The sequence below is a fragment of the Succinispira mobilis DSM 6222 genome (genome assembly GCF_000384135.1).
Lineage (GTDB): Bacteria > Bacillota > Negativicutes > Acidaminococcales > Succinispiraceae > Succinispira > Succinispira mobilis.
The window spans coordinates 1821298-1936640 of record NZ_KB913028.1; the positions used below are offsets into that span (position 1 = coordinate 1821298).

119 protein-coding genes, 3 tRNA genes and 2 pseudogenes (1 of these 124 running past the window's edge) are annotated in these 115343 nt (G+C 36.9%); 37 read left to right on the forward strand and 87 right to left on the reverse strand.

Annotated elements, in window-relative coordinates; all coding sequences use genetic code 11:
* From SUCMO_RS10655 to SUCMO_RS0108660, 7 genes and pseudogenes are all read right to left on the reverse strand, one after another.
* On the reverse strand, positions 1–293 hold a 293-nt coding region (locus SUCMO_RS10655; protein ID WP_033297144.1), incomplete at its 3' end, for an NAD(P)-binding domain-containing protein.
* 129 nt (positions 294–422) lie between these two features.
* Positions 423–1437, reverse strand: a pseudogene (gene aroF, locus SUCMO_RS10835) (3-deoxy-7-phosphoheptulonate synthase).
* A gap of 370 nt (positions 1438–1807) precedes the next feature.
* A pseudogene (gene aroF / locus SUCMO_RS11710) lies at positions 1808–2496 on the reverse strand (3-deoxy-7-phosphoheptulonate synthase); the annotation flags it as partial.
* A gap of 913 nt (positions 2497–3409) precedes the next feature.
* Positions 3410–4372, reverse strand: a complete 963-nt coding sequence (glpX, locus tag SUCMO_RS0108645) for a class II fructose-bisphosphatase (protein ID WP_019880291.1) — start codon at positions 4370–4372, stop codon at positions 3410–3412.
* 84 nt (positions 4373–4456) lie between these two features.
* On the reverse strand, positions 4457–6070 hold the full coding sequence (locus SUCMO_RS0108650) for a CTP synthase (protein WP_019880292.1): 1614 nt from the start codon (positions 6068–6070) through the stop codon (positions 4457–4459).
* Positions 6071–6093: 23 nt separating this feature from the next.
* Entirely contained in the window at positions 6094–7770 is a 1677-nt protein-coding gene (gene argS, locus SUCMO_RS0108655; protein ID WP_019880294.1) for an arginine--tRNA ligase, read from the reverse strand.
* On the reverse strand, positions 7770–8174 hold the full coding sequence (locus tag SUCMO_RS0108660; RefSeq protein ID WP_019880295.1) for a YwiB family protein: 405 nt from the start codon (positions 8172–8174) through the stop codon (positions 7770–7772). Before SUCMO_RS0108660 ends, argS begins: the two co-directional genes overlap by 1 nt.
* Positions 8175–8462: 288 nt before the next feature.
* Between SUCMO_RS0108660 and putP the strand changes: the two genes are divergently transcribed.
* A complete protein-coding gene (putP, locus tag SUCMO_RS0108665; protein ID WP_028953966.1) occupies positions 8463–9950 on the forward strand; it encodes a sodium/proline symporter PutP in 1488 nt (495 codons plus the stop codon).
* A 73-nt stretch (positions 9951–10023) separates the two neighbouring features.
* Here putP and SUCMO_RS0108670 read toward each other — a convergent pair whose 3' ends face one another.
* The 3 genes from SUCMO_RS0108670 to SUCMO_RS0108680 all read right to left on the reverse strand — a co-directional run bounded on the left by SUCMO_RS0108670 (position 10024) and on the right by SUCMO_RS0108680 (position 11352).
* A complete protein-coding gene (locus tag SUCMO_RS0108670; RefSeq protein ID WP_019880299.1) occupies positions 10024–10440 on the reverse strand; it encodes a CGGC domain-containing protein in 417 nt (138 codons plus the stop codon).
* Positions 10441–10451: 11 nt separating this feature from the next.
* Positions 10452–10919, reverse strand: coding sequence for a hypothetical protein (locus SUCMO_RS0108675; RefSeq protein WP_019880300.1), 468 nt, complete (start codon positions 10917–10919; stop codon positions 10452–10454).
* A gap of 148 nt (positions 10920–11067) precedes the next feature.
* Positions 11068–11352 carry a zinc-ribbon domain containing protein gene (locus SUCMO_RS0108680; RefSeq protein ID WP_019880301.1) on the reverse strand — a complete coding sequence of 95 codons (285 nt, stop codon included), beginning with the start codon at positions 11350–11352 and terminating at the stop codon, positions 11068–11070.
* 399 nt (positions 11353–11751) lie between these two features.
* Here SUCMO_RS0108680 and SUCMO_RS10670 point away from each other — a divergent pair, with 399 nt between their 5' ends.
* The 6 genes from SUCMO_RS10670 (at position 11752) to SUCMO_RS0108710 (ending at position 16271) form a co-directional block, all read left to right on the forward strand.
* Positions 11752–13758, forward strand: a complete 2007-nt coding sequence (locus SUCMO_RS10670; protein ID WP_019880302.1) for a transglycosylase domain-containing protein — start codon at positions 11752–11754, stop codon at positions 13756–13758.
* Positions 13759–13846: 88 nt separating this feature from the next.
* Positions 13847–14005, forward strand: a complete 159-nt coding sequence (gene rd, locus SUCMO_RS0108690) for a rubredoxin (protein WP_019880303.1) — start codon at positions 13847–13849, stop codon at positions 14003–14005.
* Positions 14006–14078: 73 nt separating this feature from the next.
* Complete coding sequence (locus tag SUCMO_RS0108695; RefSeq protein WP_019880304.1) at positions 14079–14417, forward strand: hypothetical protein; 339 nt, start codon at positions 14079–14081, stop codon at positions 14415–14417.
* Between the two features lie 5 nt (positions 14418–14422).
* Positions 14423–15232 carry a Cof-type HAD-IIB family hydrolase gene (locus tag SUCMO_RS0108700; RefSeq protein WP_028953967.1) on the forward strand — a complete coding sequence of 270 codons (810 nt, stop codon included), beginning with the start codon at positions 14423–14425 and terminating at the stop codon, positions 15230–15232.
* Between the two features lie 6 nt (positions 15233–15238).
* On the forward strand, positions 15239–15943 hold the full coding sequence (locus tag SUCMO_RS0108705) for an AzlC family ABC transporter permease (RefSeq protein WP_019880306.1): 705 nt from the start codon (positions 15239–15241) through the stop codon (positions 15941–15943).
* On the forward strand, positions 15933–16271 hold the full coding sequence (locus tag SUCMO_RS0108710; RefSeq protein WP_019880307.1) for a branched-chain amino acid transporter permease: 339 nt from the start codon (positions 15933–15935) through the stop codon (positions 16269–16271). Before SUCMO_RS0108705 ends, SUCMO_RS0108710 begins: the two co-directional genes overlap by 11 nt.
* A gap of 17 nt (positions 16272–16288) precedes the next feature.
* Here the strand turns inward: SUCMO_RS0108710 and scfB are convergent, their stop codons facing one another.
* The 14 genes from scfB to SUCMO_RS0108780 form a co-directional block, all read right to left on the reverse strand.
* On the reverse strand, positions 16289–17674 hold the full coding sequence (gene scfB, locus SUCMO_RS0108715) for a thioether cross-link-forming SCIFF peptide maturase (RefSeq protein ID WP_019880308.1): 1386 nt from the start codon (positions 17672–17674) through the stop codon (positions 16289–16291).
* 72 nt (positions 17675–17746) lie between these two features.
* A complete protein-coding gene (gene scfA / locus SUCMO_RS11240; protein WP_019880309.1) occupies positions 17747–17887 on the reverse strand; it encodes a six-cysteine ranthipeptide SCIFF in 141 nt (46 codons plus the stop codon).
* A 52-nt stretch (positions 17888–17939) separates the two neighbouring features.
* Positions 17940–18737, reverse strand: coding sequence for a polysaccharide deacetylase family protein (locus SUCMO_RS10675; protein ID WP_019880310.1), 798 nt, complete (start codon positions 18735–18737; stop codon positions 17940–17942).
* The gene (gene whiA / locus SUCMO_RS0108730; RefSeq protein WP_019880311.1) at positions 18737–19672 is read right to left on the reverse strand and encodes a DNA-binding protein WhiA; all 936 of its coding nucleotides are present in this window, start codon (positions 19670–19672) and stop codon (positions 18737–18739) included. The genes SUCMO_RS10675 and whiA overlap by 1 nt, the downstream gene beginning before the upstream one ends.
* Entirely contained in the window at positions 19669–21048 is a 1380-nt protein-coding gene (locus SUCMO_RS0108735) for a gluconeogenesis factor YvcK family protein (protein ID WP_019880312.1), read from the reverse strand. The genes whiA and SUCMO_RS0108735 overlap by 4 nt, the downstream gene beginning before the upstream one ends.
* A 31-nt stretch (positions 21049–21079) precedes the next feature.
* Positions 21080–21952 (reverse strand): RNase adapter RapZ, encoded by an 873-nt coding sequence (rapZ, locus tag SUCMO_RS0108740; protein WP_019880313.1) that lies wholly within the window; start codon positions 21950–21952, stop codon positions 21080–21082.
* A 109-nt stretch (positions 21953–22061) separates the two neighbouring features.
* The gene (locus tag SUCMO_RS11040) at positions 22062–22592 is read right to left on the reverse strand and encodes a GerMN domain-containing protein (protein ID WP_019880314.1); all 531 of its coding nucleotides are present in this window, start codon (positions 22590–22592) and stop codon (positions 22062–22064) included.
* Complete coding sequence (locus SUCMO_RS10685) at positions 22593–23663, reverse strand: N-acetylmuramoyl-L-alanine amidase family protein (protein WP_019880315.1); 1071 nt, start codon at positions 23661–23663, stop codon at positions 22593–22595.
* A gap of 56 nt (positions 23664–23719) precedes the next feature.
* A complete protein-coding gene (locus SUCMO_RS0108755) occupies positions 23720–23941 on the reverse strand; it encodes a DUF3006 domain-containing protein (RefSeq protein ID WP_019880316.1) in 222 nt (73 codons plus the stop codon).
* Positions 23942–23945: 4 nt separating this feature from the next.
* Complete coding sequence (locus SUCMO_RS0108760; RefSeq protein ID WP_019880317.1) at positions 23946–24815, reverse strand: ComEC/Rec2 family competence protein; 870 nt, start codon at positions 24813–24815, stop codon at positions 23946–23948.
* 111 nt (positions 24816–24926) lie between these two features.
* Positions 24927–26468, reverse strand: a complete 1542-nt coding sequence (locus SUCMO_RS0108765; protein ID WP_019880318.1) for a bifunctional ADP-dependent NAD(P)H-hydrate dehydratase/NAD(P)H-hydrate epimerase — start codon at positions 26466–26468, stop codon at positions 24927–24929.
* 4 nt (positions 26469–26472) lie between these two features.
* Positions 26473–26844, reverse strand: coding sequence for a holo-ACP synthase (gene acpS / locus SUCMO_RS0108770; protein ID WP_019880319.1), 372 nt, complete (start codon positions 26842–26844; stop codon positions 26473–26475).
* A 142-nt stretch (positions 26845–26986) separates the two neighbouring features.
* On the reverse strand, positions 26987–27472 hold the full coding sequence (locus SUCMO_RS0108775; RefSeq protein WP_019880321.1) for a ferritin: 486 nt from the start codon (positions 27470–27472) through the stop codon (positions 26987–26989).
* A 131-nt stretch (positions 27473–27603) separates the two neighbouring features.
* Positions 27604–30147, reverse strand: a complete 2544-nt coding sequence (locus tag SUCMO_RS0108780) for an ATP-dependent Clp protease ATP-binding subunit (RefSeq protein ID WP_019880322.1) — start codon at positions 30145–30147, stop codon at positions 27604–27606.
* 172 nt (positions 30148–30319) lie between these two features.
* Between SUCMO_RS0108780 and SUCMO_RS0108785 the strand changes: the two genes are divergently transcribed.
* From SUCMO_RS0108785 to hydE, 8 genes are all read left to right on the forward strand, one after another.
* A complete protein-coding gene (locus SUCMO_RS0108785) occupies positions 30320–30688 on the forward strand; it encodes a CidA/LrgA family protein (protein WP_019880323.1) in 369 nt (122 codons plus the stop codon).
* Positions 30688–31386 carry an LrgB family protein gene (locus tag SUCMO_RS0108790; RefSeq protein WP_019880324.1) on the forward strand — a complete coding sequence of 233 codons (699 nt, stop codon included), beginning with the start codon at positions 30688–30690 and terminating at the stop codon, positions 31384–31386. The genes SUCMO_RS0108785 and SUCMO_RS0108790 overlap by 1 nt, the downstream gene beginning before the upstream one ends.
* 115 nt (positions 31387–31501) lie before the next feature.
* Positions 31502–31699, forward strand: coding sequence for a cold-shock protein (locus SUCMO_RS0108795; RefSeq protein ID WP_019880326.1), 198 nt, complete (start codon positions 31502–31504; stop codon positions 31697–31699).
* Positions 31700–32002: 303 nt separating this feature from the next.
* Positions 32003–32962 (forward strand): glycosyltransferase family 2 protein, encoded by a 960-nt coding sequence (locus tag SUCMO_RS0108800; protein WP_019880328.1) that lies wholly within the window; start codon positions 32003–32005, stop codon positions 32960–32962.
* 95 nt (positions 32963–33057) lie between these two features.
* A complete protein-coding gene (locus tag SUCMO_RS11660; RefSeq protein ID WP_019880329.1) occupies positions 33058–33729 on the forward strand; it encodes a C40 family peptidase in 672 nt (223 codons plus the stop codon).
* 4 nt (positions 33730–33733) lie between these two features.
* Positions 33734–34303: a hypothetical protein gene (locus tag SUCMO_RS0108810; RefSeq protein ID WP_019880330.1), complete on the forward strand. Its 570-nt coding sequence runs from the start codon at positions 33734–33736 to the stop codon at positions 34301–34303.
* Positions 34304–34370: 67 nt separating this feature from the next.
* On the forward strand, positions 34371–35060 hold the full coding sequence (locus SUCMO_RS10690; protein WP_019880331.1) for a Crp/Fnr family transcriptional regulator: 690 nt from the start codon (positions 34371–34373) through the stop codon (positions 35058–35060).
* A gap of 26 nt (positions 35061–35086) precedes the next feature.
* Complete coding sequence (hydE, locus tag SUCMO_RS10695) at positions 35087–36124, forward strand: [FeFe] hydrogenase H-cluster radical SAM maturase HydE (protein ID WP_019880332.1); 1038 nt, start codon at positions 35087–35089, stop codon at positions 36122–36124.
* A gap of 482 nt (positions 36125–36606) precedes the next feature.
* Here the strand turns inward: hydE and SUCMO_RS0108825 are convergent, their stop codons facing one another.
* Positions 36607–37662, reverse strand: coding sequence for an FkbM family methyltransferase (locus SUCMO_RS0108825; RefSeq protein WP_169336629.1), 1056 nt, complete (start codon positions 37660–37662; stop codon positions 36607–36609).
* Between the two features lie 228 nt (positions 37663–37890).
* Here SUCMO_RS0108825 and rbr point away from each other — a divergent pair, with 228 nt between their 5' ends.
* Positions 37891–38427 (forward strand): rubrerythrin, encoded by a 537-nt coding sequence (gene rbr, locus SUCMO_RS0108830; RefSeq protein ID WP_019880334.1) that lies wholly within the window; start codon positions 37891–37893, stop codon positions 38425–38427.
* A gap of 36 nt (positions 38428–38463) precedes the next feature.
* Here the strand turns inward: rbr and SUCMO_RS0108835 are convergent, their stop codons facing one another.
* The 3 genes from SUCMO_RS0108835 to SUCMO_RS0108845 form a co-directional block, all read right to left on the reverse strand.
* Positions 38464–39621 (reverse strand): GGDEF domain-containing protein, encoded by a 1158-nt coding sequence (locus SUCMO_RS0108835; RefSeq protein WP_019880335.1) that lies wholly within the window; start codon positions 39619–39621, stop codon positions 38464–38466.
* 260 nt (positions 39622–39881) lie between these two features.
* On the reverse strand, positions 39882–41891 hold the full coding sequence (locus SUCMO_RS0108840) for an autotransporter outer membrane beta-barrel domain-containing protein (RefSeq protein WP_019880336.1): 2010 nt from the start codon (positions 41889–41891) through the stop codon (positions 39882–39884).
* 81 nt (positions 41892–41972) lie between these two features.
* A complete protein-coding gene (locus SUCMO_RS0108845) occupies positions 41973–42917 on the reverse strand; it encodes a glycosyltransferase family 8 protein (protein ID WP_019880337.1) in 945 nt (314 codons plus the stop codon).
* A gap of 368 nt (positions 42918–43285) precedes the next feature.
* Here SUCMO_RS0108845 and SUCMO_RS0108850 point away from each other — a divergent pair, with 368 nt between their 5' ends.
* Together SUCMO_RS0108850 and SUCMO_RS0108855 are read left to right on the forward strand one after the other, a co-directional pair.
* On the forward strand, positions 43286–44014 hold the full coding sequence (locus SUCMO_RS0108850) for a LytR/AlgR family response regulator transcription factor (protein ID WP_019880338.1): 729 nt from the start codon (positions 43286–43288) through the stop codon (positions 44012–44014).
* A 13-nt stretch (positions 44015–44027) separates the two neighbouring features.
* The gene (locus tag SUCMO_RS0108855; RefSeq protein ID WP_019880339.1) at positions 44028–45371 is read left to right on the forward strand and encodes a sensor histidine kinase; all 1344 of its coding nucleotides are present in this window, start codon (positions 44028–44030) and stop codon (positions 45369–45371) included.
* Positions 45372–45660: 289 nt separating this feature from the next.
* Here the strand turns inward: SUCMO_RS0108855 and SUCMO_RS0108860 are convergent.
* The 17 genes from SUCMO_RS0108860 to SUCMO_RS0108940 form a co-directional block, all read right to left on the reverse strand.
* Positions 45661–45747 (reverse strand) — tRNA-Leu (locus tag SUCMO_RS0108860).
* A 54-nt stretch (positions 45748–45801) separates the two neighbouring features.
* Positions 45802–46341: an NUDIX hydrolase gene (locus SUCMO_RS0108865; RefSeq protein ID WP_019880340.1), complete on the reverse strand. Its 540-nt coding sequence runs from the start codon at positions 46339–46341 to the stop codon at positions 45802–45804.
* Positions 46342–46355: 14 nt separating this feature from the next.
* Positions 46356–48053: a DNA repair protein RecN gene (recN, locus tag SUCMO_RS0108870; protein ID WP_019880341.1), complete on the reverse strand. Its 1698-nt coding sequence runs from the start codon at positions 48051–48053 to the stop codon at positions 46356–46358.
* Positions 48054–48086: 33 nt separating this feature from the next.
* Positions 48087–48536 carry an arginine repressor gene (gene argR, locus SUCMO_RS0108875; RefSeq protein WP_019880344.1) on the reverse strand — a complete coding sequence of 150 codons (450 nt, stop codon included), beginning with the start codon at positions 48534–48536 and terminating at the stop codon, positions 48087–48089.
* Between the two features lie 14 nt (positions 48537–48550).
* On the reverse strand, positions 48551–49120 hold the full coding sequence (gene mnmM, locus SUCMO_RS0108880) for a tRNA 5-(aminomethyl)-2-thiouridylate-methyltransferase MnmM (protein WP_028953973.1): 570 nt from the start codon (positions 49118–49120) through the stop codon (positions 48551–48553).
* Positions 49098–49970, reverse strand: a complete 873-nt coding sequence (locus SUCMO_RS0108885) for an NAD(+)/NADH kinase (protein WP_019880346.1) — start codon at positions 49968–49970, stop codon at positions 49098–49100. Before SUCMO_RS0108885 ends, mnmM begins: the two co-directional genes overlap by 23 nt.
* Positions 49971–49981: 11 nt before the next feature.
* Positions 49982–50788, reverse strand: coding sequence for a TlyA family RNA methyltransferase (locus SUCMO_RS0108890; RefSeq protein WP_019880347.1), 807 nt, complete (start codon positions 50786–50788; stop codon positions 49982–49984).
* Entirely contained in the window at positions 50788–52671 is a 1884-nt protein-coding gene (gene dxs / locus SUCMO_RS0108895; protein ID WP_019880348.1) for a 1-deoxy-D-xylulose-5-phosphate synthase, read from the reverse strand. Before dxs ends, SUCMO_RS0108890 begins: the two co-directional genes overlap by 1 nt.
* A 32-nt stretch (positions 52672–52703) precedes the next feature.
* Positions 52704–53582 (reverse strand): polyprenyl synthetase family protein, encoded by an 879-nt coding sequence (locus SUCMO_RS0108900; protein ID WP_019880349.1) that lies wholly within the window; start codon positions 53580–53582, stop codon positions 52704–52706.
* On the reverse strand, positions 53579–53839 hold the full coding sequence (xseB, locus tag SUCMO_RS0108905) for an exodeoxyribonuclease VII small subunit (protein ID WP_028953976.1): 261 nt from the start codon (positions 53837–53839) through the stop codon (positions 53579–53581). Before xseB ends, SUCMO_RS0108900 begins: the two co-directional genes overlap by 4 nt.
* A 3-nt stretch (positions 53840–53842) precedes the next feature.
* Entirely contained in the window at positions 53843–55069 is a 1227-nt protein-coding gene (xseA, locus tag SUCMO_RS0108910) for an exodeoxyribonuclease VII large subunit (RefSeq protein WP_028953977.1), read from the reverse strand.
* Positions 55053–56045, reverse strand: coding sequence for a Kae1-like domain-containing protein (locus SUCMO_RS0108915; protein ID WP_019880353.1), 993 nt, complete (start codon positions 56043–56045; stop codon positions 55053–55055). Before SUCMO_RS0108915 ends, xseA begins: the two co-directional genes overlap by 17 nt.
* Positions 56032–56442 (reverse strand): transcription antitermination factor NusB, encoded by a 411-nt coding sequence (gene nusB, locus SUCMO_RS0108920; protein ID WP_019880354.1) that lies wholly within the window; start codon positions 56440–56442, stop codon positions 56032–56034. Before nusB ends, SUCMO_RS0108915 begins: the two co-directional genes overlap by 14 nt.
* Before the next feature lie 24 nt (positions 56443–56466).
* Complete coding sequence (locus tag SUCMO_RS0108925; RefSeq protein WP_019880355.1) at positions 56467–56694, reverse strand: DUF2273 domain-containing protein; 228 nt, start codon at positions 56692–56694, stop codon at positions 56467–56469.
* Positions 56695–56717: 23 nt separating this feature from the next.
* Positions 56718–57248: an alkaline shock response membrane anchor protein AmaP gene (gene amaP, locus SUCMO_RS0108930; protein WP_156819277.1), complete on the reverse strand. Its 531-nt coding sequence runs from the start codon at positions 57246–57248 to the stop codon at positions 56718–56720.
* A 3-nt stretch (positions 57249–57251) separates the two neighbouring features.
* On the reverse strand, positions 57252–57635 hold the full coding sequence (locus SUCMO_RS0108935) for an Asp23/Gls24 family envelope stress response protein (protein ID WP_019880357.1): 384 nt from the start codon (positions 57633–57635) through the stop codon (positions 57252–57254).
* 118 nt (positions 57636–57753) lie between these two features.
* Positions 57754–57830: transfer RNA gene (locus tag SUCMO_RS0108940), tRNA-Pro, on the reverse strand.
* A 156-nt stretch (positions 57831–57986) separates the two neighbouring features.
* Here SUCMO_RS0108940 and SUCMO_RS0108945 point away from each other — a divergent pair.
* Genes SUCMO_RS0108945 through SUCMO_RS0108955 form a run of 3 tightly spaced genes read left to right on the forward strand, consistent with a single transcriptional unit; the run spans position 57987 to position 60605 of the window.
* A complete protein-coding gene (locus SUCMO_RS0108945) occupies positions 57987–58214 on the forward strand; it encodes a FeoA family protein (RefSeq protein ID WP_019880358.1) in 228 nt (75 codons plus the stop codon).
* Between the two features lie 42 nt (positions 58215–58256).
* Entirely contained in the window at positions 58257–60401 is a 2145-nt protein-coding gene (feoB, locus tag SUCMO_RS0108950; RefSeq protein ID WP_019880359.1) for a ferrous iron transport protein B, read from the forward strand.
* 18 nt (positions 60402–60419) lie between these two features.
* Complete coding sequence (locus SUCMO_RS0108955) at positions 60420–60605, forward strand: hypothetical protein (RefSeq protein ID WP_019880360.1); 186 nt, start codon at positions 60420–60422, stop codon at positions 60603–60605.
* Positions 60606–60695: 90 nt separating this feature from the next.
* Here the strand turns inward: SUCMO_RS0108955 and SUCMO_RS0108960 are convergent, their stop codons facing one another.
* The 15 genes from SUCMO_RS0108960 to SUCMO_RS0109030 form a co-directional block, all read right to left on the reverse strand.
* The gene (locus tag SUCMO_RS0108960; protein ID WP_019880361.1) at positions 60696–61970 is read right to left on the reverse strand and encodes an SLC13 family permease; all 1275 of its coding nucleotides are present in this window, start codon (positions 61968–61970) and stop codon (positions 60696–60698) included.
* A 295-nt stretch (positions 61971–62265) separates the two neighbouring features.
* Positions 62266–63540 (reverse strand): SLC13 family permease, encoded by a 1275-nt coding sequence (locus SUCMO_RS0108965; protein WP_019880362.1) that lies wholly within the window; start codon positions 63538–63540, stop codon positions 62266–62268.
* 235 nt (positions 63541–63775) lie between these two features.
* Positions 63776–65050: an SLC13 family permease gene (locus SUCMO_RS0108970; protein WP_019880364.1), complete on the reverse strand. Its 1275-nt coding sequence runs from the start codon at positions 65048–65050 to the stop codon at positions 63776–63778.
* 297 nt (positions 65051–65347) lie between these two features.
* Entirely contained in the window at positions 65348–66622 is a 1275-nt protein-coding gene (locus SUCMO_RS0108975; RefSeq protein ID WP_019880365.1) for an SLC13 family permease, read from the reverse strand.
* Between the two features lie 262 nt (positions 66623–66884).
* Positions 66885–68159 (reverse strand): SLC13 family permease, encoded by a 1275-nt coding sequence (locus tag SUCMO_RS0108980; protein WP_019880367.1) that lies wholly within the window; start codon positions 68157–68159, stop codon positions 66885–66887.
* A gap of 175 nt (positions 68160–68334) precedes the next feature.
* On the reverse strand, positions 68335–69459 hold the full coding sequence (locus tag SUCMO_RS0108985) for a sodium ion-translocating decarboxylase subunit beta (RefSeq protein WP_019880368.1): 1125 nt from the start codon (positions 69457–69459) through the stop codon (positions 68335–68337).
* 130 nt (positions 69460–69589) lie between these two features.
* Complete coding sequence (locus SUCMO_RS11665; RefSeq protein ID WP_019880369.1) at positions 69590–69979, reverse strand: biotin/lipoyl-containing protein; 390 nt, start codon at positions 69977–69979, stop codon at positions 69590–69592.
* Between the two features lie 44 nt (positions 69980–70023).
* Positions 70024–70365: an OadG family protein gene (locus SUCMO_RS0108995; RefSeq protein ID WP_019880370.1), complete on the reverse strand. Its 342-nt coding sequence runs from the start codon at positions 70363–70365 to the stop codon at positions 70024–70026.
* 60 nt (positions 70366–70425) lie between these two features.
* Entirely contained in the window at positions 70426–71925 is a 1500-nt protein-coding gene (gene mmdA / locus SUCMO_RS0109000; protein WP_033297422.1) for a methylmalonyl-CoA decarboxylase subunit alpha, read from the reverse strand.
* A gap of 162 nt (positions 71926–72087) precedes the next feature.
* Positions 72088–72495: a methylmalonyl-CoA epimerase gene (mce, locus tag SUCMO_RS0109005; protein WP_019880374.1), complete on the reverse strand. Its 408-nt coding sequence runs from the start codon at positions 72493–72495 to the stop codon at positions 72088–72090.
* 39 nt (positions 72496–72534) lie between these two features.
* Positions 72535–73479 carry a methylmalonyl Co-A mutase-associated GTPase MeaB gene (meaB, locus tag SUCMO_RS0109010; RefSeq protein WP_019880375.1) on the reverse strand — a complete coding sequence of 315 codons (945 nt, stop codon included), beginning with the start codon at positions 73477–73479 and terminating at the stop codon, positions 72535–72537.
* A 191-nt stretch (positions 73480–73670) separates the two neighbouring features.
* The gene (locus tag SUCMO_RS0109015) at positions 73671–74060 is read right to left on the reverse strand and encodes a cobalamin B12-binding domain-containing protein (RefSeq protein WP_019880376.1); all 390 of its coding nucleotides are present in this window, start codon (positions 74058–74060) and stop codon (positions 73671–73673) included.
* A 23-nt stretch (positions 74061–74083) separates the two neighbouring features.
* Positions 74084–75721, reverse strand: coding sequence for an acyl-CoA mutase large subunit family protein (locus SUCMO_RS0109020; protein ID WP_019880377.1), 1638 nt, complete (start codon positions 75719–75721; stop codon positions 74084–74086).
* 147 nt (positions 75722–75868) lie between these two features.
* Positions 75869–77377 carry a succinyl-CoA:acetate CoA-transferase ScpC gene (scpC, locus tag SUCMO_RS0109025; RefSeq protein ID WP_019880378.1) on the reverse strand — a complete coding sequence of 503 codons (1509 nt, stop codon included), beginning with the start codon at positions 77375–77377 and terminating at the stop codon, positions 75869–75871.
* A 634-nt stretch (positions 77378–78011) separates the two neighbouring features.
* Positions 78012–78905, reverse strand: coding sequence for an RluA family pseudouridine synthase (locus SUCMO_RS0109030; protein WP_019880379.1), 894 nt, complete (start codon positions 78903–78905; stop codon positions 78012–78014).
* 111 nt (positions 78906–79016) lie between these two features.
* On the opposite strand from SUCMO_RS0109030, the gene SUCMO_RS0109035 reads away from it, so the two are divergent.
* Genes SUCMO_RS0109035 through SUCMO_RS0109045 form a run of 3 tightly spaced genes read left to right on the forward strand, consistent with a single transcriptional unit; the run spans position 79017 to position 80710 of the window.
* The gene (locus SUCMO_RS0109035; protein ID WP_019880381.1) at positions 79017–79946 is read left to right on the forward strand and encodes a hypothetical protein; all 930 of its coding nucleotides are present in this window, start codon (positions 79017–79019) and stop codon (positions 79944–79946) included.
* Positions 79947–79994: 48 nt separating this feature from the next.
* Positions 79995–80462 carry a peptidylprolyl isomerase gene (locus SUCMO_RS0109040; RefSeq protein ID WP_019880383.1) on the forward strand — a complete coding sequence of 156 codons (468 nt, stop codon included), beginning with the start codon at positions 79995–79997 and terminating at the stop codon, positions 80460–80462.
* A gap of 8 nt (positions 80463–80470) precedes the next feature.
* On the forward strand, positions 80471–80710 hold the full coding sequence (locus SUCMO_RS0109045) for a GIY-YIG nuclease family protein (RefSeq protein WP_019880384.1): 240 nt from the start codon (positions 80471–80473) through the stop codon (positions 80708–80710).
* A 59-nt stretch (positions 80711–80769) separates the two neighbouring features.
* On the opposite strand, the gene SUCMO_RS0109050 is transcribed toward SUCMO_RS0109045, so the two are convergent.
* Both SUCMO_RS0109050 and SUCMO_RS0109055 read right to left on the reverse strand, forming a co-directional pair.
* Positions 80770–81408, reverse strand: coding sequence for a lactate utilization protein (locus tag SUCMO_RS0109050; RefSeq protein WP_019880385.1), 639 nt, complete (start codon positions 81406–81408; stop codon positions 80770–80772).
* Positions 81409–81431: 23 nt separating this feature from the next.
* Complete coding sequence (locus tag SUCMO_RS0109055) at positions 81432–82595, reverse strand: MFS transporter (RefSeq protein ID WP_019880386.1); 1164 nt, start codon at positions 82593–82595, stop codon at positions 81432–81434.
* Positions 82596–82682: 87 nt separating this feature from the next.
* Here SUCMO_RS0109055 and SUCMO_RS0109060 point away from each other — a divergent pair.
* Together SUCMO_RS0109060 and SUCMO_RS0109065 are read left to right on the forward strand one after the other, a co-directional pair.
* Positions 82683–82757 (forward strand) — tRNA-Arg (locus SUCMO_RS0109060).
* Positions 82758–82928: 171 nt separating this feature from the next.
* Positions 82929–83885 (forward strand): alpha/beta hydrolase, encoded by a 957-nt coding sequence (locus SUCMO_RS0109065; protein ID WP_019880387.1) that lies wholly within the window; start codon positions 82929–82931, stop codon positions 83883–83885.
* A gap of 46 nt (positions 83886–83931) precedes the next feature.
* On the opposite strand, the gene SUCMO_RS0109070 is transcribed toward SUCMO_RS0109065, so the two are convergent.
* The 19 genes from SUCMO_RS0109070 to SUCMO_RS0109160 form a co-directional block, all read right to left on the reverse strand.
* The gene (locus SUCMO_RS0109070) at positions 83932–84546 is read right to left on the reverse strand and encodes a histidine phosphatase family protein (RefSeq protein ID WP_019880388.1); all 615 of its coding nucleotides are present in this window, start codon (positions 84544–84546) and stop codon (positions 83932–83934) included.
* Complete coding sequence (cobD, locus tag SUCMO_RS0109075) at positions 84543–85631, reverse strand: threonine-phosphate decarboxylase CobD (protein ID WP_019880389.1); 1089 nt, start codon at positions 85629–85631, stop codon at positions 84543–84545. The genes SUCMO_RS0109070 and cobD overlap by 4 nt, the downstream gene beginning before the upstream one ends.
* A complete protein-coding gene (locus SUCMO_RS10700; protein ID WP_019880390.1) occupies positions 85628–86482 on the reverse strand; it encodes a GHMP family kinase ATP-binding protein in 855 nt (284 codons plus the stop codon). Before SUCMO_RS10700 ends, cobD begins: the two co-directional genes overlap by 4 nt.
* Positions 86483–86590: 108 nt before the next feature.
* A complete protein-coding gene (gene cobS, locus SUCMO_RS0109085) occupies positions 86591–87340 on the reverse strand; it encodes an adenosylcobinamide-GDP ribazoletransferase (RefSeq protein ID WP_019880391.1) in 750 nt (249 codons plus the stop codon).
* 47 nt (positions 87341–87387) lie between these two features.
* Positions 87388–88350 carry an adenosylcobinamide-phosphate synthase CbiB gene (gene cbiB, locus SUCMO_RS0109090; protein WP_019880392.1) on the reverse strand — a complete coding sequence of 321 codons (963 nt, stop codon included), beginning with the start codon at positions 88348–88350 and terminating at the stop codon, positions 87388–87390.
* Positions 88350–89864 carry a cobyric acid synthase gene (locus SUCMO_RS0109095; protein ID WP_019880393.1) on the reverse strand — a complete coding sequence of 505 codons (1515 nt, stop codon included), beginning with the start codon at positions 89862–89864 and terminating at the stop codon, positions 88350–88352. The genes cbiB and SUCMO_RS0109095 overlap by 1 nt, the downstream gene beginning before the upstream one ends.
* A gap of 2 nt (positions 89865–89866) precedes the next feature.
* Complete coding sequence (cobU, locus tag SUCMO_RS0109100) at positions 89867–90472, reverse strand: bifunctional adenosylcobinamide kinase/adenosylcobinamide-phosphate guanylyltransferase (protein WP_245539356.1); 606 nt, start codon at positions 90470–90472, stop codon at positions 89867–89869.
* Positions 90447–91829: a cobyrinic acid a,c-diamide synthase CobB gene (locus SUCMO_RS0109105; protein WP_019880395.1), complete on the reverse strand. Its 1383-nt coding sequence runs from the start codon at positions 91827–91829 to the stop codon at positions 90447–90449. The genes cobU and SUCMO_RS0109105 overlap by 26 nt, the downstream gene beginning before the upstream one ends.
* A 10-nt stretch (positions 91830–91839) precedes the next feature.
* Positions 91840–92430, reverse strand: a complete 591-nt coding sequence (locus SUCMO_RS0109110; protein ID WP_028953982.1) for a cob(I)yrinic acid a,c-diamide adenosyltransferase — start codon at positions 92428–92430, stop codon at positions 91840–91842.
* Entirely contained in the window at positions 92420–93046 is a 627-nt protein-coding gene (locus SUCMO_RS0109115) for a precorrin-8X methylmutase (RefSeq protein WP_019880398.1), read from the reverse strand. The genes SUCMO_RS0109110 and SUCMO_RS0109115 overlap by 11 nt, the downstream gene beginning before the upstream one ends.
* Positions 93046–93804 (reverse strand): precorrin-6A reductase, encoded by a 759-nt coding sequence (gene cobK / locus SUCMO_RS0109120; protein WP_019880399.1) that lies wholly within the window; start codon positions 93802–93804, stop codon positions 93046–93048. The genes SUCMO_RS0109115 and cobK overlap by 1 nt, the downstream gene beginning before the upstream one ends.
* Positions 93801–94577 (reverse strand): precorrin-3B C(17)-methyltransferase, encoded by a 777-nt coding sequence (cobJ, locus tag SUCMO_RS0109125; protein ID WP_019880400.1) that lies wholly within the window; start codon positions 94575–94577, stop codon positions 93801–93803. The genes cobK and cobJ overlap by 4 nt, the downstream gene beginning before the upstream one ends.
* Positions 94517–95596, reverse strand: a complete 1080-nt coding sequence (locus SUCMO_RS0109130; protein WP_019880401.1) for a cobalt-precorrin 5A hydrolase — start codon at positions 95594–95596, stop codon at positions 94517–94519. The genes cobJ and SUCMO_RS0109130 overlap by 61 nt, the downstream gene beginning before the upstream one ends.
* Positions 95593–96354 (reverse strand): precorrin-4 C(11)-methyltransferase, encoded by a 762-nt coding sequence (cobM, locus tag SUCMO_RS0109135; protein WP_019880402.1) that lies wholly within the window; start codon positions 96352–96354, stop codon positions 95593–95595. The genes SUCMO_RS0109130 and cobM overlap by 4 nt, the downstream gene beginning before the upstream one ends.
* Positions 96355–96368: 14 nt before the next feature.
* Complete coding sequence (gene cbiT / locus SUCMO_RS0109140; protein ID WP_051084582.1) at positions 96369–96896, reverse strand: precorrin-6Y C5,15-methyltransferase (decarboxylating) subunit CbiT; 528 nt, start codon at positions 96894–96896, stop codon at positions 96369–96371.
* Positions 96897–96942: 46 nt separating this feature from the next.
* Complete coding sequence (cbiE, locus tag SUCMO_RS0109145) at positions 96943–97575, reverse strand: precorrin-6y C5,15-methyltransferase (decarboxylating) subunit CbiE (RefSeq protein WP_019880404.1); 633 nt, start codon at positions 97573–97575, stop codon at positions 96943–96945.
* On the reverse strand, positions 97560–98678 hold the full coding sequence (gene cbiD, locus SUCMO_RS0109150) for a cobalt-precorrin-5B (C(1))-methyltransferase CbiD (RefSeq protein ID WP_019880405.1): 1119 nt from the start codon (positions 98676–98678) through the stop codon (positions 97560–97562). Before cbiD ends, cbiE begins: the two co-directional genes overlap by 16 nt.
* Before the next feature lie 287 nt (positions 98679–98965).
* Entirely contained in the window at positions 98966–99211 is a 246-nt protein-coding gene (locus SUCMO_RS0109155) for a hypothetical protein (protein WP_019880406.1), read from the reverse strand.
* Positions 99212–99268: 57 nt separating this feature from the next.
* Entirely contained in the window at positions 99269–99688 is a 420-nt protein-coding gene (locus SUCMO_RS0109160) for a YbjN domain-containing protein (protein WP_019880407.1), read from the reverse strand.
* A 176-nt stretch (positions 99689–99864) separates the two neighbouring features.
* On the opposite strand from SUCMO_RS0109160, the gene SUCMO_RS11410 reads away from it, so the two are divergent.
* From SUCMO_RS11410 to SUCMO_RS0109215, 11 genes are all read left to right on the forward strand, one after another.
* The gene (locus SUCMO_RS11410; RefSeq protein WP_019880408.1) at positions 99865–100020 is read left to right on the forward strand and encodes a hypothetical protein; all 156 of its coding nucleotides are present in this window, start codon (positions 99865–99867) and stop codon (positions 100018–100020) included.
* 233 nt (positions 100021–100253) lie between these two features.
* Entirely contained in the window at positions 100254–101432 is a 1179-nt protein-coding gene (hisZ, locus tag SUCMO_RS0109170) for an ATP phosphoribosyltransferase regulatory subunit (RefSeq protein WP_019880409.1), read from the forward strand.
* Between the two features lie 9 nt (positions 101433–101441).
* Positions 101442–102077: an ATP phosphoribosyltransferase gene (gene hisG / locus SUCMO_RS0109175; RefSeq protein ID WP_019880411.1), complete on the forward strand. Its 636-nt coding sequence runs from the start codon at positions 101442–101444 to the stop codon at positions 102075–102077.
* Between the two features lie 29 nt (positions 102078–102106).
* Positions 102107–103450 (forward strand): histidinol dehydrogenase, encoded by a 1344-nt coding sequence (hisD, locus tag SUCMO_RS0109180; RefSeq protein ID WP_028953985.1) that lies wholly within the window; start codon positions 102107–102109, stop codon positions 103448–103450.
* Between the two features lie 110 nt (positions 103451–103560).
* Positions 103561–104631, forward strand: a complete 1071-nt coding sequence (gene hisC, locus SUCMO_RS10705) for a histidinol-phosphate transaminase (RefSeq protein ID WP_019880413.1) — start codon at positions 103561–103563, stop codon at positions 104629–104631.
* A gap of 7 nt (positions 104632–104638) precedes the next feature.
* Positions 104639–105223: an imidazoleglycerol-phosphate dehydratase HisB gene (hisB, locus tag SUCMO_RS0109190; RefSeq protein ID WP_019880414.1), complete on the forward strand. Its 585-nt coding sequence runs from the start codon at positions 104639–104641 to the stop codon at positions 105221–105223.
* Between the two features lies 1 nt (position 105224).
* On the forward strand, positions 105225–105833 hold the full coding sequence (gene hisH, locus SUCMO_RS0109195) for an imidazole glycerol phosphate synthase subunit HisH (RefSeq protein ID WP_019880415.1): 609 nt from the start codon (positions 105225–105227) through the stop codon (positions 105831–105833).
* A 17-nt stretch (positions 105834–105850) separates the two neighbouring features.
* The gene (gene hisA / locus SUCMO_RS0109200; protein WP_019880416.1) at positions 105851–106576 is read left to right on the forward strand and encodes a 1-(5-phosphoribosyl)-5-[(5-phosphoribosylamino)methylideneamino]imidazole-4-carboxamide isomerase; all 726 of its coding nucleotides are present in this window, start codon (positions 105851–105853) and stop codon (positions 106574–106576) included.
* A 4-nt stretch (positions 106577–106580) separates the two neighbouring features.
* A complete protein-coding gene (hisF, locus tag SUCMO_RS0109205) occupies positions 106581–107339 on the forward strand; it encodes an imidazole glycerol phosphate synthase subunit HisF (RefSeq protein WP_019880417.1) in 759 nt (252 codons plus the stop codon).
* Positions 107339–107986 (forward strand): bifunctional phosphoribosyl-AMP cyclohydrolase/phosphoribosyl-ATP diphosphatase HisIE, encoded by a 648-nt coding sequence (hisIE, locus tag SUCMO_RS0109210; RefSeq protein ID WP_019880418.1) that lies wholly within the window; start codon positions 107339–107341, stop codon positions 107984–107986. Before hisF ends, hisIE begins: the two co-directional genes overlap by 1 nt.
* A 22-nt stretch (positions 107987–108008) precedes the next feature.
* Positions 108009–109640 carry a putative manganese-dependent inorganic diphosphatase gene (locus SUCMO_RS0109215; RefSeq protein ID WP_019880419.1) on the forward strand — a complete coding sequence of 544 codons (1632 nt, stop codon included), beginning with the start codon at positions 108009–108011 and terminating at the stop codon, positions 109638–109640.
* A gap of 146 nt (positions 109641–109786) precedes the next feature.
* Here the strand turns inward: SUCMO_RS0109215 and trpA are convergent, their stop codons facing one another.
* From trpA to trpE, 6 genes are all read right to left on the reverse strand, one after another.
* Positions 109787–110575, reverse strand: coding sequence for a tryptophan synthase subunit alpha (gene trpA, locus SUCMO_RS0109220; protein ID WP_019880421.1), 789 nt, complete (start codon positions 110573–110575; stop codon positions 109787–109789).
* Positions 110568–111758 carry a tryptophan synthase subunit beta gene (gene trpB / locus SUCMO_RS0109225; RefSeq protein WP_019880423.1) on the reverse strand — a complete coding sequence of 397 codons (1191 nt, stop codon included), beginning with the start codon at positions 111756–111758 and terminating at the stop codon, positions 110568–110570. Before trpB ends, trpA begins: the two co-directional genes overlap by 8 nt.
* Before the next feature lie 75 nt (positions 111759–111833).
* Positions 111834–112451 (reverse strand): phosphoribosylanthranilate isomerase, encoded by a 618-nt coding sequence (locus tag SUCMO_RS0109230; protein WP_019880424.1) that lies wholly within the window; start codon positions 112449–112451, stop codon positions 111834–111836.
* A complete protein-coding gene (trpC, locus tag SUCMO_RS0109235; RefSeq protein ID WP_019880425.1) occupies positions 112441–113229 on the reverse strand; it encodes an indole-3-glycerol phosphate synthase TrpC in 789 nt (262 codons plus the stop codon). The genes SUCMO_RS0109230 and trpC overlap by 11 nt, the downstream gene beginning before the upstream one ends.
* A 4-nt stretch (positions 113230–113233) precedes the next feature.
* Positions 113234–114871 carry an anthranilate phosphoribosyltransferase gene (trpD, locus tag SUCMO_RS0109240; RefSeq protein WP_019880426.1) on the reverse strand — a complete coding sequence of 546 codons (1638 nt, stop codon included), beginning with the start codon at positions 114869–114871 and terminating at the stop codon, positions 113234–113236.
* Between the two features lie 11 nt (positions 114872–114882).
* On the reverse strand, positions 114883–115343 hold the final stretch of the coding sequence (gene trpE, locus SUCMO_RS0109245) for an anthranilate synthase component I (RefSeq protein ID WP_019880427.1). 1015 nt of this gene lie beyond the right edge of the window; the window shows 461 of its 1476 coding nt (coding positions 1016–1476); the start codon falls outside the window, past its right edge; the stop codon is at positions 114883–114885.

Here is a 115343-nt window from a genome sequence, read left to right on the forward strand (position 1 = left end):
ATAACCACTGCTGTTGATTTAAATTCCGCTAGATTGTTTTGCAAAAATTCCTTTGCATGCCAAGGATATATTGCCAAAATAACTAAATCCGCTTTTCTAAGCAACTCTTGCGTATTTTGAGTTGTTTTTTGAATAATTTCCTGTTGCCAAGCATATTTTAAAGTTTTTTCGTTGATATCCACGGCATAAATATTCTTATAACCTACTTTTTTTAAGGCTAATGCTATTGAGCCCCCAATCAAACCTAGCCCCACAATTAGAATATTAGAGTTTTTGCTAAAACCATCTTGCATATTACCACGTCCTTATCTACTTATCTACTTATCTACTTATCTACTTATTCTACTTATTCTACTAAAAATACCAATATTATTTATCTACCATACTACCAACCTACTACAGTTTCTTTAATTGCTATATAACTATATTTCTCTGCCCACAATTTGAGCAATCGCTTTTAAATCTTGCATCAAATTATCAAAACGCTCTGGTTTTATCGACTGTTGACCGTCACATTTTGCATTTGCAGGATCATTATGAACTTCAATCATTAAGCCATCTGCGCCTACTGCAACAGCTGCTTTAGATAGAGATTCAAACCATCCACCACATCCCTGCCGCATGACTCGGATCAACTACAATCGGTAAATGACTTAGTTTCTTAATTGCTGGCACTGCACTTAAATCTAGAGTATTGCGCGTGTATCTTTCAAAAGTTCTAATTCCTCGTTCACATAAAATTACATTTTGATTGCCCCCAGCCATAATATATTCTGCTGACATCAACCATTCTTCAATTGTTGCTGACAAACCTCTTTTTAATAAAATTGGTTTATCTGTTTTGCCCAACTCTTTCAATAACTCAAAGTTTTGCATATTTCTTGCGCCTACTTGAATTATATCTACATCGGCCACAAAACGTTCAATTTTATCTGCCGACATAATTTCGCTGACAATTGGTAATCCTGTTTTCTTACGTGCTATTTTCAATAAATCCAAGCCCTCTTCTTGCATACCTTGAAAAGCATAAGGAGAAGTTCTAGGTTTAAATGCGCCACCTCTTAATATATTTGCACCCGAGGCTTGTACGCTTTTCGCGATTGCGGTAATTTGAGCTTCGCTTTCTACGGAACATGGTCCTGCCATTACTACAATTTTCTTACCGCCAATCTTTACACCTTGTACATCAATTATACTATCTTCTGGATGGAAATTTCTATTGGCTTGTTTAAATGGTTCTTGTACTCGCATCACTCGATCGACACTATCATTAATAGTTAAAGACTCAATATCTAATTTACTAGTATCCCCAACTATTCCAAAAATACAATATGAAACACCTTGAATTGGGTGAATTCCAAAACCTTTGTTTTCTAAACGTCCTTTTAATTTAGCTATCTCTTGCGGATTAGCATTAGGTTTCATTACAACTATCATTTTCGTCACTCCTATCAATTTGCATAATTAAAAAGTAATAAAAAAAGAGAACCCTTAATGAGAGTTCTCTAGTAGTTAGCTAAAAAATTTTCTACAATAACCTATAGTTCTTGCACAGCTATATAGTCATCGCGCACTCATTAAATTTATCCATCTTATTTATTTTCAAGCATGCAAAGTAGCTAAAGCTAAAATAAAAGTAGCTCCAGCTAAAATATAAGCTTGTAAATAAAGAAGATGTTTTTAACAAGTTGCTCACAAAAATTTCCCCTAACATTACATTTTTTTCTTTTAAAACTTTTTTATAAATCACTGTTACAATATTAATTCATTGTCGTTTCTTTGTCAAGTACTTTTGTTAATATTACCTTTATATTTCTCTGCCTACAATTTGAGCAATCGCTTTTAAATCTTGCATCAAATTATCAAAACGCTCTGGTTTTATCGACTGTTGTCCATCGCATTTCGCATTTGCCGGATCATTATGAACCTCAATCATTAAGCCATCTGCGCCTACTGCAACAGCTGCTTTAGATAGAGATTCAACCATCCACCACATCCCTGCCGCATGACTCGGATCAACTACAATCGGTAAATGACTTAGTTTTTCTTAATTGCTGGGCACTGCACTTAAATCTAGAGTATTGGCGCGTGTATCTTTCAAAAGTTCTAATTCCTCGTTCACATAAAATTACATTTTGATTGCCCCCAGCCATAATATATTCTGCTGACATCAACCATTCTTCAATGTTGGCGACAAACCTCTTTTTAATAAAATTGGTTTATCTGTTTTGGCCCAACTCTTTCAATAACTCAAAGTTTTGCATATTTTCTTGCGCCTACTTGAATATATCATATCTATCGGCGCCACAAAACGTTCAATTTTATCTGCCGACATAATTTTCGCTGACAATTGGTAATCCTGTTTTTCTTACGTGCTATTTTTCAATAAATCCAAGCCCTCTTCTTGCATACCTTGAAAAGCATAAGGGAGAAGTTCTAGGTTTAAATGCGCCACCCTCTTAATATATTTGCACCCGAGGCTTGTACGCTTTTCGCGTTGCTTGATTAGGGGAGATTATGGCGCGCTTTTTCCCCGTCCACTCCCGCCAATCCCTACACTTGTATCATCTCTTTTCCTTTGCTCGTGATTTGAAGGCTTCTCTATGTCGTTCTAAATCGGTCCAACGCCATACTATCCGCTGTGACATACTTGTGCTTTGCTCTCGGCGTATGGTCTTCATACACTTGTACAGACTCCACTTATTACCTACTCTTCCTGAATGGAAAATTTCTACCTTGGCTGTTATGAGATGGTTTTTTTTCTTTCAATTAGGGGGATTGATTTCTATCACCTTATTCATTTCGTTCATAACGCTGTTATACAGCTTTAATTATACTCTCTTAAAATAGTAGGATTAACATAAAGAGTGCTCATAGCGTCCAACTTATTGTTAAAAGATTATCGATAAAGACTTTTCTCTATTGAGCCTCAGGATGGAACTATTCTGGTACCCTTGTGCGATTATTTGCTTTAAATTTTTCTCTACTTCAATTAGGGGGGAATTTGGTTTCATAACAATTATCATTTGTATCTACTCCTCTGCTTTAAATAATTCTTTTTAAATAACGTCAATAAAAAAAAGAGGACTCATTAATGAGTCTCTCTAACTTATTGTTAAAAGATTATCGATAAAGACTGTTTCTCTATTGAGCACCCCTCAAGGAGAGCTCAGACCCAATCCGCAACTCATTAATTTGGTTAAAGTTATTTATATTTGCGTACACCAAAAAGCCAAAGCTATAATAATAACTCCAGCTAAAATATACGTATGCAAATATAAAAGAAAATATCGCCAAATTATGCATCGTTAATCTCCTAACTTTTTATCAAAATCATTTATTTTGTTAACAATATACACCCTTAAAAACTTCTTGTCAAGTTTTTTCGTTAACAAGATTTACATTAAGCTTAATATTTTATCGAAAACGGCTTGCGATCATAGCTATGAACAGCATCAACAAAACGCACAGTTCCTGATTTAAAACGCATAGAAATAGAATGTGTTCTTATTCCTTCGCCAAAATACTGAACCCCACGCAACAGTTCGCCTTCAGTAATAGCTGTAGCCGCAAACATTACATCGTCGCCAGTTACCAAATCATCAATTGTCAAAACTTTATTTACGTCAGTAATACCCATTTTCAAAGCTCGTTTTACATCTTCCTCGTTTTCAGGGTACAAGCGTGCCTGCATATCTCCCCCTAAACATTTCATAGCCGCTGCCGCAATAACACCTTCGGGAGCACCACCAATTCCCATCAACATATGCACGCCAGTGCCTTCAATACCTGCACTAACAATTGGGGAAACATCTCCGTCTTGAATTAATTTTATTCTCGCTCCAGCTTGACGTACTTCATGAATTATTTTGTCATGTCTAGGACGATCTAAAATAACTACTGTTAAATCTGAAATTTCTCTATCTAAGGCCTGCGCAACATTTTTTAAATTCACAGCAACCGGCGCCGTTATATCAATTTTACCGCGCGCTCTTGGGCCTACCGCAATTTTATCCATATACATATCTGGAGCATGTAACAGACAACCTTTAGGAGCTATTGCAATTACCGCAATTGCACCATTTAAGCCCTTGGCTACTAGATTTGTTCCTTCTAACGGATCTACAGCAATATCAACTGCTGGACCACCAGCACCAACATTTTCTCCGATATACAACATTGGAGCTTCATCCATTTCACCCTCACCAATAACAACTGTCCCACTAATATCAATTGTATCAAAGGCCATGCGCATTGCATCTACTGCTGCCTGATCCGCCCCAATTTTATCACCTTTACCCATTAATCTAGCGGAGGCAATTGCCGCAGCTTCTGTTACTCTTACAAACTCTAGTGCTAACTCTCGATTCATTGTTAAAACGCCTCTCTTTTTGTTTTTACTTAGCTTAAGGCAGACTAATACATAAACTACATCAATCTGCCCCAGGTCTAATTATTACTTATTTTCAATACTCGCTTTTACAAAGTTTTTAAATAACGGATGTGGATTAGTTGGTCTTGATTTAAGTTCTGGATGGAATTGCACACCTACAAACCAAGGATGAACATCTTTTGGTAATTCCACAATTTCCACTAAACGGTCATTAGGCGAAGTTCCCGCAATAATTAAGCCATCAGCAGTTAATTTACTCCTGTAAGCATTATTAAATTCATAGCGGTGGCGATGCCGTTCATATATAATCTCATCTTGATAAGCTTCGTAACTCAAAGTTCCTTCTGACAACTTGCAAGGATAAATTCCTAAACGCATAGTGCCACCCTTATCTTCTACATTTACTTGATCTAGCATTAAATCAATAACTGGATGCGGGCATTCACTCATGAATTCTGAACTATACGCCCCAGTTAAGTTAGACACATGACGTGCAAATTCAATCACAGCTGTTTGCATACCTAAGCACAGACCTAAATAAGGAACTTTCTGTTCCCGCGCATATTGAATAGCTTTAATTTTACCTTCAACCCCGCGATCGCCAAAACCTCCTGGTACTAAAATACCCTCTACTCCAGCAAAAACTTTATTTAAATCTGTACCAGCAGTTTCAATCGCTTCTGCATTAACCCAAGTAATATTTAACTGTGCATCATTAGCAATTGCCGCATGTTTTAGAGATTCAACAACGCTGATATAAGCATCTTGCAGTTCTACATACTTACCAACAATCGCAATATTAACTTCATTTTGGTGCGGTTTAACAATTTTTTCAACCATACTAGTCCATTCAGACATGTCCTTAGGACGATCTTCTAAACAAAGTTTTTCTAAAACAATTCTATCAAAACCTTGTTGCTCTAACATCAACGGCACTTGATAAATACTTTCTGCTGTTTGATTTTGAATAACCGCTTCTAAATCGATATCACAAAACAAAGCCAATTTTTCGCGCATCTCTAAAGATAATTCTTTTTCCGTGCGACAAACAATCACATCTGGCGTTATTCCAATTCCGCGTAACTCTTTTACACTATGCTGCGTAGGTTTAGTTTTTAGCTCCCCAGCCGCAGAAATATATGGCACCAAGGTCACATGTACATATAAAACATCATTTTTTCCCACTTCTTTTTTCACTTGCCTAATAGCTTCTAAAAATGGCAAGCTTTCAATATCGCCAACCGTACCACCAATTTCCGTAATTACAATATCCGCATTGTCCTCACGCCCTACACGATAAACCCGTTCTTTAATTTCATTGGTCACATGAGGAATAACCTGAACTGTACTACCAAGATAATCCCCACGCCGCTCTTTATTAATAACCGAAAGATACACTTTACCTGCCGTTACATTAGAACTCTTACTGAGATTAATATCAATAAATCTTTCATAATGCCCAATATCTAAATCAGTTTCGGCCCCATCATCGGTAACAAAAACTTCGCCATGTTGGTAAGGACTCATAGTTCCTGGATCAACATTTATATATGGATCAAATTTTTGTATAGTGACACTATACCCCCTGCTTTTTAGCAACCGTCCTAAAGAAGCCGCCGTGATTCCCTTACCTAGTGAAGATACAACCCCACCTGTTACAAAAATATACTTTGCCATACTCTTCCTCCTCAAAAATTTACCTACATTCGTTCTGGGGCAGTTACACCTAAAATACCTAAAGCGTGTATCAATGTTACTTTAGTCGCACTTATCAAACTAATTCTTGCCTGTTGCAAATCGCTTTCTACACCAACTATTCTACATTGGTTATAAAAAGTATGGAATAGGCTAGCCAACTCATATACATAATGAGCTATTTTATGAGGCATACGCTCTTTAGCAGCATAAGCAATCTCTTCTTCATAACTACCTATTTTCTTTATTATATTTAACTCGCTTTCGTGAGTTAGCAATTGCAACTTATCAATTTCTTTGGTTATACTGCAGTTTATACCTAAATCCTGCAATTGTTTAAAAATGCTACAAATACGTGCATGAGCATATTGAACATAATAAACAGGGTTATCAGAACTTTTTTCTATGGCTAAATTCAAGTCGAAGTCCAATTGACTATCAATAGAGCGCATTACAAAAAAGTATCTTGCTGCATCTTTTCCCACTTCCTCAATCAATTCACTAAGGGTAATACTTTGGCCTGTTCTTTTAGACATTTTTACCATTTGTCCGTCACGATATAAGCTTACCATCTGTAGAATTAAAACTTCTAAGGCTTCTGCTTTATATCCCAAAGCAGCTATAGCTGCCTTCACTCTCGCTATATATCCGTGATGATCTGCACCCCAAATATTAATCAAGGTATCGAAACCTCTTTCCAACTTGTTTTGATGATAGGCGATATCTGCAGCTAAATATGTTGGAATTCCGTTATCACGGATAACCACCCGATCTTTATCATCCCCAAAATCAGTAGAACGCAACCATTTAGCTCCATCTTGCTCGTATAAATACCCTTTTTCAGTTAAAACTGTACACGCCTTATTAATTTTATCTTCGCGATACAAACTGCGTTCACTAAACCAATTATCAAAGGTAACGCCAAATTCGGCTAAATCTTGTTTCAAACCATTTAGTTTTTCCACCAAAGCAATCTCTTTAAAAATTATTAAGCGCTCTTCCTCACTCACGTTCAAATACTTGCTACCATCTTGATCTATGATGTTTTTAGCCGTACTTATGATGTCTTCGCCGTGATAACCATTTTCCGGAAATTCACAAGCTTCACCTAACAACTCTAAATAGCGTGCATTCACAGACTTAGCTAAATTTTCAATCTGTGTACCAGCATCATTTATATAAAATTCTTTCTGCACATTATAACCTGCAGCTAACATTAAATTTGCTAAAGCACTACCAAAAGCCGCTCCGCGCCCATGACCAACATGCAGTTTACCAGTAGGATTTGCACTAACAAATTCTAGCTGAATTCTGGGACTAGTCATTTTAGGTAAATTTCCATAGTCAGCACCTTTATCTAAGACACTTGCCAACATTTGATAAGGCCAATCATTTACCAAATATAAATTAATAAAACCAGCACCCGCAATTTCTAAACGTTGCACTTGTTCACACTTTAAATTATCTACAAGTGCTTGAGCAATAATTCGAGGATTACAACGCAAAACTCTACTTGCTTGCATTGCAATATTGGTAGAAAAATCACCTAACTCCTTGCGTGGTGGAACTTCTAATTGTACTTCCGGCAGCTGAGCTCCCTCTGGCAAATTTAAAATCCCTTTGGTGCAAATATTTTGTAGCACTTCCTGTATGGCTTTACGTAAAATATCTTTTATATCCACTAACTACACTCCCTCGTTCTAATTAAAACTTGATTTATACCTTGAAAAATACCATTTAGATATAATTGATATTCTAAATATATTTTTATATCCGCATCTAACTTCTCTAATTTAAGCTTGTTTGTAATCGTCTTCACTTCTAATATTATACCTGTGTTGAAATAACTACTAATTCGTTCTTTTCCTAAAATAAATTCTTGACGATGTTCGACCGCACCTTGCCTCAAAACTAGTAACCGATCAGCACTATATTTATAAGTATACTCAATGCCTTCTTGATCTTTATAACGCAGATACCAGCTCGAAGCCTTGAAAGTTAAATATCCGTGACTTTGCTGCTCGATTTTCAAAGTTTCTCCAGCAGAATTTTGCACGGATTCTATATTAATTTCTACTTTACGCACACTTCACCCCAAGAAAAAGACTTATCAAAACAAATAAAAATAACCTCTATTATTACTAAAAGGTCATTACTATCATATTATTATAACTTATTGCTTGTTAATTAACAAGAAAAAAGCTCAATTTATTGTTAAGATTTTCCAAGAAATTCCAAAAAACTGTTACTTATACCAGCTATTTCTCTATAATTACAGGTAAATAATTTGCACATTTGCCCCGAAAGGTAGTATAATAAAGTTTGATTTTTTTATTTATCAACAGTAATTATATTTAAGAGGTGATTTTTGTATATGCAGTCTATTAACATTGGTATTTTAATAGCATTTTTATTGTACTTGTTTGCAATGGTTGCCATCGGCGTTTGGCACTATTATAAAACGCAGGATCTGTCAGATTATATTTTAGGCGGTCGCCAATTAAACCCTTGGGTCACTTCAATGAGTTCAGTCGCTTCCGATATGAGTGGTTGGATGTTGATGGGCCTGCCTGGTTTTGCTTATGTAGCTGGAATTAGTGCTTATTGGATTGCTATTGGTTTAGCTCTCGGAACATGGTTAAATTGGCAATTTGTTGCTAAACGACTTCGAAACTACACCCAATTAGCCAATGATTCTTTAACTATTCCTGATTTTTTCGAAAATAGATTCCGAGATAAATCCAAAAGTTTACGCATCATCTCCGCAATCTTTATCTTTATCTTCTTTCTAGTTTATACTTCTTCAGGTTTTGTTGCTGGAGGTAAGTTATTTAATACCGTTTTTGGAATCCCCTATCTTTGGTCCTTAATTATTAGTGCTGGAGTTGTCGTATCTTATACTTTTCTTGGTGGTTTTAAAGCCGTTTGTTGGACCGATTTTTGCCAAGGGGTTTTAATGTTTATCGCAGTTATTGCCGTTCCCGCGACGGGAATATATCTAATAGGTGGTCCGAGTTTGACTATTCAAACTTTAACTACAAATTTCCCCGAGCATTTAAATATGTTTACTAATCCAGATGGCAGCAATATAACTTTTATTTCCATTATCTCTCTGCTGGCTTGGGGCTTAGGTTATTTTGGGCAACCACACATTTTAGTTAGATTCATGGCCATCCGCTCCGCAAAAGAAATATCCGCTGCTACCAAAATAGCAATGACCTGGATTGTTTTTTCGCTAAGTGCAGCTGTAATAATTGGCCTAGTAGGTCGTGTATATATTCATCCCGAACTAACAGGCAGTGCAATAGAAACTGTCTTTATGGTGATGACTGAACAATTTTATGTTTCTTTCTTTGCCGGAGTTATTCTCTCGGCAATTCTGGCTGCTATTATGAGTACGGCTTCTAGCCAGCTTTTAGTTACTGCTTCCTCAATTGCTCAAGATTTTTACCAAGCCTTAATTAGAAAAAATGCCAGTGAACAAGAGTTAGTTTTAGTAAGTCGAATAACTGTTATTTTGGTATCAATTTTAGCAATAATAGTTGCCTCTAATCCCGATAATCTAGTGTTAGACTTAGTCGCTTATGCTTGGGCTGGTTTCGGCGCCGCCTTCGGCCCTTTAGTTCTAGTATCACTGTTCTGGCGAAATGCTACACGCAATGGTGCCTTAGCTGGCATTTTTGTTGGCGGTAGTACAGTATTGCTTTGGAAATACTTAGGCAATCCGGCCCTTTATGAAATTGTCCCAGCCTTTATTGCTTCGTTCTTGGCTATTATAATCGTTAGTAAACTAGAAGGTTCGCCTAGCCAAGAAATTCTCAATGAATTTAAGGCTTTTGAAAAACTCAACAAAGAAAACTAGTATTTAACTAACAAATTTAACATCCCTGTTATTTTATAAAATAACAGGGATGTTTTTAATTTTTATGCAAATTTCATTTTTTATAAATACCTAAATTGCGTTTTTTAGTAGCAGTGTCCGATAAATAAGAGCCTTCAATTAAATTTTCATAGCCTTTTTTATACAAAATATTTTTTATATAATCTAAATGCGGGCAAACATCAGCATGATAGTTATCTTTACAAATGCAAGATGCCAAGTGTATAGTCACTTGATTGCGTTGCAATTGCCATTTTTTTAAATTCATTTTTGTTAAATGTTCCAGTTTAGCTACTAACCCTTTACCACAACAGCCACCACAGGTTAAGCTAAGATACATAGTTGTACTTGGATAGTTTTGAAAGGTTCCGGTGCGCTCATAAAAACTACGCATGCAAGCATGACCACTACAACGTTTGCTAGCAAATTCGCACTGAACTATTACAATTAATTTAATTTGCTCTTTATCCATAAATCTCAATCCTAACGCATATTTTCGATAAATTCATCTAATTTATCGAGTAACAAAGGATGTCCCCATGCTTTTATTTTTTTCGCTAAAGAACCATATACTTGTTCATATTCATCTGATACAATAATTTCCAAGCCTTCTTTTCTAAATTCTTCCAACATTTGCAAAACAAATTTATTAATTTCACCACATTCTTGCCCAGCAGTGTCTAGTTGCGATTTAACTGGCACCAACATTTCATGATAACCTTCTGTAAATCCACTAATCTCGACTTGCCATCCCCCAGGTATTGGCGGTAACTTAGCAGCGGTAATCATATATTCCCGTGAAAAACCAACAAATTTTTCCAAAGTATTATTCCACTTAGCTTTCTGAATAGGGTAATTTTCCTTTACCGACAATTTTACTAATTCTTGACAAATTTCTTCCTTATGAATAACACTTGAGAGCGTTGTTGAATATAAAATCTTCTCTTGCACAATTAATCCACCCTTCTTTAATAATTAAATATATATTATAATATTTTAACTTATTTAAGCTAAAATGCCAAGTTATCTAAAAAATAAAGCTGTGACAATCCTAAGATCATCACAGCTGTCTTCCTAAAGTTAATAAAGCGTATTAAAATTAGTTCATTTTTTTGAAGCAATCGTGGCAGTAAACTGGACGATCACCAGATGGTTTGAATGGAACTTCAGTTTCTACGCCACATTCAGCACAAGTTGCTGCATGCATTTGACGTGGTGCACGCTCAGGAGCGTCTCCCATACGTTGTTTGCGAGCTTTACGACAAGATAGGCAACGGCCTGGCTCATTTGTAAAACCTTTTTGCTCATAGAACTCTTGTTCTGACGCTGAGAATACGAATTCTGCGCCACATTCGCGGCATGCTAGTGTTTTGTCTTCTTTCATTATAAAAATCTCTCCTTCTCTGCCCATCCTTAGGTCTAGAAGCTATCCTGCTTCTCCTCAAGATATAAGGAGAGAAGTACTGGAATAACTCTTAATACGCCCTTCTGGATATGGAACTGTGTACTTTCATACAACTTGAATTATATAGCCTTTCCCCTAAAAAGTCAAGTGCATAATTTAAATATTTTTAAATAAATATAAAATAGAGTAATATTTTTTGTAAATTTTGAAGTTTCATTTGATTATTCAACCCATTTTTTGCATTTCACAACCATTAATATGTCATTATTCTAATTTTTCAGTTTTAGAGTTTTACGAGCTTTAAAAATAGATATTTTACCATTTCTATGATATAATTGTCCTCGAATATTTATTTTATATATAAAGAAAGGTGACTATATGAGAACTTTTATCATAACATTACTAATTGTTATAATCGTCGGTATCGGTGCTGGTATTGGTTTTTTAACAGCTAGTATTGACAGCATTACAAATGTCAATACAGAAATCAATCCTGATGCTTCTTCTCAATTTTTCGATGTTAATGGACACTTAATAACCACTACGGTTTCAGCCGAAAATCGTATTCCTGTAAAAATCAATAAAATACCTCAAAGTCTTGAGCAAGCTTTTCTAGCTGCCGAAGATATTCGTTTTTATGAACACTCGGGAATTGATCCCCGCGGTATAGTGAGAGCTATCTACAGTAATATTCTTAGTAAAGGTGTCGCCGAAGGCGGCAGTACTATCACGCAACAATTAGCTAAAAATGCTTTTTTATCACAGGACCGAAATCTAAAACGTAAGGTTCAAGAAGCTATTTTAGCGTTTAAACTCGAACAACAGTATAGTAAAAAAGAAATTTTAGAAATGTATTTAAACCAAATATACTTTGGTCAAGGCTCTTATGGCGTTGAAGCCGCATCATTACAGTATTTTGGTAAACACGTTCAAGACCTTACACTAGCACAATCAGCAATGCTAGCTGGTATTCCCAAAAGCCCTAACTATTATTCACCAATGAATAATTTCAAAGCTTCTAAAGAACGCCAAGAATTAGTCTTAGATCAAATGTTTAAATACCATTTTATTACGCAAGAAGAAATGCGCAAAGCCAAAGCAGAAAAAATTGTGATCACAAGTGCCGAACGCAAAAATTCCAGTGACGCTAGCTACTTCATTGACTATGTTTCCCAGTTAGTTGCCGAAAAATTTGGTGCTGATGCACTTTATAAACAAGGCTTAAAAATCTACACAACCCTAGATATTAATATGCAAGTTGCTGCCGAAGCGGCCGCAAAAGATTTACCAACTTTCTATACTGGTGCTAACGGCGTAAAACAACCGCAAATTGCCATTGTTGCTATCGAACCTAAAACAGGATACATTAAAGCCATGGTCGGGGGCAGAGGTAACGATCAATTCAATCGAGCTGTATTAGCAACTCGTCAACCAGGCTCCGCCTTTAAACCCTTTGTATATTTAGCAGCAATCGAAAGTGGCATGAATGCCGCCACACTAATCGAGGATAAACCAGTTACTTTCGCTGGTAATTGGTCACCTAGTAACTATTCGCGACAAAATTATGGTTGGGTAAGTTTAAGAACAGCCTTAACTCATTCTTATAATATTCCCGCCGTCCTTTTAGCAGATAAAGTTTCGCCAAGTAAAATACTATATTATGCTCAACAAATGGGCATCTCGACGCTTGTTAGTTCTGGAGCCATGAGCGACAACAATTTAGCAATGTCTTTAGGTGGATTAACTAAAGGCGTAATACCTTTAGAAATGGCAAACGCTTATGCAGTCCTAGCTAATCAAGGAGTTTATAATCATCCCGTAGCAATAACTAAAATAGTTGATCGTACTGGTAAAGTTATTTATAACAATAAACCTGCATCTCATAAAGTAGTTTCAGAAAACAGCAGTTATATCCTCGTTGATATGATGAAATCGGTAATTACTTCGGGTACAGGCTATGGTGCTAACATCGGTCGACCAGCAGCTGGCAAGACAGGAACAACCGACACCTATAACGATGCTTGGTTTGTAGGCTTTACCCCCGACATTTCTGCAGCAGTTTGGATTGGTCAAGATGAGGGCGGGAGTGTGAATATGACTGGCGCGGATTTACCAGCTACAATTTGGCGAAATTTCATGAGCGCAGCACACCGCAATATCGAAGTACATGATTTCACTAAACCACCTGGTGTTTTTATTCCTAGCGAGCCAGTAATCCAAAAAAATGAAAAAACCGACTCCAAAAAATCAGATACTGACAGCAAGAAAGATAACTCTTCCAAAACTGATAAAAAAGAAAACAGCAAACAAACCCCTAATAATCCTGCAACAACTCCAGAAACGCCTGCAAACAGCAAACCCAAAGAGCTTAAACCTGCAGGTTAATCCAAAAAAAGCATTGCCAGCAACTTTTTTTAATGGTACAATCTTGTCATAGATTAAGTAATTTTTATGAACTAAGGAGGTATTTTTTATGAATACTTGGGTATGTACAATTTGTGGTTATGTTTATGATCCCGCTGTTGGCGATCCTGATAGCGGCATTGCTCCTGGCACAGCTTTCGAGGATATCCCAGAAGATTGGGTATGTCCCTTATGCGGTGTAAGTAAAGACCAGTTTGAAAAACAATAATTTTGCATCAACATTTAAAAGGCTGGTTTTTGCCAGTCTTTTTTATATTAAGTTTTACCTAGGGGGTATTTTTTTGATTAAGTTTATTTTTATAACCAGCGTTCAAATCCTAATTTTATATTTGCTATTTGCTTACATTCCTGCGCTTGAAGTAGTAACTTTCACTGGTAAAATTTTAGGACTAACAATTCTCGCGCTTGTTTCTTCTGCAATTCAATATCTCTTCAGCTTACGTTTCATCTCACGCTACCGCTTCACGCTTACTTTTATGACCTTGGCTGGCACTGCTTTACTAACTTTAAAAAATTTGCCAGGCTATACTATTTTAGATAGCAATAAAAGCTTATTAATTATAATTCTGTTTAGTTTTACCAGTGTATTTTTAGGTTTATTTACCAAAAGGAGCGGGTGATTTTTTTGATTAAATTAATAGTTAGTGACATCGACGGGACGCTTATTGATGACGATTTGAATATTAGTCCCAAACTCCAAGCCACAGTAGAACGTTTAAAAGCCCAAAATATCTTTTTTACTCTAGCTACTGGGCGAATGTTTTCTTCAGCTTTACCATTTGCCCAAAAATTAAAAGTTAATATTCCCATTATCACCTACAATGGGGCTTTAATTCAAGATACGCAACAAGGCACCCAACTTTTTTCCAAAAAAATATCGCCGCCCGTAGCAAGATTAATTCTACAAACCTGTAAAACCAATAATTGGTATGTACAGTGCTATATAGATGACAAGTTATACGTAGCTAATGATTGCGCTTACGCACGTCAATATTCTAGTTTAGCAGGTGTACCTTTCTATACTTTGGGCGATGATTTCTTTAATTTATCCCTGCCCCAAGATAAAATGCTAATTATCGCCGAACCAGAACAACTGACTGCTATTCAAGCTCAGTTAGTAAGTCTTGCTGGGGAAGAAATTTGTTTTACTAGTTCTAAGTCCAAATTTATTGAATGTGTACATCGTGATGTAAATAAGGGTGTAGCTATAAAAAAATTAGCCGATTATCTTAACGTAGATTTAGATGAAGTTATGGCTGTAGGCGATTCTTTTAACGATGTCGAAATGTTGAAAACTGCTGGCCTTGGTATCGCAATGGGTAACGCTCCCACACCTGTAAAAAACATCGCTAAAGCTATAACTAGCAGTAATCAAGATGACGGGCTAGCTGTTTCTATCGAAAAATATGTTTTCAATTATAATAAAAGGATTTAAGCTAACATGAATTATCAAACCTTAAAAATAGTGTTTCCTTACACTCTCCCGGTACTTATGGGTTATATTTTCATGGGCATAGCCTTCGGAGTATTGCTTAGTAGTAAAGGTTATGCTTTTTATTGGGGAACCCTAATGGGCATCTTAATCTATGCGGGGTCAATGCAATTTATAGCAATCGGCCTACTAACAACCCCCCTTAATTTATTAGGCGCTGCTATTTTAACCTTTACGGTAAATGCCCGTCATTTGTTTTACGGTCTTTCACTTTTAGAAAAATTTAAAATTTTCGGGTTCAAAAAATTTTATATGATTTTTTCCTTAACCGATGAAACCTATTCGTTACTCTGCACTTTAAAACCACCCGCAAAAATATCGCCGGCTGATTTTTATTTTTCCATCGCCTTTTTAAACCACTTTTATTGGATACTTGGTTGCACATTAGGTGGAATTCTTGGTTCTTTAATAACCTTTAATTCGCAAGGTATAGACTTTAGTATGACGGCGCTGTTCATTGTTATCTTTGTTGAACAATGGGAAAAAACTGAACAACACATTCCGGCATTGGCAGGAATATTAATAACAGCATTATCATTAATATTCTTCGGAACAAAAAGTTTTATCATCATTTCCATGCTTTGTTTGGTTTTAACTCTAATTTTTTTCAGAAAAAAACTAGAAAGTACTTCCGAGGTGGATCATGCTGAATAATTTAGAACTTATATCGCTTATTTTAGTTCTTGCCATAGTTACTTTTTTCACTCGCTATCTACCCTTTGTTTTATTCCCAAGTAATAAAACAACGCCACGCTTTATTGTTTTTTTAGGACAATATTTGCCTCCCGCAATTATCGGAATGCTTATCGTTTATTGTTTTAAAGACATCCAACTTGCGAAACAACCTTATTTCTTCCCCGAATTAATTGCCGCTATTTTCGTTGTTATAATCCACAAATATAAACATAATTTGCTATATAGTATTGCCGGTGGAACAATTCTATATATGCTACTAATTCAAAAAGTAATGAGCGTGTGCTAAGCACACGCTCATTACTTTTATTTATAACTAAAATTACTTATTTTTTCACGTTCAATTTTGGCCTCAGCTAAAACAGCCTGTAATAGTATTGCACATTCTAATCGTTTTCTTTGCAAATCACAACCCAATTCATATGGTTTATAAATATCACCATTAATTAATTGGGCATTAGCATGACAACCGCCACTACAATGATATCTTGCCCAACACTCTAAGCAATCTGGTTTATTCAAAATATGAGCATTGCGAAATTCTTCAACTATTTTCGGTTTTTGCACCCCAGAATCTAAATTACCTAAAAGATATTCTTCTCGACCTACAAATTGATGACAGGGGTACAAGTCTCCCTCGGGAGTAACAGCAAAATACTCATGTCCTGCTCCACAACCTGATAAGCGTTTATTTAAACACGGTCCACCATCTAAGGCTACATTAAAATGAAAAAAGTTAAAGCCCTCACCTGCTAGGTTTGCTTGCAAATAAGCCCTCGCTAACTTCTCATATTCTGCATACAAAATTGGCAAGTCCTCTTTCTGTAAAGCGTAAGGTTCCGTTGTGCCTACAACAGGTTCTACTGATATTTCTTTACCTAATTTTGCCATATCTAGTACGTCCTGCGCAAAATCTAAATTATAACGCGTATAAGTACCACGTACATAATAATTTTTATCGCCTCGCAACTGCACCACTTTCTTAAAACCTGCGACAGCCTTATCATAACTTCCCACACCACCTTCATAAGGTCTAATGCGGTCATGCACCTCTTTGCGACCATCAATACTAATAACTAACATTACACGATTTTTATTGAGAAACTCAATGATTTCTTCTGTCAAAAGTGTTGCATTGGTAGTCAAGGTCAATTTAATATTTTTGCCGGTTTCTTGTTCACGCCGCCTAGCATATTCAATTAAATATTTATTTACAGACCAATTCATCAAAGGCTCGCCACCAAAGAAATCAATTTCCAAATTATGCCGCTTTTGGCTTCCTGCAATAGCAAACTCTATTGCCTTTTCACCTACTTCTTTACTCATTAAACTCCGCGTGCTCGTACCAAAATCTCCCGTACTTGCAAAGCAATAGCCACAGCGTAAATTACAGTCATGAGCTACATGCAGACATAATGATTTCACAATCGGTTGTTCTTTGAAAACTTCTGGTATTTCTGGAGCTTTTGAAAACAACAACCCTGCTTTTTGTAAACTTTCTAATTCACCAATAGCTTCTTGTAAATCTTCCAATTGATATTGTCCCGATAGTTTTTCATACACCATATGAGGATTATCACCTTGATAGACATCCAAAATATCATAAATCATTTGGTCAATCAAATGTACTGCCCCACTATTAACATCCAAAACTATTATATTATCATCTAGTTTAAATTTATGTATAAGCATTATTAGCTAAAACCCTCCCAAAAAAGTTAGCTCCCCGTATATACAAGGAGCTAAAATTGCAACATCTTTTTATTATTTCTTTTCACAAACTTGATTGCCTACTGTACAAGAAGTTTTACAAGCTGATTGGCAAGATGCTGGGCATTCACCACAACCTGTAGTTTTTGTAGACTTATTAAGTTCACCTTTGTTCACAGTCTTAATGTGTTTCATTATATACACCCCTCCTTAAAACGATTACAACTACTAGAATATTTTATACCTTTTAGCTATTTTTCGCAAGTGTCAAATTTCTATACCAGCCTTTTAACTGGGCGCGAAACAGTCTACTTTGAAAGCCACGCACTGGATCTTCATACTTAAACATATTAACGCGGTAATAGTAGTATTGCGGCGAATTGTAAACATTAACTCCATCTAAGCCAGTTACCGCACCTGTGTAACCAATTTTTTCTAGAATTTTGCCAATCTTATCATTATAACTCCCATTTGGATAAGCCAAATATTTAACAGTTTTTAAAGTAAGATATTCTAAGTATTGCTTTGAAATTACCAGTTCTTTCTCCACTTCCTCAGCGCTTAAAGTTGCTAACGGTAAATGTCGATCAGTATGCGAACCAATTTCAATACCAGCCTTACTTAACTCTCCTACCTGCTTAGGGCTTAAATAATTAGTCGCTCCAACACTGCCAGTAACCACAAAAACAGTTGCTGGATAATTATATTTTTGCAAAATAGGTAAAGCTTTAGTTAAATTATTTTCATAACCATCATCAAAGGTAATAACAATATATTTTTCTTCACCTAATTTTCTATTATCCATCAATTCTTGCATCTTTTCTAAAGTAATAGCCTTGTAACCATTTTGGTGTAAATATTTAAGTTGCTCATCAAAAACTTTTTCCGATACACTATATACCGAATGATCATTATCAACTTTATGATATGCCAAAATTGGGACACTATTTTTTTTATAATCCTCAAAACTCCAATAAGCTACAGCTACAGCTACTAAGCTAAAAACACTTAAATATATAACTATCTTTTTTATTTTTACTAACACTACTTTCTCTCCATTCCTAGTTCAATTGCTAATCTTTCTATTTTCTTCAAACGATGATTAAGACCCGATTTTGAAATATTACTATCATTTAATTCAACCAATTCGCTTAAAGTACTATCTGGATATGCCAATCTCAATTCTGCGGCTTCTCTCAAGGCTACTGTAAGTTCGCACCAATATTGTTCTTTACTTTTCAAAAAATTAATGCTCTCTACTTGCCGCAATGCCGCTTGTACAGTTTTATCAAGATTTGCAGTCTCACAGTTAACTAATCGATTAACTTGATTACGCATTTGTTTCACAACTCGTACATTTTCAAACTTCAGCAACGCATTATGAGCCCCTATCACTGAAAGAAAATTAATAATATAGTCCCCGCCTTTTAAATAAATTATATATTCATTTTTCCGATCTGTTAGCTTCACAGGCAAATCAAAATATTTCATAACACGCAAAATAGTATCAGCAAAGTTTTTATTCGAAGTTATTATTTCTAAGTGGTAATCACCTTCTGGTTTATTTACAGAACCACTTGCCATAAATACACCCCGTAAAAAACAACGTCTACAGCAAGGGCTAAGCAGCAAGTCGTTTTCTAAACGGCCATCGTCGCCCGGTAATAGTCTTAAGCTATTAACAACCGGCAAGACCTCTGCCGCAGGCAAAATCCGCACTTGATAGCGATTATTTTTTTTTAGGCGGCGCGATCTAGTAACTACAACTTCTGTGCTAACTTTAAATTGTTGTTTCAGAAGTTTTAAGACTTGGCGTGCTAAAGCTGCATTTTCAGTAATAAAATTAATTCCAAAATTGCCACGTCGAATAACTAAATCCCCATTCATTCTTAATACTGCCGATAATTGCGCTAGCATACAACAGTTTTTCTCTATTTCAATCCTAGTTAACTCTGCTTTTACTTCTGCTGAAAAACTCATGTCTGCTCCTTATTTTTACTGCCTAAATTCTTAATAATATTTTTTATAAAATAATACTCAAAAATATTAAAAATTGAATTTGATAAATGCAAATTATAAATTAATCTAATTAGAGTCCTCGCTAACCGATTAGAATTATGCCTTATCAGATTATCTTGACTAATTAAATTAGCAGGTACTACCTTAATTCCCAATTCGATAATTTTATCACTATCGTTTAAAACTGGGTAAGCACCTTGCGTAGCATATTTTTCTAAAAGTTCAGGATTAATATCTAATTGATTATTTAAAATAACATAATCTAAAAATTTAACACCATCTATATATTCTAAAAGTTTTTGAACATGTGCAAAAGCACTAAACCCATCCGTCTCTCCTGGTTGGGTCATTACATTACAAATATATATTTTTACAGCGGCTGATTTAAGTAACGCCTGCTTTATTTCTGGAATCAATAAGTTGGAAATAACACTAGTATACAAGCTACCCGGGCCTAAAATTATAACATCTGCTTCTTCGATAGCTTTTAGAGCGGAACTTGTTGCTTGCGGTGTTTCCGGCAAAATTTCCAAGCGTGCAATTTTCCCAGCTGCTTGCGAAATACTACTTTCGCCTCTTACACGTTTACCATCATGCATTTCTGCTACTAGTTCTACTGGTTGAACACTTGAAGGAATAACGCGCCCCCTAACTTTTAAAATTTCACTAGTTGCACTAAGCGCGCCTTCCATGTCTCCAACAATATCATGCATAGCGGTAATAAATAAATTGCCAAAATTATGCCCCGCTAATTGATTCTCACCTTTAAAACGATATTGCATAAGCTTTTCCATCAAAGGTTCTGTATCCGCTAAAGCAATCAAGCAATTGCGACAGTCTCCCGGCGGTATAATCCCAAATTCTTGTCTTAATCGCCCCGAAGATCCCCCATCATCGGCACTAGTTACCACAGCCGTACAATTATTGGTAATCTGTTTAATACCTCTAAGCAAAACTGAAAGACCTGTTCCACCGCCAATCACCGTAATAACAGGACCGCGAGCCAAACGTTTCTTGGAAAAAATTTTTTCTAACAAATGGTTATTATTTTCGGGTGCAATAGCCTCTAAAATAGAGTGGATACTTTTTCTAGTCGCTAAAACCATTAGGAAAATTCCTATAATTAGCAAAAGAATTCCTACGGATAGCGAGATAACATTATAATTAGTAGCTGAAGAGAAGTACGTCAATTCCGATAAAATTTTCTCTACAACGTGAATAAACTTATACTTAAACAACAACGCAATTCCTAAAGCTGCTATGATAACTCCAGTAGTAAATAAGAATAGCCACCTTTTTATATCCATACCTGGATATAACCACTTTATCCAACGCACAACTAGCCTCCTAATCTACTTAATTACACTCTTATTTCTTTTTATCAATATCGCGATGGATAGCCATAGTCACACATTCATGTTTTTTACAACTCTCTTCCAAATAATTTGCTAAATAAACAGAACGATGCATTCCCCCTGTACAACCAATAGCAATAATTAATTGACTTTTCCCCTCTTTTTTATATTGTGGGATCAAAAAATCAATAAAATCAACCAATCTATTTTGGAAATTTTTAGTAATTTCAAAACTACTTATGTAATCTACAACTTCCTGTTCATTTCCTGTTTTTTTCTTAAGTTCCGGCTCATAATAAGGATTAGGTAAAAATCTAACATCAAAAACTAAATCAGCCTCAATCGGCAATCCATATTTAAAGCCAAAAGAAATTATATTAATACTCATGCCGCTGGTATCTCCATAACGAGTATACAGCTCCACAATTTTTTTACGCAGTGTAGCTGGCAACATATTTGAAGTATCAATTATAATAGTCGCTTGACTCCGAACACATTCTAAACTATTCCGTTCTAAAGCAATTCCTTCACTTAACAAGCCTGATTTAGCCATTGGATGTCTTCTTCTTGTCTCTTTATAGCGTCGAATTAAAGCATCATTGCTCGCCTCTAAAAAAAGTAATTCATAGTTTTTTCCTTTTAATTTTAGTTCACTCAAAATGCTATTAAAATTTCGGAAAAATTCCCCCCCACGACTATCAACCACCACAGCAATATTTTGAATACTGTTCGTAGTCAAAGCGCATAAATCAGCAAATTTAGGAATTAGTGCGGGCGGTAAGTTATCGACACAAAAAAAGCCAATATCCTCTAACGCATGCATCACTTGTGATTTACCAGCCCCCGACATACCGGTAATAATCAAAAACCTACTACTACTGTTCATAACTCCACAACCTTTTTACATTTTAAATAATTAAGCCAATCCGTAACTCAATGCTCTGGTTTGATAAAAGCCAATTTAAAGAAAACCTTCCCTAAATCAGCTTTTAGTTTTACTTATGTAATAAATTTTCATTGCGTTTTAGAGGTTCTGTCAAATCTAAGTGTCCAGTCAAAGTTTCAATTGGTTTTCCTTCTACTAAAATTTTAACTGCCTTAATTTCTTGATTTTCCGTCAAAGTATTTACAATTGACCCAATAAACAATTGCTCAAATAATGACCCACCCTTAATTTTTTTCAATTCTTCATTGAAATTCACTACCGCTATACCATTTTCTTGAACCACAAAACTTAGTAATTTAATAGTCGAATTTGCTATAGGATTAAAATAGTTCTTATCACTAGGCAATTCTAACAAAGCCAATAAGGCTGTCTTTGCGGCTGTTTCTTCTTTTTTGCGAGTTACTTGCACTCTAGTTAAATGGTCCCCATCTACATGCATTCTTTGGATAGTAACCTTCACCTCTTGAACAATCTGCTCTTTTTTACCAATTTCTGGCTTCGGTTGTTTATCCGTAGTTTTACTGCAACCCATGCTAAAAAAAAGTACTACTATTATTAGAAAAACACCAAATTTTCTCACCTATTGACCACCTCCACTAGCAATGGTTTTAAAGTAATCTTCAATTCCAATACTTATACCTGTTGCCAGTTTATTTTGGAACCAATTACTAGTTAAAAGTTTTTCTTCTCGTTCATTACTAATAAAGGCTAACTCCAACAACACTGCAGGCATCTTGCTCCGCTTCGTAACATAAAACCCAGCCTGCCGTGTACCTAAATTATCTAAATTACTATATTCTACTAAACGATCTTGAATAGATTTTGCCAAAACCGTATCTAATTCACTCTTCGGCGAATAATAAGTAGAGGTTCCACCTACACTCCGATTTATTGAAGCGTTAATATGAACACTTACGAAAATATCCGCATTACTGTTTTCACCAACTTGAACTCGCGCTTGTAATTCTTGAGCGTCAGTTGCGTTTTTGCCAAACACATCCACATCTGATACCCTAGTCAAGCGGACATTAGCACCTTTTTGTTGTAATAACAGCGCTAATTTTTTACTGATTGCCAGTGTTATATCTTTTTCCATAATTTTATTAGGACCTATTGCCCCAGGATCACTACCACCATGTCCAGGGTCAATAACAATCGTTTTCCCATTTAAACCAAAGTTTTTCAATAAACTAATTTTCTTAGTTGTTGGCAAAACATTGCTCGTATTAGGTCGTTTATCAAATACGTCAATAACAACACGATCCGGTCTGCCTGTTATAGGATCTTTGCGCAAAACAAACACATTAACATCTTCTTGAGTTTTTCTTTTATCTAATTGCATAGTTAACAATGTGCCATCTATTCCCACTTGATTAGAAATCAATTTACTTACATTATTGTTCTTAACAGGAATTAAGCCGCTATGCTTTCCTGGCGTAGCATTTTTGATACTTATTTTCAGTTCATTCCCCTTAAAAATATTACTAACTGTGGCTGGCCCACTTAAATCAACTACTATTCTCGTCGCGCGGCTGTTCACTTTATCATCAACATGTACCGACCAGCGAATATTGGTTATTTCTCCTGCAAACACAGTGCTTGTTAAACTTATCAGCAAGATTGTTAAAATCATTGCAATTTTCTTCCACAAAATAATTATCCCCCCCTAGGCTCGGCTTTTTAACTACTAGCAATACCCTGTCTGCTTTAGTTATTTCCAGTTGTTAGTTCTTGCAACAACTGTGCTACTTCTTGTTCGCGCTTTTGTCTTTCTAAACTATCATTTTCAATATTTATCGCTAATACATCGCCCTCTTTAAGCTCCGCTGGCAATAGTTCAAGGGGAAAGTTCAAGGCAAGTTCTGGTTGATCGGACAATAAAACAACTTTTTGTTCTTGAATTTGATCCACAGTTAAAAAATATTTCATAAGCTTACCTCTCTGTCTTAATATTGTATCCTGTCCCAGCTGAAGTAATGCAAATATCACCTTTATCGGCAGTTAAATACATACTTTGTTTTCTCGCTTTATATCTTGATACAACTTCTGGGTGCGGATGTTTATATTCATTTTCTTTAGCGGCGCTGACTACTGCATCCTTCGCGTTTACTACTTCCAAAAACTCTTTACTAGAAGAGGTGCGACTACCATGATGTGGCACTTTTAAAATATCACTTTTTAACTTCTCTGCCTGTTTCTCCAGCAAAAATTTTTCTACTTCTTTTTCAATATCACCGGTAAACAACATTTTTAAATTGGGAGTTACCAACCTAAAAACAATACTATTATTATTCATATTTTCGCGTAACTCAGGCGCTGAATTTATTAAAGGTGTCAAAAACTCTAACTTTAAACTGTCATCAATTACTAGAGTTTGTCCTTCCTTGGGAACACTAAATTTTATTTTTTTATTCTTAGCTTGTTTTAAATAATTAGCATATAATTTACTACTACTTTTAGCACCACTATCATATATTTCTTTAACTGTAAAGTTTTCTAAAACAGCCTGTATCCCACCAATATGATCTTCATGCGGATGTGTAGCAATCAATAAGTCAATGGTATTTACCTGATATTTCTTTAATTTTTCCACCAGCTTAGCTCGCTGCTCAATTTTCCCTGTATCTACTAAAATGTTTTTCTCTTGAGTTTTAATCAAGATACTATCTCCTTGACCAATATCTAACATAATAACTTGTACTTGTGGAACACTTGCCGTCAATTTAGGTTTGGGACTAAAGCACCCCCACAGTGAAAAACTTAATAATACTGTTAAAATTAACAGCAATAGTTTTTTGTTCATAAATTTTATTCCTTTTCTAATACTAACGCTATGTAAATAATTCTAAATTAAAACTAGTATCTTGCTTGGTAGGCAGGTGAGCCTTTTCTAAACCTACCAAAACCACTATTCTTAATCACTTGCTAACTTATATAAAGTTTTAGGAATATATTTAATTAAATCTGAAGCCACTACCCCTTGGGAAAACTGCTCTTGTTGCTCAATAAGTCTAGCCGCTTGCGTATGCAGATAGACAGCGGACACGCTTGCTCGTTCAGCATCTAAGCCTTGTGCTAATAAACTCGCAATCATTCCCGCCAAAACATCTCCCATTCCAGCAGTTGCCATAGCTGGAACTGGTTGATTATTAACATATACATAGCCGGTTGGTGTCGCGACTACCGTAACACTACCTTTAAGAACTATTGTAATTTTCCATTGTTGCGCATATTGACGCGCATATTCTAATTTATTAGTTTCAATTTCAAAACCGCTCACATTAATCATCCGAGAAAATTCTCCTGTATGTGGAGTTATAACCACTTCATTAGGATATTGTTTTAGAAGCTCTAGATGATTACCAACTACGTTTAGAGCATCAGCATCTAAAACCAAGGGTACTTTTAATTTTTCCAGAATATAAGGAATAAATTCCCGCGTGGTTTTGTTATTGCCTAATCCCGGCCCAACCAAAACCGCCTTTGAATTATTCGCACTATGCAAGAATTTTTGCAAGGCTGTTTCTACTGGTTCATCCGCAATGGCATAAACCATCGCTTCAGTAAGTTTAGTTGCAACGGGTACATATACGCTTTCAGGTGTGAATAAATCTACAATTCCTGCGCCAGTTCTCAGACAAGCTTCAGTCGCCAAAACACTTGCACCTAAAGTATGCATGTTTCCTGCTAGTATTGAAGCTTTACCAACTTGGTATTTATGCGCATGCCTGTTTCTCTCTGGCAAATATTTTTTTACTAATTGTCTGGTAATTAATTCTTGTTGAGCATATTGCTCCAGTAAACAGTTAGGAATATTGGTAGCAATAATCTTTAAAATTCCCACATTTTGGCAAGTAGGTGCTAAAAAAACTCCCATTTTCGGCAAACAAATACTTAAAGTCATACTTGCCTTGACAGCAATAGTTGGAATTTCACCTGTATCTGCGTAACTACCACTTGGCAAATCAATCGCAATTTTAGGAATGTCTATTTCATTCATTATTGTTATCGCCCGCTCATAAACATCAGTTAATCTACCTACAAAGCCAATTCCTAAAACAGCATCCACAATCACATCACATAACCGCAAATTTATCGAAAACCGATCCCAAGTATTTTCTGTATTAAAATAACTAATATCCAAATCCAAAGCTTTTAGAACTTCTAAGCTGCCTAGAGCAACTTCGTTTAAGTCCTTTACCGCATCTAACAAAAATATTTTTACCTTAAATTCCCAACTAGCTAGATATCTAGCTGCCACAAAAGCATCTGCTGCATTATTACCCTTGCCCGCCACAATACAAATTTTCTTGCCCGCTCTAGCCAAGCTAAATTGTTTAATTTCCAAAGCCAATTGATAACCAACTTGTTCAACAATGGCTACTACTGGTAAAAAAAACTCTTTTTGTGCTCTCTTATCAATTTCATACATCTGCGCTTTGTTTACAATCTTCATATTTTCACCCCTCTAAAATCACTTGAGCCATTGCATATTCTGCTGTATGACTAAGACTCAGGTGAATATTTTCAATTTTTCGTTCCTCGATTATTTCACGAAAAAGGCCCCCTAAAACCAAAGTTGGTTTTCCTTGCAAATCATTAACAACCTCAATATCGGTTAATTTACCCGCAACAAACCCTGTACCCAAGGCTTTTACAAAAGCCTCTTTTGCCGCAAAACGCGCTGCATAAGAATACGCTGCTTGTCTATTCTTACTTATACAATATTCCTGTTCACTTGTGCTAAAAACACGTCTTACAAAGTTTTCTTTGAGAATCGCTTTTTGCATTCGTTCTATTTTTACAATATCAATTCCAGTTCCTTTTATCATAAATATCTACCCACTAAATACATTATTTTACAAGATAAATAATACCATAAATGCCCAACTTTAGCAAAAATTATTAAGCAAGAAAGCGAAAAAAAGGGACTACTATCTCAATAATAGTAGTCCCTGATAAAATCACTTTATTCTATTCGCGTTTTCCTAATTGTGCATTTAGTTGGAATAAACCTATTGGGCTATCGCCAATCAATTTTAAAGTTTCCACAATTTCTGTAAAGCTAGCTTCTTCTTCTACTTGTTCATCGATAAACCATTGTAAATGATTTTGAGCTGCGTAATCTTTTTCCTTAACAGCTAAAGCATACATATCGTGGATTCTCTTAGTCACATACTTTTCATGTGCTAAAGATTTCTCAAAGACTTCTAGAATGCTTGCATATTCAGCTTGTGGTTGTTCGATAGCCATCAAAGTAACTGTCTGCCCACGATCTTGAACATGCCCGATTAAACGCATTGCATGCTCTCTTTCTTCTTCATATTGTTTTTTCAACCAGGAAGCGATCCCTTTAAGATTTTTCCCTTCACAATATAGGCTCATTGCATAGTACATATAGGCAGAATAAAATTCCGCTTGGATTTGTTCATTAAAAGATTTTGCTACTTTGTCATTCATTTTCAACACACCTCACTCATATTTTATAGTCCCGATTGACTATATACTATCACTTTTTGTTGTTTTATACAACCTATGACTTAATTATAACAGATATTTTTTGATTTACAATAGTTTTTTTAAAATAATTATTATTTGTTGATAGAAATCTCCCCATTTGAATTTACTGATAGCTCAATCTTGTCTCCCGCTTGGATATCCCCAGCAATAATTAGTTTGCTGAGCATTGTTTCTATTTTTTGGCTAATCAACCTTCTTAGGGGACGCGCTCCAAAAACTTCATCGAAACCAGCTTCTGCCAGTAATGCTAGCAAATCATCATCCCATTTTATCTCAACATCCACTTGTTCAGCTATTCTTTCTTTTAAAGCACACAACAGCAAATTAGCAATTGCTTTTACCTGTATGCTACCTAAAGGTTTAAAAACAATAATGTCATCTAAGCGATTTAAAAACTCTGGACGGAAAAACTCACCTAACATATTGCGCAAATAATTAGCATCTAATTGTCCCTTGCTTTTAATTATTTCTTTTGAGCCGAGATTACTGGTCATAATAATAATGGTATTTTTAAAATCAACTACCCTACCATGACTATCAGTTAATCTACCATCATCTAAAACTTGCAGTAAAATATTAAACACATCACTATGAGCTTTTTCAATTTCATCTAAAAGTAACACACAATAAGGTGAGCGTCGCACCGTCTCAGTCAATTGACCACCTTCGTCATAACCGACATAACCTGGAGGAGCCCCGATCAGCTTAGCAACAGCATGTTTTTCCATATACTCGCTCATATCGATACGGACCATTTTATGTTCATCATCAAACAAAACTTCCGCTAGAGCTTTAGCTAACTCTGTTTTGCCCACACCAGTAGAACCTAAAAATATAAAGGAGCCGATTGGGCGATTGGGATCTTTTATCCCGGCTCTAGCTCTTAAAATAGCATCACTAACCACCTGAATTGCTTCCTCTTGTCCAACAACACGCTTACTTAAAGTTTCTTGTAAGTGGAGCAACTTTTCTCTTTCACCAGTAAGTAGTTTTTGTACAGGAATATTAGTCCAGGAGCTGACTACTCGGCTAATATCCTCTTCATCAACTACTTCTTTTAGCAAACTATCAGCTTTATCTGTAACTTTTTCTTCTAATTCTTGTAACTGTTTTACTAATTCCGGCAGTTTACCATATTGAAGTTCAGCCAATCTACCCAAATTGTATTCGCGTTCTGCGCTTTGCATTTGTTGGTGCACTAAGTCAATTTCTCGCTTTAATTCTCGCACTCGTGCAATCCCAGTTTTTTCATTACGCCACCGTGTTTCTAAAACTGCCGCCTCTTGTTTAACTGCGGCTAATTCACTTTGAATCACCTGCAAACGCTCTTGCGATTGTTTATCTTCTACTTCTTGTTTTAAAGCATGTTCTTCTATTTCTAATTGTAAAATTCTTCTGCGCCGCTCATCTAACTCTGCGGGCATCGAATCAATCTGGGTTTTCAATCTTGCTGTAGCCTCATCCACTAAATCAATGGCCTTATCTGGCAAGAATCGATCAGTGATATACCTATTTGACAAAACCGCCGCTGCAACTAAAGCTGAATCCTTAATCCGCACCCCATGATAAGCCTCATAGCGTTCTTTTAAACCGCGTAAAATTGAAATAGTTGCTTCTACACTAGGCTGATTTATCATTATTGGCTGAAAACGGCGTTCTAAAGCTGCATCTTTTTCAATATATTTACGATATTCGTTTAAAGTAGTTGCACCAATACATTTTAATTCTCCCCGCGCCAACATGGGCTTGAGAATGTTTCCAGCATCCATTGAGCCTTCACTAGCACCAGCACCAACTACGGTATGTAGTTCATCAATAAACATTATAATTTGACCTTCTGATTTGGCGACCACATTAATTACATTTTTTAAACGTTCTTCAAATTCACCGCGAAATTTAGCCCCAGCAACTAAACTCGATAAATCCAAGGCGTAAATCGTTTTATTTTTTAAAACAGTAGGCACATCGCCAGAAACAATCCGCAAGGCTAAGCCTTCTGCTATGGCAGTTTTACCAACGCCTGGTTCACCAATTAAAACAGGATTGTTTTTTTTACGTCGCGATAAGATTTCAATTACTCTGCGGATTTCTTCATCGCGGCCAATTACAGGATCCAACTTACCATCTTGCGCTTTTTGGGTCAGATCTTGACCATATTTAGCCAACAATTCTTTATTTTGTTCCGCATCAGCTGTATTTGCATGAATGTTAACTAGTTCTTTCAATTTTTTCGCCGTCAAACTAAACTTTTTAAATAAATCTACAATTTCCTGATCTCCATCTTGAGCTAAGGCAATTAGTAAATCTTCTTCGGTTATTGCGGCTTTACTATTTTGTTTGGCTACTCCAATCACTCTACTCAAACTTAAACTAATATTGAGAGTATCTTTGCTAGAGCGCACTTGTGGAATTTTATTTAAAATTTTGCTTAGTTCTTGAGAAAACTCTTGCTTATTTACTTTATAATAATTCAAAGCAAAATCTAAAAAAGTATTTTCTCCTAACATAGCTACCACAACATGTGCACAAGTTAATTCTTGGTTATAACTAACCAAAGCCTTACTTTGAGCTTTTTCTAAAATTGCTTGTGTTTTTTCATTAAATTCTGCTTGCATAATTTTCACCCCTTATTTTAATTAAACACTGTGTGGGCGACTTTTTAAAGTTATCCACATCTTTATTCTAAACATTTGTACGGGTTTTTGCAAGTGGAAAACTTGACAAATTATGGGAGCTATGCAAAAATGAGCATATTATTTTGATAAACATTAAAGAAGGTGTGTATTTTTGAATCCAAGCTCTATTTTGCAAGGTTTTACGATAATTATGTGCATTCACTTTGTAAGTATTGCACTAGTAGATATTTTTAACTTGCTTTTACCCCCTCCCTTGTTAGGAATGATTATCCTAGCTATCTTGTTATACACTAACATTATTAAAGTTGCCTGGGTAGAACATGCGGCTTATGTTTTATTAGAATATATGGGAATGCTCTTTATTCCCCCAGCAATCAGTATTATTTTGTATTACAAAATAATTGCTCAAGAAGCTGTTCCCATCATCGTTACTTTAATAATAACAACTTTATTAGTTATGATAATTACTGGTAAAATTGTTCAATTGTTTTCCCCCAAAAATAACAAGGAGGTGCAATAATGTTACCAGCAGCTCTTTTAAATTCACCTGCTTTAGGCATAACCATTACTTTAGGCTTATTTGCCGTAGCCCGCTTTATCCAATTAAATACTCGTTTTAAAAGCATCCCCCCCATGGTTACCGCAACCTGTTTGATAATTAGTCTGCTCTTGATTTTAGATATTGATTATCCTACTTACAATAAGGGCGGTGAAATGATTAGTTTTTTATTAGGGCCTGCAACTATTGCCTTAGCACTCCCTTTGGTGAAAAACATTAAAATTTTACTAAATAATCTAAAGCCAATTCTCATCGGGGTCTTCACAGGTAGTATTGTTGCAATACTTTCCGTAGCTGCTCTTGCTAAGCTATTAGGAGCTTCTACCAAAGTAATGCTTTCTTTGGTACCAAAATCCGTGACCACACCTATTGCCATGGGAATCGCTCAAAATATTGGTGGTATTCCCGCCTTAACTGCAATTATGGTTATTCTTACTGGTATGCTAGGAGCTTTTTGTGGGCATAAATTATTAAAGTTCTGCGGCGTCAAAGCTGATATCGCAATCGGCATTGCCATTGGTGCTGCTGCCCATGGATTAGGTGCTAATCGTTGTCTTAGTGAGAATGAATTGCAAGCCGCCGTTGCTGGTGTAGCAATCGCTTTGGTAGGTATCGTTACTGCCTTACTAGCTCCAACTCTGTCTAGTCTTTTTATTTAATATTTTTACACTTTCCTGATTGTTTGCTTGTAAAACAATCCTACATATGTTATAATGTCCAAGAAATAGACCTCGCGTTTGTTTTACATTATTTTTATTTTAGGGGGTCCTAGAAATGATTGGAAAAGTTAAATGGTTTAATTCTGAAAAAGGTTTCGGTTTTCTTGAGCAAGAAGATGGTAAAGATGTATTCGTACATTTTTCTGCTATCCAAAGCGATGGATACAAAACTTTAGAAGAAGGTCAAAAGGTTGAGTTTGATGTTGTGGAAAGTGAACGTGGCTTACAAGCTGCTAACGTTGTGCGTCTGTAATATACTAATCTGTTGGTAGTTTTTACAATATAGATTATGAATTTAACTGGACTTAAGGGTTGTATAACAGCAACCCTTTTTTCTATTTTATTGTTGTTTGCTAAATAAACATAAGGTATACTAGTAATAGACTTTTAGACACTATGTTTATTTACTAAACAACCAATAAATTTTATTTTTTCTAAAAAGATCGATATTGCAAACAGTTTATAAGTTTATAAGTTTATAAGTTTCTTACTATCGATATCCTGCATAATATAATCGCAAACTAGTTCTTTCTATTTCAATTTCTGAAGGTGCAATATGAATAATAATAAAATAATCTCTATTGTCGTTCCCGTGTTTAACGAACAAGACAATATTCTAGTTTTTTATCGTGCAATTTGTGATACTATGCAAAACTCAGCCTATGATTTTGAATTGTTGTTTATTGATGATGGTTCCCAAGATCAAACCGCTTTTACTATCCAAAATCTAACCGCTACAGATAGCCGGGTCAAATTATATATGCTTTCGCGTAATTACGGACATCAGATTGCTCTAACTTGTGGTTTAGATCATACTACTGGTACGGCGATCATTACTATGGATGGAGATATGCAACATCCTCCTTCCTTAATCCCACAACTAATTAGCGAATGGGAAGCTGGTTTTGAAGTAGTGCAAACAGTTCGCGCTACAACAGAAGGTGTCAGCTTCTTTAAAAGGCTTAGTTCCCATTTATACTACAAACTAATAAATAAGTTAGCTCAATCAAAAGTAGTCGAAGGCGGTTCGGATTTTAGGTTAATGGATGAAAAAGTTGTTGCCGCTTTTCGCTTGTATCGCGAACGCGGTCGCTTTATTCGTGGCCTTATCGGTCTATTAGGCTTTAAACAAAAAACTATTAGTTTTACTGCCCCAGCAAGATTTGCCGGTGTTTCTAAATTTTCCCTAAAAAAAATGCTTCATTTTGCATTAGACGGGATAACCGCCCTTTCAACTGTTCCTTTAAGATTATCTTTTTACATTGGAATTCTTGCCGGAATAACTAGTTTAGTTTTAACTATTCACGTCCTCTATATCAAGTTTTTCACCAATGAAGCTGTATTAGGTTGGAGTACAATCGCAGCAAGTATTTTCTTTCTCGGCGGCATGCAACTTATTGGTATAGGTATCCTGGGTGAATATATTGCCCGAATTTTTCAAGAGGTTAAACAACGTCCCCTCTATTTACTAAGTAAAAAAATAGCAAATGGGCAAGAAATTAAAAAGGATTTATAGTACTTTTGTCGAATATAACTATTAGGAACAGCGTCTTAAATCTAAGGAATTGCAGCTTAAATTTAGTCTTCTACTGTTAGAAAGGGGGATTCTTATTGAAAGCAATACAATTTTTCCAAAAGATTCTAGTAGTAACTTTGCTTTGTTTGGCAATATATCCTATTACTTCCTTCGCTTCTTTTAGAGTAGGCGATGCCGGCGATGAAGTTCGTGAAATTCAAACTCGCCTCCAAGAAGTAGGTTATAGTCTGAGCAATATTGATGGTGTTTACGGTTCCGAAACTAAAAATGCCGTACTAGCTTTTCAAAAAGATATTGGTCTAGAGGCAGACGGAATTGTAGGCCGTGAAACCTACAAAGCCTTGTTAAAAAAAGATATGCCCGTTAGCCGTAGTGGCAGCGGTCGTTATCGTGGTCTAATTGCCACAGCCTTAAACTATCGCGGTGTACCATATGTGTTCGGTGGTACAAGTGCTAATGGTTTTGACTGTTCTGGGTTTACTCAATTTATTTTTGCTTCCGCGGGAATTTATTTACCTCGCACTGCCGATGCACAATTTGAGGTAGGCAGATGGGTTGCACAAGATAACTTAGATGTGGGTGATTTGGTTTTCTTCTCCACCTATGAACCTGGTCCTTCACATGTAGGTATCTATATTGGCAATGGACAATTTATTAGTGCTAAATCAAGCGAAGGTATCGCCGTAGCTTCGCTTTATGATCCTTATTATTGGGGAGCGCGCTATATTGGCGCTCGGAGAATTTAGGCTTATGTTATTAACACGTGAGCAAGCCTTTAAACTTCTTAATCAGTATGTTACTGCTGAACATCTCTTAAAACACAGCATTGCTGTAGAAATTGCAATGCGTGCTTATGCCCAACACTTTCAGCGAGATGTTGAGTACTGGGGACAGGTCGGCTTATTACACGATATTGATTACCAGCTTTATCCAAGTGAACATTTGCGCCATACTCAGGCTCTTTTAGAACCAGCTGGCTTTAGCCGTCAATTTATTACTGATATTGTTTCTCACAATCGTAATTGGCTCGAACCAAGAAGCTTAATTCAGAAAGTACTGTTGTCGGTAGATGAAATTACTGGTTTTATTATTGCTTGTGTGCTTGTGCGACCTGATAAAAGCATCGCTAATTTAGAAGTGAAGTCAGTTTTGAAAAAGTTCAAAGATAAAGCCTTTGCCAAGGCAGTAAATCGTGAAAACATCAAGCAAAGCGTGGACGAATTGGGTATTCCCCTTGAGGAACATATCCAATTTATCATTGAAGCTTTCAGAGAAAATAGCGCTGTAACTAATTATAAAAATATTAATCTTTTTATATAAACAAATATTTATGATAAAATAGTAGCTGATAGCAAACAGCTACTATTTTTTTACTAGAAGGTGACTTATGCTTAAACAAATCCTCAAGAACTTATTTTTATTTGCCAAACTCAACGATACACAATTAGATAAAATTTGTGCGCTCATAAAGGAAAAAAGCTATAAAAAAAACTCCATCATCATCCGCGAGGGCGAAGCAGGAGCAAATGTGTTTTTTGTAGTAGAAGGTTCTGTTAAAATAACCAAAATTTCTCCCGAAGGTCGCGAGTACACCCTAAAAATTGTTGGACAAGGCGATGTGTTTGCCGAAGTCATTCTCTTTACTAACTTAGCTTATCCAGCCAATGCCACAGCTTTAACTAATTCTCGTCTTGCTTCTCTCGCTATTTCCGATCTGGAAACACTGATCAGCAAAGACGCTTCTTTGGGCATTGAATTAATTCGTGTTCTTTCACAACGACTTTACGACACGCAAAACAAAATAAAACAATTAGCAGTGCATAATGTCTACGAACGCACCTTAATTCTCTTACTAGACTTGGCTAGAAACCAAGGTCTCGATGAACAAGCCCATCATAATAGCTTTACACTTGCTGTTCCTCTTTCCCGCACGGAATTAGCAAACATTATCGGCACAACACGCGAAACACTAACCAGGATGCTCGGACGCCTAAAACAAGCTGGCTTAATCAAAATTGGCGAAAATGCGATCGAGTTAAATTTAAGCAAAATAAACCAAGCACAGTTAATAAACTAGCTAACTATAAAATTACGAGGTGTCTTATGTCCTTTGCACTTGCTTTACAAGAATTAAAAACTGGCAACATAACTTTCGAAAACATTCAAACCGTTCTGCTTGCCGATCAACACACTGCTTCGCAGCTTTTTGCGTTAGCCCAAGAAATCCGTTTTGCGATTATGGGCAAAAAAGTATTTCTCCGCGGTCTAATCGAATTTTCCAATTATTGTCGTAATAGTTGTGCCTATTGTGGTTTAAACATTAGCGTCAAAAATCAAATACGTTATCGTTTAAACTTATCTGAAATTCTCGAGTGTGCTGCTATCGCCCAAGATCTCGGTTATCAAACTTTAGTTTTGCAAGCTGGCGAAGATGCTTACTACACCTCAGAAAAATTCACTTCCATTATTAGCACGCTCAAGGATAAGTATCCTACTATCGCCCTCACTCTCAGTTTTGGCTTACATTCTAAAACTGATTATCAGACTTGGTTCAAGGCTGGTGCTGATCGTTACCTAATGCGTTTCGAAACTTCTAATGCTCAACTGTTTGCGCAACATCGTCCTGGAACAAATTTACAAGAACGCCTTACAGCTTTGTCCGACTTACAAGAAATTGGTTATCAAGTCGGTACAGGTAATTTAATTGGCTTGCCTGGGCAAACTTTAACTGATCTGGTTAATGATATTTTATTATTATATAAATTGCAACCAGATATGATTGGTGTCGGGCCCTTTATACCCCATCCTGCAACCTTATTAGCCAATGAGCCTGCAGGAGATGTGTTCTTGGCCTTAAAAGAATTGGCCATACTAAGAATTATTTTACCTTATGTACATCTACCCGCAACCACAGCTTTTGGGACCTTGAAAGAAAGTGGACAACTGTTAGCTTTAAATGCTGGAGCTAACGTAATAATGCCTAATGTAAGTCCGGAAACTTCTAGAAAACTCTATGCTATCTATCCTAACAAAGCTGGCAGTTTAGAAAATTCCACACAAACTCACGCACGAATCTTAAACACTATTAGCAAAGCTAAACTAGAAGCGGACTTTTCACGAGGCGATAGCTATAAGCTTTAGAGCATTTATGGCAACTACTAGAAAACAGCTCTGGCAACTGGTAGTTATCAGTTCACTAATAACTACTTATTTCAAGTAAAACACTTTCAGCTCCCAACAGTTTTTGATTTATTAGCTAAAATTGTTATTTCCGCCCTTATTTCTAATGGCTGTCGCTTTAAAGGTTGTATTCTATACCCACAAAGGTAAGATTGTTTGTTATTTAGCACAGTTCACTACCGCAAACAGAAACAATGGGCTGTTGCAAAATAGGCTTTAACCTGTTTTAGACAGCCTCTTGTTCATATTATAAATATCTGAAAGTTTTATTTGAGATGCATAGTGCAAAGAATTCATAATAAAACAATGCATAGTGCTGGCCATACGATTTTTAGCGAAAGATGCTTACTCAATAAATTATTGAATAAGCATCTTGTTTTTTGAAATATAACTAAATATTGATCTAGACTATTTGCGCTAATATCTCGCTATTCTAAAACCCTTTAGCACGCAAAAATATTTATCTCCCAAGCAGGAATATAAGGATGTTTGCGAAAATACAGCTGATATTCTGGATTGAGTTCCTTAATTAGTAAGGGTAAGCGAAATAAATCTTCTTCCCGATGATAACAAGCGACCAATAATTTCGGCTTATATTTCTGCAAAGTCTGTTTAGCCCCACGCAAAGCTTGTAGTTCTGCGCCTTCTACATCCATTTTAATCAAAGTAGCCGCATCACCTTGCAAGATATTGTCTACTGTATCTACCGTAATTATCGTACTGCCATCTAAATCTAACGCCGAGGCTCGTCCGCCTGAATTATTAAAAGATAGTTCTCCAACATTATCCCAAATTCCCTTAGGAATAATTTCCACATTCGCTAAACCACTCTCTAGCAACCACCGCTGGAGTTTCTTGTAGTTTTTATAATCTGGTTCCACAGCAATAATGCGCTGATATTTTGAAGCCACTAACTGAATAAATTCTCTAACCGTATCTCCATTATAAGCACCTAAATCCAGATAAACTTCTCTTGACGAAAAAGTAAATAATTCTTGGTAATCGGCTACACGTAAGCTAGCAATTTTACGAAGATATTCAACTTTTCCAGTTAATTTATAATTACAAATGTTTCTAAACACCCACTTTGACTGTTCATCAGCCAATAAACTATAAGTTGCTTCAAACTCAGCTTGATGTGTTTGCAAAAATTGCAAATCAAAGCAACTATTACCAAACAAAGGAAAATTCGGAGCCAACATTTCATGTTTTGCCGCCAAATCGTGAAAATGTTCTAACATTACAGGGCTCTCGGCGCCAAAAGCTAACAAAATAATAAATTCCGAAAACAACTCGCAAACTTCACTATATTTTATAATTTTATAACCTAAAAAACTTTGTCCACGCACAAACTCATCACTAGCAAAAATAGCGCGAACATCTATCCGATATTCTTGGCATTTAGCTAAAGTTTTTAGTGCTCCATTACCCATGCCATAAATCACAATCGGCTTTTCAACTGTAGTTAAATAAGTCCACATATCCACTTGTTCATCCATAAACAACATCTTTTTCTCTCGCCTCACTTCTTGAAAATAACATTATCCATTATACTTGCCCCACTCCATAATGTAAATATTTAATCAGTAAAATAAATTCCCTGTTGTTTTATAAGTTATCAGTGTATTTTAACAACATAGCTTGGCAGTTGCTTGACTTTTTTTTAAAAAAAGCTTATTATATAAATAATAATTATTATTAATTAAAATTTAAGGAGGTAGTTATTAATGGATTTAAAAGGTAGTAAAACAGAAGCAAATTTGCAAGCCGCTTTTGCAGGTGAATCCCAAGCTCGTAATAAATATACTTATTATGCATCTGCCGCTCGTAAAGAAGGCTTAGTTCAAATTGCCAAACTCTTTGAAGAAACAGCTCGCAATGAACAAGAACATGCTAAAATTTGGTTTAAATTACTCCATAACGGCATCGCCGATACGGCAACTAATCTTGAAGATGCAGCCGCCGGTGAACATTACGAGTGGACTGATATGTACGCTAATTTCGCCAAAGATGCTAAGGCTGAGGGATTCGATAAAATCGCTTTCCTATTTGAAGCCGTAGCAAAAATAGAAAAAGAACACGAAGAACGCTATTTAAAACTTTTGAAAAATGTTAAGGAAGAAGTTGTTTTCAAGCGATCTGAAAAAGTAGAGTGGGTTTGTGATAACTGTGGACATATTCATGTAGGTGAAAAAGCCCCTACAGTCTGTCCAGTTTGTGATCACCCACAAGCACACTTTGAAATTCGTGCTACTAATTTTTAAATTAAACAATTAAACTTATAAGCAAGGTACTGAAAATTAATTTTCGGCACCTTGCTTCATTTTTTCTTTCATAGTATACATCAAATTATCAACTTTTTTTATAATATCATCATTTTGAGGTTGATATTCAGCATAGCCATACGCATAAGTAAATTCAACTGCACACAACTCTCTTGCAATCAATTGCGGAGCCGCCAAACGCATTTGCGCTAAAATTTCTACCAATTGCGCTTCAGATTTAAACTGACCAATCACAGCAAATTCATCTCCGCCAATGCGAAAAATCTTGGCATATGGTCGCAAATATTGTTTTAAAAGATTGGCCATTGCCTTTAAATACAAATCGCCCATTTCGTGACCGTATTTATCATTAACTAATTTTAAATTATTTAAATCAAATTCAATTAAAAATATTTTACCTGTATCTTGTTCTGGGCCAGTTACTTTAATATTTTTTAAATATAATTCAAAAGCATTTCTATTTTTCACATCTGTTAATAAATCTGTATAAGCTAGATTTCGCAAATAAGGGTAAGAAATTTTCTTTAAAAGGGAAATGGTTATACTTATTGACAACAATAATAATAACAGGCATATTAACAAACTCACCCGCACAGCTTGTTCTTTGGCCTGCCAAATCAAGTTAGCATCAAACTCCAAGCCAACTGCGCCAATAATGTTTCCCGCCTCAAAGACTGGATAATAAACTACATAAACTGCGCCCCAATCCGTATTTTGAATATTATGCCCATACACAATCTCGCCGGCTTCTAACGTTCTAGTTAATTGTTTTACGATTTCTGGTTCAATTAAGTCGCCGACATGTCTAAAGTCTTCAGCTTGTTGCTCATAGCCATCAATTAAGTAAACATATTCTCCCCTAGTTGTTTTCTTAGCTGTATATAAATATTTAATATTAGCCGATTCCCTTAAGCTATTAAAATCTTGTAGCATCTGTCGATATAGTTCGCTTTGCTCATCTGCTCTGGTATTTAAATCATAAAAACTACGTATTTTTATTTTTTGTCGAACATGCTTATATACCGAATCTGAGCGATTTTTCAAATCGCATATTATCGCCCGATCAGAAAGAATATACACACTAGCAAAAACGCCTATTGCTAAGAGAATATTGATCACAACAATGACGGTTATAATTTTAGCTTCAAAATTCTTAAAATTATCATTGAACATTCGCCAGCTCCCCTAACTAAATTTATCAAGACACTCGTCCTTAATAAATAGTTTTTCTCCACTGACTTACATTATACCATGGCAATATTGCTTTTTTCAAATTTCACAGCTCGCACAAATATTCCTAGTAGTAGACAACTTAATTTTTATAACTATAAATTAACCGCTTAATATTAACTTGTTATGCTATTGTGCAAATTCAGCATCCTATGTGTAAGTTAATCTCCCAAAATTCTTATACTTAATAATTATCTTTAAGGCTAAAAACTGTGGCGATAGCCAACATTAGCCTTCCATTTTTCGACTACTTTATCGGCACCCGCAGTTTTAGTTATTTCTCCATATAAATTACCATTTTTACTAAGTTTGTGATTAAAACCTACCCCATATTCAAACCAAGTATCTTTCATATCTTCATTTGTGTATTGGCTATAGCTACCGTAATTTGTAGTTACGCCTGTACCACCAGCAAACTCTCGTACTACTGCTAATTTACCATAGACATTCCCTTTGCTAGTTTGCTTGCCAATATTTATTCCCAGCCGACCAATTACTGAGCTTACCGCCTCGTTTTTCACCTGTGCTCCCGCTCCACTACTCGTCTGCATCGTGTAATCATTACTATTAATCCGCCCATAATTTATTTCTGTCAACGGCTCTACATACCAGTTATTATCCAATTCTTTGTGATAACCATATTCTAAAGATAAATTCAGCCCTCTAGTTGCCGAACTACTTTCATATCTAGTAGTTACTGTCGAACCTGTAGCCGCTTCATTACTCATCCGCCCATACTTGACAATTAAATCGGCAAAATGGCCTTTTTTACCTTGATAACTCCCATATACCCCAAACATCGTCGATTTTGTTTCGGCTTTGCCGGCATTATAAACAACATCGCCTTGCATATGTGAAATTGCAATCCCTTTAAACAGCTTGCCGTCTGCTAAATCTAACTTACTATCATAACCAACCTGCATACCTCGATATTGAACTTTAGAAGGTGTGCTAGTGTTAATTTCCGTATCGCCCCCATATATTCTCGCCCAAATCCCTGTTTCGTTTTCTTCTTGACGCAAATCACCCATCCGTCTTAACAAGTCATTATTTTCTGCCCGCCAAGCCGACAGCACCCCTTGACTTGATACTGCAGCGGCATTAGCCATCTGTTGAGCTGGACCAGCGATTTCCGCGGCGATACTTTCTACCGTCAAGCCTGTCAGTTTAGTTGCCACACCAGTTGTAGCTAGAGTTGGCGTAATTTTCACGGTGTTAGTCGTTAAACCGGCATTATAATCTTGGGTAGTCGTGTAGGCTTTGGCATTTACCGTATCCGTTGCCCCAGCTTGCATAACTACGATTTCTCCCGTAGCTGTATACGTTCCTGCACCCTGCGCAATTACAGGGTCGTTAGCTATTTGCACATAATAGGTATTACTGCCTGTTGTACCATTTAGTACTACTTTGTCCGCACTATTACTTGCTAAATCACTTTGCAACACAAAAGTGGCATTATTAGCAGCCGTCCCAGTGTTCGTTAGTGTAAAAGTCCGGCCCACCGCACTCGCTCTTTTGGTCGTAGGATTTTCATGATACAAATCAATTACCCCGCCCTCTTGAACGTTTAAATGAATGCCTTGGGGTATCATAGTCCATGGAAAATTTGCCGTACTCAACGTATAGCTATTCTTCTTAGGGTACCAAGTCCCGCCATTTTTCAAAGTTAAGCCAATCCCACTTTTCCCATCGTCTCCCGTCAAAATTAAATCACCCGCTAAATAGGACCGTGAATTATTTAAACTTAACGATATAGAAGCTTTTGCTTCCAGATGATACTCATCATCCGAAAGTGCTCCCTGCGCTTTTATATTGCCATCAATTTGCACTGTTTTATTAGTGTCAATTAGTAAATAGTTTATATTACTCGAGTTAGCACTAACCCCCTCTAAAAATAGTGCATAATCTCCCCCAGGATTAGATATTTTAATATTTCCTAGCAGATCTAGTCGCTTTGATTCATTATAATTATATATTTTCAAAGAAGCGTTATTAATATTAATATCATCCGCTAAATACCTGTAATTTGAATTTACATGTGTCCCTAGCGAAGCGATGTCATAATCGCCACCAGTAGTAGTTATTGTTGCCGCACTAGCTAAGTTATCCGAATAGCTACTGAATAATAAACAGCCACTGGCACAACTTACCCAGGCTATTTGCTTTAACAATTGTTTAGTTTGCATTTTTTTCAAAAAATTATTCGCTTTCATCTTGCGCCCCTCTTTGCTAATTAATTATTTTTAGGTTATCACTTTTTAAGTTCCCCAAACTTCGAACTGGTAGTTGATTTGCTAGTCCCGTTCCATTTGTTGTAAATAATACTCCATCAAGCGGCTGGCTACTAAACCTAAATAGTGTGCTGCCGCCTTGTATTCGCCTTTTTTCTCTGCGTTTTTCCCAGCTAAAAAAGCTGTTTTCACATCGCGTGGTTCAATAGCTGTCATATCAAACCACAAAGAGCGATGCACATATCCCCAATAGATTTTTTCTATTTCCGGATCACAATTTTTGACCCAAGGTTTGCCAGCATTTACAAAATGCCACACCACATTGTCAGCCTGTGGTTTAATTTGCAAATGATTAAAAGCATCCATGGTGCAAATGCTCGTAGCCGAAAACTCAGTAAACTGACCATCTAAAAGGTAGTTTAAGGTATCTTGCTCTAACATTGGAAAGCGTGCCATATTTTCTCGATAACTTGCTAACACCCGCTCCGTCATTTGCGCTTGTCGCCAACCATCTACGTCAATCAACATCGCCCCGGCATTAAAATACCGTTTGTGACTTAAGCCCAGTTTTTTACTCCGCAGTACATGCGCTGGATCTAATAAAGCCGCCAAAAAATTCTTAGCTAATTCTTGTTGCCAAAGTTTTGCTAACGAGCCAACACAGAGCATATCTGCATCAAAATACAAAATCTTTTTTACCGTACTAGGCAAATAGTTCGGCAAAAGAATTCGCAAAAACACCGTTTTATTTAATCTATCTGGAGCGCCCTGCGGCAAATCTGGTACGGCCTTTAATAACTCTTTGGCCTCATAGATCATAATTTTAGTGTTACGATATAGTTTAGTAAATTCTTCTAGTTTATCTTGGTCTTCAGGGTTTAAACCATCACACACTAAATGAAAACAAATGGCTTGTCCTGGTTGATTTAGTATAATTGAGGTCATCATTACGCCCGCATATTTTACGTAATTAGCATCTACCCCAAAGGCAATTTGATATTCTTCCACTTTTATCCGCCTCCTTGTTAGTACTTATTATTAATCTTTATTGTATTTTTTAATCTTTATTGTATTTTTTAATCTTTATTGTATTTTGTTGTATTTACCGCTGCTTATATGCTTAGATTAAGTTATTAATTATCATTTAAAAGATTCTCTTTAGTTGTAATCGCAATAGCAAAACCTAAAAATTTTATCGCTTAGCGCCTAAGCTATTCATCGAAATGCTTTCGTGTCCTAAGCCACTGTATAAAGTAACATTTTTTTTTTACGTTGGCAACTTTTTTGGGATAACTGGTTTATTTTCTGCAAAACTGGTAGTAGTAACAATAATTTTGGTGTATAATTTATAAAAAACTAAAAAGGAGGCTCTATTCTTGCAAATCGCAATTGTTGATGATTTAGCAGTTGAACGTAAACTTGCCAAACAACTAATCGGCCAATATTTTTACCAACATCGCAATTTATCTTCCCCCGCTTTAAACTTGCAAGAATTTGCCAGTGGAGAAGAATTTTGGCAAAATTTCACCCCCAATACTTTTAGCCTAATTTTTTTGGATATCTATATGGGTGGACTTAATGGCATACTATTGGCTAAAAAAATCAGAAACCTTGATAAGAATTGTCAAATTATTTTTTTCACTTCCAGTCAAGAACATCTCTTAGATGGTTATGACGTGCAAGCCTGTGGTTATCTGCTTAAACCCTTAAATTTAAACTTAGGACGTCTGTATAAAACTCTAGACTACTGTTGGGAAAAATTAGCTCTAGATAAACGTTCTCTAGCTGTAACCAGCGAAAAAACCCCTTTAATGGTCGCTTTTCGGGAGCTTATTTATCTAGAGTACAATAATAGTCGTTCAATAAACTTGCACCTCACCACCCAAGTCTTGCCAGTTAGTGATTCTTATGCCTATTTCGCAAATAATCTCTTAACGGATCGACGCTTTATTGAGTGTTATCATAAGTTAATTCTCAACTTGGACTATGTCGCCAACCTCCAAGAAACCGATTTCCTGTTAAAAACTGGTGCCCGGATTCCTATTAGCCGTCGTAAAAAACTCTCCGTCAAGCAAGCTTATATTGAATATTTTTTAACAAAATAAAAGGTGAGGTCCTATGTTAGCATTTTTCTTAGCCATTTGTTTGGCAATTGCTCAATTGCCTGGAATAGCAATTCGCTATTTACCTTTCGCGAACTTTGTTACCGCCGTTGATAAACAGCGGCTCTTTAAATTTTATCTTGTCTGGTTTATTAGCAAAATTATAATTTTAACCTATGTTTTTCAAATTTTCGGTTCTAAATTTTTAATATATAAATTAATGTTGATTATTTGTGCCTTTCCTTATTTTTTCATTAATCTTGCTATTATCAAAAACAGAACTGCACAACATCTCTTTATTTTAGGCATGCAAGGAATTTATTCTTTCCTTTTACATACTTTAGCAACTATGGTGATCGTTGTTTTAACAACTTACCATAATTACTCACCTTACTGGCTGTTAACTCTACAGACGATTTTTTATTTAATTTTATTTGCCTTATCTTTTATTCCCTTGCGGAAAATTCTTAAAAATGTCTTTGTGGCTTATCATTCGGTTAATGATAATTTCTACTGGCAAACCATTTATCCCCTACCGCTTTTGCTGTGTTTAAACAACATGTTCTTAGCCTTACATGAAAGTCGGATTGATTCTTGGTTTCAACTAATTTCACGTTTTTCTTTCGGCCTATCATTTTTTGTAATTTGCCGTTGCATTCATGTCGATCTTAAAACTTTGGAAAAACGTTTTGAATTAGCCCATAATAACAAATTGTTGGGCGTTCAAATTACTTCTTTAAAAGAACAATTTAATTTAGTGGAAGAAACAGAGAAAAAGCTAAATATTATGCGCCATGATATGCGTCATCAATTACAATTATTAAATACGTTAATTCGCGAACAAGATCTAACTTCTGCCTTGCTCCTTATTGATGGTTTAAACCAAGAATTAGAAGAAACTAGAATTGTCCAGTTTTGTAAAAACACGCTCATTAACACCGCTCTTTCTGTTTACATCAGTCGTGCTCAAGGTTATGCTATTCAAGTTGAGCACAAGATAAATATTCCCGCTAAACTGCCTATTGCCGAAAATGATTTTTCCATTATTTTGTCCAATTTACTAGAAAATGCGATTAACGCAACTAAAAAGCAAGCGCTAGAAAATCGTTGGCTAAAAATAATCGCCCAGGCTGACGCCACACAATTAGCTGTAATAATTGAAAACTATTACGCAGGTGAAGTCTTGTTTGATACAGACGGATTTCCCAAAACGCTAGTAAAAGGTCATGGCATTGGCATCCATTCGCTCAAAGCTTTTTTAAACAAATATCAAGGCCAAGCAATTTTCACACATCAAGATAATTGCTTTAAGGTTTTGCTTATCTTTAATTTTTCTGACACTAAGCAAAATTTTGCTTAGCCTGTGTTAACGATACTTATCATTATTCCGGTCATATATTTAATAATGAGTTTGTATATTCTTAACAGCGCCTAATTAGATTTATTTCTTGTTCCCTCACAACATATGACATCGAACAAAATATGTTCTGATATGCAGAAACTTGCCACACACCACAACAATATTTAGATACCAAAAAAAAAAAAGAAAGAGCTGTAGCTAGCAAGATAAATCTGTTGTTAGCTACAGCTCTTTCTTTACAATACAATATAAAAAGACCTCTTACAAATTGTAAGAGGTCAAATATTCATGGTGCCGAAGGCCGGACTCGAACCGGCACGTGGGGAGCCACGTCTGATTTTGAGTCAGGTGCGTCTGCCAATTCCGCCACTTCGGCATATCGTGTTAGATTTCACTAACATAAAAAATTATATCATATTTATAATTTTTGTCAAGTTTTTTTGCAAGATATTTCCTGCAGGTATAAAGCGGCAAGGCTTTTACTATCATATAGACTTCCCGTCTGAATAGCACTCTTCACAGCTGCGGATGTCAGAATTTTCACCTGCAAAAACTCATCACTATCTGGACAGGCAAGACCAGCTATCAACTTTTCCGCTAAAAACACATGGATTATTTCATCGCAAAACCCTGGAGTTGTAGCTATTTTGCCTAAATACTGCATTTTTTCAGCCCGATAACCTGTTTCTTCGACTAATTCCCGCTCTGCACAAGTTAATAGTTCTTCACCAGCATCCAACTTACCTGCTGGTAATTCTAAGAGGACTTCTTGCAAGGGGTAGCGGTATTGTTCGACAAACACAATATCCCCATTTGGTAATATCGGCACTACAACTACAGCCTGGCAATGCCTAACTACATCTCTACTAGCCAACTTACCATTAGGCAAGCGTACTTGATCTTGATAAACATCAATTATATTGCCAGAAAACTTACTAACCGATTGAATTTTAGTTTCTTTTAATTCCATTTTTCCCCCGCAATTTAATAGCCCCGTAAAAAGAGTTTTCGTTCCTGAGCTATTTTTAGCATTTGTGCCGCACTATCTTTAGTTAAATCCGTCTGACTATCGCCAGCCATCATATTCGATATTTCCGCAATTTTCCCGGCTAAATCCAAGCTGTTTACTTGAGTCATGGTATTATCAGTGGTTTGATATTTTTTGATACACAAATGTGTATCAGCCATACACGCTACCGGTGGCAAATGTGTCACACATATCACCTGACAAGTTTTAGAAATCAAAACTAGTTTTTCCGCCATACGTTGTGCAGTTAAGCCACTAACACCTGTATCTACTTCATCAAAAATCATTGTAGAATAATTAAAGTTACGCATCAGAACTGTTTTTAAGGCTAAAAATATTCTGGATAACTCACCACCCGAAGCCACTTTAGCTACCGGCCTAAGTTGTTGACCCAAATTAGCTGAAAACAAGAGTTGCACATCATCTCTACCAAATTTTCCGAAGTCCGACTGCGGAATAACTTGTATTTTAAAAACTGCTTGGGGCATTGCTAGATCCCGTAAATGTTCTTGGACAGCACTGGACAGCTTTTCTGCAGCTTTTTGACGGACTAAACTAAGATTACTAGCTTTTACTTCTAATTGTGCTTGTAGTTTTCCTAGTTGCTCTTCTAACCCCTTAATGTTTTCTTCTATAGTTTCTAAGCTAGAGTATTCTTCTTGGGCCGATTTAAAAAAAAGCATGGTTGCTTCATAACTACCATATTTTTTATATAATTTATATAACTCATCCAACCGCAGTTGTATTTTTTCCAAATTTATCGGTTTGCTTTCACTTTGTTCATAATAATCTAGCAGTTCTAATTTCACTTCTTGTATTAAGTACTGCCAGTCTTGCATGCTTTTAACAAAATCTTGAAACTTCGGTTCGTATCTCGCTAAATTTTCCAACTTGCTATTTAAACGTACTAAATCTTCTAATATCCCGCCACCTTGAGGTTTTTCTAATAAAAATGTAGCTTCTTGTAAATTTTGACGAATTTTTTCTAAATTGCCCAACCGCTTACTTTCTAGCTCTAGTTGTTCATATTCATTTAGCTTAGGTGCAACATTGGTGATTTCTTGAATTTGCCAACGCAAAATATCCATTCTTTGCTCGCGAGCTCGCAAACTATTTCGCACCTCTTGTAACTCTTTCTCCGCTTTGTTGTATTGCTCAAAAATATTTTTATAAGCCTTTAAGATTTTCTGTTCCTGTTCCGTTAAGGAAAAATCAAGCAATTCCAACTGATAGCCAGCTTGCACTAAGAGCTGATTGTTATTTTGAGCATGCATATCTACCAGTAGCGCCCCTAACTCTCTTAAGGTCGCTAAAGTTACCTGCACCCCGTTAATATCAATAAAATTTTTCCCATTTTTGTTGAGTTTTCGGGTTATTAGCAATTCGCTTTCTGTTACCTCAAAACCTTTTTCACTCAACCACTCTTGAATGTGGCTAAGGTTAGCGATGTTGAAAAGCGCTTGAATACGATAATAGTCGCAAGTTTCTCGGATGTTCTCTATGGAACTACGCGCCCCTAAAATCGTACTTACCGCATCTAATAGAATAGATTTTCCTGCGCCTGTTTCACCCGTTAGCACATTAAAACCTCTGGAAAATTCTATTTTTACCTGTTCTATTAAAGCAAAATTATAAACAGATAGCCATTCTAACATAGTTAACCTCCGCCAACACTAAGCTTTTTCGTTTTATATAATCTCTCTAAATTTAGCAATTAAACTATCTACACAATTTTTATCTGCGACCACTACAAAAATAGTATCATCTCCAGCAACAGTACCTAATATTTCTGGCCATTTTACATAATCAATGTTGTAGGCAACAGCTTGCGCAGTCCCTGGTAAAGTTTTAAACACAATAATATTTTCACTGGCTTTAATGCTAACCACTGAATCTTGGAAGGTCCGAGCCATTCTAGCTTGCGAGAACATCGTTGCTTGGTCGGTGGGGAAAGCATAACGATAACAGCCATCGCCCATTGGAACCTTGATCAACATAAGTTCCTTAATATCCCGCGAAACAGTTGCTTGCGTTACATCAATAGACATTTCTTTTAGAGCTTTTGTCAAATCATCTTGAGTTTCAATAACCTTAGATTGGATAATCTCTCTGATTCTGGCATGTCGCATGTTCTTCATAAATAACACCCTCCCTATACTCTTTCAACAATATACACTATTGGACTAGGTTTTTGATGATTAAATAATTGATATTTACCAACATTATACACCTTATTTGATAATTCTGGTAAATATTTTTCCAACCAAATAAATTCTTTTTTGCCTTGTTCATGTCCTGGATAACTCACGATAATAATTATCCCTTGAATCGATAACAGCTCCACTATTAAGGGAATTGTCAAACATAAGTCATTTACACAAGTAGTAATATTTTTATTTTCACCGGGTAAATAACCCAGATTAAAAACTACCAAATCCAGCTTTTTATCCACATATTTTTTTATATTTACAAAATTCTCTTGATAAAATTCTACCTTATTATCTAAACAATTTTGCGCAAGAAGTTTCTTAGAATTTAAGATACTTTGTGTTTGTATATCAAAGGCATAAATTTGGGCCTCTGGCTGGCTATGCTTAGCCAAAAACAAGCAATCATGCCCATTGCCACAGGTAGCATCTACAATTACCTCGGCAGTAGTTAGTTTGGGCCTCATAAATAATTGTGCAACTGTTACTGGTTTAAAAGTTTGCACTATCTTCACCTCTACGCAGCTTCGTCTGCCAAGTAGCATAATAGTCTTGACTTGCCACATGTACAAAGGGTATTTTGAATTCACTGCTCGAAATAGCTAATTTGTCACCCTTGAGCATTTTTTCAAAGGTCACTCCATCTGCCGATAATACTACTTCTTCGGTATCTAGAGCTAAGCTAACTAAAATTTGTTCAGACATGCTAACTACAAATGGTCGTGTATAGAGTGCATGAGCACAAACTGGCGTGATTAACATTGCATCTAAGCTAGGATGGACAATCGGTCCTCCTGCCGATAAAGAGTACGCTGTCGAACCCGTCGTGGTCGCAAAAATCAACCCATCTACAGGGTACTTAACCCGACTCCCATTATTAAAATCAACATATAAACGTAACATCTGTAAACTACTACCGCGCGCAATGACAATATCATTTAACGAATGCACACAGCTTACTTGCCGCTCTTTTCTTATCAAGCAGGCTTTAAGCATACTTCTGTTTTCAATAGTAAATTTCCCAGTCAAAATACTTTGCAATTGCTCGCGTAATTTAGGTAACTCTAATTCCGCTAAAAATCCTAATTGACCCATATTAACTCCGCAAACAGGAATTTTATAGGGAGCAACACATTTTACCATTCGCAACAATGTCCCATCGCCACCTAAAGAAATAGCTAAATTTATCGCTGCGGGGCCTTCTTTAATTTTTTCACTAAAACTTAAAGTTCCATATTGGCGTGCTAAATCTGTGGGTAACACTACTTGAACTCCACCTTCACCCAAAAACTGCAGCACCATCTCTAAGCTTTCTAATACTTGCGGTTTAGTTAGATTAGGGAAAACAAATACCGTCTTAGACATTATGCCCACTCCTAACTGTTACTCAAAGAATCATGTGCGGCACTAACTACCAAATCAACATTATACTCATATGCTGGTAGTTGGCGTGAATTCGTTAAGAACAATAAATATTCAATGTTGCCTTCTGGACCCTTAACTGGTGAAAAACTTAAACCTAAAACTTGTAACTCTAATTCTTGACTATGTTCGATTACTTTATTGATAACTTGACGATGTACGTTTGGTTCTCGTACCACACCTTTTTTACCGACAAACTCTCGTCCAGCTTCAAACTGTGGTTTAATTAAAGCAACGATATAGCCCGTAGTATTTAATAATTCTTTTACTTTTATTAGGATTTTCTCCAAAGAGATAAAAGCTACATCAATAGTTGCTATATCTATTTTTTCTGGTACTAACCCAGCTTCTAAATATCTTACATTAGTTCTCTCTAAGTTGACTACCCGCTCATCGGTACGCAAACTCCAAGCTAACTGCCCATAACCTACATCAATTGCATAAACTTTGCGCGCCCCATGTTGCAAAGCACAATCTGTAAATCCGCCTGTAGAGGCGCCAATATCTGCAACAATTTTACTTTGAAAGTCAAGTGCAAAAGCATCTATCGCTTTTTTTAATTTTAAGCCACCACGACTTACATAAGGCAAATTTTCCCCAATCAAGCGGATTTCAGCGTTTGGATCAACCATACTGCCCGCTTTATCAACTTTTTGCATATTTACCAAAACTCGTCCCGCCATAATCGCAGCTCTTGCTCTTTCGCGACTAGGAAACAAACCTCGATTAAATAACAAGCTATCTATTCTTTCTTTCTTCATTAGGCTCCATCCTCAATAAATTTCCGAACTCGCGCAACTAAACTTGCCACATCTAAATTCAGACTCGTGTATAATAATTCCTTGCTACCATGCGGTACAAATTTATCGTCAATTCCAATCTGCAAAAAATTGTGTTTGGTTATTTGTTGAGATTTATTTAAGCAAGCCAATAGATTACTTCCAAATCCACCTGCTAAAATCCCCTCTTCTAAAACTACCAATTTTTTACCCTGCGCTATTAATTGTAAAAATAATTCTTGATCAAAAGGCTTCACATAACGAACGTTGACTACGCCACAACTAAATCCGCTGTCTGTTAATTGCTTAGCAGCTTCTAAAGCCAGATAACTCACATTCCCCACTGCCACTAGCATAAGCTGCTCCCCAGTTTTTAAAATTTCTGCCTTACCTAGCGGTACTTGTTTAGGCACCAGTTCTAGCTGAGCCCCTTCTCCATTGCCTCTAGGATAGCGAATCGCAACTGGTCTAGCCAAACTAAATGCCGTAAAGAGCATTGCTCGTAGCTCCGCTTCATCTTTAGGCGCCATAATTGTCATATTCGGAATATGTCCGAGAAAAGACATATCAAAGACTCCATGATGAGTCGCACCATCATCACCTACTAAACCAGCTCGATCCAAAGCTATAACTACTGGCAAATTTTGGAGACAGATATCATGTAAAATTTGGTCATATGCTCTTTGTGCAAAAGTTGAATATAGCGCCACCACTGGTTTAAGACCTTGAGCCGCCATGCCCGCAGCTAAAGTTACAGCATGTTGCTCCGCAATGCCCACGTCAAAAAAGCGTGTTGGAAAAGCTTTTGAAAAAGCTCTTAGCCCTGTTCCGTCAGGCATTGCTGCTGTAATAGCCACTACTTTACTATCTTGTTGTGCTATTTCTAGCAAAGTATTACTAAAAACTTCTGTATAAGTTGGTGCTGGATTAGCACTTAGCAGTTTTTCCCCTGTTTGGACGCAAAAAGGGCTAATTCCATGAAATTTATCTGGATTAAGCTCAGCTGGTTTATAGCCTTTGCCTTTACAGGTTATTGCATGTACCAATACTGGGCCATTTATTTTTTTGGCTTCTTCTAAAACCAATAATAAATTTTCTAGATTATGCCCATCCACAGGTCCAATATAAGTAAAGCCTAAATCTTCGAATAACATCCCAGGTACCAATAAATATTTCAAACTATCCTTAACCCGTTCTGCAGTTCGTGCTAACCGATCCCCAATAGTTGGTATGCCTTTTAAGATCAGCTCCACGTCTCTTTTTATCCGCGAATAGGTGGGCGCAGTACGCATTCTAAATAAATATTCAGACATTGCCCCAACATTTTTAGCAATAGACATTTCATTGTCATTTAAAACTACAATCAGACGTCTGGCCATATCGCCAGCACTATTTAGAGCTTCCAAGGCCATTCCGCCAGTTAAAGCCCCATCACCTATTACAGCAACCACATTATAATCTTCAGCCTGCAAATCTCTTGCTACTGCCATCCCCAAAGCTGCTGAAATTGAGGTGCTCGAATGTCCTGTACCAAAAGCGTCATGTACACTTTCTTTGCGATTCGGGAAACCACATACGCCTTGATATTGCCTTAAAGTATGAAAATCCTGCCGTCGCCCCGTTATAATTTTATGAACATAAGCCTGATGACCTACATCCCACACAATTTTATCTTCTGGGGTACTAAAAATATAGTGCAACGCTAAAGTTAACTCCACTACCCCTAAGTTAGGAGCTAAATGTCCCCCTGTTTTAGCTACGTTACTTACCAAAAAATCCCTTAGCTCTTGTGCTAATTTATGCAGATCTTCTTTGGCAATTTTTTTCAAATCTGCTGGTGAATTTATCGTTTCTAATAGACTCATAATCTAGTTCATTCCCCCTAACTTATCTAAAGTTAGTTCTTCCTTGTTAATAATTGGTGTAAAAAGGCAATTAACAACTCTGCCTTATCCCCAAAAATATTTAATTCAGCTTTCGCTTCCTGTGTTAGTGTCAGCACCAAGTCTTTAGCTCCTTGCAAACCATAAGCAGATACATAGGTTACCTTACCATTACGAACATCACTACCTACTGGTTTACCTAAATCCGCAAATTCACCTTCCACATCTAAAATATCATCGGTAATTTGAAAAACAAGACCATACAGAGTTGCAAACTTTTCTAAAGCCAATAACTGTTCTGGATTAGCTCCTGCTAATTTTCCCCCTGAAACAATAGCAACCTTAAATAAAGCACCAGTTTTGCCCTCATGCATTTTTTGTAATGCCGCGCAATTTAAAAATTCGCCGTTAGCTTGAACATCTAGCGTTTGCCCACCTACCATTCCCAAACGGCCTGCCGCTTTAGCAATATCGCCCACTAATTCCACTAACAGTTGTGAGTCTACAAATTTTTGTGTGGCCACACATTCAAATGCAGCAGTCAATAAGGCATCACCCGCTAAAATAGCAATATCTTCACCAAAAACTTTATGGTTAGTTAATTTACCACGACGATAATCATCATTATCCAGCGCTGGCAAATCATCATGTATTAAAGAATAAGTATGTATCATCTCTAGTCCCGCTGCTACTGGTAAATATTGCTGACTTTTGCCAGCAACAACATCAACTGTAGCCATTAGCAATAATGGTCTTAGTCTTTTCCCCCCAGCTAGCAGACTATAGCGCATCGCCTGTTCAATATTAGAAATACTTCCTTCCTTTAAACAATTTTCGAGATAAGCATTTATTAGTTCAATTTTTTCAGCACAATATCTTTTAAAATCAATCATTTTAAATTTTCCTCCGCAAATTCCCGATACTCAATCTCGGCCTGCTCATTAAAAATTATTTGTTCCACACTTTGTTCGGCTAATTGTAATTTATCACCAGCAATCTTAGCTAGTTTCATACTCTTAGCAAACAGCTGTATACTTTCTTCCAAAGGAATTTCGTTATTTTCTAAGATCTGCACAGCTTGCTCTAACTCTTCTAAAAGCTCCTCAAAAGTTTTTTCTTCTGCAGTCACAGTTTTTTTTCTTCTAACCATCATCTATCTCCCATTTTTTCTGAGTTCTAAAACTTCTGCTAATATCACTCCATCAATTAAAGTAAGTTCTAATTGAGCTTGTGGTTTTATTTGCGCGATCCTTCTTACAATTTCTCCTTCAGAAGTTATGCAAGCAAAACCTCTGGCTAGTACTTTTAAAGGACTACTTGCTTCTAATTTAATTAATAACTCACGATATTTACGTTGTTTAAGGTTCAATAATTCAGAGCTAAGTTTAATCAACTGTTCTTGTTTTTGAACTAGATTTTGGCGATATTTGCGAAAAACAAGTTGTGGATTCCGAAAAATGTAGTTATTTTGACAAGCTTCAACGCGGAAACGTAATCTTAACAAGCGTTGCTTTTGTAGCTGTACCGCAAGCTTTTGTAACCGCGCAACCTTCTCTTGCAAAACTTGATAAACGGGTACTGCTAATTCCGCTGCCTGCGAAGGCGTTGCCGCTCTTACATCAGCCACATAATCAACTAAAGTTGTATCTATCTCATGCCCTACAGCTGAAATAATCGGAATTCGCGAAGCATAAACTTTCCGAACTACACTTTCAGAATTAAATACCCATAAGTCTTCTTTCGAGCCACCACCACGACCTAAAATAATCACTTCTATGTTAGGGATTCGATTTAACAAATCTATTGCTTGGTTAATCTCCGCTTCGCTTTGCAAGCCTTGGACTCTTACTGGGGCTAGATATATTTTTACACCTGGGTAGCGCAACTTCGATACCTTAATAATATCCCGAATAGCAGCCCCATCAGGTGACGTGATTACCCCAATAGCTTTGGGTACCAGTGGTAGAGATTTTTTATGCTGAGTAGCAAACAATCCTTCCTGCTCAAACTTAGCTTTTAGACGTTCAAACAGCAACTGCATATCACCTTGTCCAGACGGCAGAATTCTCTCTACCATTAATTGGTAAACGCCATCGCGTTCATAGACGGTAATACTCCCCAGAGCTACAATTTGCATTCCATTTACGGGCTGAAAATTTAGTTTTTGCACCCGACTATTAAATATAACTGCTTTTAAGTTGCTATTTGCATCCTTAATTGTAAAATAAGCATGCCCGGAAGCATACCTTTTATAATTCGATATTTCACCTTGCACTTGAATATATTGTAATAATTCTTCTTGTTGCAAGATAGTTTTTATCATACTATTGAGTTCGCTAATTGTATATATTTTGGTAGTTAAATTAAGCATTTTCACCATTCCATTTGCGTTTCGCCAATACTGCGCAACCTACCGCATTATCAGTACTAAATTCTGGTTGAGCCCAATATACTTCTAAATTATATTTCAACAATGACTTTTGTAGAAAATCCCGAATATAAATATTACTGGCAACACCACCTACCAATAACACTTTTTTCAAATTATAAGTGGCTGCTAAATATCTCAAGCTTCTATATAGGCTAATAGCAATTGCCTCTATAACGGCATAAGCCAATTCAGCTGGTTCCGGTGAGTCTTTGCCTGCTAGCAATCTTAATGCAGCTGTGCACGGACCTGAAAAGCTAATTTGACCTTTCCTTACTGCTATCGGGATTTCTAAATTTTTAAATTCCGCTTGCTGAGCTAGTTTTTCTAAATGACTTCCAGCAGGAAATTTCAGACCTAAGGCTACGCCAACACGATCTATGAATTGGCCGGCGCTAATATCTCCAGTCGCTGCTAATAAGTTAAAGTTAAAATCACCTAACTGCATCCTTGCTTTATCAGAGTTTTTCTGAACTTTAATAAATTCTGTAGTTCCGCCTGATAGATGAACCAAAAGTACTGGTTCCGTAACCGTCAAACCCGCTGACCACAATCCCGCATACAGGTGATTTTCTTGATGACTGGTAGTATATAGGGGCACATTTAATATTTGAGCTAAACTACGTGCCATACCTTTGCCTACTAAAAAAGCTGGCATATATGAGTCAACCAGTGGACGAGGTCTGGCAGATACCCCAATTGCTCGCACCAAAAAATTCTGCCAACTTAATTTTTCAATTAATTCAGGCAAATTACGCGTATGTTCAAACACCATTTCCGATTGTGCTAAACCTTTTTTACCAGCTTTAACAGCTAATATGGTTTTTTCATTAGCTATTAGTTGCTCTTGATTATCGATTATTGCCAAACTAGTAGTATAACAGCTTGTATCAAAACCTAAAAAAACTTCTTTTTTATTTCCGTTCATTAGCCATATTTCCTAGAATACCATTAATAAATTTAGAGGAAAAATCATTGCCAAATATTTTCGATATTTCAATTGCCTCATTAATAATAATATTGGCCGTTAAGGGCTCTGTTGCATAAAACATTTCATAAATAGCAAGTCGTAAAATATTACGCTCTACACTAGCCATACGTTCTAATTTCCAATTATTAGCATACTTAATTATTGCAGCATCAATAGCTTCTTTATTAGCTAAAACACCATCTATTAAGGTATGCGTATATTGTAAATCTTCTTCACTTTCATCTACACCCCGTTCACAACAGACTGCAAATAAAGCGGTATTCTTATCAATATCCGAAAAATCAAATTGAAATAATGTTTGCAATGCTATTTCTCTAGCCAACCTACGTTTCATAAATAATTAATCCTCTTTCCTAATTTAATAGTACCTGCGCGGTAATATTTTATCTAATAATCTTAATAAATCCTCTTTATGGTCAATTTTATTACCAATATAATAACCAACTAGCATACATAATAGTAGAAATAGTGTTTTAAAGAAACCTAAAATTAAAAACAAAGTTCCAATTAGCAATCCGACTAAAATCCCTGCCACTCTAGCTCTATGTGTTTGTAGTAAATTTAATAATATTTCTTTCCAATCCACAATTTCTCCCCCCACCGGTATGACTATTTAGGTTGATTATTTATATCTTGTATATATACTTCAATGCTATTTACAGCTCTGCCAATACTCTCTTGTATACCTTGACTAACATTTTCTTGAATTGTTTTTGTGACTTCTGCAACTTTACACTCTGGCAAAGCATCTGCCATTATTTTTATACTAATCAATTGTTCATTGTGCTTAATTTCTGATTTGATGTTATGTAAGCCAGCAATTTTTTTGACATATTTTTCAATTAATTTTTGCAAAGCCTCAACACTCATATGAACTTTGCCATATTCGGTTACTTGTACTAACATTGCCTTGTCATGTTTGCCCCAAATAGCAATTATCAGTAAACTTAAAGAGAGAATACTCCAAATCGTTGCCGTCAAAATTAGCTCCCATCTGCCGATATAATTATTAAGTTGTTGATAGATAAATTGTAAATCTAACGCTTGTGTCGCTACTAAAAGAGTTCCCACTGCTATACCTAACCCAAGGGCAGCATATGTAAACATAAAAAACCTTACAATTATACCCACTACACTCATCTCCTATTCTTCAAAGATTGAAGTTACTTTTTTAGGCACACTAACACCTTGAATGTTTACATTTACTTCAATTACTTCCATACCTGTCATACTCTCAACTTGTGCTTTTACTTGCCGTTGAATCGCAACTGCAACATCAGGAATTCGGTATCCATATTGAACAATAACATATACATCAAGAGCAATAGTATTTTCCTTTATATAACATTTAACGCCTTTAGAAAAGTCTTCTTTGCCTAATAACTGAGCTAAGTTAGCTATTAGTCCGGAACTCATTCCAACTACACCTTCAACTTCTGTAGTTGCCAAACCTGCAATCAAGCGTACCACATCATCAGCAATTTTTGTTTCATTATTTAATGTATCTTTAAAAGATTCGTCTTGCAAAAAAACCCCTCCTTTATTCCTATCCTAATAAGACATTATACCAATAAATAGTATATTTTACAAACAATTATCAGTGAAAACAAAAAACACTTGCTTACGCAAGTGTTAAATATTAAACTGGTCGGAGCGGCAGGATTCGAACCTGCGACCCCCTGTTCCCAAGACAGGTGCTCTACCAAGCTGAGCCACGCCCCGTTAAATTTATTACTTAATTAGTATATTATAAAATCAAGGCAATGTCAATACTTTTTATCTTTTTTATTTATCAACTAAGCCTATTGACAATGTTTTTCATTTCCAATTATAATGTTGGTGTAATTGAAAAATTTTTTCATCTAAGGAGGCTATTTTATGTTATTAAGCGAATTAAAAGCCGGGGATCTTTGTACTGTGCATCAATTAATTGGCGATTGTTCTTTAAAACAAAAAATGATGACTATGGGTATCGTTCCAGGCGTAGAAATTTTAATTCAAAAGTACGCTCCCTTAGGCGATCCTTTAGAAATAAAAATCAAGCACTTCAATCTTTCCTTGCGTAAACGCGAAGCTGCTACTATCGTAGTCCAGGCTTTGTCATAGGACACTTATTTCAAACAACTTACATTGGAGGAATGCATCAATATGTTTTCAAACATTCCCGTTGCCTTGGCTGGTAATCCTAATGCTGGCAAAACTACTATTTTCAACAATCTTACTGGCGCCAATCAACGGGTGGGAAATTATCCAGGAGTAACAGTCGAAAAAAGAGTTGGTAAAGCTCGGTTTAAAGAAACTACTTTTAACATTGTCGATTTACCTGGCACTTATAGTCTTGCCGCTACGGCTGAAGATGAATTGGTAGCTCGTAATTATCTGCTTCAAGATAATCCGGCAGTAATAATAAATGTAATCGATGCCAGCAATTTATATCGCAATTTATTTCTGACTCTAGAGTTATTAGAGCTAGAAAAACCCATGTTATTAGTTTTAAATATGATCGATGCTGCCCAAATTCAAGGTACAAAAATTGACATAACTAATCTCGCAACTACGTTGTCAGGATTAAAGATAGTTACAGCCATCGGCAGCAAGCAAGTTGGCACCCAAGAAATTCTCGAAACTTTAACAACTGAACTTAAGTCAAGTAATTTTAAAATTGATTATGGTTGCCAATTAGAAAAAAGCATTAGCAACATAATTCAGTTGCTTGAGCCATTAGTTATCCCTGCCAATATTCCACCTCGGTGGTTAGCTCTTAAATTGCTCGAAAACGACGCCGCGTTGTTCACCCTTCAAAATCTACCATTAATCCCTGAAAATATCATGTGTGAAATTCAAAAATTACGCACGACTTTGACGGGAGAATTAGCTGAGGATATCAGTTTGTATATCACTGGAAAAAAATATGAATTTATCAATTATATTTTGCAAGCCGCGATTGAAACTACCCACTGTCATAAACCTACCCTTTCAGATAAAATCGATAAAATTCTTACGCATAAATATATAGGCTTGCCTATTTTTTTATTTTTTATGTGGTTATTATTTAATATGGTTTTTACTTTAGGGGCTTATCCCCAAGGATTAATTGAAGATGCAATTAGTCTTTTTAGCAATCAAGTACGCATATTAATTCCCGCAGGTGAACTTAACGATCTTATCGTCGACGGAATTATTGGTGGCGTAGGTGGTGTAATTGTCTTTCTACCTAATATCTTACTGTTATTCTTTGGAATTGCCATCCTTGAAGGAACTGGTTATATGGCGCGCGCCGCTTTTCTAATGGATCGGGTAATGTGTTTAGTTGGCTTACATGGTAAATCTTTTATTCCACTGCTCTTAGGATTTGGTTGCACAGTTCCTGCAATAATGGGTACTAGAACACTCGAAAACAAACACGACCGTTTTGTGACCATGTTGGTTTCGCCTTTTATGAGTTGTAGTGCTCGTCTACCGGTCTATACCTTGCTAATAGGTGCTTTTTTTAGCGATAATATTGCTGGTAGTATCTTGTTTCTTATTTACATTGCTGGTGTACTAATTGCCATCTTACTCGCTAAATTGTTTCGCAAAACCTTATTTCCCGGGAAAACAGAGGCTTTTCTTATGGAAATGCCGCCTTATCGAATGCCCACATATAAAAGTATTCTCCTGCAAATGTGGGAACGCGCTGTATTATATATCAAAAAAGCTGGCACGATTATTCTGGCTTCCTCGATTTTGATTTGGTTTCTAACTAATAACCCTACCGAGCTTAATTTCTCACAAAATTACGACCAAAACATTCAAAATCTAACTTTACAAATTGAACAAATCTCTGATAATTCCCATCGAGAACTACTATCTCAAGAAATAAATAAATTAGAGCAACAACAACATGCTGAAACAATTGCTCAAAGCTATGCTGGCCAAATCGGCAAATTTGTCGAACCAGTAATCGCGCCTTTAGGTTTTAATTGGAAAATAGGTGTTGCTTTGCTATCAGCTTTTAGCGCTAAGGAAGTTTTAGTCAGTACTTTAGGCACAATTTACAGTGTTGGCAATATAGAAAACGACTCCCAAACTTTAGCTTTGGCTTTACAAGCAGATCCTACGTTAAGTCCGCTAGTTTCTTTGTCGCTAATATTTTTCGTTTTACTTTATACCCCTTGCATGGCAACTTTAGCGATTATTTACCGAGAAACAGCTAGCTGGAAATGGCCTTTATTTACAGCTACATACAGCCTCTTGTTAGCTTGGTTAGTTTCTTTTTTAATATTCCAATTAGGTAGTCATTTGGGCTTCTAAATATAAAGGAGTTGCATTATGGAAAAATGGTTAGTAGTCGGCTTAGTCGTTCTTTCGGCTTTATATATCGGCAAAATTGCTTTACAGGCCTGGTTTAAACATATTAACTGTGACGCATGTCAAGATCCTTGTGATGCTTGTACTGGTTGTCATAATAACAAAAACGAAACCGCTGCGACAGAAGTAAAAGAAAACGACAAGTAAGCTACAACAAATCTATAGTAACCTAAGAAAAAGAGCATGTTTACTAGCTAAATCACTAGTAAACATGCTCTTTTATTATTTAATAAAATTTTATTTGCCAGGGAAGAATGGCCATACCATTGGAATTACGATTATCGCAACTACAAAAGATACCACAACTAAGCCGGTACCAGCTTTGACATAATCCATAAATTTGTAATTACCAGGGCCGAGAACTAAAGTGTTTGGTGGTGTACCTACTGGAGTTGCAAATGCACAAGATGCAGCAACTGCAATTGCCATCAACACTGCATGTGGGCTAGCACCCAATTGCTTTGCAATCGAAATTCCTATAGGACATAAGAGCGCTGCTGCAGCCGTATTGGACATAAACTGAGTTAAGCCGCAAGAGAGAATAAATAACACTATTGTTACAAATAACGGACTTGGTGAACCACCCATAATCCCTACTACCCATTGAGCAATAAGTTTACCCGCACCTGTTTTATCCATCGCTTCAGATACTGGCATCATACCGGCAAACAAGAAGATTGTTACCCAGTCAATACTTGCATAGGCTTGTTTTTCTGTTAAGCAACCAGTTAATACACATACTAGCGCACCAGTAATTGCTGCCATTTCTAAAGTGAATATTTTAGAGTCGATAGCCATTACTACGATTACAATTGCCAAAATTGTCCCAGAAATTATTTGTTTAGTTGGGTTAGCTGTGCTAGCCTCAATTTCTTGTTCAATTTCTTGGTCAGCATTTAATTCAGCTTTTGGCAATAAATGTTTACCAATAAACATCATATAAATAATCCCTACTACTGTAACAGGAATTCCGATCCAAGCAAATTCAAAGAAACCAAAAGGAGTAAATCCAGCAGCTTTAAGGGCACCAGCCGCAATAATATTCGGTGGCGTACCTACCAAGGTAATGATTCCGCCTAATCCTGCTGCAAAAGCTAGTGGCATTAATTGACGTGATGCAGGAATTTTTGCCGCTGCACATATGCCTAAAACTACAGGCATTAAACATGCTGCTGTCCCAGTATTAGAAAGTACAGAAGATAATCCCGCACCTACCAGCATAATCCCTAACATTAAGCCATTTTCACTGGTGCCTGCCATTTTTACTACGCCTATACCAATTTTTTGAGCAAGACCAGTGTGGAACATTGCTGCCCCAACCACGAACATTCCCGCAAATAAAACTACTGTAGAATTTGATAAACCTGCAAATACTGATTTTACTGGAATAAAGCCCAAAACTCCACAAGCTATTGCTCCAGCCGTCGCGGTGATTGCCAAAGGTACAAGTTCAGTAATAAATAACAGAGCCACCACCGAGAGAAGAATTAAACATTTTACTGCCGCCGTCATGATAACACCCTCTTTTTTTATTTTTTATATAAACTGCCAAGCAGTTTTATAACACTTTTTCTGTTTCCCTATTTTTTTTCTAGCTTTTTTAATTATTTTTATATTTATTTAAATTAATAAATCTTTTCTGTATTTATTAAGCATTTGCTAATTTTCAGTTTTTTAGACTTCTATAAAAAACGTGCTTACACACGCTTCTTATAGGGCATCACTATGTTTATAATATATTACTATCTAGATTGTTTTGCAACTTCAAAATACTTACTTAAGTTCTTAAAAATACTTACTTAATTAATTACTTACCTGGGAAGAATGGCCATACCATTGGAATTACTATCAAAGATACGATAAAGCTAACTACTACTAGACCTGTACCGGCTTTAACATAATCCATAAATTTGTAGTTACCAGGGCCAAGCACCAAAGTATTTGGTGGTGTACCTACTGGAGTAGCAAATGCACAAGATGCTGATACGGCAATTGCCATTAAAACCGCATGTGGACTTGCACCTAGTTGTTTAGCAATCGAAACACCAATTGGGCATAACAGAGCTGCAGAAGCTGTGTTTGACATAAATTGAGTTAAACCACAAGATAGGATAAATAAAATTGCTGTTACAAATAGCGGACTTGGATTGCCACCCATTACGCCTACTACCCATTCAGCGATAAGTTTACCCGCACCAGTTTTATCCATTGCTTCAGACACTGGCATCATACCGGCAAACAAGAAGATTGTTACCCAGTCAATACTTGCATAGGCTTGTTTTTCTGTTAAACAACCTGTTAATACACAAATAACAGCGCCGGAAATTGCGGCCATTTCTAAAGTAAAGCCTTTTAAATCTAATGCCATTACTACGATAACAATTGCTAAAATAACACCAGAGATAATTTGTTTAGTTGGATTTGCTGTGCTAGCTTCAATTTCTTGTTCGATTTCTTGATCAGCACTTAGCTCAACTTTTGGTAACATATATTTACCAATAAACATCATATAAACTATACCTGCTACAGTAATTGGAATTCCAATCCACGCAAATTCAAAAAAACCAAAGGGAGCAAACCCTGCTGCTTTTAAAGCACCAGCTGCGATAATATTTGGTGGTGTGCCTACTAAAGTAATAATTCCACCTAAACCACACGCAAATGCTAGTGGCATTAATTGGCGTGATGCTGGAATTTTTGCGGCTGTACAGATCCCTAATACTACGGGAAGCAAACATGCTGCCGTTCCTGTGTTAGATAGCACTGAAGAAAGAGCTGAACCTACCAGCATAATTCCTAGCATTAAACTATTTTCACCTGTACCTGCCATTTTTACTACTGTTGTACCTACTTTTTGTGCAAGTCCTGTATGGAACATTGCTGCCCCAACTACGAACATCCCAGCAAAAAGTACCACTGTAGAATTTGATAAACCATTAAAAACTGCCTTAACTGGGATAAAACCCATAACCCCACAAGCGATTGCGCCTGCTGTAGCTGTAATTGCTAAAGGTATGATTTCTGTTACGAAAAATAACGCAACTACTGCTAATAAAATCAGACATTTGATTGCTGCTGTCATTAATTTGCCTCCTCTTTTTTAGTAGGTAGTTATATATAAAGCACATAGTGCATGCTTTCAATTTTTAAAATTACATTTATTAAATTTATTTTAGTTCTTTTATTTTCGTTAAATATTTTATTATGTTTTTAAAGTGATTATTTTAGTTTAAAAAGTTTTCCCAATATTCTGAATTTAAATTCTCCAAGAAAAGCGCAATTGCTTGCGTTTTCTCGGTTACTATAAACGTATTTTCTTATTTAGCTGGGAAGAATGGCCATACCATTGGAATTACCATCAACGATACGATAAATCCAACTATTACTAGACCAGTGCCGGCTTTCACATAATCCATAAATTTATAGTTCCCAGGACCAAGTACTAAGGTATTCGGTGGTGTACCTACTGGTGTAGCAAATGCACAAGATGCTGATACGGCAATTGCCATTAATACGGCATGTGGACTAGCGCCTAATTGCTTCGCTATTGATACACCAATCGGACATAATAGAGCTGCTGATGCTGTATTAGACATAAATTGTGTTAAACCACAAGATAGGATAAATAAAATTCCAGTTACTAATAGTGGACTTGGAGTACCACCCATTACGCCTACTACCCATTCAGCGATAAGTTTACCCGCACCAGTTTTATCCATTGCTGCTGACACTGGCATCATACCGGCAAACAAGAAGATTGTTACCCAGTCAATACTTGCATAGGCTTGTTTTTCTGTTAAACAACCTGTTAACACACATACTATAGCGCCAGTAATTGCGGCCATTTCTAAAGTAAAGCCTTTTAAATCTAGAGCCATTACTACGATAACAATTGCTAAAATAACACCAGAGATAATTTGTTTAGTTGGATTTGCTGTGCTAGCTTCGATTTCTTGTTCGATTTCTTGATCAGCACTTAGCTCAACTTTTGGTAACATATGTTTACCAATAAACATCATATAAACTATTCCCGCTACAGTAATTGGAATTCCAATCCAAGCAAATTCAAAAAAACCAAAAGGTTCAAAACCTGCAGCTTTTAAAGCACCAGCTGCGATAATATTCGGTGGTGTTCCTACTAGAGTAATAATCCCACCTAAACCACACGCAAATGCTAGTGGCATTAATTGGCGTGATGCTGGAATTTTTGCAGCTGTACAGATCCCTAATACTACGGGAAGCAAACATGCTGCTGTTCCTGTATTAGATAATACAGAAGACAAGGAAGCGCCGACAATCATAATCCCTAACATTAAGCTATTTTCGCCTGTACCTGACATTTTTACTACTGTTGTACCTACTTTTTGCGCAAGTCCTGTATGGAACATTGCTGCACCAACTACGAACATCCCGGCAAAGAGAACTACTGTTGAGTTTGACAAGCCTGTAAAAACTGCTTTAACTGGTATAAAGCCTAAAACTCCACAAGCGATAGCACCTGCTGTGGCCGTAATTGCTAAAGGTATGATTTCTGTTACGAAAAATAAAGCAACTACAGTCAATAAGATTAAACATTTGATTGCTGGGGTCATTTAAACTCCTCCTCTTTCTACTTTAAAAGTAGTATTTATTTAAAGCACACTGTGCATGCTTCCACCCCTTAATTACCTATATTTACTATACTTATCTCGAACTTTCAGTTATTACTTTACATAAAGTAATTAAAGTAATCAATTACTTTAATTTATTAATTGTTTTCTTTAATTACTATATTTTATTAATTAATTGGTAATGTTCTGACTTTTTAAGTTACAAGAAAATCGCAATTGCTTGCGTTTCTTGCGGTATCACTATACTAATTATACATTAATACCTATTTTTTTGCAAGATTATTTTGCTGGGAAGAATGGCCATACCATTGGAATTACTACTAGAGATACGATAAAGCACACTACTACTAGACCAGTACCCGCTTTAACATAATCCATAAATTTATAACCACCAGGACCAAGTACCAAAGTATTTGGTGGTGTACCTACTGGTGTAGCAAATGCACAAGATGCTGATACGGCGATTGCCATTAGCACTGCTTGTGGGCTTGCACCTAGTTGTTTTGCGATTGATACGCCAATTGGGCATAACAGAGCTGCTGATGCTGTGTTCGACATGAATTGGGTTAAACCACAAGATAGGATAAATAATATTGCTGTTACGAATAGCGGACTTGGAGCGCCGCCCATAATTCCTACTACCCATTCAGCGATAAGTTTACCTGCACCAGTTTTATCCATCGCTGCAGACACTGGCATCATACCAGCAAATAAGAAAATTGTTACCCAGTCAATACTTGCATAGGCTTGTTTTTCTGTTAAACAACCTGTTAATACACATACTATAGCGCCAGTGATTGCCGCCATTTCTAAAGTAAAGCCTTTTAGATCTAATGCCATTACTACAATTACTACTGCCAAAATTGTACCGGCAATAATTTGTTTGGTTGGATTTGCTGTGCTAGCTTCGATTTCTTGTTCGATTTCTTGATCAGCACTTAATTCAACTTTGGGTAGTAAATATTTTCCTAAAAACATCATATAAACAATGCCCGCAAAAGTTAAAGGAATTCCAATCCAAGCAAATTCGAAGAAACCAAAAGGTTCAAAGCCTGCTGCTTTTAAAGCACCGGCCGCAATAATATTCGGTGGTGTACCTACTAAAGTAATAATCCCACCCACTCCACATGCAAATGCTAGTGGCATTAATTGACGTGACGCTGGAATTTTTGCAGCTGTACAAATTCCTAGTACTACTGGCAGTAAGCAAGCTGCTGTACCAGTGTTCGACAATACTGATGATAAAGATGCTCCAACTAGCATAATACCAAACATTAAACTGTTCTCACTGGTACCTGCCATTTTTACTACTGTTGCCCCTACTTTTTGTGCAAGTCCTGTATGGAACATTGCTGCCCCAACTACGAACATCCCGGCAAAAAGTACCACTGTTGAATTAGATAAACCACTGAATACTGATTTTACAGGAATAAAACCTAGTACCCCACAAGCGATAGCGCCTGCAGTCGCTGTAATTGCTAAAGGTATTATTTCAGTTACAAAAAATAAAGCAATTACAGTTAATAAGATTAAACACTTGATTGCTGGTGTCATTTAGACTCCTCCTTCTTTTTCTTAGAATAGTATTTTATTTAAAGCACATTGTGCATGCTTCCATAGTTATTGTACCTAAAAACTTGTACATTTTTTAAATATTGTAATCACTTTTTTAACTTTTTTAAGTGTTTTTTTAACTTAATAAATTAGTCTATCAATTGGTAATTTTCTGATTTTAAAACCCACAAGAAAGCCGCAATTTATTTGCGTTTTCTTGCATAACACCTAAGTGTTATCTTTTACTAAAAATTATAAATTTCTATTTTCCTGGAAAAAATGGCCATACCATTGGGATTATAACTAATGATACGATAAAACATACTACTACTAAACCAGTTCCGGCTTTCATGTAATCCATAAATTTATAACCACCAGGACCAAGCACCAATGTATTTGGTGGTGTACCTACTGGTGTGGCAAATGCACAAGATGCTGCTACGGCAATTGCAACCAATACGGCTTGTGGACTAGCACCTAATTGTTTAGCAATCGAGATCCCTATAGGACATAATAAAGCTGCTGATGCTGTATTAGACATAAACTGAGTTAAACCACAAGAAAGAATAAATAAAATTCCTGTTACTAAGAGTGGACTTGGAGAACCACCCATAATACCTACTACCCATTCAGCTATTAATTTACCTGCACCAGTTTTATCCATTGCTGTAGACACTGGCATCATACCGGCAAATAAAAAGATTGTTACCCAGTCAATACTTGCATAAGCTTGTTTTTCTGTTAAACAACCGGTTAATACACAGACTATTGCGCCTGTTATTGCGGCCATCTCTAACGTAAAACCTTCTAAGCCTAGAGCCATAGTCACAATTACTGCGGCCAATATTGTCCCGGCAATAATTTGTTTAGTTACATTATCAGATGCTACTTCTACTTCTTGCTCTACTTCTACATCTGCACTAAGCTCAGTCTTAGGCAACAAATACTTTCCAATAAACATCATGTAGATAATACTTGCAAAAGTTAAGGGAATTCCAATCCAAGCAAATTCAAAAAAGCCAAATTCTGGCAATCCAGCTGCTTTAAGAGCCCCAGCTGCGATAATATTTGGCGGTGTTCCTACTAAAGTAATAATTCCACCTACCCCACACGCAAATGCTAGTGGCATTAATTGACGTGATGCGGGAATTTTCGCGGCTGTACAAATCCCTAATACTACTGGTAGTAAGCAGGCCGCTGTACCTGTGTTCGATAACACGGAAGATAACAATGCTCCGACAATCATAATTCCAAGCATTAAACTATTTTCACTAGTACCTGCCATTTTTACTACTGTGCCGCCTACTTTTTGTGCAAGACCTGTATGGAACATTGCTGCCCCGACTACAAACATTCCAGCAAAAAGTACTACCGTCGAATTTGATAGCCCACTAAATACGGACTTCAACGGGATAAATCCTAATACCCCACAGGCAATAGCACCGCTCATTGCAGTTACAGCTAGAGGGATAAGTTCAGTTACAAAAAACAAAGCTACTACTGCTAATAAAATCAGACATTTTACTGCTGGAGTCATAATGTTCTACACCTCACATTTTCAATTTTCAAAGAACAACTATCCTATTGATGTGCAAACGCAACTAGTACAATACTATAAAATTAATATCTTACATTTTTAAAATCCCATTTACTAATTTTAGAGTATGGTGTAGGGCTGGAGCGCACCTACACCAACTAATTAAGTTTTTAAATTAACCTTTAAGCATTGCTAGCATTGTTCCAGCAGCAACTGCTGTACCAATAACCCCAGCAACGTTTGGACCCATAGCATGCATAAGTAGGAAATTTGCTGGATTTGCTTTTTGTCCAACAACTTGTGATACCCGTGCTGCCATCGGTACCGCAGAAACACCCGCAGAACCGATAAGTGGATTAACTGCTCCGTTAGTAACTTTCTTCATAATTTGTCCAAAAATTACCCCTGCCGCTGTACCAGCTGCAAAAGCTATTAGTCCAAGACCGATAATAAGTAAAGTTTGAACAGTTAAGAAAGATTCTGCTGACATAGTTAAACCTGTACCAGTTGCCAACATTATTGTAACAATGTTCATCAAAGCATTTTGTGAAGTATCAGACAAACGCTCTGTACAACCTGATTCTCTGAACAAGTTACCAAGCATTAACATCCCTATTAGGGAAGTTACAGGTGGTAATAGTAAGCTTACGATAATTGTAACTGCTACTGGGAATACTAGTCTTTCAAATTTTGTAACTGGACGAAGTTGTTCCATTACAATTGCCCGGTCTTCAGCTGAAGTCAAGGCCATCATAATTGGTGGTTGAATCAATGGTACTAGCGACATATAAGAATAAGCCGCTACGGCAATTGCCCCTAGCAATTGAGGTGCCATCTTCGCAGCCATATAAATAGCTGTTGGACCATCTGCCCCACCGATAATACCGATTGCAGCAGACTCTTGCACTGTAAACCCTAACATCATTGCACCAATTAAAGATACGAATACCCCTGCTTGAGCAGCTGCACCTAATAATAAAACTTTTGGGTTAGCAATAAGTGGACCGAAGTCAGTCATTGCCCCAACCCCTAAGAAAATCAATGGTGGGAATATTTCATGGTGAATACAATACAAAATTACTTGCATTACACCAGGAGAATCTTCAAAACCAGTTTTTGGCATATTCGCAAGAATACAACCAAAAGCAATTGGACTTAATAACAATGGCTCAAAACCTTTACCTATAGCCATATACAATAGTACGCAACCAACGATAACCATTGCAAAATTACCCATAGTAAAAGCCGCAAAGCCACTATCGTTCCATACGGAAGCTAACGCGATTAAAAATGCATCCATTAAATTAATTCCTCCTAATTTAAATTCTGAGGAATATTACCTTAAGGTATTACCTCAAGGTAATACCACTATTGCTTGATAGAATTCCCTATCAAGTAGAATTTTTACTCATATATTAATTTTTCCAGAATTAGCCCATTACAACCATAACGTCGCCAGTAGCAACTGCTTGGCCTGCAGAAACACGAACGTCTGCAATTTTACCATCAGCTGGAGCCATGATTTCGTTTTGCATTTTCATAGCTTCAAGAATAAGAACTACATCGCCACGTTTAACCGCGTCGCCAGCTTTAACTTTAACTTCTAAAATTTTACCAGGCATTGGAGATGTAATTGTAGCTGCACCTGCTGCAACTGGAGCTGCTGCTTTTGGAGCTGGAGCTGCTGCTTTAGGAGCTGCTGCTGGAGCTGCAACTGGAGCTGCTGCAACTTTTGGTGCTGCGACTGGAGCTGCGCCACCTACTTCTTCAACTTGAACTTCATAAACTTGACCATTAACAGTAATATTAAATGCTTTCATTAAATAAATCCTCCTCAACATTCTAAACGATGTTTTTTATAAGATTAAAACATTTGGTTACGAGTAGTCACTGCGTCCACACGCGCATTTTGTGCCCAACCTTGAGATGGAACACGACGAATGCAAGCGATTTGTGAAGCGCTGTAACCATAAGCTGCTACTGCAGCGGCGATAACGGCGATAACTTCAGTATCATCTTGTGCTTCGACTTCAACTGGAGCTGCTACTGGAGCTGCTACTGTTTCTGGCTTAGCTGTTTTTTTTTGCGTTGGATCTATAACACTAATCAAGTTGATTATAACACCTAACGCACCTAAAACCGCAAATACGATAGTCATATTAATTAATGCTATCATCCACGGATTAGTAGTTGCTGGTCCCCCCATTTAGTTCACCTCTACTTAAATTATTTCTACATCAACAACCTGTCACCTAACATCAACTAATTATAGAGGAATGTTACCATGACGTTTTGCTGGACGTACTTCGCGTTTAGATTCTAACATTTTCAACGCGTTAATAATAGCTGGACGAGAATCTTTTGGCTCAATAACCATGTCTACAAATCCACGAACTGCAGCTTGGTAAGGAGTTGCAAAGTTTTCTACATACTCAGCAGTTTTAGCTGCTACATCTGGGTCTTTACGGAAAATAATGTTCGCTGCGCCTGCAGGTCCCATAACCGCAATTTCAGCTGTAGGCCAAGCAATAACTTGGTCTGCACCCAAATCTTGAGAACACATTGCCAAGTAAGAACCGCCGTAAGCTTTACGTGTAACCAAAGTAATTTTTGGTACAGTTGCTTCAGAATATGCATAAAGCATTTTCGCACCATGACGGATAATACCACCATATTCTTGACCAACGCCAGGTAAGAAACCAGGAACGTCAACAAGGTTTAAAAGTGGAATATTGAAAGCATCACAGAAACGAATGAAGCGAGAAGATTTATCAGATGCATTAATATCTAAGCAACCAGCCATAACTTTTGGTTGATTAGCAATGATACCAACAGTTTGTCCATCCATACGTGCAAAAGCAGTGATGATGTTTTGTGCAAAGTATTCTTGTGATTCATAGAATTCACCATTATCTACGATGCTACGTATAACATCTTTCATGTCATATGCTTGGTTAGAGTTATCAGGTAATAAAGTGTTTAATGCTTCATCAGTACGCATAGCATCATCACCAGTTTCAACAATAGGAGCTGGCTCCATATTATTGCTTGGCAAGAAGCTCAACAAGTAACGGATTTGTTTTAAACAATCTTCATCGTTTTCAGTTGCGAAGTGAGCAACACCAGAAGTAGCATTGTGAGTCATAGCGCCACCAAGTGCTTCTTGAGTTACTTCTTCACCAGTTACAGATTTTACAACTTCTGGACCAGTAATGAACATTTTACTAGTGTTCTTTACCATGTAGATGAAGTCAGTTAATGCTGGAGAGTAAACTGCGCCACCTGCTGAAGGACCCATGATTGCAGAAATTTGTGGTACAACACCTGATGCTAAAGTGTTTTCGAAGAAAATTTTACCATAGCCTGCTAATGCATCAATAGCTTCTTGAATACGTGCTCCACCTGAATCGTTAAGACCGATACATGGTGCGCCCATTTTCATAGATAATCTTTGTACTTTAACAATTTTAGCAGCATGCATTTCACCAAGAGAACCACCTTCAACAGTGAAATCTTGTGCAAATACATAAACTAGACGGCCTTCAACAGTACCGTAACCAGTTGTTACACCTTCGCCAGGAAGTTCTTTCTTTTCCATGCCGAAGTTTGTGCAACGATGTGCCACAAAACGATCCAATTCTACAAAGCTACCTGGATCTAATAATACTTCGATTCTTTCACGAGCAGTTAATTTACCACTCTTGTGTTGTTTTTCAACGCGATCAGGACCACCTGCCGCTAGAATCTTTGCTGCGCGTGTGCGCATTTTCTCAATTTTTGCTTGAGTAGACAAATTAGTACACCTCCACAAGTTTTATAACACGACTTATATCTACACCTAATGATTTAGGATGTATTCATAATACCATTACAAGAGTGTTGCCCAAGCAGCACTCTTGTAATTTAAGAGTTACAACTTAATTTTAAATTATTTGCGTTCTGAAAGTTCCATTAGGATACCGCCAGTAGCTTTTGGATGAATGAAAGCGATTGAAGCTGCGCCAGCACCATAACGAGGTTTTTCGTCAATAAGACGAACACCTTTTTCTTTAAGTGTTGCTAATGCATTTTCGATATTGTCAACGCGTAATGCAACGTGTTGGATGCCTTCGCCACTTCTTTCGATGTGTTTAGCAATAGGGCCATCTGGAGAAGTTGATTCTAACAATTCTAATTCGCTATCACCACATGGGAAGAAGCAAACTCTTACTTTTTGTTCTTCAACTACTTCATCACCAGCTGATTTTAATCCTAGAACTTCTTCATAGAATTTTTTTGCAGCTTCTAAATCTTTTACTGCAATACCAATATGATCTACTCTTGTTACTTTAAACATATTCTTTACCTCCTCTTATTTTCCAGGTGAATTTATATTTTATTTTAATACCTTGGAAACAATCTCATCAACTACCGCATAAGGGTTAGTTTCACGTTCTTGTAGCTGTTTTACAGTGTTATCAAACCCTGAAGTATTGATAACCTCTTTAGCTATGTAACGATTGATTTGTTCATTAATCATGGCAGAGATTTCTGTTTTGATTCGCTCTGCTCTTCTTACTGCTAATTCTTTACTTTCACGCATATACACAGCGTGTTCTTCTATAGAATCGACTACTTGAACTACGCCTTGGTTGTCGCTTGCTATTGTACGATTAATCGGCGGTTTCCAAGCTACACTTTTCGGATTTAATTCAAGCATCATTTGAATTTCAATGTTTAATCTATCAACACCCTCACGATCGGCTTTGTTGATAGTAAATAAATCGCCAATTTCTAAAATACCAGCTTTGATGGCTTGGATGTCATCTCCCATGCCTGGTATTAATACAACCATTGTAGTATCAGCAGTTTTTACAATATCTACTTCTGACTGACCTACACCAACTGTTTCGACAATAACGATATCAATGCCAAAAGCATCCATTAATTTTACAACTTCAGCAGTTTTTTGCGATAAGCCGCCCAAACTACCACGAGTTGCCATACTTCTTATAAATACACCCTCATCGCTAGAGAGCTCTAACATTCTAATTCGGTCACCGAGTATTGCGCCGCCAGAGTATGGACTAGTCGGGTCAATAGCTACGATACCAACAGTTTTCCCGCGTTTACGATATTCTTTGGCAATTTTATCTGTAAGTGTGCTTTTCCCTGCTCCTGGTGGGCCTGTAATACCTAATACATAAGCATTGCCAGTATGCGGATACAACTTACACATTATTTCTACTGCATCTTCTTGTTCATTTTCCACAGCTGTGATTGCTTTGGATAAAGCCAATCTGGATTTATTCAATACGCCTGCTACGATATCTAACTTCAATCAATACACCACCTTATTTTGGGTATATACTTATGGATAATAGTTGACAACATTAAGTTGTCAACTATTATCCTGTTAATTAAACCTAGGTAGTGACATATGTTAACATAAAGTATTAACCTTTCCTAACAACTCACCGCGAGTGCAGGGTTAGGGCATATGTCTTGCCCTATATTTTTTTATAGTCAATATTAAGCGTTAGCTTTAATAAATTCTACGATACTTGTAGTTGGAGTTCCTGGTGTAAATACTTCAGATACACCTGCAGCTTTTAAGCCAGCGATATCGCCGTCTGGAATAACGCCACCACCGATTACCAATACGTTGCTCATGCCTTTATCTTTCAAAAGAGCTACAACTTTTGGGAAAAGGGTGTTGTGTGCACCAGATAACAAGCTCAATGCAACAACATTTACGTCTTCTTGTAATGCTGCTTCAGCGATTTGTTCTGGAGTCAAGCGAATTCCTGTATAAATTACTTCGAAACCTGCATCGCGCAATGCACGTGCTACAACTTTCGCACCACGATCATGACCATCAAGACCTGGTTTTGCTACTAATACTCTAATACGTTTTTCCATTTTTGCTCCTCCCTACTTCTATCCTATAGATTAGTGCTTGCTTTGTATTCGCCGAATACTTTACGCATAACACCACAAATTTCACCTTCAGTAGCATAAGTTTTAACTGCTGCTAAAATTAAAGGCATTAAGTTAACGCTTTCATCTTTACAACCAGCTTCAAGATCTGCTAATGCTGCTGCAACTGCTGCGTTATCACGTTTAGCTTTTAATGCAGCAATTTTTTGTTTTTGTAGTTCACCTACAGATGCATCTACGCGAAGAAGGTTCTTTGGTGCTTCCTCTTCGATTTGGAATTTATTTACACCAACGATAATACGGTCGCCTTTTTCAACGTCCATTTGCCATTTGTAAGCACTATCTTGGATTTCTTTTTGGATATAGCCTTTTTCGATTGCTACTGGTGAACCACCAATTTCATCGATTTTAGCGATGTATTCCCATGCTTCAGCTTCAATTTTGTTAGTCAAAGCTTCTACATAGTAAGAGCCGCCCAATGGATCAACTGTATCAGCTAAGCCACTTTCGTAAGCAACGATTTGTTGTGTACGAAGAGCAACACGTACTGAATCTTCAGTAGGAAGCGCAAGAGCTTCATCTTTAGAGTTAGTATGTAGTGATTGAGTACCACCCATAACAGCTGCTGCAGTTTGAAGAGCAACACGTACAATGTTGTTTTCTGGTTGTTGTGCAGTAAGCATTGAACCAGCTGTTTGTGTATGTACACGTAACATCATTGATTTGTCTTTTTTCGCTTTGAAACGCTCTTTCATTACTTTAGCCCAGATACGGCGAGAAGCACGGAATTTAGCAACTTCTTCTAGTACGTTGTTATGTGCATTCCAGAAGAATGACAAACGACCAGCAAAAGCATCAACATCCATACCAGCTTTAATTGCAGCTTCGCAGTATGCAATACCGTTAGCAATTGTGAATGCGATTTCTTGAGATGCTGTAGAACCAGCTTCACGGATGTGGTAACCAGAAATTGAAATTGTATTCCATTGTGGTACATTTTTAGAACAATATTCAAAAATGTTTGTAATCAAACGCATAGATGGAGCTGGTGGGAATATATAAGTACCACGAGCTGCATATTCTTTAAGAATATCATTTTGGATTGTACCAGTTAATTTTTCAGCAGAAACACCTTGTTTTTCAGCAACTGCAATGTACATAGAAAGTAGTACAGATGCTGGTGCATTGATAGTCATAGAAGTAGAAACTTTATCTAATGGAATGCTGTCGAACAGAATTTCCATGTCTGCTAAAGAGTCAATAGCAACCCCTACTTTACCAACTTCACCTTCAGCTATTGAATCGTCAGAGTCATAACCGATTTGAGTTGGAAGGTCAAATGCTACAGAAAGACCAGTACTACCAGATTCTAGTAGGTAACGGTAACGTTTGTTAGATTCTTCTGCAGTTGAGAAACCAGCATACATACGCATAGTCCAGAAACGACCACGGTACATAGTAGGTTGAACACCACGAGTAAATGGGTATTGACCTGGGATACCTACTTCGCTTTCGTAATCAAACACATTGATATCAAGCGGAGTGTAAAGTCTGTTTGGCTCAAGGTTTTTTCTTTCTGGGAATTTAGCAAGCGATTTTTCCACTTTTGCAGTGTAAGCTTGCAAGTTAGTTTTTAATGCCATTCTTAAAATCCTCCTCTGTTTGGTTAACACATATTTTTTTCATGTAATTGCTAATGCAAAAACACGTGGGTTGCCTCATCAAATAACGATGAGATTTATAAGCAAAGCCATAAAAGGCTTTAGCAGCATTGTTGGGTTGTGGGCAAACTATTTTATTTTCATGCTACCAGTTTTGTTGAAGCGAATATGGAAAGACAACGCTTCTTCAAGAATATGTGGTGTATGTGCATGTTTAGTAGCCACAATTGCTCTTTCAAGATAATCTCTCAACATTGGTTGATAATCTGGATGAGCTACTTTCTCAATGATTTCTTTAGCGCGATCTACTGGGCATTTGCCACGAAGATCAGCTACACCACGTTCAGAAACAATGATGTCTACGTCATGCTCAGTATGATCATGATGTGCAACCATTGGTACTACTGAAGAAATATCGCCATTTTTAGCAACTGAATTTGTAAAGAATACTGTTAAGTAACCATTACGTGCATAGTCGCCTGAACCACCGATACCATTCATCATTTTAGTTCCAGTAATATGTGTAGAATTTACGTTACCATAAATATCTACTTCAATTGCTGTGTTCATAGCGATTACGCCAATCCGACGAGCAACTTCTGGGCTATTAGCAACTTCTTGTGGACGTAGGATAATATATTTTTTATATTTTTCTACGTTTGCATAGAATTTTTCTAAAGCTTCTGGTGATGGAGATAAAGCTGTACCTGAGCAAACTGTTAATTTGCCAGCATCAATTAAATCAAACATCCCATCTTGTACTACTTCTGTGTAAACTGTCAAATCTTTAAAGTCAGAGTTTACAAGACCGTTAATAACTGCGTTAGCAACAGAACCTACGCCAGATTGTAATGGCAACAAGTTCGCTGGTAAATGACCAGCAGCAACTTCAGCTTTAAAGAATTCAACTAAATTTCTACCCATAGCTTTTGAATCTTCATCAATCGGACCTAATGGACGTACTTTGTCAGTAATATCGCAAGGTACAATAGCTACAATTTTAGCTGGGTCACATTTAATATATGTTGTTCCAATAATATCTCCAGGAGCCACTACTGGAATTTCTTTACGATTAGGTGGATCCATTGGTACATAAGAATCATGCATGCCTTCTAAAGCCAATGGTTGAGTTACATTCACTTCTACAATAATTTGTTTTGCAGTTTGTGCATATGAAGATGAGTTCCCCATTGAAGTTGTAGGTACAATATAACCGTCTTCAGTAATTGCGCAAGCTTCAATAATAGCTACATCTACGCCACCACCAAAGAACCCATAACGAGACATTTGTGCTACATGGCTAAGATGTAAGTCAGTGTATTTAACTTTACCAGAATTAATAGATTTACGAAGAGTATCATTAGTTTGGTAAGGTAAACGTTTGTCAATAGCATTCGCTTCAGTTAACGCACCATCTAGTTCTGGACCTACAGAAGCCCCAGTCCAAAGGTTAATTTTCATTGGATTTTTCTTTGCCTTTTCAGCTAAAGCCAATGGCACCGCTTTAGGATAACCTGATGGAGTAAAACCACTAGTAGCTACATTCATACCGTCTTTAATAAATTCAGCAGCTTGTTCAGCTGACATGATTTTATCATGCAATTTGGCACAACGTACGCGATCACGAATTTCAATCATTAATTTTCTCCTCCTTGAAACTATTTATGATTTTTCATTATGCTATAGTGTATAACACTAAGGGCAACTAATTAAGTCTACTCAAGAGTTTCTCAACTGTTTAGTAGCAATAAAAAATAGACACCATTAAACATCTCTTGCCGCCTTAGGCGAAAACTACCTGCTTAAAGTGTCAGTCTACCAGTAACTTAGCCCTTTTGATCAAACTAAGCTGTTGCAAACCACTAATCTATCTCGAATCTATACTTTCGTCAAGGCGCTTTCACCTATCAGTCTATACGTTCTTAAATATCTAGCCTCTACCATATCTATATTAAGATTTTTAGTTAATTTGATTTTCCCTCAAGTTATATATTCTACACCCTTCCGGAAATTCCTGCTTACTTTGTAAAAAATTTACATTTTTTTCGCGTAAATTTGTCACCTAACTGTCTAAAAGTTTTCCTAAAGTCATTCTTTTAGAACTTTATCAATAACTGGAATTTTTAATTTCAAACGTCTATAAATACTCTTATAATATACCACCTTCAGAAAAAAAAATCAAATGAAAAATGGCATAAATTGCCACTAAAATAAGTTTTAGTTCAATTCACACTCATTAATTGTTCTTTAAGAGCTATAGTTGTTTTTTTTGTCACTTTTGCTTGCTTATAAAAAGCAACATGTCCTTCGGGAAAGGAGTTTTTATTTTTTTCATTTCTCCTGTCTTGTGTTCAATAAATTTTATTTGTTCAGCATGCAAAGCTTGACCTATAAAAGCAGGATTTTTCGTTCCGTATAGCAGATCTCCCAAAATCGGTAACCCTATATGCGTTAGATGTACCCGTATCTGATGGGTTCTTCCTGTTAACAACTCTAGTTCCAAAAGCTTATAATTATCGGTTAATTTTTCTCGCACCTGATACCTTGTTACCGCATTTTTCCCACCTTCACTGACAATTCGTCTATTCGGACTCTTAGGGTCTTTGGCTATTTTGGCCACAATCTCCCCCTGGTCAGACAGAAGATCTCCTTGTACTATAGCCACATAAGTACGTTTAACAGCACCTTCTTGTAACTGTAATTCATATAATTTTTTAGCCTGCACATTTTTAGCAATCATAACACAGCCAGTAGTGTCTCGGTCTAGGCGATGTATCGCATGCAATTGCACTTCGGGCTGTTTTTGATATTTATTTGCTAAAAAATTTAGCAGAGTTCCATGCGTCGTTCTCCCCGCAGGATGGACCAGGATACCAGCTGGTTTGTTAACAATTAACAAGTTTGAGTCTTCATATAATACTTCTATCTCAAGTTCACTATCTTGTGCTAATAAATTATTTTTTTCTCGCAACACAATAACCTTAAGACTATCGCCCGCGCGAACTTTTCTTTCAACATTTGTAACTTTGCCGTTTATCAATAAGCCACGCGCCCTTGTAAGTTTTTGAAAATTTCGGGCTGAGATCTTCAAAACACTACGCACATACTCTTTTACCGTCAAACCATTAAACTGGGCTTCAATAAAATACTCTTCAAATTCACGCATTTAAGCACACTCCATTTTTTATTTCCAAAACTATTATACTCTAGCAGGATATTTTAGCAAATATGTCGAATATTAATAATTTATATCAAGAAGTGAAAAGGCGGTAAAAGAATGTCCAAAAAAAGTTGGTACACTAAAAAAAATCCTCTCAATCGAGCAAAAAACAAAACCACATCCATGTCAGTTACACCTACCAAATTTTGGCAAAACACCAGTGGTAAATTTTTAAATTTAAGTCGTGATATTTCTTTTTTTGATCCTACTATGAAAATAGTTTTTACCTTAAGTATTTTAGTTGTTCTAGCTAGTTTACTTTGGAAAACACTTTTTACTAATGTTTCTTCCGAAGCAAGCACTATTTTCGCCCTTAACAATGGGGCCATTTTCTTTTTTTCTTGGCTCTTAGCTAGAGAAGTTGATCCAGATCGACCTTTAGGCGCTTATGTTTCCGCGGCACTTGCAGTCGGCACAGCCCTAATTTGGGGAATTGGAGATATTGCCGTGATTTTTTGGTTAATGATGCTTATGCGGCTATTAAATCGTTCCGCCGGTTTAGGTGCCGGTTTATTTGATAATCTAATTATTTTAACAGCAACTTATTTTGTTGCCTACAAAGGCTATTGGTTATATGCTGCCTTAACAGCAATTGCCTATGCTTTAGAAACGCAACTCCCCAAAGGAAGTCCACGTAGTTTTTATGCTGCGGGTTTTGCTTTTTGGATCGCCACCTTATCGCAAGGAGTTCCTCTCGGCGATAGTAGCATCCCTGCTGATATCTTTTCTTTTATGATTTTAGCAACTATTCTATTTTTGCCAATAGTTCGGATGAGTACAGTTTTAAAAAGCATCGGCGACTATGATAAAGTAATTTTGAATACTTACCGAGTACAAGCAGCACAAATATTTTTTCTCGCAGCAGCCTTTATTTTAACCTGGTTTTATGGAGAGAAAGTGCTTAATTCCTTATTGCCAGTCTGGTCAATTGCCTGCGGCACTGGATTATACCTATTATCAACAGTTTTCACCCGAAAAAAATCATGATATAATTATCTAGGAAAAATTTTTGAATTAGCAAGGAGAAAAAATTTCATGAGTAATAAAATTGTTTGTTTCCAAACCAATTATGGTGACTTTAAAGCAGAAATGTTCGAGGATAAAGCACCCCTAACTACCGAAAACTTTCTTAGTTTAGTAGCTAAAGATTTCTACAATGGTGTAATTTTCCATCGTGTTATCGAAGACTTTATGATTCAAGGTGGCGATCCAACTGGCACGGGTATGGGTGGTCCCGGCTATAACATCAAAGACGAGTTTCACCCTGAACTGCGTCATACTAGTGAAGGCTTGTTTTCTATGGCTAACGCTGGTCCTAACACTGGTGGTTCGCAATTTTTCATCACTTTAGCAGCAACTCCTTGGTTAGATGGTCGCCATGCAATTTTCGGTAAAATAATTGAGGGAATGGATGTCATCAAAAAAATAGGCACCTGTGCCACAGATTTTCGCGATCGTCCCACCGAAGATATCATCATGGAAAAAGTATTTATTGAAGAATAATTCAAATTATGTCCTTTGTCTATATTTTAGAATGTGCCGATAACACCTTGTACACTGGCTGGACAACAGATTTAAACAAGCGACTTCGGCAACATAATTTAGGTACTGCTTCCAAATACACCAAAGTCCGTTTACCTGTAAAGTTAGTATATTTTGAGGAAGTTGCTAATAAAAGTCTTGCCTTAAAACGCGAATATGCCATAAAAAGCTTAAGTCGTGCCCAAAAACTAAATTTAATTAACAAATAACATTTAACATTAAAAAAAGAAACAGCGCTTAGTTAAAACTAGGCGCTATTTCTTTTTGCTTAATAACCCAAATTTTCTTCAATAACTACTATTTCAATCTTAGTTTGACTGGGTTTCTTATTGAATATTGTCGTTACCCGACAAATATTGTCAGGCACATTGCATTTACAACAATAACCTGTTTGCGTGCAAGGTGTCGCTTTATTTAGCCTTTTAGCATTAATAGGTGCGGCTATATTTTCAATTCTCTGCATAGCCGCCGGAACATCAGCCACAAGCTTGTTTAAACCACATACCACAATAACTCTTGCAGGGCCAAAAGTCATGGCGGCAACCCTATTCCCAACCCCATCCGTATTAACAAGCTTACCATCTAAGGTAAGCGCATTAGTGCTAGTTAAGAAAATATCCGCTCCTAGTTGTTGGCGTCTAATTTTTTGTGCTTCTTCTGGGCTACTTGCTTTTGAATGATCATAAAGTAAATTACCCCGTCGCGCCAAAGCTTCTGGCAAACCAACCTCTTGTAATGTTTTTGAACCACCTATGCCAACAGTAGCCGCTAAGGGTATACTAGCTAGTATTTGCGTCAAGGCAGCTTGGCAATCAGGATAAATTTGCACCTCAAAGCCATTTTTTTCCAAACCTTTTACCAATCGTTCTTTTACCAAATCCTCATGCCATTTTTTTGCTAAATCCATTCAATTCCCCTCCTAAGTTAAGTCTATTTCTGATCATTTGGCAACCGTGAAACTAAAACCAATCCTAAAAGCGGTAAAAACATTAATAGTTTAAAAACAATTTCCAAGCCAAAATTATCAGCTAAAAATCCTAGAGCAGTAACACCTACCCCGCCCAAGCCAATGCTAAATCCTATGGTCAGACCAGAAGCCATGCCTATATTGTTCGGTAAAAGTTCTTGGGCTAAAACTACTGTTGTCGCAAAAGAAAATACTAAAGCAAAACCTAAAACAGCTGTTAAAACTATTGTACTTAATCCCGATGAATAAGGCAATAAAATTAGTAATGGTAATGTAATTACCATGGACGCTAAAATTATTTTTTTCCGCCCAAACTTATCACTTAAACTTGCCCCTAAGAAAGTACCCAAAACTCCAAATACCAAAAACATACTAATCAGATTGGCTGCATATTTAGGTTCCCCCGCTAAATTTTCAATATAATATAAGGGTAGATAGGTCGTTATCCCCATTTGAATTGTGGAACGAATAAAAATAAAACTAATTAGCATAAGCAAGTAATAATAAGCCTGCGCTACTTTTGCAGCAGGTTTTATTTTTTCACCTTTAGAGCCAACTTTCGTATAGGTATCCAATTGCCCGCGGGCTTGCATAAGCCAAGCAAAAACTAGAATTCCAGGAATCAAGAAGTATACGGTATTATATAAATCGCCTGGTAACACAATCAACACACTCATAATAATTGAACCTAAAGCAAACCCCAAGTTTCCACCTACGGAAAACAAACCCATGTTCTTGCCTTTGCTATCTGCACTGCTCAAAAGCATCGCGGACCGCGAAGCTTGAGGATGAAACGCCGCTACGCCCACACCTGTAATTATAACTATAAACAGCAAGGAGCTATAGCTTGTTGCATAACCTGTAAGAACTATTCCTATAGTCGCTACCAAAACACTTGCGGGCAACAACCAAAATATCGAAATTTTATCCGTATAATATCCAAACAAAGGTTGGATCACTGACGATGTAAGATTTTGTACTAAAACAATCATCCCTACCTGTGAATAATTCAATAAAAATTTTTCTTTTAAAAATGGTAGCAGTATTGGTACTGCACCCTGAGTTAAATCTGTAACCAAATGCGCAATCGCCAATAACAATATTGGCAAATTATATTTAACAGACATATTTCACCATCCTTTTTCATGCTACTTGTATTATATTACACTAGACACTTTTTTTCTAGCGTGGTATACTATACAAGTGTAAAAAACGCGCCTGTAGCTCAGTGGATAGAGCATCGGCCTCCGGAGCCGGGAGCGCAAGTTCGATTCTTGCCAGGCGCACCAATTAGTGTTTAAAATCCTTTGAAGCAAAACTTCAAAGGATTTTTGTTTTCCCCATCAGCTCCCGACCTCTCTTTTTAGCAAACTAGTTCTTGACTTTGACCACACTCTAAAGAGTAGAATAATCTAACCAATTATTCAACAGCTATCTATAGAATTTAGGAGGCCTTTATTTTGTCTAAACTTTCAATAAGCAATTTTTTACGGCTTCGGTGGTTGACACTATTATTAACTATCTTGTTTTTGCTTTTTAATGCTGCCGGAATATTCTTTGGGAATATTTTTTATCGCGAAACCAGTATTTTAAACGCTCATGCCAATAGCCAAAAATTTGAAGATTTTAAACATAAACTAACTATTGGGATTCAAGAGAAAAACTGGCACGATATTGTTATTCATTCGAACTTCGGTTATCCACTCCACGGAACTTATATTCCCAATGCCAAAGCTACTAATAAAACAATTATTTTCCTCCATGGCTTCACTGGACATCGAGCCTTAGGCTTAAACTACTTGGATATTTATTTAGAAAATGATTTTAATGTATTACTTGTCGATTCGCGTGCCCACGGCGAAAGTGGCGGTCACTCGATAACTTGGGGCAATTACGAGAAATATGATCTAGAACAATGGCTCGATTGGCTTACAGCACGCTCTCCCCAAGGAATAATTGGGGTGCATGGGGTTTCAATGGGAGCCGCTACAGCACTTTTACACGCGGAATTAAACGAAACAAACAAGCGTGTAGCTTTTTATATTGCCGATAGCGCTTATTCTGATTTAGAAACCTTATTTGCGCTCCAGCTTAAAAATTATTTACCACAAATAATTTTGCCTCAAGCAGTTATTCAATACGCAAACTTTGTGGCCTACCTAGATTCGCGCTTTACTTTTCATCAAGCCGCACCTATCCGTTCAGTTCGCCAAGTAACTACGCCCATTTTATATGTCCACGGCGCTTCTGATCAAGTTGTTCCTGCCTATATGTCCCAAGAGCTTTATCAAGCTACCAAAGGCTTTAAGCAACTTCATATTTTCCCTAAAACCAGCCATTTAAATGCTATCTACGACTATCGTGAACAGTACAGCTCCCTAATACAAAATTTCATCCAGACTACTTTAAAAATCTAAAAATAGACAACTTTCACTGCTATCTAAAAGTGAAGTTGTCTATTTTTTATATTTTAGTTAAATGATGCACATCATTCAACCTCTCTAACATGCACATATCATCTTTAAAGTAAGTTATTGTGTTAATTGCTGTATTATCTTGCTTAATCCGCCAACAATTATTCAAAGGTAAGCCTAAAACATAACACAGTAAAACTCTAATTATTCCACCATGTGCTACTATCGCAATTTCTTCGCCCTGATGCCGTTCAAGTAGGGCCAACAAATTGGGAACCGCTCGTTTATATACATCGCCAAAGCCTTCTCCTTGAGGCAGATAGACTTCTCCAGGAGCTCGAAAAAAATCATCAATCAAGTTGCCCCATTTAGCTTTTATTTGTTCATAAGTCAACCCTTCCCAAGCGCCGAAATTTATCTCACGAAAATCAGCATTGGTTGTAACCGATAATTGTTTTTGTTCCCCTAGTTTTAATGCTGTGCTCTGTGCCCTAATCAAATCGCTACTATAAATAGCTCTCAAATTTATTTGCGCAAAGCTCGTAGCCATCAATTCCGCCTGTCGCTCCCCCTCTGGAGTTAAGCTAATATCAGAATGCCCTTGATATCTTAGTTCTTGGTTCCAATAGGTTACCCCATGTCGAATTAAGTGTATTTTTGTCATTTTTCCCCCTCCAATTCTTGTAGTAATTCTTGCAATTTATCCAGAAAGAGTTTATTTTCTATTGCTGTTCGCACCGCGATTCTAACAAATTTCGAGTTTAACCCTGGATAATTGCTGCAGTCGCGAATCATAATTCCTTTTTTTCGCATTTTGGCAACAAATTCGCCAGCATCTAACCAGTCTACTAATTGTATTAATAAAAAATTCACTGTACTTGGATATACTTTTAACATTTTGAATTTTTGCAAGGCGTGGAAGAATTCTGTTCGCAGTTGCGCAACTTGTTCTCTAGTTTCAATTACATACTCTTCTTGTTGCAAAGCAACCACTCCTGCTCTTTGCGCTAAACTGTTTACATTCCAAACATCCTTAGCTTTATCTATTTGCTCTACAATCTTTGGATTAAATAAGCCAAATCCTAATCTTAAACCTGGTAAAGCAAAGATTTTCGTTAGGGAATGAATAATTGCTAGATTAGAATATTTACTCACCAAATCACTACAAGAATATTGCTCTGTCGCTACAAAATCGATAAAGGACTCATCCACCAAAATATCACTTTGTTTTTGTTCTGCTAAAATAAGTAGCTCTTCTAGCTTAACTAAATTTAACAAATTACCGGTCGGATTATTGGGATTAGCTAAAAAAATAATCCCATTTTCTGGAATTTTTTCGGCCACCTTTTGATAATCTATATTAAAATTTTCCTGTTCTTGTAAATATAAAAACTCTATTTCCAAATTCGCAGCTAAACTAGCTCTTTGATACTCACTAAAACAGGGCACTAACAGCAGGACACGCTTTTTTTTACATACCTGTGTATACAGATAAATTAATTCTGCGGCACCGTTGCCTAAGGCTAGATGTTTAGGTTTCACGCCATAATATTCTGCTATTGCAGAACGTAAATCATGAGCCTCTGGATCTGGATAATGAATAATCTTATCCACTGAGTCTATTATTGCTTGTTTAATAGCTGTATTTAAACCCAAAGGATTTATATTGGCACTAAAATCAGCTACTACTGTTTCGCAGTTGCGTTTCACCTGATAAATATTGCCGCCATGTTCAAAAGGTTTTATCATTTTATTCCTCCGTCTACCAAATCTACCACCCCTAAGTAGGTAAATTCGTTGTTTAATGCTAAAATCTCTTGTCGACACTTATTCCAATCAACTGCTAAAGTTGACGCAAATAAAAGACCAACAACCGTGCCACTATGGGCAACATTAACACCCAAAGCGCCATTAGCTTTTGCTATTTCAATAATTTCCTGTAGATTCGGCTTAGGCAATACTATTTGGTTAGCTATAGCACTTATAGTTGCTCCAGCTCCAATTGAAGCTACATCATTTTCTTCTAAGCCCTTTTTAACCAAAGCATAGGCCTGTAAAACTTGTTCATTCTTTTTTTCATTCAATGCTCTTAAATCTTGGCGTTGATTAAACCCCAATGTATCTACAATTCCGCCGCCAGTATCTATAACCATAATCTTTATTGCTGGCGCCTGTCCCAAATGTTCATTTATTATTCCTTGCACATGTCCAAAAGCAACTATCCCCTCATAAAAAACTCCATCTGTTGGCTCAATACTTAAAGCTATTTGTTCTATCGTTTTAATGCTAATATCTCTATTTAGGGCTCTAGCTGTAGCCATACAAGCGGCACTAATATCCGCGCTACTTGAAGCCATCCCCTTCCCAACTGGCAATTGTGAGTTTATCGAGAAAGAAAATTCGCAGTTTTCTCCAAAATATTCTAGGGTTTTATAAATAGCCGCTATTATTTTCGGAGAATCGGTGGTCTTAGTGTCTCTTTTGTTTAAATAAACCTCTACTTCACTATACCAAGAAATCGGACAAGTAATCAGAAAATCTTCTCCTTGTATCAATCCTTGCACTAATTCTCCACAAGAACCAGGAACACGTGCGCGCATCTTTTTCTCCCCTCACCTTATAACTAAATGTCACCTACAATTACTTTGATATTATAGCATATTATCCTCACTCGACTCAAACACGCCCTACTTAGATATAATTCTAACTTATTTAATTAAATTAAGCACAATACTTAGACTCAACAAAAAAAACACATTGCCACTTTCGGCTAAGGCTCCATAGGTATCACCTGTAAGACCGTGTAATATTCTTTTAAGATAATTAGCCGCCCAAAAATTATAAGCAATAGTTAAGACTAAAGCAATAAATAAACTCAAATTCTGAGTTGGTGCCAATAAAGCTAAGCCTAATAAAGTACTACTAATTAATACTATTTTCTTATCGGCACTAGCGAACATTCCCCCAATTCCACTTTTACGGGCATAGCTGTAACATCTAATATTATATACCATTAAGGTGCGCGTTATAATTGGCATTGCATATAAGGCCAACGTTAATTGTTCTGAATTCAACTCTAAATATACTGCCAATTTCAGCAATACTAAACTCACGAACGCCAGTACTGCATTAGAGCCCACGCAACTATCTTTCATAATTTCTAAAATTCGTTCGCGTTCGCGCCCTGAAAATACCCCGTCAGCTGTATCCATAAATCCATCACAGAGCAAGCCCCCTGTAACTATAATTTCAGTTATAATAAGCAATACTGCGATTAGCAAAGAGGAACAATTCAAGAACACTAACAACTTATAAACAGCAACTAACACAGCGGCAATCACCAAACCAACAGCAGGAAAATAGGCTACACTCCGTGCAAAAGTTCCTTCGTCCCATTGTGTCTGATTGTAAATTTTAATTCGTGTCAAAAACTGCAAAGCAGTAAAAAAGTCCTGCATGTTTCCGCCTCCTAAAAATATAATGAGGCGGGAAATCCCGCCTTATATTATTGGTGTACCCAACTAGAAACCCCACTGAAAATTAGCACTGCCAAGCAGCTAACCAAGTACATTATTTTAATAGTTTTTCCAATATGTATCCGCGTCAATGTTTGCTGCGCCTCACCCATGTAAGCTCTAAAAGATGGCCGACCAAAATAATAATTTTCGCCACCTAGCCTAATACCCAGGGCCCCTGCAACAGGTGCCTCAGCCCAGCCACTATTAGGACTAGGATGAGCCTGCGCATCCCGCCACATAATTGTCCAAGCTTGTTTATAATTATAACCTAAGATTAAGCTAGCTACAACAACTAACATCCCAGTAATTCTTGCTGGAATAAAATTACAAACATCATCGAATTTAGCCGAAAATCTTCCAAAATCAAGATATTTATCATTTTTATAACCCACCATCGAATCTAAAGTATTTACAGCTCGGTAAGCAAAAGCCAAAGGAGCTCCCCCGAGCAAAGCAAAAAACAAGGGTGATACAATTCCATCAGTAATATTTTCTGCAATAGTTTCAATTGTCGCGCGCGAAACTTCACTCTCATCTAAATTGCCCGTATCACGCCCTACTATCCAACCAACTTTAATACGTGCATTTTCTATATCTCCACAAGCTAAATATTGTGCAATTTCATGCCCAGCCTTAGCTAAAGCTGTGGGTGAAATAGTAAAAGACACTAATAGCATTTCTACGAAAATTCCCCAACTATTAAAATTTAAATAAGTAGCTTTGGTAAGTAATTCCGTAATTGTATAGACCGTACCCACAACTACAATTAATAGTAATAATCCATTTACGCGCTTACGCGCTACCGAATCTTGTTCTTTTAACAACCAACTTTCCACAAAACTAATATAACGTCCAATTAAAACTACCGGATGCCAACTTACGTTTGGATCACCAACTAATCTATCCAAAATAAGTGCCCCGATTAACAAAGTAGCTATTGGTAATTCCATTATTTTAGACCCATTACTTGATATATTTTAGCCATATCTAAATTAGCGCGGACACTATTAGCTAGTTTTTCATAGGCTTGTTCTTTTAAGCTAGCACTATCTTGCTGGTTAGCTAGCTCTTCTAGACCTTTTGCTTGCCGTAAACTATTTAATAGACATCTTCTTAAGCCATCATTATCAAATATCCCATGCACATAAGTCCCCATAACTAAACCATTTTCACTAATAGCACCGTCGAGAACACCACTTTGGTCGCTTCGATCCACCACAAAAGCTTTACGCACTTCTTGAGTATAATAAGTGCGTCCCGCATGAATTTCATAGCCCGTCATGCTTTCCCCCGTATAATTCATGCCTAAAAATTGGTTATCTTGCGCCCGCACTTGAACTTGACGGGTTATTTTTTCCGCTTCAAAAATGGTAATTAGTGGTAACAAGTTTAAACCGGCCAAGGAATCTAAGTTGGATTCTGTATGCTCTGGATCACGCACTTCTTGACCTAGCATTTGATAACCACCACAAATCCCAATAATCGGTGTGCCTTGCTTATTTAATTTAATTATACTTTTTTCTAAGCCACTTTCTTTTAAAAACAGTAAATCTTCCGTAGTATTTTTGCTTCCGGGAAGGATCACTAAATCAGGATTACCTAATTCTTGCGCACTTTTTACATAACGCAAGCTTACATCTTCTTCACGCGCCAAAGCATCAAAATCCGTAAAATTAGAAATCTTTGGCAATCTAACCACCGCAATATCTAAATCAGCTAATTCTTTGCTACTTTTTTCGTCTAAAACCACCGAATCTTCATCATCAATCCCATGTTTATCCATATATGGCAAAACCCCAACTACAGGCTTACCAGTTTTCTCTTCTAAAAAGGTTAAAGCTGGTTCTAACAATTTTATATCGCCGCGAAATTTATTAATGATTATCCCTTTTACTAAATCCCGTTCTTCTGGTTCTAATAATTCTAATGTCCCTACCACCGAAGCCAAAGCTCCACCTCTATCAATATCAGCAATTAATAAAACTGGTGCTTGAATTAGCTTAGCAACCCGCATATTAACAATATCGTTAGCCTTTAGATTTACCTCTGCGGGACTGCCTGCCCCCTCAATTACTACCATATCATAGTTAGCTTGCAATTTTTCTAAAGATTCTTGTACTACGCCTAAAGCTTTAAGTGAATAACCTTGGTGGTACTCGCTGGCACTCATTGTGCCTACTGCTTTGCCTAATACAATAATTTGGCTACTGGCATTACCCGTCGGCTTTAACAGCACTGGATTCATGAGTACGTCTGGTTCTAAGCCAGCCGCTTCAGCTTGTGCAACTTGAGCTCGCCCCATCTCCCCACCGTCTTTAGTAACATACGAGTTTAACGCCATGTTTTGCGCCTTAAACGGCACCGGACGATAGCCATCTTGTTTGAAAATTCTACATAAAGCCGTAGTCACAATGCTCTTCCCTACATTAGAACTAGTTCCTTGCAACATAATGCTAAAACTCATTATTAATCCTCCTGGTTTGGCAATTTAAATGCCATTTTTTTTATATCTAAAGCCTGACCACACACCGTGAGAAACACATGTTCACACTCTGCCGCCACCTGCTGATTTATCCATCCTATTACATCGCGATATTCTCGCGCCATTTTATTAGCTGGGACTATCCCTAAACCTATTTCATTTGAAACAAATACTACTAATTTACCACTTTTGCGGCACATCTTAATAATTTCTGCTATTTCTTGCTTTATTATTGTTACCTTTTGTAAAAAAGGTAGATTATCTAATTTAGTATACAGCAAATTACAAACATAAATTGTTAAACAGTCAAACAGTATTCCTTCCACTTCTGCCGGAATTTGTTCAATAATTGCCTGAGCATTATACGGCGCTTCTAAATTTAACCAAAATTCTGCTTCACGGCGTTGTTTATGTAAAAAAACCCGTTCATTCATTTCTTCATCTAAGATTTCGGCAGTAGCAATATAGGCTGTTTTCTCGGTGTAGGCGCGCATGAAATTTTCTGCAAACTCACTTTTACCGCTTCGAGCACCGCCTGTTATTAAAACCAACTTGCCCTGCATTTCATTTTTCATTGGTTTCACCTGCATTTCTTGCAAAGCCAGCACATTTATTAATAAGGTTTTCCGCTAAACTTACATTGCCTAAAAAATGCATATGCAAATAGGACGTAACTAAATTATCTTGCACATAACCACCGCAATAACTATTGCCCGTACGCATTTTAGTAAATTCAAACGCCCAAGAAAATTCTGCTTCACAATCTGGTTGAAAACTAGAAAAATGAAATTCATGACCTCTGATTACTTCACCTTTGTTCATCAAGGCATTTTTTTGTAAAGCTTTAGTTTGCACGTAACCTACAGTTTGCAACTTCTTTTGCATTTGGCATATTCCTGGTACTAAGCCTAACATTTGATATTCTCGCCCCTCAAAGTCAACTATGGCCCGACTCGCATACATAAAGCCACCACACTCTGCATAAATTGGCATTTTGCGTTTTTGTGCTGTTCTTATCGCTTGCAACATCCCTTGATTGTCACTTAATTCTTGAGCAAACATTTCTGGGAAACCGCCTCCTAAAATAAGACCACTTATGCCTTGAGGCAAAGTTGTATCTTTCAGCGGGCTAAAATAAATTAATTCTGCACCTAAATCTTCCAATACCTTCATGCTGGCTGGATAATAAAAAGAAAACGCTTCATCTCGCGCTACAGCTATTTTAACGGCTTGCAACTTATTGGCAAAGTGCACCTCTCGTTTTGCTAAAGCTGGTACCTGTTGTGCAATATCTAATAATTTATCTATATCAATATCCTCTTGAACAGCTTGCTTCATAACTTCAATCCGCTTTAGTAATTGTTCTTGTTCTTCGGTCGGTGTTAACCCCAAATGTCGTTCTGGCAAACTCATTTCAGGACGCCGCAACACACAGCCAACTACTGGCACACCAATTTTTTCAATAGCTTGTGCTATAATTTGCGCATGCGACTTACTCCCCAAATTATTAACAATAACGCCGGCGATATTTATCTCGGGATCATAATTTTTAAAACCCAAAACTATTGCCGCCGCACTTTCACTCATGGCTTTTGCGTTCAGTACAAGTATAACTGGTGCTTGCAGTCTTTTCGCAATTTGTGCTGTAGAACTTACGCCATTTTTCCCACCATCATACAGGCCCATTACTCCTTCAACTATGGCAATATCTGCCTTCTCAGCTTGCAAATAAAATACATCTTGAATTTTATCCTCTGGCACCAACCAACTATCCAAATTGTGAGAAGGTAAGCCTGCTGCTAGTTTATGAAACCCTGGATCAATATAATCCGGTCCTACCTTAAACGGCTGAACTGCCAGACCTCTGGCTTTCAAGGCCGCTAATAAGCCCGTAACAATAGTAGTTTTTCCTGTTCCACTTGATACTCCTGCAATCACCAGTCTCATACTTGACCTCCTAATACTCTATGCCGCGGCGCGCATCTATCCCTTGATCACGGCGCGGGTGTTTTACCATTTTACATTCTGTGGCAATATCTGCTTGAGCAATTAAAGGCTCTGGCATTCTTCGCCCTGTTAAAACTAACAACTTATTTGTTTGTCGACAAAAATCTATTATTTCTTGAACTTCTAGCAACGCTATTAAGTTATTATTTACCGCATGCGATACTTCATCCAAAATTAATACGGCTGGTTCTCGCTGTTGTAAATTCTGCCAAACATATTTAAGTGCTTGGCGGGCAAAATCATTCGCCGGGTTTTTATTTTCTCGAAAACAGTAGCCACATTTAGTACATAATAACTCACCACTGCGAATTTGTTCAGAAATGGGACAGCCACCACCAAATTGTTTAATTTCAAATAGACCCGCAAAATGTTCTTTCACAAATAATTCGCCGGAATAACCGCCACCTTTTTGAAATTGAATCATACTTACTTTTTTGCCTAACCCTAAAGCTGTCAGTGCATAGCCTAACGCATTGGTAGTTTTGCCTTTACTATCACCTGTAACTACTACTAAACCTGTAACTAGCATTTTATCTGCCACTTAAATACATGATAGCATTTACTACAGAGGCAGCAATTGGACTACCACCTTTATTGCCGCGTACTGTAATATATGGCACACAATTAGCCTCGATTAGGGCATCTTTCGACTCTGCCGCGCCAACAAACCCTACGGGTACACCAATAATACAAGCCGGCTTAATGCCTTGCTCTTTAATCATATTTAATACTTCAAATAAAGCTGTAGGCGCATTCCCGATTGCAATTATTGCACCATCTAGCTCTTTGCCAAAAGTCCGCATCGCCATCATCGAGCGAGTTATTCCTTGTTCCTTAGCTAATTTAGCTACTTCTGGGTCAGCTACCAAACAGTGTATTTTCCCACCTGATTGGGCTAATCTCGTTTTGTTTATCCCCGTTCTCACCATTTCTACATCACAATAAATATTTTTGCCAGCAGCTAAAGCCGCTTTGGCAGCTGCAATTGCTTCGGAGTGAATACTAATCCAATTAGCATAATCCACGTCACCGGACGCATGAATCATTCTTGAATACACGGCAATTTCTTCTTCTGTAAGCTCGAATTTGGCTAAATAGGGGCGAATAATTTCCATACTTCTATTTTCAATAACCATCGGTTCTTTTATAAATTCCATCATAGCACCTCTTTTATTTTTTTTAACAACTCGGTAAAATCGTGCACCAAAACTCGATACTCTAGTTTAGGACGTTTGATGATGATGATATCTAGGTTCAAGCGCTGTGCTGCTAAAAATTTCTCATCACTCCCACCAATTTTACCGCTTTCTTTCATAATCATAATTTGTGTAGCGAAATCAGCAAACATTGTGCTATTCATTGCTTCTGAAAATGGCCCTTGCATAGCAATAATATCTTTAGGCGAAAATCCTAAAGCCAAAACTTCTGCTAACACTTTTGCATCTGGTAATATTCTAGCGATCACCCGTTTATCGCTAGCTAAATTTGCTTTAAATTCAGCCAAAGCTCTAGAGCCCGTGGTCAAAAAAACTGTACCTGAAATATTATTGGCAACTTGGCACGCTGCTTGTATTGTGTCTACCACATGCAACTTTTCATAAGCGGGAAACTGCGAACTCTGCCGTTCATAACGAATATAAGGCAAATTCAAAGCTGCTGTAACTTGTAGAGCATTCTCTGAAGCACCCCGCGCATACGGGTGGCTAGCATCGATTAATAATCTAATTTGGTGTTTAGCAATAAACGCCCGTAATGCAGTGGCATCTAAAGGTAAATCATTTACTAATTCTGCGGCTGGCGCTGCTAAACTTCGACCATATTCCGTAGTCACCGAAATACAAACTTGGTATCCTAATGCTGTTAACTCGGCTGCGAGTTCGCGTCCATCTTGCGTACCCGCGAGAATTAAAATCATACGTGGTAACCTCTAGGTGTAATCATCCGACCGTTTTCTACGTAAGTTTGGCTATTGCCAATAATTACTAAAGAAAACATCGCAATTTCTTCATTAGTAAAGTTTTCTAAATCAGAAATAACACAGATTTCACCTTCACGAGTTGCATTAGTTACAATACCTACAGGCGTTTTAGCAGCGCGACATTTTAACATAGTTTCGCGAACAAACTCAATTTGAGAAGTTCTTCTAGTACTTTTAGGATTGTATAAAGCTGTTACAAAATCGCCTTCTGCCGCCATAACAATTCTTTTTTGAATTTTTTCCCAAGGTGTTAGCAAGTCACTTAAACTAATCACCGCAAAGTCATGCATAAGTGGTGCTCCTAGTACTGATGCCGCGGCGCTTACCGCACTAATTCCTGGTACTACTTCCAATTGAGGCCGTTGTTCTGCCGGTAATTTATGAACTAACTCAATAACTAAACCAGCCATGCCATAAATTCCTGAATCACCACTAGATACAACTGCTACTTGATTGCCTTGTGCCGCTAGTTCTACCGCCCGTTGACATCTTTCAATTTCTTGCATCATTGCTGTGCCCACAACTTCTTTACCGACAATTAGTTTTTCAATTAATTTGATATAAGTGTTGTAGCCGACAATAATATTGCTTTCTTGTAAAGCGGTTTCTGCTCGATGGCTCATATCTCCATAACTACCAGGGCCTAAGCCTACCACGTAAAGTTTTCCTGGACAACTGCTATTGTTATTTGATTCATTGCTGTTTTGCATACTTTTATTCTCCCTTTTTTAACTGTGCATAAAGCTGCTGCCTCGCAAACATTGCCTATGCCTAATGTTTTTTTTACATAAGCGGATTCGCGCAAATTATATTTGGCAATCGCATACATTAATTCTTGTTGTTCATAAAAATCTATGGGTAAATTTAAGATTTTACCAGTTTGTAACAAGCCAACTTCATCACTTTTAACCCAAGCTGAAGCTAAGCTTTTCACACTGTTTAAATCAATATTTTGCTCTTGGCAGACTGCTCGTATCGCAGTTAAAATTCGTTCCCCACTAATATCACGCCGACAACCTATGCCAATAACATGATGTTGTGGAATCATTACCAAAATATTATCACGGTTATACCATTGTTCTGGTAATATTTGATCTGTGATAATTACAATTTTTTTATCTAATAGCTCTATTGGTAGTTGTTCAAATAGTTTTACTTCTAAGTTGTAATTAATTATCGCTGGACGATATTCCTCTAAATGTGCCGCTAAATAATAAGTGATATCCTCGCCATCAGCTAGCTCGGCATTAATATATCGCAAACTAACAAAGCTCGCTATTTTAAAGTTGAAATCACGGGCAATTACATCAGGAGCTACTAATTTATTGACGTCAGTGGCTGTGGTAATTACAGCTTGACTTCCAGCCAGTTTATTGCTCAACATTTTGGCAAACATATTTGCGCCGCCCAAATGTCCCGATAATAAACTAATCACAAACTTGCCTTTTTCATCTAAACATAATACCGCTGGATCAAGCGATTTGTGCTGTAAAAATTTACTAATACTTCGAACCACAATCCCCGTCGCCATAATAAAAATTAACAATTGACATTTGGGCCATATTTTTTCCAATAATAGACCTAGATTATCATAGGTTTCATGTTTTATTAAGCCGCGTCCCGTTTTCGCATAACAAATAAGCTCATCATCTTGCCAATTTTTAAAACTAGCAATTTTCTCTGCTAAAACGCTACCTTGCTTAGTCACGGAAACTATCGCTATTCTCATTTTTTTGCTTCGCGGTACATATGCGTAAAATCATCAGCATATAATCTAGATAGTTCATAATCACTATCTAAAAATCCACCTACTAAAATCATCGCTGTACGATCTACGCCTTCTTGTTGAACAACTTTTGCTATTGTCCCAATCGTGCCCCGGAAGATTTTTTGTTCTGGCCAAGAAGCGCGTTGTACAATGGCTACTGGTGTATCTTTAGTGTAAACACCACCAGCTAACAACTCTTGCATTACATCTTCAATCATATGTACACTTAAAAATATGCACATACTAGTTCCATGGGTCGCTAGCTTGCTAAGTTTTTCACGCTCTGGCACTGGAGTTCGGCCTTCTTGACGGGTAATAATAATCGTTTGCGATACGCTCGGCAAAGTAAATTCTTTATTTAAAGCTGCGGCCGAAGCTAGAAACGAACTTACACCAGGTACAACTTCATATGTTATGCCCAATTCATCTAACTTGTCCATTTGTTCTTTAATAGCGCCATAAATACTAGGATCCCCAGTGTGCAATCTTACTACTTTTAAGCCTTTTTCTACCCCAGCTTTAGTTACTTCAATTACCTCATCTAAAGTCATATGCGCACTATTATGAACACTAACATTAGCCTTAGTATATTCTAATAATATTGGATTAACTAGTGAACCTGCATAAATAACAATATCCGCTTCCGCTAATTTCTTGCTACCTTTTACAGTAATTAATTCCTTATCTCCAGGACCTGCCCCAACAAATGTAACTTGCATTATTTAATATCCCCCTAGCCTTTTTTTATCGCTGTTATAATATATATTTGATTTTCTGCTTGTAACATATGGTAAGCACCTACGCTACGCAGTTTATTAACTTGCACGGCAACTGTCTCATACTCATACTCACTATTAGAATGAAAATATTCTAAAGTAGCTGCTAAGGTTTCAATGGTAATGGCATTTACAATAATTCGCCCCCCCGCTACTAGCCAAGGATGAATTTTAGTAAAAACAGCAGCTAAATTGCCACCACTGCCACCAATTAAAACTACATTTAATTTTTCCAACTCAGGAATTGCCTCTGGCGCCACCCCAGCTATAATTTCTAAATTATCGCAAGCAAACTTCATTTTATTTTGTTGAATTAGCTCACACCCTTCACTATTGCGCTCTATCGCATATACCTTGCCTAAATAAGCTTGCCTAGCTGCCTCAATGCTTAATGAACCTGTACCTGCTCCGACATCTAGCACAATATCAGTCGGTAGAATTTTAGCTTTGACAATAGTTAAAATTCTTATTTCTTGCTTGGTCATCGGTACCTTGCCCCGAATAAATTCCGTATCTTCAATTCCTATTAGTCTATTTTCTTGCACAAACTATCACCACACAATTCTTATATTCCGAAGCTTGAAGCATTTCCCGCAAACTCATTTTAGCCACTATTTCATCTGGATATGATAAATTACTACAGATCACTGCTTCTGAATTTGAGGGCCAACCGTTTTCTAAAAAATAACTGGCTATTTTTGAGGGAGTATTTTTATGATCTGTGAGCATCGCAATTTTTTTATATAAAGCTAAGCTTATTTTCTCTGGGGCAAAACTTTCCCCATGTAAGCTAATAAATTTAGCATCTTGCCAATAATCAGCCGCCCGGGCAAAAGCTAACTGCAAAGAACAAATCCCTGGAATTACTTCTAGTTGCTCTACGGGAAATTCCTGTCTTAGGCGAGTCAATAAACTATGAAAACCTGTATCGCCAGAAACCATTACTACTACATCAGTTGTTGCTAATTTTAATTTAATAAACTGTATAACTTCCATTATATTATTTAAAATTGGAAAAGTTTCTTGCTCTGGTTTACTATACTCTGTTAAAGCCCGCTTGCCACCAATTAGAACTTTCGCCTGCTCAATATATCTTAAGGCAATTGGTAAAATATAATCTCTACTACCTGGGCCAATACCCACAACTTTTATTTTAAATTCCAAGCCATCTTCTCTCCTATCGCTCGTGCATTATCATCTACAGCCAATAATTCTCCCGCCATGCTTACAAAAACTATGCCTACTGTCAGTTCGCCATATACATGTTGTTCAGCTCTTTTACGTGCTTTTTCTGCTAATTGTTTATACACTCCGCTATAAGGAGTATTTTGCAATAAGGTTATTATTGCTTCGGTAGTTACACAATCTAGTACCTGGGCAATAAGCTCAGAACTAGCCCCCATTAAAGCTAATTGACTGGCAAAAATCTCTTGGCGCGCGTCTGCAATGTGGCTATGCGTATGAAAAATACCACCTGCTAATTTCACTAACTTCCCAATATGTCCCCAAATTATAACTTCCGTAAAACCTGCTCTTACAGCTTGTTCGAGCATAAAGCCAATAAAATTACTAGTTTGCACCATCGCCTCAACTGGCAATTTATATTTTTCGGCTATTTCCATGCCAATTTTACCGGGAGCCATAACCGCTATTTTATAACCAGCAGCTTTAACAACCTCAAATTGCGGTTTTAAAGAATCTTTAAATGCCTCTTCCGACATAGGATAAACAATACCTGTCGTCCCAATAATCGAAATACCGCCTTCAATCCCCAAGGCTGGATTTAAAGTTTTCTTGGCTAATTCTCTACCCGCTGGAACCGAAATAATCATTTCTAAACCTTGCTCTGCCTGTAGGCATTCCTCAAAAACTTTTTCAATCATTACTCTTGGCCCTTTGTTAATTGCTGGCTGTCCTACAGGAATATTTAGCCCTGGCTTAGTTACTATACCGATACCTTCACCAGCCTTAATAACTCGTTCACCATCATTTCTTAATTGAACTCTTACATATACGCTTGTACCATGAGTAATATCTGGGTCATCCCCAGCATCTTTAATTACCCAACATTCCGCACTTTCATGTTGTTGTAAAATACTGCCTCCAGCTACGGGAACTTCAATTGGCCGATCTTGAGGGTTTAAAACTGCAACTTTCTGTGGTCTATGACCCGTCTGCAAGTAGATAATACTCGCTTTTAGAGCCGCAGCTACACAACTTCCAGTGGTATAGCCACTACGCATATCTTCTATATATTCTATCGCCAATAAAAAAACCTCCCTTTATAAAACAAAAAGGAGGAAATAAGACTGCCAGTTATCGTCTTATTACCTACCTTTTCCTCTCGCTCGCAGGACTAATAATCGGTAGTTAATAGGCTGACATACTGGCTTTACAGTAGCGGGACTGCTTCAAAATCTGAATTTGTCATTTAGAGGAAACCTCGCCTATTTTTATTAAAAATTAATTTTTACAATGCTATTATATTATACACTAAAATATCAGTAATAGACAAATAGTTTTTCCTAAAAAACTTGCTTTTTAGCCTGTTTTCTTAACGATTTAAATCTGTAAACAAAACTGTAGCTTCATCCAAAGCATAGATTTGCGGGCTTATTTTGCGTAAATCTTCAATACACCAACCTTGCTCTTTTTGCTGTAATAAAGTTAAAGCTTCTTCTTGGCTTTCTGCTAAGACAATCGCTATAGCATCTAAATAAAAATTATTATTAACACTAGGCTCATCAATCATACTATAACTGTGAAATTTTTTATTATGTCGCCAAACATAGATTTGCACTTTATACCCCCACCTTTGAATTGCAATTATTTAATTAGCCTCTTGCTAAATAACTGCCTAAGAAAATTTACTTTTTAAGGAATCAACAGTTGCTTTTACCATCACAGCCAATTCATAAACATCAGCACTGTCAATTTCGCATTTAGAACTTAGCAAAGATGCTAACAAAGAAACAGAACCATTTTCTTCCAAGTAAAACTTTCCCCAACGTTTATTTTGATTTAATTCGTTAAGAACCAACAAAATTTCGCTCCGCTCTTCGGCCTTAATATCTTCTAAAATATTAAAGCAGCGAATATCCACATAAAAATTAGTCGGTGCAAATACAATCAGCAATTTATAAGCTGCATCGTCCAAACTAGTAGGTAGCCATAAATAAGCTTCATTGTCTTCATTATACATTAAAGGGTCGGCAGCAATTTTCTGTTCACTTAAAAATCTCGCAAAATCTTCCGCCATTTGATTTATTGTGACCATAAAAACATCCTCTTTTCTTTATTTTTTTCTTTAATTTAAATAATAGCATAACTTTGCCTAAAAAAAACTTTTTTCTCTTTATTTTTTCCTCTTTACAAAGCCTTACAAATCTGATATGATACCGACTTGTAACAAATTAAACATTATAGTTCAATATTAAGGAGCGAATTATCAGAATGCAAAAATTGGAATTATTAACTAGTATTCAAAACCTCTCTAGTATCGTAAATAACACTAAATTAACAGCAACCATGTCTACACAAGCTGTTGACGAAATTAACAACAACTTAGAAACACTACTGCTAACTTATTTAGAAAAATATTGTGATTAATTACTATTAAAAAAGATTTCCAAGGCCTAGAAATAAGCTCATTGCTTGTTTCTAGGCCTTGTTGTTTTTCCTAGAAATTTCTACCTTTTATACTATTTTTCTGATATTATATTTACAGAAAGTATTCGTTTATTATTTTTTTTATTTTTATTTGCACAATCTAAAATTTTCGGCTATAATATCTTTAACACTTTAATGCTTTAACTAATTAAACAATGAAAGCGAGACTATTTATGAAGAAATTACTTTTACCTACTGCTTACGGAACTCGTGATATAATCGCGTTAGAAGCCTATAATAAACGTATTATGGAAAGTAATATTGCCGATATTTTTATTAAATGGGGTTATCAAGAAGTAGTTACTCCCACCTATGAATTTCTTGATACTTTCAATATTGGCATTGATAAAGGCATGGATGAACAAAGCATCAAGTTTTTCGATCGCAATAATAAAACTTTGGTGCTCAGGCCCGATATGACTTCTCCCTTAGCCCGTTTAGTTAGTACTCGTCTATACAGTTCCCAAGCATCTGTACACAAACTTTTTTACATCGCTAATGTTTTTCGCCATGAACAAACTCAAAGTGGTCGTCAGTGCGAATTTTATCAGGCAGGCGTAGAGTGCTTTGGAATTTCTTCGCCTTTAGCTGATGCTGAAATAATTGCCCTAGCCATCGAAAGTATTAAAAGTACTGGACTTACACAATTTGCAATTAATTTGGGGCATGTAGACTTTATTAACGGCCTATTGGATGAACTAAATATTGATCTTTTGCAGCGGACAGAAATCCAAGCACTAATTAACAGTAAAAATGCCGTAGGTCTTAGTGAAATTCTTGAAGAAAGTAGCGGTTGTGAGGAAATTTTACTTACTTTAAAAAATATTTTATTTTTAAAAGGTGATATTCAATTTTTACAAAATTTGCGAGCTAAAATTAAAAATGCTACTAGTTTAGCAGCCCTTGACAATCTACTCGATATTTACCAATTACTCACTGCCTATAAGTTAGAAAATTACATTGTCTTTGATTTAGGTTTAGCCAGAGATATGGAGTATTATAGCGGCATGGTTTTCGAAGGCTACACGGCTAATCTGGGGTATTCACTCTGTGGCGGTGGTCGTTATGATCGTCTAATGGATTCGTTTGGGCTAAATTGTTCGGCAACTGGTTTCGCCTTAGGAATCGAGCGCCTAACCTTATTATTAGCCCGCCAAGGTTTGTTACAAAAACCGGCTGCGCGCAAAGTCCTTATCGCTTGGTCGCAAAACAGTCTCTCTAAGGCTATTCAACAGGCTAGTTTTTTCCAAAACAAAGGCTATATAACCACCTTAGCCTCCCACGAACTTACCCCCTTAGAAATTAATGCTCTAGAACAAGAAAAAATTTATGACGATATCATTCGCTTATAGGAGATTATTATGCAAGATTATATTACTATCGCTTTACCCAAGGGTAAAATGTTTGCTAAATCGGTAGATTTATTAGCTAAAGTTGGCTATACTGCAGAAAACGTTTGTGAAGACTCTAGGTTATTAATAATAAGTAACCCCGTTGATAAAGTCCGCTTTATTATTACCAAAACTATGGATTTACCCACCTATGTAGAATGTGGTGCTGCTGATATCGGGATTATAGGCAAAGATGTTTTATTAGAAGAAAATAAAGATGTTTACGAATTATTAGATTTGAAATTTGGGCTATGTCGGCTAATGCTAGCTGTACCCGAAGCTCAAGTGCGCCCCCAATTAACCGACTACGCCAATTTAAGAATCGCCACTAAATATCCGCAAGTAACACAAAAATTTTTTTCTCAGCAAAGCATGCAAGTAGAAATAATAAAACTAAATGGTTCAATCGAATTAGCACCTATGGTAGGTTTAGCTGATTTAATTGTCGATATAGTCGAAACTGGTACAACCTTAAAGGCTAATAAGTTGCAAGAAATCCACAAATTACATACTTGTACAGCAAGACTTATTGCTAATCGAGTTAGTTTTCGGATGAAGTTTAATCGGTTACATAAATTAGTCTGCGATTTACAAGGCCTTATTTAAAAAATAACTAATTGCGAGGGATAACAATGATAAAAATTATTAAAAGTGCTGATTTAACCAGCCAACAACTAGAAAAACTTTTAACTAAACCGGCCTTTGATCAAGTGGAATTATCCGCTGGCATCAAAAAAGGAATTTTGGCGATGTTCGGCGAAGAACTCACCGCCAAACAGGTAGTTGAAAAAATTCTCCAAGCCGTACGCGCGGAAGGCGACCAAGCTGTTTATCATTATACTAAGCTAATTGATCAAGTTGATTTTTCTAAAAGTGGTATGCAAGTTACGGATGCTGAAATAGCTACAGCCTACCAAAGGGTTAAACCTAATGTGCTAGCTGCAATAAAAACCGCAATAGCTAATGTAGAAAAATTTCATCAAGAACAACTGCCTAAATCTTGGTTAACTTACCGCGAACATGGTAGTATTTTGGGGCAAAATACCACAGCCTTAGATAGTGTTGGGATTTATGTGCCTGGGGGAACAGCCACCTATCCTTCTTCAGTTATTATGAATGCGGTTCCTGCCAAAGTAGCCGGTGTAAAAGAAATTATCATGGTTGTTCCACCTGCCAAAGATGGTAGTGTTGATGATTATGTTCTGGTTACCGCCGCCGAAATCGGTGTTAGCAAAATTTTCAAAGTTGGTGGGGCCCAAGCAGTAGCTGCTTTGGCTTTTGGCACAGAAACTGTACCAAAGGTAGATAAAATAACTGGACCAGGTAATATTTTTGTGACTTTAGCAAAAAAAGAAGTGTATGGTTATTGTGATATTGATATGCTAGCTGGTCCAAGTGAAATTCTAATTATTGCCGATGAGCAAGCTAATCCTAAATATATTGCCAGCGATATGCTTGGTCAAGCTGAACATGACAGTTTAGCCTCTAGTATTTTAATTACTACCAGCTTAAAAACAGCTTTAGCCACCTGTGCTGAACTAGAAAAGCAACTGCCGCTATTATCAAGAGCGAATATCGCCCGCACAGCGTTAGAGGCCAATGGTCTTATTATTGTGGTTGAAGATTTATTGCAAGCAGCAGACTTAGCCAATATTTCCGCCCCAGAACATTTAGAGGTTTTAACCCAGGCCCCCTTTGAATTGTTGCCTTACTTAAAACATGCTGGTGCAATTTTTTTAGGCGAGTATTCACCTGAACCTTTAGGCGATTACTTTGCTGGGCCAAATCATGTTTTACCAACTGGCGGTACTGCTAAATTTTATTCCGTGCTCAATACAGAAACTTTTATGAAAAAAACCAGTATTATTGCGTACAGTCAAAAAGCTCTGCAAGCAGTGCACCAAGATATTATCGCCATGGCTGAAGCTGAAGGTTTAACTGCTCATGCTAATGCAATAAAAGTCAGATTTAATTCTTAAATTCAACCTAAAAACTTAGGTCAGCTTTAAACTTAATAACATTTTATTTGTGATAAAAGGATTAAGCTGTTAGTTGTCTGGGAAAATTTATTATATATGCGGAGAAAAATATGAAAATTAGAAAAGATATCGATTTACTACCTTCTTATAGTGCTAATGAATTTCAGGCTGATATTATCTTAGATGCTAATGAAAGCGCCTTTAATATTCCCTTAAGCTTACAAAATATAATTGCTGATTTAATCAAAAATTATACTTTCAATCGTTACCCCCCTATCAATGCTTTTAATTTACGGACTACAATTGCCAAGCGCTATAATTTAACCGCAAACGAAGTGCAAGTCGGCAATGGCTCTAGTTCTTTAATCGCTAATGTCTGCCAACTTTTCGCAGGTAGTGAAAATAAAATTCTCTACCCCGCCCCTTCTTTTTCCATGTATGAAACTTATATTCGCTTAGCTCAATGTACGCCTGTTGCCTATCCATTAACTGAGAACTTCGATCTCGATATACCTGCTTTGATTAAGAAAATTGAGCTAGAACAACCGAATTTAGTAATAATTTGCAATCCTAATAATCCTACTGGCAATTTAAGCAAGCCTGAACAATTAGAACTACTATTGCAAAATACTAGTTGTCCGATTTTAATTGATGAAGCCTATATCGAGTTTAGCTGTAATAAATCTATGACCGCCTATTTAGAACATTACCCTCAATTAATTATCCTAAGAACATTTTCTAAAGCCTACGCCTTAGCTAATTTACGTTTAGGCTATATTTTGGGCAATAGCAACTTTATTGAGTTACTTAATAAAATAATTTTGCCCTATCCAGTAAGTGGCCTAAACCTGGCAATTGGCAACTGTGTTTTCGAAAATCTTATTTTGTATCAAGCCCAAATTCAAACTATTATAACGGAGCGCAATCGCGTAAATGAGGCGTTGCAGCAATTCGGATTCACAACCATAAAATCAGCGACAAATTTCATTTTTTTCTATGGCGCTTCAGCGCAACAAATGCAAAGTTTAGCAACTACTTTAGCCCAAGCTAAAATTGCTATTCGTAATTTCACCAACAATGCCACTTTAAAACATGGTATCCGTTTAACTATTGGCACCCCTAATGAAAATACGCAAGTACTACAATTAATAAAACAATACACTGTGCAAGAAGGCAGGTAATTTTAAAATGCGTAAAATAAACTTAACTCGCAACACCTTAGAAACCCAAATAACTTTAGAGCTAAATTTGGATGAATGCAAAACTAGTGTAATCACTACTGGTATTGGCTTTTTCGATCATATGCTTACACTTTTTGCCCGCCACAGTGGTTGCACTTTAAATTTAACTTGCGTCGGGGATTTGCAAGTTGATTCGCATCACACCGTAGAAGATTGTGGCATCTTATTGGGTCAAGCCCTGGGCGAACTGCTTCAAGACAAGCGTGGACTCAACCGCTATGGTGATGCGTTTGTTCCCATGGACGAAAGTCTGGCTCATAGCGCAATTGACCTAAGTGGTCGCAGTTTTCTCGTTTTTAATGCGCCTTTACCCAAAACTACTATTGGTAATTTTGAAGTAGAAATGGTGGAAGAATTTTTTCGTGCTTTAGCTTATAATGCACAGTTAACTCTGCATATACGCCTAATTCACGGCTCTAATATTCATCATATCTTAGAAGCAATTTTCAAAGCAACCGCTCGTGCTCTAAAGCAAGCAGTATTTTGCTCCCCTAACAGTACTGAGATCTTAAGCACTAAAGGAGTTTTATAAGATGAACAATAACATTACCATTATCGATTATGGCATGGGAAATTTACATAGTGTTGCTAAAGCGCTCGAAAAAGTCGGCGGCAATGTTACCATCTCGAGTAATAAAAATGATATTGTTCAAGCTGACAAGCTCGTGCTTCCTGGCGTAGGTAGCTTTGGCGATTGTATGCTCAACTTACAAAAGTACGACTTAATCGAAACAATAAAAAATTCCCTTGCCAGCGAGAAACCTTTTTTAGGTATTTGTCTGGGCATGCAACTGCTTTTCGAAAGCAGCGAAGAGTCACCTCAAGTAAAAGGGTTAGGTGTTTTCAAGGGGAAAGTTGTCAAGATTATAGCACCTAAATTAAAAGTACCACATATTGGTTGGAACAATTTAAAACTTGCCAAGCCAAGTCCAATTTTAGCTAATAGCGAAAATGACTATGTTTATTTTGTCCATAGTTATTATGTCGTTCCAAGAGATACAAAATTAATCACTAGTTTTGTCGAGTATGGTGGCAAAATAACGGCTAGTATTGGTAAAAACCATATTCAGGCAGTCCAGTTTCATCCAGAAAAATCTAGCGTAGCTGGACTTAAAATACTCAAAAACTTTGTCAATCTTTAAAAAAGGCTGTGATTAATATGATAATTTTTCCTGCAATAGATATCTTGGCAGGCAAATGTGTGCGTCTTACCCAAGGTGATTTCAAGCAACAAACTACTTTTTCTGATAATCCTGCTGCCATTGCTGTTAAATGGCAACAATGTGGTGCGGAATACTTGCATTTAGTCGACTTAGATGGCGCTTTAGCTGGCGAAAGTCGCAATTTATCTACTATAAAAACCATTTTAGACACTATCACCATTCCCGCCCAACTTGGTGGGGGAATTCGCGATCTTAAAACAATTGACAAGCTTTTACAATTAGGCTTAAGTCGTGTTATTTTGGGCTCTATTGCTGTAAAAGACCCCGCCTTAGTTAAAGAGGCTGTCAAAGAATTCGGTAATAAAATTGTGGTGGGCATTGATGCCAAAGAAGGTTTTGTAGCTGTAGAAGGCTGGGGAAAAACAAGTTCACTCAGCAGCATTGAACTTGGGCAACGGATGTTTGAAGTCGGTGTCAGCCAAACAATTTTTACAGATATTAGTCGCGATGGCAAATTAAGTGGCGTAAATATCGCCGCCACCTGTGAATTAGCTGTGAAAACCAAGTTAAAAGTAATTGCTTCCGGTGGTGTTAGTGGTTTAGGGGACATCAAAGAACTAAAGCAACAAGCAAGTTGTGGCATTGAAGGTGTTATAGTCGGTAAAGCAATTTACACTGGCAATCTTGACTTAACTACCGCAATAGCATATTGTAAGGAGTGAGAATATGCATACTAAGAGAATTATTCCTTGCTTAGATGTTAAAGCGGGGCGAGTTGTTAAAGGCACAAATTTCGTAGATTTACGTGATGCTGGTTGTCCAATTGAGTTAGCCCAAAAATATGATGAGCAATTAGCCGATGAACTGGTTTTTCTAGATATCACCGCTTCACATGAGCAACGCCAAACTATGTTAGATGTTATTAAAAACACTGCCGGACAAGTATTTATGCCTTTAACTGTGGGCGGAGGTTTAACAAGTTTGGAAGATATTCGTGCCGCTTTAAAAGCCGGTGCTGATAAAATTTCTTTAAACAGTGCCGCTATTAAAAATCCTGATTTAATTAAAGATGGTGCTAGAAGTTTTGGTTCGCAATGTATTGTTGTGGCCGTGGATGCCAAACAAGTTGCTGCTAATAAATGGGAAGTTTTTATAAATGGTGGTAGAATAAATACTGGGCTAGATGTTGTAACTTGGGTGCAAAAAGCAGTTCTCTTTGGCGCCGGCGAAATTTTATTAACTAGTATGGATAAAGATGGTACTGGCAGTGGCTACGACTTGGAACTTACCCGTATTATTTCCGAAAGCATTGATGTTCCCGTAATAGCTTCTGGTGGCGCTGGAGATTTAGAAGATTTTTACAATGTTTTAAACTATGCCAAAGCGGATGCAGTTTTGGCTGCTTCTGTATTTCATTACGGAAAATTTTCCATCCCTCAAGTTAAACAATATCTTAAAAGTAAAGGTTTGGAGGTTCGATTATAATGTTAAATTTAGAAACGCTTAAATATGATGCACAAGGTCTAGTGCCAGCAATTATTCAAGATGCTTTTACCAAAAAAGTACTAATGTTGGCCTATATGAACAAACAATCTTTAGAAATTAGTATCCAAACTGGTTTCACCTGTTTTTATAGTCGCAGTCGCCAAGAACTTTGGAAAAAAGGTGAAACCAGTTCACATGTTCAAGAAATTCAAAGTATTAGCTATGATTGTGATTTAGATACTTTGTTAATTCTCGTAAAACAAACTGGAGTCGCTTGCCACACGGGAGAATATAGTTGCTTTCACAATACCCTTTTCAGTCGCGATTTAGCTAATAATTTACCTAGCCTTAGTCCAAAAGAAAATCTGCCTGAATTTCTTAATGATTTATATAAAACTATTTTGGCGCGGCGCGAAAGCGATGATGAAACTTCTTACACTAAATATTTATTTGTTAAAGGTCAAGATAAGATTTTGAAAAAAGTTGGGGAAGAAGCTGCGGAAACTATTATCGCCTCCAAAAATGATGACAACAAAGAAGTAATTTATGAAATGTCCGATTTGTGGTATCATTGTTTAGTACTGCTAGCATATCACAATATTACACCTGAAGAATTGCTTAACGAACTTGCTAGCAGAAGAAAATAAACACTCTACGGAGGCAACTGTTATGCAAAAACCCGTCCTAATCATCGGTCATAAAAATCCTGATACTGACTCTATCTGTGCTGCTATTGGCTATGCGCATCTAAAACAGGCTTTGGGAATAAATGCCTTACCAGCCCGTGCTGGGAAATTAAATCCAGAGACGAAATTTGTCTTAGAATATTTTAACATCCCCGCTCCAAAACTAGTTGTAGATCTCTATCCCCGTGTGCAAGATCTGCCTCTTAAAACTGGAATTACCGCGCATCCTTGGTTTAGTTTACGTGATATAGGTAAGTTATTTATTGAACATAAATTGAAGTCGTTACCCGTAATAGACAATAACAACAATCTTTTGGGAATGATTACGGTAAGTGATTTGGCTAATCGCTATTATGAAGAATTAGCCATTCAAGATTTAAATACTGCCCAAGTTGATTACGCCAGTGTGGCTCGTACTTTAGATGCTGAATTTTGTGCTGGCATCGAATCTGCAAAGCTTATTGTTGCCGGAAAGGTTAAGATTGGCGCAGCTAGTACTGAAACTTTAGTGTCTACAATTGCTGAGCAAGATTTAGTTATTATTGGTGATCGTCTTGAAGCACAGCTTTATTCTTTGCGCGCTGGTGTTTCTGGCATTATTTTAACTGGTGGTGCCAAACCCGATGATATTATTATTCAAGAAGCGCAAAAGCGCAATGCTGTTGTTTTGTCGACACCTCATGATACTTATAGCACAGCCCGTTTAATTAACCAAAGTATTCCGGTTGGTAAAATCATGAAAACTGATTTGGTTTGTTTTCATCCTCATGATCTATTAGAAGACATTAAACAAAAAATGCTCGCCACAGGCTTTCGGAGTTATCCAATCGTAGAAAATGATAAATTTATCAGCTTAATTGATCGCAGTAAATTTATTTCACCAGAACGCCAAGAAGTTATTTTGGTCGATCACAATGAACGCAGTCAAGCCGTAGAAGGCATCGAAGAAGCCCATATTTTGGAAATTGTTGATCATCATCGGTTAGGTGGCTTAACTACAGGGGACCCCTTATTTATCCGCCTAGATACAGTTGGTTCAACTTCTACAATTGTTGCCAATATGACTTGGCATCGTGATATCCCTATGCCAAAAGAAATAGCAGGAATTCTTTTGGCGGCAATCATCTCAGATACGATGTATTTTAAATCGCCTACCTGTACACCAATAGACATCGAAACTGCCGATAAACTCCAAGCGCTGGCAGAGATTAATAATTTACAAGAATTTGCCATGCAAGTATTACAAAGTGGTTCTGTAATTAATAGCCTCAGTGCCCAAGAAATTGTAAAAAATGATATTAAAGAGTTTGTTTTTGCAGAATATAAAGTCGCAATTAGCCAAATAAACCTAATGGATGGACAACAAGCTTTGGCAAAAAAATCCGAACTAATTGCTGCTTTACAAGAATTGCAACAGCAAAAAGACTATGATTTAGTCTTATTAATGGCCACTGATATCCTTGATGAAAGTACTAATCTCTTCTTTGCTGGTAACGAACGTTATTTATTAGATAATATTTTTGGTGAATGCTTAGGCAATGAATATTATCACCTACCAAAAGTAATGTCGCGTAAAAAACAAATAATTCCGGCTTTATCAGAGGCCTTGCGCTAATTCTTTTCTTTCAGATAAACTTTCTTTATTATCTAATTTTTCCTCGCCGCCTATTTCTAAACTCAAAAACTAAAAAAAAGATACTAGACTGTCCAGTTTATTTTTATCAAAAATAGACTGGAACTTAACTAGTATCTTTTTTATTTTTAGTCAAGTAGTGCTTGTTTTAAACTTGCTACCAACTCACCAACTTCTTTAACAGCCTCCTGTTGTCGTTCTTGAATTAATTTAACAATAGCACTACCAACAATAACACCATCGCAATGTTCTTTTAAACTTCTTACCTGCTCGGGACGGGCAATTCCAAAACCGATAATGCGAGGAATTTCAGCATATTTATTTATTTCTTTAAAAAATTCGCCAAAATCAGTTTCAATGTTTTCCCTTATTCCTGTAACCCCTTTAGAAGAAACGCAATACAAAAATCCTTTACTGTCAGGAACTATGTTCGCAATTCTCGCTCCTGAAGTAGGGGCAACTAAGCTTATCGCATAAAGTCCATATTTATCTAAATCAGTTTGAAATTCTTTTTTTTCCTCATAAGGTAAATCTGGCACTATTACACCCGCAACACCAGTTTCTTGACATAATTTGAAAAACTTTTCTTGTCCAAAAGCAAAAATACTATTGGCATATAACATCAACAGCAACGGTACCTTTACCAAGGTTTTTATGTCCTTTAATAATTCAAAAATTTTGCCTAAAGTTACACCATTTTGAATGGCACTAAAACTTGCTGCTTGAATAACCTCCCCTTCAGCTATGGGGTCAGAAAAAGGAACCCCTAATTCAATCAAATCCGCTCCCTTAGCTTGCATTTCCAATATCAAATTTTTAGTAGTTTCTAAGTCAGGATAACCTGCGGTTATAAAAGTAATCAACGCTTTTTCCGACTTTTTTTGCAGATCCAAAAATTTTTCATCTATTTTATTCATGTAAACTTATCCCCCTATATTTAGCTATTTGTTGCACATCCTTATCGCCCCGCCCTGACAAACAAATAATTATACTTTCCGTAGATTTCATGGTCGGTGCTAGTTGTCGAGCGATATGTACGGCATGTGCCGATTCAATTGCTGGAATTATCCCTTCAATTTGTGCTAAATACTCAAAAGCTTGTACGGCTTGCTCATCGGTAGCCGCTAAATATTCTGCTCGGCCATTGCTGTGTAGATAAGCGTGTTCTGGTCCAATTCCTGGATAATCTAAACCGGCCGAAATTGAATACACTTCATCAATTTGCCCCTCACTATTTTGTAAAAACAAAGATTTCATCCCATGAAATATCCCGGCTCGTCCTTTGTTGATTGTGGCTGCATGCTCTAAAGTATCAATACCCCTACCGGCAGCTTCAACACCTATCAGGCGCACATCTTTTTCCTTAATAAATTCATAAAACAACCCCATTGCATTACTCCCACCACCAACACAAGCAATCACTGCACTGGGCAACTTTCCTTCTAAGGCCAAATGCTGTTGTTTGGCTTCTGCACCGATAATTTTTTGAAAATCACGCACCATCATCGGGTAGGGATGTGGTCCAAGAACTGAACCAATTAAATAGTAAGTTGTATCAATATTAGTTACCCAATCGCGCATAGCTTCATTAACAGCATCTTTTAAAGTTTTGGTTCCACTATGCACACTAACTACTTTTGCGCCCAAGAGTTGCATTCGATATACATTCAGTGCTTGACGTTCCACGTCTTCAGCCCCCATATAAACAATGCATTCTAAGCCCAACAAAGCGGCTGCAGTAGCTGTAGCCACCCCATGTTGCCCTGCACCAGTCTCTGCAATTATTCGTTTTTTTCCCATCTTTTGTGCCAATAAAATTTGCCCCAACACATTATTGATTTTATGCGAACCAGTATGATTTAAATCCTCACGTTTCAAATAAATTTTGGCACCTGCCAAATCTTTGGTCATTTGTTCTGCATAATATAGTAATGAAGGTCGTCCCGCATAATTTTTATACAAATTTAGTAATTCGGCTTGGAAATTTGCATCCTCACGATACTTTTCATAAGCTGCAACTAGCTCTTGCACCGCATACATAACTGTTTCTGGTACATATTGCCCACCAAATTCTCCAAATCTACCTAATTGTTCTTTCATCTTCTTCCTCCTCATATAACACACTTTATCTACCATAACCGCTCTTGTTTGCAGAGTTTTTTGTTTTTGTTTACTTTATCTACCTCTAGCTAATTCGATAAATTTCTCTATTTTATTCGAATCTTTAACTAGATTTGTTTCTACACCACTAGATACATCAACACCCCAAATATTATTTAATTTGCAGGCCGCACTAATATTTTCCGTACTTAATCCCCCTGCTAAAATCAGCGGTTTACTAGCCTTAATATCTGCTAAAGCTTCCCAGTTTGCCAATTTACCTGCGCCGCCATACTCACCGGGAACAAAACTATCCACCAAAATTTTATCCGCACTACTCGACAGGGCGTCTAATATTTGTTGGGCTGACGTAGCTCTAATTGCCCGCCAAACCTCGAGTTGCGGTAAACTTTTTTTTAATTTTCGAAGATAAGCTGGCGTTTCATCCCCGTGTAATTGAATGACTTTAATTTGACTAACTGTAACAATTTCTTGAAGTTCGGGCAACGCTAAATTTACAAAAACACCTACGGGAATAATTTCAGAACTTAAGACACTAATCAATTCCCGCGCTTGAATTTGATTAACCTGTCGTTTACTCGGAGCAAAAACAAAACCTGCATAATCAGGTAAATATTTATTAACAATTTGAATATCTGTCAAACTGCGCAAGCCACAAATCTTAATTTTCATATTCTGTACCCATTAATTCCGAAAATGTCTTGGCTAAATTAGGACTGCACATTAAAGTTTCCCCAATTAGAGCTGTTCTAAATCCCGCCTGCTGTAAACTAAGTATTTGCTCCCGCTTATTTATCCCACTTTCACTAACCATTGTAATATGGCTAGGTATTTTTTTCGCTAATTCTAGACTGGTATTTAAATCTACTTTAAATGTTTTTAAATCGCGATTGTTTACGCCAATAAGTTGTGCGCCTGCCTTCAATGCCTTTTTCAGTTCTGATAATTCATGTACTTCCACCAAACAACTCAAACCCAATTCTGTCGCCAATTTTATAAAATAATTTAAAGTTGCAGTATCTAAAATTGCCGCAATCAATAAAATGGCATCCGCCCCCAGAATCACACTCTCATAAATCTGATAAGGTTCAATAATAAAATCTTTGCGCAAAATCGGTATTTGAACTAGCGGCCGAACTTGTTTAAGATATTCTGGGCTACCTTGAAAATAGTATTCTTCTGTCAAACAGGAAATCCCCTGTGCTCCCAGTCTTTGATATTGTTGCGCTAAATTTTGCGGTTGAAAATCTTGTACGAGAACACCTTTAGAAGGTGAGGCCTTTTTCAGCTCCGCAATAATACTAAAATCACGAGCTACAAGAAATTTTTCTAAATCTAAAGGCTTGCGTAAGCTCTGTTGAGCCATTATTTGCAACTCAGCTAGAGATATTCGTTTCTTTTCCTGCTGTAATTGCAATTTGCGTTGCTGTACGATCTTATCTAAAATCATTCTCTCACCCCCGTATTTGTCGACTAAATTCTTTTAGAGCTTGAAGTTTTTCTAAGGCTCGACCACTATCAATGCTTTCTTGCGCTACAGAAATTCCAGTTTGAATATCAGCCACCTTGCCAGCAATATAAAGTGCGCAAGCTGCATTTAAAAGCGTGATATCTCTTTTAGCACCTAGTTCACCTTGTAAAATAGCCTGAGTAATTTTGGCATTCTCTGAAGCTAGTCCACCTACAATTTCTGTAGCCGGAGCAACCTGTAAGCCAAACTCTTCTGGAGTAAGGCTGTACTTAATTAGTTTTCCGGCCCTTAATTCACAAACCTCTGTACTGCCGGTTAATGATATTTCGTCCAAACCTTCGGCGCCACAGACCAACATCGCCCCCTGAACACCTACATTTTTCAAAACTTGTGCCATTGGTTCTAATAGTTCGGGGCGATAAACTCCCAACAAAATATATTCTGCTTGAGCTGGATTGGCCAAAGGACCTAGAATGTTAAATACACTTCTAACCCCAATTTCTTTGCGCGGTAAAGCAGCAAACTTCATACTCGCATGAAAACTCGGTGCAAACAAAAAACTTATTCCACACTCTTGCAAACACTTTTCTGCTTGTTGAGGGCTCAAATCTATTTTAATGTCTAAAGCTTCTAACACATCCGCAGCACCGCACTTGCTAGAAACACTACGATTTCCATGTTTTGCTACTGTCATCCCTGCCCCAGCAACAACAAAGGCTGCCGTAGTAGAAATGTTAAAACTGTTTGAAAGATCACCACCAGTCCCTACAATATCAAGTACTGGTTGTGGATGGGAAACTTTATTAGCTTTTTCACGCAATACTTGCACAAAACCCGTCAGTTCTTCTACCGTCTCACCTTTCATCCGTAGTGCCGTTAAAAAAGCTCCAATTTGAGCATCAGTCGCTTGCCCACTCATAATACTCTGCATTGCACTATAAGCTTCTTCCCGCTGGAGATTTTCCCCTTCAATAACCTTAAAGATATACGGTTTTAGGAGCATTGGTTCTTTTTCTACAAGCGATGCCTGTTTGCTTTCTAGCTTAAATTGGGGTATTAAATTTAAAAAATTAGCTAACAATTGTTCCCCTTGTGCACTTAGGATCGACTCTGGGTGGAATTGTAAACCGTAAGTTTGTGTATCTCGATGCTTTAAGGCCATTATTTGTCCTACTTCATCTACCGCTAATATTTCTAGGCAACTTGGAATGCTTTCTTTATCCACGATTAGAGAGTGATATCTGGCACCTTGAATTTTTGTAGGCAAATCTTTAAATAATTCTGTCGGTTTAATTATTTCAATTGTGCTAGCTTTACCATGTAATAACTGCTTTGCCGGGATAACCCGCCCCCCAAAAACTTGCCCAATAGCTTGATGACCTAAGCAAACTCCCAAAACAGGAATTCTACCATTAAAATATTCAATAGCTTCTAAACAAACACCACTACTATCTGGATACCCTGGGCCTGGTGAAATTATCAAAGCTTTGATTGGTAGCTTTTGCAATTCCCTTAAACTTATTTTATCGTTACGAATTACTTGCACCTCTGAGTACAATTTACCGATATATTGATAAAGATTGTAGGTAAATGAATCGTAATTATCAAGTATTAATATCATTTTGCCACCCCTTAATTAGTTCGTGCTGCTTGTTTGACTGCTTCAAGTATTGCACGCACCTTATTTTCAATTTCTTCATTTTCCATCTCAGGCACCGATTCTGCTACTATGCCTCCACCGGCCTGAGCATAGGCCTTGCCGTTTTTGTAGAGCAAAGTTCGAATCGCAATACAGGTATCCATATTGCCATCAAATCCTAAATAGCCAATCGTCCCCCCGTAGAGACAACGTTTTCTATTTTCTAGTTGATCAATTATTTCCATAGCCCGAACTTTAGGCGCTCCCGATAGAGTCCCCGCTGGCAAAGCTGCAAATAATGCATCTACTGCGGTCAACCCGTCTTGCAAAATTCCTTTAACATCACTAACTAAATGCATCACTTTAGAGTAGCGCTCGACTTTCATAAAATCAGTTACTTCAACTGTGCCAAATTTAGCCACTCGCCCCACATCATTACGGCCTAAGTCTACTA

Bases quoted from the DNA above. Each gene is read 5' to 3' on its own strand.
- scpC (WP_019880378.1), bottom strand. From the start codon at position 77,377: ATGATTGAAATTCGTGATCGCGTACGTTGTGCCAAATTGCATGATAAA.
- hisB (WP_019880414.1), top strand. From the start codon at position 104,639: ATGCGTAAAATAAACTTAACTCGCAACACCTTAGAAACCCAAATAACT.
- cobJ (WP_019880400.1), bottom strand. From the start codon at position 94,577: ATGCAAAACAGCAATGAATCAAATAACAATAGCAGTTGTCCAGGAAAA.
- mmdA (WP_033297422.1), bottom strand. From the start codon at position 71,925: ATGCGCACACGCGCAGCAAAGATTCTAGCGGCAGGTGGTCCTGATCGC.
- trpB (WP_019880423.1), bottom strand. From the start codon at position 111,758: ATGAAAGAACAATTAGGTAGATTTGGAGAATTTGGTGGGCAATATGTA.
- SUCMO_RS0108975 (WP_019880365.1), bottom strand. From the start codon at position 66,622: ATGACACCAGCAATCAAGTGTTTAATCTTATTAACTGTAATTGCTTTA.
- SUCMO_RS0109045 (WP_019880384.1), top strand. From the start codon at position 80,471: ATGTCCTTTGTCTATATTTTAGAATGTGCCGATAACACCTTGTACACT.
- SUCMO_RS0108885 (WP_019880346.1), bottom strand. From the start codon at position 49,970: ATGTCTAAGACGGTATTTGTTTTCCCTAATCTAACTAAACCGCAAGTA.
- rbr (WP_019880334.1), top strand. From the start codon at position 37,891: ATGGATTTAAAAGGTAGTAAAACAGAAGCAAATTTGCAAGCCGCTTTT.
- SUCMO_RS11665 (WP_019880369.1), bottom strand. From the start codon at position 69,979: ATGAAAGCATTTAATATTACTGTTAATGGTCAAGTTTATGAAGTTCAA.
- SUCMO_RS0108965 (WP_019880362.1), bottom strand. From the start codon at position 63,540: ATGACAGCAGCAATCAAATGTCTGATTTTATTAGCAGTAGTTGCGTTA.
- scfB (WP_019880308.1), bottom strand. From the start codon at position 17,674: ATGCTTATACATAAATTTAAACTAGATGATAATATAATAGTTTTGGAT.
- hisC (WP_019880413.1), top strand. From the start codon at position 103,561: ATGAAAATTAGAAAAGATATCGATTTACTACCTTCTTATAGTGCTAAT.
- SUCMO_RS0109050 (WP_019880385.1), bottom strand. From the start codon at position 81,408: ATGGATTTAGCAAAAAAATGGCATGAGGATTTGGTAAAAGAACGATTG.
- SUCMO_RS0108650 (WP_019880292.1), bottom strand. From the start codon at position 6,070: ATGGCAAAGTATATTTTTGTAACAGGTGGGGTTGTATCTTCACTAGGT.
- SUCMO_RS0108865 (WP_019880340.1), bottom strand. From the start codon at position 46,341: ATGGAATTAAAAGAAACTAAAATTCAATCGGTTAGTAAGTTTTCTGGC.
- amaP (WP_156819277.1), bottom strand. From the start codon at position 57,248: ATGAGTGTAGTGGGTATAATTGTAAGGTTTTTTATGTTTACATATGCT.
- SUCMO_RS0109070 (WP_019880388.1), bottom strand. From the start codon at position 84,546: ATGACAAAAATACACTTAATTCGACATGGGGTAACCTATTGGAACCAA.
- argR (WP_019880344.1), bottom strand. From the start codon at position 48,536: ATGAAGAACATGCGACATGCCAGAATCAGAGAGATTATCCAATCTAAG.
- SUCMO_RS0108790 (WP_019880324.1), top strand. From the start codon at position 30,688: ATGTTACCAGCAGCTCTTTTAAATTCACCTGCTTTAGGCATAACCATT.
- SUCMO_RS0108810 (WP_019880330.1), top strand. From the start codon at position 33,734: ATGTTATTAACACGTGAGCAAGCCTTTAAACTTCTTAATCAGTATGTT.
- trpC (WP_019880425.1), bottom strand. From the start codon at position 113,229: ATGATTTTAGATAAGATCGTACAGCAACGCAAATTGCAATTACAGCAG.
- cobD (WP_019880389.1), bottom strand. From the start codon at position 85,631: ATGATAAAACCTTTTGAACATGGCGGCAATATTTATCAGGTGAAACGC.
- recN (WP_019880341.1), bottom strand. From the start codon at position 48,053: ATGTTAGAATGGCTATCTGTTTATAATTTTGCTTTAATAGAACAGGTA.
- SUCMO_RS0109015 (WP_019880376.1), bottom strand. From the start codon at position 74,060: ATGGAAAAACGTATTAGAGTATTAGTAGCAAAACCAGGTCTTGATGGT.
- rapZ (WP_019880313.1), bottom strand. From the start codon at position 21,952: ATGAACAGTAGTAGTAGGTTTTTGATTATTACCGGTATGTCGGGGGCT.
- hisA (WP_019880416.1), top strand. From the start codon at position 105,851: ATGATAATTTTTCCTGCAATAGATATCTTGGCAGGCAAATGTGTGCGT.
- xseA (WP_028953977.1), bottom strand. From the start codon at position 55,069: ATGGTGAAAATGCTTAATTTAACTACCAAAATATATACAATTAGCGAA.
- SUCMO_RS0108705 (WP_019880306.1), top strand. From the start codon at position 15,239: ATGAATTATCAAACCTTAAAAATAGTGTTTCCTTACACTCTCCCGGTA.
- SUCMO_RS0108825 (WP_169336629.1), bottom strand. From the start codon at position 37,662: ATGGATGAACAAGTGGATATGTGGACTTATTTAACTACAGTTGAAAAG.
- SUCMO_RS0108765 (WP_019880318.1), bottom strand. From the start codon at position 26,468: ATGAAGATTGTAAACAAAGCGCAGATGTATGAAATTGATAAGAGAGCA.
- SUCMO_RS10700 (WP_019880390.1), bottom strand. From the start codon at position 86,482: ATGCGCGCACGTGTTCCTGGTTCTTGTGGAGAATTAGTGCAAGGATTG.
- cobU (WP_245539356.1), bottom strand. From the start codon at position 90,472: ATGCAGGTGAAACCAATGAAAAATGAAATGCAGGGCAAGTTGGTTTTA.
- cbiT (WP_051084582.1), bottom strand. From the start codon at position 96,896: ATGACCAAGCAAGAAATAAGAATTTTAACTATTGTCAAAGCTAAAATT.
- SUCMO_RS0109230 (WP_019880424.1), bottom strand. From the start codon at position 112,451: ATGAAAATTAAGATTTGTGGCTTGCGCAGTTTGACAGATATTCAAATT.
- cobM (WP_019880402.1), bottom strand. From the start codon at position 96,354: ATGCAAGTTACATTTGTTGGGGCAGGTCCTGGAGATAAGGAATTAATT.
- SUCMO_RS0108755 (WP_019880316.1), bottom strand. From the start codon at position 23,941: ATGAAATATTTTTTAACTGTGGATCAAATTCAAGAACAAAAAGTTGTT.
- cbiB (WP_019880392.1), bottom strand. From the start codon at position 88,350: ATGGAATTACCAATAGCTACTTTGTTAATCGGGGCACTTATTTTGGAT.
- SUCMO_RS0108710 (WP_019880307.1), top strand. From the start codon at position 15,933: ATGCTGAATAATTTAGAACTTATATCGCTTATTTTAGTTCTTGCCATA.
- hisF (WP_019880417.1), top strand. From the start codon at position 106,581: ATGCATACTAAGAGAATTATTCCTTGCTTAGATGTTAAAGCGGGGCGA.
- whiA (WP_019880311.1), bottom strand. From the start codon at position 19,672: ATGAGTTTTTCAGCAGAAGTAAAAGCAGAGTTAACTAGGATTGAAATA.
- hisH (WP_019880415.1), top strand. From the start codon at position 105,225: ATGAACAATAACATTACCATTATCGATTATGGCATGGGAAATTTACAT.
- acpS (WP_019880319.1), bottom strand. From the start codon at position 26,844: ATGATAAAAGGAACTGGAATTGATATTGTAAAAATAGAACGAATGCAA.
- hisG (WP_019880411.1), top strand. From the start codon at position 101,442: ATGCAAGATTATATTACTATCGCTTTACCCAAGGGTAAAATGTTTGCT.
- SUCMO_RS0108670 (WP_019880299.1), bottom strand. From the start codon at position 10,440: ATGGATAAAGAGCAAATTAAATTAATTGTAATAGTTCAGTGCGAATTT.
- SUCMO_RS0108890 (WP_019880347.1), bottom strand. From the start codon at position 50,788: ATGAAGAAAGAAAGAATAGATAGCTTGTTATTTAATCGAGGTTTGTTT.
- SUCMO_RS0108995 (WP_019880370.1), bottom strand. From the start codon at position 70,365: ATGGGGGGACCAGCAACTACTAATCCGTGGATGATAGCATTAATTAAT.
- SUCMO_RS0108855 (WP_019880339.1), top strand. From the start codon at position 44,028: ATGTTAGCATTTTTCTTAGCCATTTGTTTGGCAATTGCTCAATTGCCT.
- SUCMO_RS0109040 (WP_019880383.1), top strand. From the start codon at position 79,995: ATGAGTAATAAAATTGTTTGTTTCCAAACCAATTATGGTGACTTTAAA.
- putP (WP_028953966.1), top strand. From the start codon at position 8,463: ATGCAGTCTATTAACATTGGTATTTTAATAGCATTTTTATTGTACTTG.
- SUCMO_RS0108840 (WP_019880336.1), bottom strand. From the start codon at position 41,891: ATGAAAGCGAATAATTTTTTGAAAAAAATGCAAACTAAACAATTGTTA.
- feoB (WP_019880359.1), top strand. From the start codon at position 58,257: ATGTTTTCAAACATTCCCGTTGCCTTGGCTGGTAATCCTAATGCTGGC.
- rd (WP_019880303.1), top strand. From the start codon at position 13,847: ATGAATACTTGGGTATGTACAATTTGTGGTTATGTTTATGATCCCGCT.
- cobS (WP_019880391.1), bottom strand. From the start codon at position 87,340: ATGCAGGACTTTTTTACTGCTTTGCAGTTTTTGACACGAATTAAAATT.
- SUCMO_RS0108795 (WP_019880326.1), top strand. From the start codon at position 31,502: ATGATTGGAAAAGTTAAATGGTTTAATTCTGAAAAAGGTTTCGGTTTT.
- cobK (WP_019880399.1), bottom strand. From the start codon at position 93,804: ATGATTTTAATTCTCGCGGGTACGCAAGATGGACGCGAACTCGCAGCC.
- SUCMO_RS0108835 (WP_019880335.1), bottom strand. From the start codon at position 39,621: ATGTTCAATGATAATTTTAAGAATTTTGAAGCTAAAATTATAACCGTC.
- SUCMO_RS0109105 (WP_019880395.1), bottom strand. From the start codon at position 91,829: ATGAGACTGGTGATTGCAGGAGTATCAAGTGGAACAGGAAAAACTACT.
- SUCMO_RS10690 (WP_019880331.1), top strand. From the start codon at position 34,371: ATGCTTAAACAAATCCTCAAGAACTTATTTTTATTTGCCAAACTCAAC.
- SUCMO_RS0109130 (WP_019880401.1), bottom strand. From the start codon at position 95,596: ATGAGAATAGCGATAGTTTCCGTGACTAAGCAAGGTAGCGTTTTAGCA.
- mce (WP_019880374.1), bottom strand. From the start codon at position 72,495: ATGTTTAAAGTAACAAGAGTAGATCATATTGGTATTGCAGTAAAAGAT.
- SUCMO_RS0108915 (WP_019880353.1), bottom strand. From the start codon at position 56,045: ATGAACGGAAATAAAAAAGAAGTTTTTTTAGGTTTTGATACAAGCTGT.
- SUCMO_RS11410 (WP_019880408.1), top strand. From the start codon at position 99,865: ATGCAAAAATTGGAATTATTAACTAGTATTCAAAACCTCTCTAGTATC.
- SUCMO_RS0108980 (WP_019880367.1), bottom strand. From the start codon at position 68,159: ATGACTCCAGCAGTAAAATGTCTGATTTTATTAGCAGTAGTAGCTTTG.
- SUCMO_RS10670 (WP_019880302.1), top strand. From the start codon at position 11,752: ATGAGAACTTTTATCATAACATTACTAATTGTTATAATCGTCGGTATC.
- nusB (WP_019880354.1), bottom strand. From the start codon at position 56,442: ATGAAACGTAGGTTGGCTAGAGAAATAGCATTGCAAACATTATTTCAA.
- SUCMO_RS0108780 (WP_019880322.1), bottom strand. From the start codon at position 30,147: ATGCAAGCAGAATTTAATGAAAAAACACAAGCAATTTTAGAAAAAGCT.
- SUCMO_RS0109035 (WP_019880381.1), top strand. From the start codon at position 79,017: ATGTCCAAAAAAAGTTGGTACACTAAAAAAAATCCTCTCAATCGAGCA.
- trpD (WP_019880426.1), bottom strand. From the start codon at position 114,871: ATGATATTAATACTTGATAATTACGATTCATTTACCTACAATCTTTAT.
- SUCMO_RS0108960 (WP_019880361.1), bottom strand. From the start codon at position 61,970: ATGACGGCGGCAGTAAAATGTTTAATTCTTCTCTCGGTGGTGGCTCTG.
- hisIE (WP_019880418.1), top strand. From the start codon at position 107,339: ATGTTAAATTTAGAAACGCTTAAATATGATGCACAAGGTCTAGTGCCA.
- SUCMO_RS0108775 (WP_019880321.1), bottom strand. From the start codon at position 27,472: ATGAATGACAAAGTAGCAAAATCTTTTAATGAACAAATCCAAGCGGAA.
- SUCMO_RS0108680 (WP_019880301.1), bottom strand. From the start codon at position 11,352: ATGAAAGAAGACAAAACACTAGCATGCCGCGAATGTGGCGCAGAATTC.
- SUCMO_RS0108945 (WP_019880358.1), top strand. From the start codon at position 57,987: ATGTTATTAAGCGAATTAAAAGCCGGGGATCTTTGTACTGTGCATCAA.
- SUCMO_RS0108900 (WP_019880349.1), bottom strand. From the start codon at position 53,582: ATGATTGATTTTAAAAGATATTGTGCTGAAAAAATTGAACTAATAAAT.
- glpX (WP_019880291.1), bottom strand. From the start codon at position 4,372: ATGAATCGAGAGTTAGCACTAGAGTTTGTAAGAGTAACAGAAGCTGCG.
- hisZ (WP_019880409.1), top strand. From the start codon at position 100,254: ATGAAGAAATTACTTTTACCTACTGCTTACGGAACTCGTGATATAATC.
- SUCMO_RS0109115 (WP_019880398.1), bottom strand. From the start codon at position 93,046: ATGGAATTTATAAAAGAACCGATGGTTATTGAAAATAGAAGTATGGAA.
- SUCMO_RS0109030 (WP_019880379.1), bottom strand. From the start codon at position 78,905: ATGCGTGAATTTGAAGAGTATTTTATTGAAGCCCAGTTTAATGGTTTG.
- trpA (WP_019880421.1), bottom strand. From the start codon at position 110,575: ATGAATAAAATAGATGAAAAATTTTTGGATCTGCAAAAAAAGTCGGAA.
- SUCMO_RS0108760 (WP_019880317.1), bottom strand. From the start codon at position 24,815: ATGAACAAAAAACTATTGCTGTTAATTTTAACAGTATTATTAAGTTTT.
- hydE (WP_019880332.1), top strand. From the start codon at position 35,087: ATGTCCTTTGCACTTGCTTTACAAGAATTAAAAACTGGCAACATAACT.
- SUCMO_RS0109055 (WP_019880386.1), bottom strand. From the start codon at position 82,595: ATGTCTGTTAAATATAATTTGCCAATATTGTTATTGGCGATTGCGCAT.
- SUCMO_RS0109020 (WP_019880377.1), bottom strand. From the start codon at position 75,721: ATGGCATTAAAAACTAACTTGCAAGCTTACACTGCAAAAGTGGAAAAA.
- dxs (WP_019880348.1), bottom strand. From the start codon at position 52,671: ATGAGTCTATTAGAAACGATAAATTCACCAGCAGATTTGAAAAAAATT.
- SUCMO_RS0109160 (WP_019880407.1), bottom strand. From the start codon at position 99,688: ATGGTCACAATAAATCAAATGGCGGAAGATTTTGCGAGATTTTTAAGT.
- SUCMO_RS0108985 (WP_019880368.1), bottom strand. From the start codon at position 69,459: ATGGATGCATTTTTAATCGCGTTAGCTTCCGTATGGAACGATAGTGGC.
- SUCMO_RS0109215 (WP_019880419.1), top strand. From the start codon at position 108,009: ATGCAAAAACCCGTCCTAATCATCGGTCATAAAAATCCTGATACTGAC.
- scfA (WP_019880309.1), bottom strand. From the start codon at position 17,887: ATGAAACACATTAAGACTGTGAACAAAGGTGAACTTAATAAGTCTACA.
- xseB (WP_028953976.1), bottom strand. From the start codon at position 53,839: ATGGTTAGAAGAAAAAAAACTGTGACTGCAGAAGAAAAAACTTTTGAG.
- SUCMO_RS0108800 (WP_019880328.1), top strand. From the start codon at position 32,003: ATGAATAATAATAAAATAATCTCTATTGTCGTTCCCGTGTTTAACGAA.
- SUCMO_RS0108955 (WP_019880360.1), top strand. From the start codon at position 60,420: ATGGAAAAATGGTTAGTAGTCGGCTTAGTCGTTCTTTCGGCTTTATAT.
- SUCMO_RS0108970 (WP_019880364.1), bottom strand. From the start codon at position 65,050: ATGACCCCAGCAATCAAATGTTTAATCTTATTGACTGTAGTTGCTTTA.
- SUCMO_RS0109095 (WP_019880393.1), bottom strand. From the start codon at position 89,864: ATGAGTTTTAGCATTATGTTGCAAGGAACTAGTTCTAATGTAGGGAAG.